Below are 112,700 nucleotides of genomic sequence, written 5' to 3'. Positions count from 1 at the left end.
CTCCTCGCCGAGCAGGGCGCGGGTGTGGGCGGCGAGGCGGCGGATCTCGGGGGGCAGCGGGAGGGCGTCGAGGACGGGGCGGGGGTGGCGGGTGGCCAGGACCTCCCAGAGCGGTCCGGCGTCGTGGTCGGCGGTGGTGGCGGGGGCGCCCGGGCCGCCCCCGGGGTCGAAGAGCCGGGCGGCGAGGGGCGCGGGCGCGCCGTACGCGACGAGGTGGCCGAGCGGGCCGGACAGCGGGTCGCCGAGGGCCCTGGCCAGCCGGAAGCGCTGGAGCAGCTCCTCCCACCGGCCCTGCTCGGCGAGCCGTCGCCCGGACGGGCCCCACCCGTAGCGCAGCGGCCGCGCGGGCCCCGGCCCGTTCTCCACGATCATCCGCTCAATGTACGACCGTACCGCCGCTCGTCCTGACACCCCGTCAGTGACGGAGTGTCACGAAGTGCCCGGCCCGGTCGGACGGCCGGGCCGGGGCCCCATCAACCCGTGCCGGTAGGCGGCGGCCACCGCCTGCGAGCGGTCGCGTGCGCCGAGCTTGCCGAGGATCCGCTTGACGTGCGTCTTCACGGTGGACTCGGCGAGGTGCAGCAGCGCGGCGATCTCCTCGTTGGGGTGGCCCTCGGCGGCCAGTCGCAGCACCTCGCGCTCGCGGACGGTGAGCGCCGCCAGCGGACCGGGGTCGACCGGGGCGGGCTCCGGGGCGGGGGCGGCCAGCAGGTGGCCGAGCAGGTCGCGGGTGACGGCCGGGTCGAGGACGGCCTCCCCGGCCGCGACGGCGTGCACGGCGTCGATCAGCCGCTCCGGCGAGGCCCGCTTGAGCAGGAACCCGGCCGCCCCGGCGCGCAGCGCGCCCCACACGTACGCGTCGTGGTGGAAGGTGGTCAGCACCAGCACCCGGCTGGGCGACCCGGCCAGTCGGCGGGTGGCCTCGACGCCGTCGCAGCCGGGCATCCGGACGTCCATCAGCACCACGTCGGGCCGCAGCGCCCGGGCCAGCTCGACGGCCCGCAGCCCGTCCTCGGCCTGGCCGACCACCTCGATCCGGTCCGCGGTCCCCAGCACCACGGCGAGCCCGGCGCGCAGCAGCGGGTCGTCGTCGGCGATCAGCACCCGGACGGGGGCGGGGCCGGGGCCGACGGCGGTGTCGGGGGCGCTCACCGGCCGTCCCCGGCGGGGAGCAGGACCCGGACCAGGAAGCCGCCGTTCGGCCCGGGCCCGTGCTGGGCGGTGCCGTTCAGGCGGGCGGCGCGTTCGGCGATGCCGGTCAGGCCGCGGCCGGGGCGGTGGCCGGGCGGCGGGCCGGAGCCGTCGTCGGTGACCTCGATCAGGGTGCCGTCGGCCCGCCCGACGATCCGGACGCCGGCCTGCGCGGCGCCGGAGTGCCGCAGCGCGTTGGTCAGCGCCTCCTGGACGACCCGGTACGCGCAGCGGTCCTGCTCCGGGGGCAGCGGCGGGGTGTCGCGGTGCAGTGCGACGGCCAGCCCGGCCTGCGCCATCCGCTCGGTCAGGCGCGGGAGTTCGGCGACACCGGGCTCGGAGTCCGGCGCGTCGGACGGAAGTTGGGACGCGGTGCCGCGCAACAGGCCGAGCACCCGGTCCAGTTCGCCGAGCGCGTCGGTGCCGGTGCGCTCGATCTCCACCAGCAGTTCGCGGCTGCGCTCCGGGGTGCGGTCGATCAACCGGCGGGCCGCACCGGCCTGCACCAGCATCAGGTTCAGCGAATGGCCGACCAGGTCGTGCACCTCGCGGGCGATCCGGTTGCGCTCCTCCGCGAGCAACTCCGCCCGGGCGCGCCGCCGTTCGGCGGCCTGCTCGGCCAGCCGGAACGCGCCCGCCCAGCCGAACGCCCACACCGCCAGCCACACCGCCAGCACGCCCGCCGGCATCACCGCCTCGACGTCCTGCCCGGCGAAGTAGCCCACCACCCCGACCACCACCAGCGGCGGCCCCCACCAGGCCCGCCCGCGCCCCCCGTACCGGCCCGCCGCGTACGCCCCCAGCAGGTTGGCGTACGGCGAGATCGGGCTCGGTGCGACGGCCTGCGCCTCGGCCGTCAGCGCCAGCGTCGCCAGCAGGTACGCCGCCAGCGGGGCCCGGCGGCGGGCTGCGACCGCGGCGGCGAGCAGCACCGTCAGGGCCAGTGCGAGCGGCATCCGGCCGCCGATCCGGGCCGCGGCCCCGAGGCGCTCGACCAGCATCGCGGCGCACAGCACCGCGGCGGGCGCGGCGTCCGCGAGCGGGGCCGGGACACGGCCCAACGCCCGGGTGAGGGCGGGGAGTCGGAGTCTGCTGACGACATCGGGCGGCATCGGGCGGTGTCCTCGGTGCTGGTGGGGGCGGGGCGGTCCGGCCCCGGCGTCCGGGGAGAACCTACCCGACCGCACCGTCCCCCCGCCCCGGCGGCCACGGACCTCCGGGGCCCGTCCGGGTCGTACCCCAGCTGGGGTACGGGCGATCACCCCGGCAGGGGGACGCCGCAGGTCAGCGCCGCTCCGTAGCGTCCGGGCCATGACACCGCACCGCCCTGCCGCGACCGAACTCCCCGCCGCCGCACCGACGTCCGGCGCCCTGCGACGGGCCGGACGGATCGCCGTCCCCGCCCTCGCGCTGCTCGTCGCCGCCTTCTCGGCCCGCTACTTCACCCTCGACCCCGACACCTTCCTCGCCGAACAGCGCACCGTCTACCTCGCCCACCTCGCCCCGCTGCTGCTGCACGTCGGCGGCGGCGTCCTCGCCCTCGCCCTCGGCCCGCTCCAGTTCCTGCCCGGCCTGCGCGCCCGCCGCCCCGCCCTGCACCGCTGGACCGGCCGCACCTACGCGCTGGCCACCGCCGCACTGGGCGTCGGCGGCCTGCTCATCGCCCCGCACGGGCTCCACCCGCCGTTCTCCCCGCTCGGCTTCGCCCTGCTCGACGTCCTCACCCTCACCACCACCGCCCTCGGCGTCCACCACGCCCGCCACGGCCGCGTCGCCGCCCACCGCAGGTGGATGCTCCGCTCCTACGCCCTGATCTTCACCGCCGTGACCTTCCGCCTCTGGCTCGTCCTCCTCTCCCCCACCGGCCTGCCCGCCTCCGTCGTCTACACCTCCGGCGCCTGGGCCTCCTGGATCGTCAACCTGGCCGTCGCGGAGAAGCTGCTGCGCAGCACCCCTGCCGCAGGCCCCGTCAGGGCAGCCTGAGCATCGCTCCGGCGACCTCCCCGGCCGCCGCCGCGGGCAGCGCCGTCGCCGCCTCCGGCAGGACGAGCAGCCGCGCCCCCGGGATCTCCCGGGCGAGCGCCTCGCCGTTGCCGAGGGGGAAGAACGGGTCGCGGGCGCCGTGCACGACCAGCGCGGGGACGCCGATCTCCGGCAGGCGCTCGCGCCAGCGGGGCGTGCAGTCGAGCCGAGAGAACACCAGGCCGATCTGGTTGGCCAGCTGGACCGCGGGCGCGGTGCCGGGCGTGCGGTCCCAGATCCGGGCGGCGGTGGCGCGGGCGGCGGCCGGGTCGTTGCCGAGGACCTCCGCCCCGGCGGCGGCGAACTCGGCGACCGCCGCGCGGTCGGACCAGTCCGGCATCGGACGCGCGAACAGCCGTCCCGTCGTCGGCCCGTCGTGCTCGGGCAGGTCCGCGTCGGCCGGGCCGGGGGCGACCGGACGGGTGCCGACCAGGGTGAGCGCCGAGAAGGCGCCCGGGTGGTCGAGCACCGCGACCTGCGCGACCATCCCGCCGACGCCGATCCCCGCGAGGTGCGCCGGGCCCCCGCCGAGCGCGTCGACGAGGGCCGCCGCGTCCGCGGCGAGGGTCCGCAGGGTGTACGCGGGCGCCTCCGGGTCGACCGTCTCCGACTCGCCGCTGTCGCGCAGGTCGTAGCGCACCACGCGACGGCCTCCCGCGGCGAGGCGCCCGCACAGCTCGTCGGGCCAGGAGAGCATCGTCGTCCCGCCCGCGAGCAGGAGCAGCGGGGCGCGGTCGTCGCCGAACGACTCGATGCCCAGGGTGGTTCCGTTGACGTTGATTCGTGCCATACCGGGTTGGACGACTCCCGCGGCCGGAACTCATCGGCGAGCGGGGAACAACCAGGGGCCCGAAGCAGCACGGACTCGCCGTTCCCCGAGCCCCTGACGGCGCTCTCTGACGGGGCCTCCCTACCGTCGGCGGAGGGCGAGGGCGGCGAGGGGCGGGGTGGCGGCGAGGAGGAGGCAGGCGGGGAGGGGGAGGTGGGTGAGGAGGGTGCCGGTGAGGGCGGTGGCGGTGGAACTGCCCGCGTTGAAGGAGGTGTTGACCCAGGCTCCGGCGCGGGTGCGTTCGGTGGGGGTGGCGAGTTCGTCGGTGAGGAGGTAGGCGGTGGTGAGGGTGGGGGCGACGGTGAGGCCGGTGAGGGCGGCGACGGCGGCCAGGGCCGGGAGGCTGGGGGCGAGGGCGGCGAGGGCGAGGGCGGCGGCGAGCGCGGCGGTCAGGACGGTGAGGCGGGTGGCGGCGGGGGCGCGCCAGTCGGTGGCGCCGAGGACGAGTCCGCCGGTCGCGCTGCCCGCGGCGAGGGCCGCCTCGACCCAGGCGACGTCCGCGGGCCGACCGTGCCGGGCGGCGAAGACGGCCGCGAGCAGGGAGAACGCGGCGAGCCCTGCGCCCGCGCCCGCGGCGGCGGAGAGGGGCTGGCGGGCCCGGTCGAGCAGGCGGCGGGTGCCGGAGCGGGGCGGCGGGGCGCTGCCGGTGGCGGTGGCGGGGACGGGGGTGGCGACGGCGGCCAGGGCGAGGGTGCCGGTGAGGGCGAGGGCCGCGCTGAGCAGGATGCCGAGGGCGGGGCGGGCCGTGCCGGCGAGCAGGCCGGCCAGCAGCGGGCCGGTGACGTAGAGGAGTTCCTCGGCGACGGTGTCCAGGCTGTAGGCCCGGCGGCGCAGTTCGGGGTCGGTGGCGAGGAGGCTCCACTGGGCCCGGGTGACCGGTCCGAGCGGCGGGGCGAGGACGCCCGCGGCGGTGGCGAGCAGCAGCAGCGGCCCGTACGGCGTGCCGGGGTGCCAGGTGGCGGCGGTCAGGGCGAGCAGGGCGGCCGCGTAGCCGACCGCCATGGGGGGCAGGGTCCGGCGCGGGCCGTACCGGTCGACCAGCCCGGCGCGGAACGGGAAGAGCAGGACGCTGACCGTGGAGAACGCGGCCGTCAGCCAGCCCGCCCGGGCGTACGAGCCGGTGGTGTCGGCGGCGGCGAGCAGCAGGGAGAGCGGGAGGGTGCCGTAGGAGAGGCGGCCGAGCAGGGCGGCGGGGATCAGCCGGGCGGCGCCGGGGGTGCGCAGCACGGCCAGGTAGGACGTGGACATGGCGAAAGGGGTTCCTCAACGGGACGGCGCACGCGGTGCGCCGGTGGACGGGGACGCCGGAGCGACCGCGGCGCCGGGTGCGGCGGGCGGTCGCGGTGCGGGGTCCTAGTCACGGGTGGGGAACACGTCCGCCATGGTAGGGGCTGTCGCGCGGGCCGGGCACCCGGATTTCCCCGCCGGAGCGGGAACTCCGGGGCGGCTGCGGACAGGAGGGGAGGTGGAACTCTCGATGCGGGCGCGGTTGCGCGCCGGGGACCAAGGGGCGTGCGGGGAGCTCTTCGACGAGCACGCCGACGCCGTGTACGGGTACGCGCTGCGGACGCTCGGCGACTGGGCGGCGGCCGAGGACGTCGTCTCGCTGACCTTCCTGGAGGCGTGGCGGCTGCGCGGCACGCTGCACGAGGAGGGCGGGTCGGTGCGGCCCTGGCTGTTCGGCATCGCCACCAACGTGCTGCGCAACACCGCCCGGGCGGGGCGTCGGCACCGGGCGGCGCTGGCCCGGCTGCCCGAGCGGGAGGCGGTGCCCGACTTCACCGAGGAACTGGTCACCCGGCTCGACGACGGCGCCCGGCTGGCCGCCGTCCGGCGGGCGCTGGGGCGGCTGCGGCGCGGCGAGCGGGAGGTGTTCCGGCTGTGCGTGTGGGTCGGGCTGGACTACGCCTCGGCGGCGGAGGCGCTGGGCGTGCCGGTCGGCACGGTGCGCTCCCGGCTCTCCCGGGCCCGGGGGCGGCTGCGGGCGCTCGCCGAGGAGGAACTGGCGGGGGGCCCGGAACCGGCGGGCGGCTCCGGACAGGTAGGGGAGGGCCGCGCCGTCGCGGCCCGGTCGCTGCAGGGGGACGTCCGATGAACGACAGGCCCGAGATGCTCGCCGCCGACCGCCACCGGTTGCTGAAGGAGCACCTGATGAACGAGATCGGCCGAGCCGAGCACGCCGAGCCCACCGGGCGCGCGGGGCGGGCCCCGCGGCGGAAGCTGGTGTGGCTGGTGGCGTCGCCGCTGGCGGTCACCGCGGTGGCCGCCACCGCGCTGCTGCTGCCCGGGCACCCCGGCGCGCAGCCCGCGCCCGCCGGTCCGGCCGGGGGCGGCAGCGCCTCGCCGTCCGCCGCCACCGCACCGCCCTCGCCGTCGGCGTCCGCCCCGGCCGTGCCCGGGCCGGAGCCGACCGATGCCGCCGGGCTGCTCGACCGGGCGGCCGCGGCCGTGGCCGCCCGGCCCGATCCGGGGGCGCGGGACGGGCAGTTCACCTACACCAGGGAGGTCCAGGACGGCGGCCAGTGGCCGCGGCACGAGCGGAGGATCTGGTGGTCCGTCGACGGGAGGGCCGAGGGCGGGGTGATCGATCCGCAGATGACCCGCCCCGGGCGGGACCCGAACGCGATCGAGTCGACCCCCGAGCGGCTGTTCGTGCAGGACGGCGTCCGCGTGGAGCCGGGCTTCCCGGAGCGGATCACCTACCGGTACCTCTCCTCGCTGCCCACCGACCCGGTCGCGCTGAAGCAGCTGCTGCTGACGGCCGACCGCTCCCGGCAGGTGTCCCCGCCCTCGGCGATGACGGAGACCCAGCGCAACCAGCTGGCCTTCGCGGACGTCCAGACGGTCTTCCAGAACGTCTCCGCTCCCCCGGCGGTGGCCGGGGCCCTGATGCGGGCGGCGGCGATGCTCCCGGGCACCTCGGTGGTGACCGACCAGGTGGACGCGGAGGGCCGCGGGGGCGTGGCCGTGGTCGGGACGAACGGCACCCAACGGGTGGCCCTGATCTTCGACGCGCGGACGGGCGCCTACCTGGGGGTGCGCGAGGTGCTGCTCGCGTACCTCCCGCCGGTGGGCCCGGACGGCACCCCGCCGGTGGGCGAGCCCACCGCGGCGCAGCTCGCGGCGGACCGGAACGCGGTCTACACCACGGCGGCGCTGGAGGAGCGCGTCGTCGACCGGGTCGGCCAGGAGCACTGACCGGCCGCCCCGCCCCGTCCCGGTGTCCGCGCGGCGACCGGGACGGGGAACCGCGGGCTCAGCTGCGGGCCTGGGCCAGCACCCGGGCCGCGTGCACCTTCCCGGCGTGCTCGACCAGGCTGATCAGGACGTCCTTGCCGGAGGCGCGTTCGCGGGCGTCGCAGAGCACCACGGGGGTCGCCCCGTCGAGGTCCAGCGCCTTGGACACGTCCGCCGGTCGGAAGGACCGGCTGCCCTCGAAGCGGTTGACGGCGACCACGAACGGGATGCCGCGGTGCTCGAAGAAGTCGACGGCGGGGAAGCAGTCGGTGAGGCGGCGGGTGTCGGCGAGGACGACGGCACCGAGGGCGCCCTGGGCGAGTTCGTCCCAGAGGAACCAGAAGCGGTCCTGGCCGGGGGTGCCGAACAGGTAGACGGACAGGCCCTCGCGGATGGTGATCCGGCCGAAGTCCATGGCGACGGTGGTGGTGGTCTTGCGCTCGACGCCGCCGAGGTCGTCGACGTGGGCCCCGGCGGCGGTCAGTTGCTCCTCGGTGCGCAGGGGTTTGATCTCGCTGACGGCCCCGACCAGGGTGGTCTTGCCGACTCCGAAGCCCCCGGCGACCAGGATCTTCAGGGCGAGGTCGGTGCTGTCAGAGGGCGCGAAGCCCATGGATGACCTCCTGGAGGATGTGTTCGTGCGGGAGGAGGGCGGGTGGGACGGGGCGGCTGACCCGGATGTGCTCGCCGTCGAGCAGGTCGCCGAGCAGGACCCGGACCACGCCGAGCGGCAGGTCGAGGTCGGCGGCGATCTCGGCGACGGACAGGGCGTTGCCCCGGCAGATCTCCAGGATGGCGATCTGCTCGGGGCCGACCGGCAGCACGGTCGGGTCGGGGACGTCGGTGACGACCAGCGCGATCAGGTCGAAGGGCTGGCCGGGGCGGGTGCGGCCCTTGGTGAGGGCGTAGGGGCGGACCATCGGCCCGGCGTCCTCGTCGTACCACTGGACGGGGCGGTCGGGCGGCGGCGGGTAGCCGAACGGGGTGCCGGGCAGGTACTCCCGGGGCGGGTAGGCCATCGGCGGACTCCCCTTCTTCTCCTGGGGTTTCGGGCTGGGCTAGTAGCCGCGCGGGGCGGCGTGCAGGTGTTCGCCGACCCGGCGGACCAGGCGGGCCATCTCGTAGGCGACCAGACCGAGGTCGGCGTCGGGTTCGGCGAAGACGGCCAGGCAGGAGCCCTGTCCGGCGGCCGCGACGAACAGGTACCCGCGCTCCAACTCGACCATGGTCTGCCGCACTTCGCCGCCGTCGAAGTGCCGCCCGGCGCCCTTGGCGAGGCTGTGGAAGCCGGAGGCGACGGCGGCCAGGTGCTCGGCGTCCTCGCGGCCGAGGCCGGTGGAGTTGCCCATCGGGAGACCGTCGGCGGAGAGCATGACGGTGAACCTGACCCGGGCGGTGCGGGTGACCAACTCGTCGAGGAGCCAGTTGAGTTCGCCGCTCTGGCGAGTGGTGCCGATCATCGGGCGCGGTCTCCTCTGTCGTGGGGGTGGTGGTCGGTGCGGTGCTCGTAGGGGTCGCCGCTGCCGCGGCCGCGCTGCCAGCCGCGCTGGAAGGCGGTCATCGCGGAGCGGGCCTGCTCGGGGTCGCGGTCGGCCGGACCGGCGGGGCGCCGGCCGGGGCGGGGCGGTTCGGGGGCCTCGCGCAGTTGCGGGGCGAGGCTGGCCTGCCGCACCCGGCGCGGGAGTTCGTCCTCCTGCTCGGCGGGCACGGCCAGCGAGGGCAGCGCCTGCACCGGCGGCGCGGGCGCCACCGGAGCCGCGGGGGCCGTCGGGGCGGCCGGGCGCGGGGCCGGGAACGGCCCGGCGGGAGCCGGGGCCTGCCCCGGGAAGGGCGTCGACGGCCGTGCCAACGGCGGGAGTTCCGGCACGGTGACCAACTCCCTTTCGTCCGGCCGGGGTTCGCTCTCGCGCTGGTCGAGCAGGTCGGTGGGCAGCAGCACGATCGCGGTGGTGCCGCCGTACGCGGAGGGTCGCAGGGCGACCTTGACGCCGTGGCGCTTGGCGAGGCGGCTGACCACGAACAGGCCGAGGCGGTCGCTGTCGAAGAGGTCGACCTGTTCGCTGGCGTCGATCCGCCGGTTGGCGTCGGCGAGCGCCTCGGGGCCCATGCCGAGGCCGCGGTCCTCGATCTCCAGGGCGTAGCCGTTGCCGACCTGCTCGCCGCGGATCTGGACCTTGGTGTGCGGGGGCGAGAACCCGGTGGCGTTCTCGACGAGTTCGGCGACCAGGTGGGTGAGGTCGGCGACGGCGGGGCCGGTGACGGCGGCGTACGGGAGGCGGTGGACGTCGACCCGGGCGTACTCCTCGACCTCGGCGACGGCGGCCCGGACCACGTCGGTGAGCGGGACGGGCTTGCGCCAGGCGCGGCCGGGGGCGGCACCGGAGAGGATGATCAGGCCCTCGGCGTGGCGGCGCATCCGGGTGGTGAGGTGGTCGAGCTTGAACAGGTCGTCGAGTTCGGCCGGGTCCTCGGTGCGGCGCTCCATCGCGTCCAGCAGGGTGAGTTGGCGGTGCACCAGGACCTGGCTGCGGCGGGCCAGGTTGACGAAGACGCCGGAGACCCCGGAGAGCACCTCGGCGCGTTCGACGGCGGCGGTGACGGCGGCCCGCTGGACGCTGTCCAGGGCGTGGTGGACCTGGCCGATCTCGTCGCCGCCGTGGTCCCGCGGGGGCACCTCGGCGTCCACGTCGACCTCCTCCCCGGCCCGCAACCTCCGCATGGTGGCCGGGAGTTTGCGCCCGGCGAGTTCGAGGGCGGAGTTGCGCAGGGCGTGCAGTTCGGCGACCAGGCCGCGGCCGATCTGGACCGAGATCAGCAGCGAGGCGAGGACGGCGACCAGGCCGAGCAGCACGGTGGCGCCGGAGGTGCTGAACAGGCCCAGCGCGTACGGGTCGGAGCGTTCCGCGGCGGCCGCGCCGGCCTGCCGTCCGACGTCGGCCAGGGCGTGCGCGACGGCGTCGGTGACGGCGGCCCAGCGGGTGTCGGGGACGCTCTGCAGGGCGTCGGACGGGTTCGAGGCGTTGAGCAACTGCTCCTCGTAGCGCCGCAGTTCCTGGTACTGGGGGCCACCGGTGAAGGCGGCCAGCGCGGCCCGGTCGGCGGGGCGCAGGTCGGGGACGGCGGTCTGCTCGAACTGGGCGCGGGCGTACCCGGCCTGGACGATCTGCCGGTACTGCGCCTCGGTGAGCTGCCTGCTGCGCTGGGCGGCGCGCACCAGGGCGTCCTCGCGGGCGAGTTGCTCGCGGGAGCGGGCGAACTCCAGCAGCACGCGGGCGTCCGCGGCCACCCGGTGGTCCTGCAGGGCGCTCAGCGAGCCGGTGGTGGCGAGGGCGTCGTCGACGGCGGCGGTGTAGACGAGGTAGGCGTCGTTCCAGGGGATGCTGCGGTCGAGGAGTCGGCCGCGCAGGACGGGGAGGGCGGCGACCGCGCGGGCGAGGGCGTCCAGGCGGTCGGCCGCCTCGGGGCCGAGCCCTTCGGCGTCGGCCCGGTTGTAGCCGGGGGCGAGGGTGAGCGGGGCGGCGGCCCGGTCGGTCTCCTGGGCGGCGGCGCGCAGGGCGGCCTCCTGGTCGGCACCGGGAGCGGCCAGCAGCTGCCCGGCCGCGGCGCGTTCGGCCTGCAGGGCGGTGACGGTGCGGTCGAGCGGGGTGCGCAGGGTGGCGTCGACCTGCTTGACCTGCAGCAGCTCCCAGACGTCCCCGGCGGCGGTGACGGTGGCGAACGCCCACAGCGCCATCACCGACACCACCGGCACCATCAGCACGGCCACGATCCGGGCCCGGACGGTCCGGGGCCGCAGGCCGACCCGGACGGGCGCGGGCAGCGCGATCGGCGTCTCGTCGGCGGGCGGCCCGGCGTGGGCCCCTCGCCGGGGCGCACCGGGCCGGCTGCGGGCCGGTCCGCGCGGGGTGCTGGGGGCGGGCGGTCCGCTGCGGGAGGTGCCTCGGCTTGCGCGCATGGGTGTGGCGGCCTTTCGGGCTACGGGGTCGTCGGGGCGGCGGCGGGTGTGCGGGAGGGCCCGGACGGGGACGGCTGGCGTGCGGGGGGCGACCGGCGTACGGGGGGTGGGCGGCGTACGGCGTCGGGCTCAGGCGGCGCGGCCGAGGTCCTCGACGGTGAGCTCGCCCGCCTCGCGGTAGGCGGCGCGTTCCTGCGCGGTCGGGGAGAGCGCGACGAACGCGGAGGTGAGGAAGAGGAAGGAGCCGAGCCCGACGGCGAGCGGGAAGACGAACTGCATGGGGGTGGCGCCGCCGAGGCCGGTGCGGGCGGGTTCCATGTGGACATGCACGGCGGCCATGCCGGTGTAGTGCATGCAGCTGACGGCGATGCCCATGACCAGCGAGGCCGCGGCGGCCGCGTACACGTTGCGGATGGTGACGGCGGCCCAGAGCGCGGCGGTGGCGGCGCCGACCGCGATCAGCACGGACAGCGCCACGGTGCCGACCTGGTAGCGCAGTTCGCCGTGGATGCGGACGGCGGACATCCCGAGGTAGTGCATCGCGGCGACGCCGACGCCGGTGGTCAGCCCGCCCAGCAGCAGGCTGCGGCCGCGGTGCCGCCCGTAGCCGACCACGAACACGCCGAGGCCGACGACGGCGATCGCGACCAGCAGGCTGAGGACGGTCAGCGCCACGTCGTAGCGCAGGTCGGTGCCGTCGACGGTGAAGCCGAACATGGCGACGAAGTGCATCGTCCAGATCCCGGAGCCGATCGCGGCGGCCGCGGTGAGCAGCCAGTTCCGCCGGGAGGCGCCGGTGGCGGACAGCGCACGCAGCGTGCAGCGCAGGCCGAGGGCCGCGCCGACGCAGGCCATCGCGTAGGAGAGCGTCGGCGTGAGCCAGCCGAAGCTGAAGTGGTCCATCGATCCCATCGGGTGCCTCCTGCGAGGGGCGTCCGCCGCTCGCCCAAGCTCTTGTGTTCCAGGGACCGTGGACGCTACCCAGAGTTGATGAATGGTCACCGGAAGATGTGAAAAGCACCCCGCGCCGTGGGGGTTCTGTGCTCGAATGGACCGACGGGGTGTGCCCCGCCCGGTACTTCCGCGCGGGCCGCCGCGGAAAACCGCTGCGCGCTGTCGGTCGGACTCGATAACCTCCGCCTGCTTCCCGGTCGAACCGGTCGAACCACTTCCCTGAGGAACAGCGTGTCCATACCCGTCCCGCCCCAGCAGACCGAGTCCCCCTACGCTGCGGGCGAGTCCCCGTACGGTGCGGGCGCCCCGTACCAGCCGGACCCGACCCAGCCGCACTGCCGCTTCTGCGGCTCGGTGCCCGCGGCGGACGTCACGGTCCGCGGCCACCAGGGCTTCCTGGTGATGATGAAGTTCCTGCGCCTGCCCGGCCCGTTCTGCCGGGACTGCGGGACGGCGACCGTCCGGCGGATGACCGCCAACAGCCTGTGGCAGGGCTGGTGGGGCCTGGCCTCCGCGCTGATCAACCCGTTCACCATGCTGATGAACCTGGTGACCTGGCTCAAGCTGCGCAAGCTCGCGCCGCCCGCCCCGGGCGCCCCCGGCACGCCGCTGCCCGTGGGCCGCCCGCTGTACCTGCGCCCGCAGATCCTCGGCCTGCTGATCCCGGTGGTGGCGGTCGGCGCGATCGTCTACAGCGCCAAGCAGGACCCGGACTTCGCGACGGCCGGCGACTGCGTCCACAACAGCGGGACGGCCTTCTCGCCGGACGTCTCGGTCGTCGACTGCGGCGGCCCCGACGCCCAGTACAAGGTGCTGGGCCGGGTGGAGTCCTCCTCCGACACCGCCTGCGCGGCGTTCCCCGACCGCGTCGCCTCGTACGTGGTGACGCGGGGCAGCAGCTCGTACAGCCTCTGCCTGGCCCGGCTCGGCGGCAACTGAGCCCGGACGGACCGGACCGCGCGGTGCCCCGTCCGCACCGTGCCGTCGTGCGCGTGTGTATCGTTCACGCGCACGACACGGTTCGCACCGTGACTTCCACGGGCGAGACGCCCGTTCCGCTACGTTCCTGGGGGGAATGTTCCCATGCGCTCCATTCGTCTGGTGGCCGCGTCGGCGGCTTTCGCCACGGCCGCGGTCGGCCTCGGCGCCGCCACCGCGTCGGCGACCGAGACCCTGAAGGCGCCGTGTTTCGGCGGCGTCCAGAACCACCCCGAACTCGCCACCACCTGGCCGGGATTCCCCGCCGAGCTGGTCAAGGGCGGCCCGGCCGTGGAGTCGACCGTCACCTTCCGGAACTCGGTGGCCCACGACGTCAAGGACTTCCGGACCTCGCTCTACGTCGCCTACCTGGACAACCCGTTGCCGGCCGGCTCCTTCGCCGTCGAGATCAAGGCTCCCGGCGGCGCGTGGAAGAAGGTCGACTTCGGCACCGGTGACCTGTCCTCCATCATCGACTCCGGCATGTACCAGATCCCGGACGGCGCCTCGCTGACGCTCTCGCTCCGCATCGCGGCCACCGCCGAGGCGCCCGTCGGGAACTACCAGGCCACGGAGAGCGGCGGGTCGGCGCTCCTGGAGGACGACAGCGACACGTTCATCCCGTGGGACGCGGCCGATCAGAAGCCCGCGTCCAACCAGAACGGCACCGGGGTCTGCACGCAGTTCACCGGGTACGCGTTCCACGACTTCACCGTGGTGGACAGCGCCACGACGGCCGCGCCGTCGACCCAGCCCTCGCCCTCGGCGACGGCCAGCGCGTCAGCCACGGCGACCGCCACCGCCACCGCGGGCGCGTCGAGCACTGCGCCGACCGCTTCTCCGACGGCTGCGCGGACGACCGCGCAGGCCGCCCCCCTGAACGCCGAGCTCGCCGAGACCGGCGCGGGCGACACGGAGCGGATCGCCGTCGGCGGTGCCGCGGCCCTGGCGCTCGGCGCCGGGATCCTGGTGGCCCTGCGCCGCCGCCGGGGCACCCACAGCTGACCCGCGCGAACCCGACCGACGCCCGCCCGGCAGCGCTGCCGGGCGGGCGTCCGGCGTTCCCGGAGGGCCTGGGCCGGGCAGGGCCCAACCGCGCGGGGTGAGCCGGACCCGGGCAGGGCCTAACCGCGCGGGGTGAGCCGGACCCGGACCGGGCCGCCGAGTTCCAGGGTGATGCCCTGGCCCAGCGGGACGTCGGTGTCGACCGCGGTGACCTCGAACGCGCGGAGCAGCGCGGCCAGCGCGAGCACCGACTCCAGCATCGAGAAGTGCTGGCCTATGCAGGCGCGCGGGCCGCCGCCGAACGGGAACCAGGCGTAGCGGTGCCGGGCGGCCTCGCGCTCGGGGGTGAAGCGGTCGGGGTCGAAGCGCTCCGGGTCCTCCCAGTGGTCGGGGTGGCGGTGGGTGACGTAGGGGGCGACCAGCACGTCCGCCCCGGCCGGGACGGGGACGCCGCCGATCACGGTGTCCGCGACGGCGCGCCGGCCGATTGCGGGCGCGGCCGGGTAGAGCCGCATGGCCTCCTTCAGCACCCGTGTCAGGTACGGGAGTTCGGCGTAGTCGGCGGCGGTGGGGCGGCGGCCGTCGGCGAGCAGGTCGGCGACCTCGCGGTGGGCGAGGGCCTGCTGCTCGGGGTGCTTGCCGAGCAGGTGGAGGGCGAAGGTCAGCGAGGTGGCGGTGGTCTCGTGCCCGGCCAGCAGGAAGATCAGCACCTGTTCGCGCAGCTCGGTGGCGTCCAGCTGCTCGCCGTCCTCGCCGCGGGCGTCGGCGAGCAGGCCGAGCAGGTCGTCGGAGCCGCTCTCCCCCTGGGCGGCGCGGCGGGCGATGATGCCGTCGCACACCTCGTACAGGGTGCGTTCGGCGGCGAGGGCCTTGCGGTGGCCGGGCAGCGGCCACTGGCGGGGCAGTCGCAGCGGGGAGAGGGCGCGGTCGCGGACGAAGCCGTTGAGGACCGGGAAGGCGTGGTGGACGGTCTCGACGGCCTCCTCGACGTCCTGGCCGAACAGGATCCGGGAGACGGTGCGCAGCGCGAAGCGGTTCATCTCCCCGGCGAGGTCGACGGTGGCGCCGGGGGCGTCGGCCCAGCGGGCGACCAGGGCCTCGCTCTCGGCGCCGATCGCGTCGGCGTACCGGTCGACCCGCTTGCGGGTGAACAGCGGCTGGACGAGGCGGCGCTGGCGCAGGTAGTCGGCGTCCTGGGAGGTGAGCAGGCCGTTGCCGAAGCTCTCCCGGATCTCGCCGTAGAAGACGTTGTCCTTGCGGAAGTTGGCGGCGTCGGTGGCGAGCACCTGCTGGACGGCCTCGGGCGAGAAGACCATCCAGATCTCGGCGCGCAGGCCGGGCGGGCCGGCCTGGATGCGGACCACGTCGCCGTGGTCGCGGTGGGCGGCCAGGTAGGTGGCGAGCGGGTCGCGCTTGAGGTCGAGCAGCGAGCCGATCAGCGGCAGACCGGGCGGGCCGGGCACGCGGGTGGCGGTCAAGGGGTCCCCTCCGTCGGTGGGCGAACCCCCGCTCGCGGGAGGTTCGCTGAAACCGCGTCAGTATCTCCCCGGGGGGCGGCGGGGCGCGAGGGCGCCCCCGGTCCGGGCGGGGCGGGCTTGAGGCATTGCACATGCAACCCTTAAGTTCGTCTTAAGGTCGCTTGTGCGATGAGACAGCAGTCTTGAGCCCCGCAGCTGCGGCACTATGATCACCTGATCGCACCCTCACCTCCTCGCCCGCCACGCCCACACGACCAGGGGAAACCATCCATGCGCAGCGTCAGACGCCTCCTCGCCGCCTCCGCCGTCCTCGCCCTCGCGGCCGGCCTGACCGCCTGCACCAGCTCCGGCGGCGGCTCCGCCTCGGTCAACCCGGCCCCGGCCCGCCCCGAGGTCAAGGGCACCGTGACGGTGTTCGCGGCGGCCTCGCTGAAGGAGTCCTTCACCGAGCTGGGCAAGCGCTTCGAGGCCGCCTACCCGGGCACCACGGTGACCTTCAACTTCGGCGGCTCCTCCGCGCTCGCCCAGAGCATCGTCTCCGGCGCCCCGGCCGACGTGTTCGCCGCGGCCAGCCCGGCCACCATGAAGACCGTCACCGACGCCAAGCTGGCCGGCGGCGACCCGACGGTGTTCGTCCGCAACACCCTGGAGATCGCCGTCGCCAAGGGCAACCCGAAGCACATCGGCGGTCTGAAGGACCTCACCGGCGTCAAGACCGCGCTGTGCGCCAAGGAGGTGCCGTGCGGCGCCGCCGCCGTCACCGCGCTCAAGGCCGCGGGCGTGGAGCTCACCCCCGTCACCTACGAGCAGGACGTCAAGGGCGCCCTGACCAAGGTCGAGCTGGGCGAGGTCGACGCGTCGCTGGTGTACCAGACCGACGTGAAGGCCGACTCCGGCAAGATCGAGGGCGTGAACTTCCCCGAGGCCGCGCAGGCCGTCAACGACTACCAGGTCGTGTCGCTGGGCAAGGCGTCCAACGCCAACGGCGCGGCCGCGTTCCTCGGCTACCTCGGCTCCGCGGACGCCCGCCGGGTGTTCACCGACGCCGGCTTCCAGGCGCCGTGACGGGCCCGGACGCCCCCCGCACCACCACCGCACCACACCCCCGGGGCCGGCGGCGGCCCCGGGGGGCCGGGCGGGTCCCGGCCGCGCTGCTGCTGCCCGCGCTGCTCGGCCTGGCCTTCCTGGTGCTGCCGCTGCTGGGGCTGCTGGTCCGCGCCCCGTGGCGCTCGCTGCCCGCCCTGCTGACCGGCCCCGAGGTGTGGCAGGCGCTCAAGCTCTCGCTGCTCTCCGCGACCCTGGCCACCGGCGTCTCGCTGCTGCTGGGCGTCCCGCTGGCCTGGCTGCTGGCCCGCACCGAGTTCCCCGGACGGCGCCTGGTGCGCGCCCTGGTCACCCTGCCGCTGGTGCTGCCCCCGGTGGTCGGCGGCGTGGCGCTGCTGCTGGTGCTCGGCCGCAACGGCGTCCTGGGCCGCTGGCTGGACGCCTGGACCGGCGTCACCCTCCCCTTCACCACCACCGGCGTGGTGGTCGCCGAGGCGTTCGTCGCGATGCCGTTCCTGGTGATCAGCGTGGAGGGCGCGCTGCGCGCCGCCGACCCGCGCTACGAGGAGGCCGCCGCCACCCTGGGCGCCTCCCGGCTGACCGCGTTCCGCCGGGTCACCCTGCCGCTGGTCGCCCCGGGCATCGGGGCGGGCGCGGTGCTGGCCTGGGCGCGGGCGCTGGGCGAGTTCGGGGCGACCATCACCTTCGCCGGGAACTTCCCCGGCCGCACCCAGACCATGCCGCTGGCCGTCTACCTCGCCATGGAGTCCGACCCCGAGGCGGCGATCGCGCTCAGCCTGGTCCTGCTCACCGTCTCCGTCGCCGTCCTCGCCGGACTGCGCGACCGTTGGATGTCGACCCCGTGAAGCCTTCCGAAGCCGCCCCCGACGCCCGTCCCGCCCTGGACGCCCGGCTGACCGTCTCCCGCGGCGCGTTCACCCTGGACGTCCCGCTGAGCGCCGAGCCCGGCGAGGTGCTCGCCCTGCTCGGCCCGAACGGCGCGGGCAAGTCCACCGCACTGCGCGCCCTGGCCGGGCTGCTGCCGCTGAGCGACGGGCACCTGCGGCTGGACGGCGCACCGCTGGACTCCCCCGCGGACGGCCTGTTCCGGCCCGCCGAGCAGCGGCCGATCGGGGTGGTCTTCCAGGACTACCTGCTCTTCCCGCACCTGTCCGCCCTCGACAACGTCGCCTTCGGCCTGCGCACCCGCGGCCTGCGCCGGGCCGCCGCCCGGGCCGAGGCGCTGCCCTGGCTGGAGCGGATGGGCCTGGCCGAACACGCCGGGCGCCGCCCCGCGAAGCTCTCCGGCGGCCAGGCCCAGCGCGTCGCCCTGGCCCGCGCCCTGGCCGTCCGCCCCCGCCTGCTGCTGCTGGACGAGCCGCTGGCCGCCCTGGACGCCCGCACCCGGCTCGACGTCCGGGCCGAACTGCGGCACCGCCTCGCCGAGTTCGAGGCCGTCGCGGTGCTGGTCACGCACGACCCGCTGGACGCCATGGTGCTCGCCGACCGCCTCGTCGTCATCGAGGGCGGCCGGGTCGTCCAGAGCGGCCGCCCAGCCGAGGTCGCCCGGCACCCGCGCACCGACTACATCGCCCGGCTGGTCGGCCTCAACCTCTACCAGGGCACCGCCGACGGCCGCCGCGTCACCCTCCCCGAGGGACAGGTGCTCGCCACCGACGAGGACCTCACCGGCCCGGCCTTCGTCGCCTTCCCGCCCGACGCGGTCACCCTGCACCGCCACCGCCCCGAGACCAGCGCCCGCAACCTCTTCCCCTGCACCGTCGCCGGACTCGACCTGCACGGCGACCGCTTCCGGGTCGACCTCACCGGCCCGCTCCCGCTCGCCGCCGACCTCACGCCCACCGCCGCCGCCGACCTCGACCTCACCCCCGGCACCCGCGTCTGGGCCGCCGTCAAGGCCACCCAGACCCACGCGTACCCGGCCTGAGCCCCGCCCCGCCCGACACCCGACGCCCCGACGTCCGACGCCCGGCTGCCCGGCCGCCCGGACCCCCTCCGCCGCGAACGTCGCAGGCAGGGCCTAGCCTCTCCCCCATGGACCACCCCCGCCCGTCCCGGGACGCGGACCACCCGTTCTGGGACGCGGACCGCCCCGCCCCGCCGCCGCTCACCGAGTCCGACCGCCTGGCCGCCGAGGAGCTGCTCGGCGTCGCCCTGCCCGCCGCGCTGCTCGACCTGCTGCGCGAGCAGGACGGCGGCCCGGTCGCGGACGGGTGCGGCGCCTTCCCCACCGACCGGCCGACCTCCTGGGCGCCCGACCACGTCCCGTTCGACCTGCTGCACGGCGCGGGCCGCCACCCGCAGGTGCCGTTCTCGCTGCTCGACGGCCCCTACCTGGCCGCCGAGTGGGGCCTGCCGCCCGGCCTGGTGCCGATCAGCGGCGACGGCCACCACTGGATCGCGCTCGACTACCGCCGCTGCGGCCCGACCGGCGAGCCCGCCGTCACCTGGTACGACGCCGAGTCCGCCACCGAACTGCCGCTGGCCCCCGGTTTCGCCGCCTTCCGCCGCGGCCTCACCTCCCCCGACGCCTTCGACGACTTCGACGACTTGGAGGCCTTGGAGGCCTTGGACGCCTCGGACGCCGCCGAGCCCGCGGCGGACCGTCCCCCCGGTCCCGCCGCCGGATAATTCGGTGGTGCACGTCGCGAGTTGGGCTAGGGTGGCGGGTGCGGGCGGCTCCGCGGCGTGCTTCCTTCTCCTTCTCTGCAAAAGAACCAGCGCGCCCTCTCTCCGCCCGCATCTTCGTCTTCCGTCACCCGTGGGGGTCCGCTCCGCATGCCCCGAGCCGTTCCGGTGAAGTTCGACGTGCGCGTCGACCTCGACCTGGGCTCCTTCCTGCTCCGCCGCCGCACCGCCGTCGCGGTGGACCCGGCGGAGCTGCTGCCCGCCGCCGACCCGTGGAGCCTGCGCGGCCTGACCGCGCTGGACGCCGACCTGGCCGCCCGCGGCTACCTGCCGACCGTCGAACTGCGCTCCGCGCTGGCCCGGTTGGCGCCGCTGCGGCTGGCCGAGCTGGGCGGTGCGCTGCTCGGGCGACTGGACCACCTGCTGGGCACCGACCGCGAGCACGCCCCGCTGTTCCGCCGTTTCCCGGACGCGGTGCCGGAGTTCGCGCAGCTCCACCACAGCCGCCGGATGCGGGCGTTCCTGCGCAGCCAGCCGCACCAGCCGTGCGCCCGCTGCGGCCGCCGGGGCGCGGAGGTCGGCGTCGGGCTGCTCGCCCCGTGCGCGCACCTGCTGTGCCCGGACTGCCTGGAGGCGCAGGACGGCCCGCCGCACTGCCCGTCCTGCGGAACGGCGCTGGCCGTGCACCCGTTCCTGTACGGCGGCAAGCGCAAGGCGGTGCGCGAGCAGGCCCCGCCGCGCAAGGGGCAGCCGGACCGGGCGGAGCGGCCGCAGGGGGCGGCGCTGCGTCCGCTGCGGCTGCTGGAGCAGGACGAACTCTCGGCCGCGCTGGCCGAGTTGACCGGCCTGCTGACCCGCCGGACGGCGCTGAACCCGCAGGACCGCGACGACCTGGCCACCCTGCTGGCGCACGCCCCGGCCGACCTGGCGGCGCGGCTGCCCGCGGAGATCCCGGTCCGCGAGACCAAGGCGGTGGCGCTGGCCGAACTGCTGCGCCGCGAGGGCGAGTCGGCACTGCCGGTGCTGGCCGAGCGGCTCACCACCGCCACCGACGTGCTGCGCCTGCTGTGGGCGTACGCGGGTGCGCAGCCGGACCTGCTGCCGGACACCGCCCGGCGGCTGCGGCTGCGCAGGCTGTCGCGGCCGCTGCGCCGCGGGCTGCTGGGCGTGCTGGAGGCGCTGCCCACCGCCGCGGTGGCCGAGGACCTCCGGCGGCACCGCGAACCCTGGCTGCGCGTCGGCGAGTTGCTGCACCCGTTCGAGTACCGGCGGCAGTTCCCCTCCACCGCGGCCGCGTTCGCGCTGCTGCGCGGCACCGACCTGGACGACTTCGCCCCCGGGTTCGCCGAACCGCCCGCGCCGCTGCGGGTGGCGCAGGTCGACGGTCGCCGCCGCTTGGCGCACACCGGTTTCGCCTCCCGGGTGGAGACCCTGCTCGCGGTCGGCGACACCTCCGGCGCACTGGCCGAACTCGCCCACCGACCCGGCGAGTTGGTGCGCCGCCTGCACCACCTGCTGCGGGTGCACGAGATCATGGAGCCCGGCACGCCGCCGCCCGCCGAGCTGTCGGCGGTGCTGGCCCGGGCGCTGCCCGCGGTCGGCCCGGGCCCGCTGCTCGGCGCGTACGGCCGCCTGCGCGGGCCGCGCAGCCGGGGCGAGCGTCGGCTCTACTTCCCGCGCGGGCTGGTCTCGTTGGCGTACGGCCGGGAGGACCACGGCACCGTCGTCCCGGCCCGGTCGAGCGCCCCGGTGGTCGCCGCGATCGAGGCGGAGCTGCTCCGGCGGTCCGCCGCGACGCTCCCGGTGCGGCCCGAACTCGCGCTGCTGGACGAGGCGTTGACGGGCATGTCGGTGCCGTTCGCGGAGCGTTCGGCGGCCCGCGCGCTGGTGTCGGTGCCGCGCGGCAGCAGCCTGCCGCTGCCGCCGGGCGAGCGGCTGCGGCTGTTCCTGCACTGGATGCAGCCGCACCACCAGCGCGTCGACCTCGACCTGTCGGTGGCCCTGTACGACGACGACTGGCGCCACCGCGGGACGTGCGACTACACGCAGTTGGTCTTCGGGCGGCGCGCGGCCGTGCACTCGGGCGACTACACGTCGGCGCCGCCGCCGAAGGGCGCCAGCGAGTTCGTCGACCTGGACCTCGCCGCGCTGCGGTCCGCCGGGGCCCGCTACGCGGTGATGATCGTGTTCAGCTACAACGACGTCCCCTTCGACCGGCTGCCGGAGGCGTTCACCGGCTTCGCGGGGGTCGACGAGGACGAGGGCGGCGTGCGCCGCGGCCCGCTGTCGGCCCGGGCGGTGCGCCAGCGGATGGACCTGACCGGGGACGCCAAGGTGTCCGTCCCGCTGATCGTCGACCTGGCGGAGCGCCGCTTCACCTGGACCGACCTCAACACCACGGCCACCAGCGGCTTCCACAGCGTCGCCCGGCACCGCGACACGATCGCCGCGCTGTGCAGCGACGTGCTCGACCACTTCGCCCCGGACCGGCGCGCCACCCTGTGGGACGTGGCCTGCGCCCGGGCCGCGCACGCCACCGGCGAGGTGCTGGTCCGCGGCCTGGACGGCACCGTCCTGCGGTGGCGGCGCCAACCGGCCGAGCCGGTCGGCGAGTTCGCCGAACGGCTGCGCCTGCGGCACGCCCCGGACGGGCCGCCGGCCACCGAGCCGCTGCCCGAACTCCTCTCCGGGCGCCGGGCGTTCCTCGCCCTGCTGGACGCCGACCTGCCGGTGCCCCCGGGCGTCCACGGCGAGCTGTACCGCCTGCACCCGGGCCCGCTGGACGCCGCACCGGACGCCCTGCGCCGCCTCACCGCCGCCGACCTGGTCGCCACCCTCGCCCCGATGCCGTGACCGCCGCGACCGCCGTGAGCACCGTGAGCACCGTACGCACCTCCCGCTCCCGTACAGTGGCGGGCGTGCATCACGGCGTCCTGCCGCCTCCCGCTCGCTGAGCGGGAGGCCGGCCACCTCCTGAGCCCGCCCGGGCCGTCCGTCACCGGACGCCGCCCCGGGCCGGTCGGCGCTGCCCGCTTCCGCGGCCCACCGACCGTCACAGCTCTCCGGGAGTCCACCCGTGTTCTCGTTGCATTCCTCCACCCTGCCCGCACGACGGGGCCTGTGGTACGTCGCCCTGGCCGCCACCGCCTGGGGCACCGCCGGGGCGGCGGCCGCGCTGCTGTTCCAGCGCAGCGGCCTGGGCCCGCTCGCGCTGACCTTCTGGCGTTCGGTCGGCGGCGCGGCGGTGCTGCTGGCGCTGCGCCCGTTCACCGGCCGGGCGGCGCGCCCCGCGCGCCCGTCCGTGCCGCGGATCCTGCTCAACGGCCTGGGACTGACGCTGTTCCAGGCCGCGTACTTCCTGGCGGTCCGGCACACCGGGCTGGCCGTCGCCACCGTGGTGACGCTGGGGTCGGCGCCGGTGCTGGTGGCGCTCGGCGGGCGGCTGCTGATGGGTGAGCGGCTGGGCCGGGCCGGGCTGGCCGCGGTGGCCGGGGCGGTGCTCGGCCTGGGCGTGCTGGTGCTCGGCGGCACTCCCGCGGGCTCCGGCGCTCCCGCGGGCTCCGGCGGCGGGGTCGAACCGGCGGGCCTGGCCTGGGCGCTGGCCTCGGCGGCGGGCTACGCGGCGATCACCGTGGCCACCCGCCACCGGGCCTCGCGCACCGGCACCGCCGACGACCCGGCGACCACCACCCTGTGGTCGTTCGGGGTCTGCGCGGTCTGCCTGTTCCCGTTCGCCCTGGCCGAGGGCCCGCTGCCGTCCACCGGTTCGCTGCCCGCGACGCTGCTGCTGCTCGGTTACCTGGCGACCGTCCCGACCGCGCTCGCCTACGCGCTGTACTTCGCGGGCGCGGCCGTGGTCCGGGCGGCGACGGCCTCCGTGGTGGCACTGATCGAGCCGCTCGCCGCCACCGCGTTCGCGGCCGCGGTGCTGGACGAACCGCTGACCCCGGCGGCCCTGCTGGGCACCGCGGTCCTGCTGCTCTCGGTGACGGCCCTGGCCCGCGCCGAACTGCGGGCGACCTGACCGCGGACCGGTTCCCGACGGTCCGCCGTCGGTGCGCGCAACGAGAACAAAGTTTCATGTCCAGTTCAAAACAGTCCGGGCCCGAAACACTTCGGGAAATGCCGCAATGACCGAAACTCCCCAACACACACACGTCCTTCGCAACTCAGTGCTAATCTCCAGCTGATTTTGATCCCCGCGTGGGCGTTCCGGGCCCCGGTACTGCGCGCTGCCCGCACGCAGTCGACCACGTCCTCGCGGCCGGAAGGGGTGGGACAGGGCATGGAACAGGAAACCCGAGCGCGGGGACTGGCACGCCGCACGCTCGTCAAGGGGGCGGCGCTCGGTGTCGCGGCGGTCGGCTTCAGTGCGACCGCCGGGACGTGGGTGGCCGACGCCGCGACCGCGACCCCGTTCGACCGGGTTCCGCACCTGGACGGCGAACTCCTCCTGGACGCCGCCAGCAGGGCCGCCGACGCCGTCGACCAGGGCCGCATCGTGGCCCGCACGCCGGGTGCGGTCCTGCGGCCCGGCTCCGTCGACGACATCGCCAGGATGGTCAGGTTCTGCGCGGCCCGCGGCATCCGGGTGTCGGCGCGCGGCGAGGGCCACACCACCTATGGGCAGTCGCTCAACGAGAACGGCCTGGTCGTCGAGATGCGGTCGCTCAAGCGGATCCACCGGATCGACCCGCGGGGGGCCGACATCGACGGCGGCGTGCTGTGGACGGAGTTGATGACGGCCGCGTTCGCCCACGGCCTCACGCCGCCGCTGTTCACCGGCTACACCGACCTCACCGTCGCCGGGACGCTCTCGGTCGGCGGCGCGTCCCCCGGCGCCGGGTCCACCCGCGGCCTGCAGATCGACCACGTCCGGGAGTTGGAGGTCGTCACCGGGCGGGGCGAGGTCCTGGTCTGCTCCGCCGACCGGCACCCCGACCTCTTCAGGGCCGCGCTCGGCGGCCTCGGGCAGTGCGGCATCATCGTGCGCGCCAGGCTCGACCTGGTACCGGCCCAACCCCTGGTGCGGAACTACCAGTTCACCTACCCGGGCGGCCTCGCGCCCATCGGCGACCTACGGACCCTCACCGAACGCGGCGAGGTGCTCGGCGCCTACGTCACCTGGGCCTCGACCGGGACGTCCTTCGTGGGACAGCTCCTGGTCAGCGTGCCCTTCGTGCCCGGCTCCCCGCCCGACGACGGGCACCTGCTGCGCGGCCTCAGCCAGCCCCCGTCCGCCGCCGCCGTCACCGACCTGAGCCACCCGGACTGGGTCACCCAGGTCAACCGGCAGGTCGACCAGATGGAGGCCGTGCTGGACTACGGACACCTGGTCAAGCCCTGGTTCGACGTCTGGCTCAACGACTCGGAGGTCGACCGGTTCCTGGAGGACGTCCTCCCCGGGCTCGACCCGCGCGACTTCGCACCCGGCTCCCTGCTCCTGCTCATCCCCGCGAAGCGGTCCGGCGTCGACCACCCCGCCTTCGTCGAGCCCCGGGCGGACTCCGCCCCGTGGATGTACCTGTTCGACATCCTCGACAACTCCGCCGCCCCCGGCCCCGATCCGGCGTTCGCCGCCGAGCGGCTGCTGCGGAACGCGGAGCTCTACCGCAAGGCCAGGGCCGCCGGGGGTTCGCGCTACCCCATCGGGGCGTTGGAGTTCACCAAGGCCGACTGGATCGCCCACTACGGCGACGCGTGGCCGGCGTTCCGGCGGGCGAAGGCCCGGTTCGACCCCCGCGGCATCCTCAACCCCGGCCCCGGGATCTTCTGAGGCCGCGCCGCCTCCCCGGTCGCGGCCGGAGCGGCTCGGTCGGAACGGTTCGGTCGGAGCGGCTCGGTCGGAGCGGCTCAACCGGAGTGGCTCAGTCGGCGGCGGTGAGGAACGCGTCGCCGAACAGCCGGTTGTCGAGCGCCCCGGCGTCGTCGCTGGTCCAGAACTCCCAGAGCGCGGTGGCGAGTTCGTCGACCGAGAGGGTGCCGTCGCCGTCCAGGTCGAGCCGTTCGAAGGCCGGCGCCGCGGTGCCCGGAGGGGTAGGCCGAGGGCCCGGTGGAAGCGACCGAACTCCTCGGCGGTGACCCGCCCGTCGTCGTCGGCGAGCACCCGCGGCAGCAGGTCCAGCAGCACCCGCACGCCCCGCGGGTAGGCGTGCACGACGTGCCGGGCGAGCGAGCGGGCCGGGTCAACGGGGAGCCGGCCGGTGCCGAGGACCGGGCCGGCGTCCACGCCCCGGTCGATCCGGTGCACGGTGCACGGTGCAGCCGATCGACTCCCGTCCCTCCGGCATCGTCCAGAACGGCGAGAACAGGCTCGCGCAGCGCGGCAGTTCACCGGGGTGCACGTTGCGGACGCCCAGCCGGGGCACGGCCAGCGCCTCCCCGTGGAAGATCAGGCTGAACCGGACCGAGACCACCAGGTCCGGGGCGAAGGCCGACAGCGCCCCTCCCCCACCGGGGGAACCCGGACCCGCCGGGGTCCCCCGGTCCTGCGTCAGGAGGCGGTGCCGGTGACCGTGTTGCCGGACTTGGTGAGGTGGTAGGTGACGGTGGCGCCGGTCCAGAAGCGGAAGGTGAGCGTCACCGGGGCGTCGTCCTTGAGCGACTTGAGGAAGTCGGCCTTGACGGTGGTGGTGTCGGCGGCGTAGTCGGCGCGGTAGTTGTCGAAGGACTGGTAGATGGTCCAGGAGGCCGGACCGGCGGCGGTGCCGTCGGCGTAGGTGGACTCGACGTTGGCCATCAGGGAACCGTTGAACCGGGTCGGGACGGTGAGCCCGTCGGTGGTGCCGGTGGCGTCGGACAGCACCGGCTGCTCGTAGGAGCGCACGAAGAGCTTCCACGGGACGCCGTCGGAGTAGCGGACCTCCAGGGTGGCGTGGACGCCGGTGGCGCGGTCGCCGGCCAGTCGGGTGAGGGCCTCGGCGGTCAGGGTGAGCCGGTTGCCGCTGAGGGTGTAGTCGCGGGAGGGGACCAGCTGGGTGTCGCCCTGCCACAGCCCCGTGAACGAGAGCCCGTTGGGGTTCAGGGTGAGGGTCTGCGCCGGGACGGCGCCGGAGGCGGGCACGAAGACGTTGTCGCTGGAGGCGGTGCCGGAGCGGGTCCGCCAGGACGCCTGGATCAGGGCCTTCATCTCGGGGACCATCCACTGCATGGTGGAGCGGTTCAGGAAGTCGTTGTAGGCGTCCCAGAGGGCGGTGGTGAAGCCGTTGGCCCGCGCCTCGTAGCTGACGTGCTCGAAGTACTTCAGCATCTCGCCGCGCTCGACCACGCCGGAGTAGGGCGAGGTGAGCAGGCCGACCTCGCCGACGTAGACCGGAATGCCCTTGGCGACGAAGGTGTCGTGCACCCGGGCGAAGCCGTCGTGCAGGTCGGCCTGGGCCGTGGCGTCGTAGGTCGGGCCGTTGGCGATGTTCACGCTGAACGGGTACCAGCTGTAGTAGTGCACGGTGGCGACCAGGTTGCGGTCGTGCAGCGAGCTCATCGTGGTCGACAGGTCGTCGAGCCAGTGCTGCGCGTTGTTGGTCTCCTCGGAGGGCAGCACGAGCAGGCGGTCCTTGTTGCGCCCGCCGCTGTCCCGGACGATGCGGTGGAAGGAGGTGTTCAACTCCCGCAGGTACTGGGTCTTCTGGGCGTCGGTCGCGTTGGAGAACTGCGGCTCGTTGATGCTCTCCATGAGCAGCGTGCGCGGCTCGTCCCTGAAGGCGGTGGCGATCTGCTGCCAGGTGGCGTTGAACCGCGCCAGGACGTTGTCGTGGTCGGCGGACATGTTCGCGATCCACTGCCACGAGTCGTGGTGGACGTTGATCTCGACGTAGAGGCCGTCCTCCAGGGCCCAGTCGACGACCTGCTTGACCCGTGCCATCCACGCCGCGTCGATGGTGTAGGGGGCGGTGGCGGACTGGTGCGGGTACCAGGAGACGGGGATGCGGACGCTGCGGAAGCCCTGCGCCTTGAGGCCGTCGAAGGTCGCCTTGGTGGTGAGCGGGTTGCCCCAGGAGGTCTCGTCGGGGAGGGCGTCGAAGGTGTTGCCGAGGTTCCAGCTGGGCTGCATCGCGGCGACCGCGGCGATCGGGTCCTTGGGCACGTGCACCGGCCGGTGCGCGTCCCCGGCCGCGGCGCCGGGTGCGGCCGGGGCGGCGACGGCGGTGCCGCCGACGAGGCTGCCCGCGGTGACCAGGGCCGCCACGAGGCCGGTCGTCCACCGGGGCCGGCGGTTGCGCGGGGGTGCGGTCTGCTGTGCGTCGTTCACGGGTCGTCCCTTTCGTGCGGAGTTGACGGTTGCCCCTGACGGGTGGTCAGGGAAGCGGGGTGGCTTCGTAGTCGAAGCGGTCGAAGTGGACCGTCCCGGCCGCGGCGTACATGCCGATGACCCGGCCGGTGAAGCCGCCGGCGACCTCGGTGGACAGGTAGCGGCCGCCGAGCGCGGCGAGCACGGTGAAGGTGCCGTCCGGCTCCTCGATGCCGAAGGAGAGGACGTCCGGTCCGGTCCGCGAGCCGCGCGGGGGCTCCGGGGCGGTCTCCACGCCGAGCACCACCGGTCCGGCGGGCACCGGCCGGGAGGCGACCTCGCTGCGCAGCGGGCCGACCCGGGCGAGGACCCTCACCTCGCCGCCGCCCGCCTCGATCTCGTAGTGGTGCTCCTCGTCCAGCCGGACGGCCAGGCCGCCGCGGCCGTCGGCGGGGTCGACCAGGGTGCGGACCCGGCAGGCGTGGTGCTGCTGGCGGCGGCCGACGAAGACCGCGTCGGGCGCGTCGAGGGAGGCGCCGGCGGCGCGCAGGGTCAGCCAGCCGGGACGTTCCTTCGTGGTGCAGAGCTCCTCCGGGCGGCGGCGCACCGAGATCCACTGCGGGTCCAGCTCGGCCCGGTCGAAGTCGTCCCGGGTCGGCACCTCCGGCACGGGGTGCAACGGCCAGGAGGGGACGGGCAGTTCGAGGGTGACCTCGCCGACCACCGGCCAGCCGTCCACCCACTCGACCGGGGCGAGGAAGGTCTCCCGGCCGAGCACGTGCCAGCCGGGGGTGCCGCCGCGCGGCCGCACGGCGAGCAGCACCATCCACCAGGAGCCGTCGGGCGCCTGGACGAGGTCGGCGTGGCCGGTGTTCTGGACGGGGCGGGCGGTGCTGCGGTGGGTCAGGACCGGGTTGTGCGGGCAGGGTTCGAACGGCCCGGAGGGGGTGCGGCCGCGGGCGATCGAGACGCCGTGGCCGCGTTCGGTGCCGCCCTCGGCGATCATCAGGTACCACCACTCGCCGATCCGGTACAGGTGCGGGGCCTCGGGGGCGAGGGCGCCCGGGGTGCCGGACCAGAGCCGGTGCGGCTCGCCGAGGGTCTCGCCGGTCGTCGGGTCGATCCGGACCTGCGCGATCCCGTTCACGGTGACCCAGCAGGTGCCGTCCTCGTCCCAGGCGAGGTCGGGGTCGATGCCGGGGACGCCGGGCAGGTGGACCGGGTCGGACCACGGGCCGGCCGGGTCGGTGGTGGTCAGGAGCATGGTGCCGCGGTCGCTGACGTTGGTGACGACCAGGTGGAACCGGCCGTCGTGGTGGCGCAGCGTGGGCGCGAAGACGCCGCCGGAGGAGGGCTTGTCGAGCGGGAGCCGCAGCTGCTCCGGGCGGTCCAGGGCGTTGCCGATCTGCCGCCAGTGGACCAGGTCGCGGCTGTGGAAGACCGGGATGCCGGGGAAGTACTCGAAGCTGGAGCAGACGAGGTAGTAGTCCTCGCCCACCCGGCAGACGCTGGGGTCGGGGTGGAAGCCGGGGATCACCGGGTTGGGGACGGTGCCGGTCGGCCGGGGCTGGGCTGACACGCGGTCGGTTCCTTTCGGGGGTCCGGCGCGGGAGGGGGCGGTGCCCCGCGGGCGCCGGAGCACTGTGATATGTACATGACAGAGGAGGGGTCGACCCGCCCCGCCGCGGGGAGGGGGCGCGGCGCCCGTCCGCGCGGGGGCGTGCGCCCCGGCGGCGGCCGGTCAACTCCGGGCGGACGGTGCCCCGGTGAGGCGCAGCAGCACGGCGGCCGGGGCCGTCGGCAGGGTCAGGTCGAGGTCGCCGCTCCCGGGGCGCCAGGCGGTGACGGCCTTGCCGCCCGCCGGGTAGAGCACCTCGACCCGGGCGTCGGCACCGGCCAGGTGCGGTAGCGGCAGGACGGCGTCCGCCTCCCCGCCGGGGCGGCGCCAGACGGTGAGGTAGGTGGCGGTCGGGGTGCGCAGCGCCAGGGCGGTCCACGCGTCCTCCCACCCCGGGAGGCCGAGCGGCCAGGCCGGTACGGCGTGCGGGAGTTCGGCGCGGAGCGACTTGTGGACCGCGACCGCCTCGTGGACCAACTCCCTTGCCTGCGGCGAGAGTTCGGTGAGGCGACCGGAGAGGTGGATGCGGCCCAGCAGCGCGCTGGCCATGGTGAACGCCACCTCGTCGAGCGAGTCCCCGGGCTGCGGGTACGCCCAGACGGCGCCCTGCTCGGGGGTGACCGCGGTGGGGGCGGCGGCCGCGATGGGGGCGTAGCGCAGCAGGTCCTGCTGGTCGCTGGTGGACTGCAGCTGCATCCGGGACAGCAGCGCGTGGTCCATCCGCATCCCGCCGGAGGCGCAGTTCTCCAGCACCAGCTCCGGGTACCGGTCCAGCAGCCCGTCCAGCCAGTCGAGTTGGGCCCGGTTGTGGCCGAGCAGACCGGCCGCCGGGGCCTCGCCGGGGTGGGCGCTGGTGCCCGGGCCGGGGTCGGTGTTGTGGTCGAGCTTGAGGTAGCCGACGCCCCACTCGCCGACCAGGCGGTCCACCACCGCGTCCAGGTGCGCCCGGGCGGCGGGGTGGCGCAGGTCCAGGTGGTGGCGGCCGCCGCCCTCCTCGACCCGCTCCCCGTCGCGCCGGAAGAACGCCTCCGCGGGCAGCGACTGCGCCAGCGGGCTGGACGCGCCGACCGCCTCCGGCTCCAGCCACAGGCCGGGCACCATGCCGCGCTCGCGGATCCGGTCCAGCACCTCGTGGATGCCGCGCGGCCCGGGGAAGCGGGAGGCCGAGGGCTCCCACGCGCCGACGCCCGCCCACCAGTTCTCGCCCTGGTCGGCGTACCAGCCGGCGTCGATGACGAAGTACTCCGCCCCGGCCTCGGCGGCGGCGTCCACCAGCGGCAGCAGCTTGTCCGTGGTGGGGTCGCCCATCAGGCAGTTCATGTAGTCGTTGAAGACCACCGGCAGCCGGCGGTGGTCCGGGTGCGGTCGGCGGGTGGCGCGGCGGTGGCGGGTCAGGGCGGCGAACGCCCCGTCCGGGCCCCCGTCCGGGGAGAGCGCGAGGGCCACCGGGACGGTGCGGAACTCCGCGCCGGGCTCCAGCGGGTGGCGCCAGCCGTGGTCGGCGGCGTTCGGACCGTGCAGGGCGGCGTACGCGGTGTCGTCGCGCACCCCGCACTCCCAGCGCCAGCCGCCGCCGTTGTGCTCGATCTGCCACAGCCAGGTCCGTCCGGTCCGGCGGTCGGTCAGCCCGCCCATCGGCAGCCGGCCGCAGCTCGACCACACGCCCTGGCCGGCCACGACGCGGGTGCTGCGGCCGGAGGTGGTGCGGTAGCGGCCGCTGCGCTCCGGCGAGGAGGCCCGTAACGGCTGGCGCTGCCAGCGGCACTCGGCGAACCACTCGTTCTCCGCCCACAGCAGCTCGGCGTCGTCCAGGGCCGCCGGGCCGCCCCGGGTCAGGCAGCCCGTCACGAGCGAGCCGACCGATTCCAGGTGCAGCGTCCGCGGCCCCTCGTTGCGCAGCAGGACCTCGCTGCGCAGCACCGGGAGGCCGTCGGACGAGTGGTAGCGCACCTCGGCGGTCAGGCCGGTCCCCGGCTCGTGGAGTTCGACGGTGAGCAGGTGCTGGTCGCCGTCCCGGGCGGCGCGGTGCGCACGGTGGCGCAGGCGCTCGCCCAGGACGGTGTCGACGAGGTGTCGGCCCGACCAGTGGCGGCCGAGGCCGGCGGTCGTCACCTCCACCAGGGGCAGCGGTGCGGCGGGGCGCGGGGCGGTGCCCTCCTCTCCCGGGGCGCCGAGGCGGACCAGGCGGGCGGTGCCCCGGTCGTCCGGGGCGATCTCCAGTTCCAGGGCGTCGTGGCCCCAGCGGATCGTCTCGTGCGGGTCGGTCATGGTGCCCTCCATGGGGGGAGAGGGACGCGGCGGGGGGCGGTCGGCGGGTCAGCTGCGGCGCGGGGCCGGGGCGGTGCTCTCGCGGACCACCAGTTCCGGGGCCATCAGCAGCAGTTCGTCCTTCGGTTCGCGGCCCGCGGCGAGGGCGTCGATCCGGGCCATCACCTGGTCGACGGCGAGCTGGCCGAGCTCCTTCTTCGGGCTGGAGACGGAGGTGAGCCGGGGGGAGTGCTGCTCGGCCAGCACGTCGGGGCAGATCGCGATCACCGAGGCGTCCTCGGGGACGGTCCGCCCGCTGGCCCGCAGCAGGGAGAGCAGCGGCCCGATCGCGCCCTCGTTCTGCACCACGAAGGCGGTGGTGTCGGGCCGGTCGGCGAGGATCCGGGCCAGGGTGCCGGCCGTGGATTCGTAGGTGCCCTCGCAGGAGCGGTGCAGGAACCGCAGGCCGCGGGCCTCGGCGCGTTCCCGGAAGCCGGTCAGGGTGCGCTCGGCGTAACCGGCGTGCCGCTGGTAGACGGCGTTGCCGTAGCCGATGAAGGCGACGTCCCGGTGGCCGAGTCCGGCGAGGTGGTCGGCGCACAGGGCGCCCGCGGTGGTGAAGTCGTGGTCCACGCAGGAGAGTCCGGTCGGATCGACGGGCAGGCCGATCAGGGCGGCGGGCACGCCCCGTGCGTGCAGCACGGGGACGCGCTCGTCGTCCAGGCGGACGTCCATCAGGATGACGCCGTCGGCCAGGCCGCTGGCGGCGACCCGCTGGACGCCGTCCGGGCCCTCGTCGTTGGTGAGCAGCAGGACGTCGTAGCCGTGCTCGCGCGCCGCCACGGTGACCGCGATCGCGATCTCCATCATGGTCGGCACGTGGACCTCGGTGTGCAGCGGCACCATCAGGGCGATGATGTGCGACCGCTTCCCGGCCAGCGCCCGGGCACCCGCGTTCGGGTGGTAGTCGAGCGCGGCGATGGCCTGCTCGATCCGGTCGCGGGTCTTCTGCGAGATCGATCGCTTGCCGCTCAACGCGTAGCTCACGGTACTGGCGGACACACCCGCGTACCTGGCCACATCGACGAGGGTCACCATCGCGTGCACTTCCTTCGGTGTGTTTCGGCTCAGCCCTTGATCGCGCCGGTGAGCACACCGGCACGGAAGTGCTTCTGCATGAACGGGTAGACCAGCAGCAGCGGCACCAGGGTGAGGACCACGACGGCCATCTGCAGGGACAGCGGCGCGGTCTGCGCGTGCGTGCTGCCGAAGCCGGAGTTCACGGACCCGGGCAGGCCGTTGCCGCGGTTGACGTACGTGAGCAGAACATACTGCAGCGGCCACTTCTGGGCGTCGGTGGGCAGGTAGAGCATCACGTTGAAGAACGAGTTCCAGTAGCCGACGGCGTAGAAGAGGGCGATCACCGCGGTGACGGCCCGTGAGGTGGGCAGCACGACGGACCACAGGATCCGCCAGTCGCCCGCGCCGTCGATCCGGGCGGCGTCGATCAGGTCGCTGGAGGTGGTGGAGTAGAACGAGCGCAGCACCAGGATGTTGAACACCGACACCGCGCTGGGCAGGATCAGCGACCACCACTGGCCGTAGCCGCCGAGGCCGGTGACCACCAGGAAGCTGGGGATCAGGCCGCCGCTGACGAACATCGTGACGATCAGCAGGCTGAGGATCGTGCGGTGCCCGAGCGAGCGCGAGCGGGAGAGACCGTACGCGCAGAGCACCGAGACCACCATCGACACCAGCGTGCCGACGAGCGTGATGCCCAGGCTGACCATCAGCGCGGTGCGCACCGTGCCGTCGCCGAGCATCTGCCGGTACGCCTCGGTGCTGAGGCCGTCGGGCCAGATCACCAGTCCGCCGGCCCGGTTGACGGCGCCGGGGGTGGAGAAGCTGGTCAGCGTGATGATCCAGAGCGGGACGATGACCACCGCGAGGACGCCGGTCAGGGTGATGCCCTTGGCGGCCTGGCCGACGACCGTGGGCGGTTCCTCCCAGGGGGCCCGTCCGGCCCGGGCCCGGGAGCGGCGGCCGGTGCGGACCGACCGGGCGGGGACGGCGCCGGTGCGGAGCGTGGGGTGAGCGTTCGTCATTTCCGGTACAACCCGTCCTCGCCGAAGACGTGCGCCAGTTTGTTGGCGCCCCAGATCAGCAGCAGCGAGATGACGCTCTTGAAGAGGCCGGCCGCCGCGCCGAAGCTGTAGTTGCCGTTGGCGATGCCGTAGTAGAAGGAGAAGGTGTCCAGCACGTCGGCGGTCTCGTGGCCGACCGCCTCGCGTTGGATCAGGAACTGCTCGAAGCCGACCGACAGCGCGTTGCCGAGGCGCAGCACCAGCATCAGCACGATCACGCCGCGCAGGCCGGGCAGGGTGATGTGCCACATCCGGCGCCAGCGTCCGGCGCCGTCGGCCGCGGCGGCCTCGTACAGGTCGGTGTTGATCGCGGCGAGGGCGGCGAGGAAGACGATGATCCCCCAGCCGGCCTCCTTCCACACCGCCTGGGAGGTGATCAGCAGCGCGAAGGTGTGCGGGTTGGTCGTGATGTCCCAGGGCTGCATGTCGTGCTGGCGCAGGAAGTGGTTGAGGACCCCGGCGCCGCCGAGCATCTGCTGGAAGATGGTGATCGCCAGCACCCAGGAGAAGAAGTGCGGCAGGTAGACCACGGACTGGATGAAGTTCCGCAGCCGCTCGCTGAGCACCGTGTTGAGCAGCAGGGCCAGCGCGATCGGAACGGGGAAGAACAGCACCAGCTGGACGAGGCTGAGCCACAGGGTGTTCTTCAGCGCCCCCCAGAACAGCGGGTCGTTGAACAGCTGCTGGAACTGCGCCAGACCGGCCCATTCGCTGTTGCGCACGCCGTCCAGCGGATCGTAGTACTGGAACGCGGTGACCAGGCCGAACAGCGGCGCGTAGTTGAAGACCAGCAGGAGGACCACCGCGGGCACGGTCATCAGCAGCAGCGACTTGTCGCGCCGCAGCCTCGTCCGCCAGGTCAGCGACTTGCCGGTTCCGCCCCGCTCCGACCGCGCGGCGCTCACTGCCCGGTTCCGTACTTGCTCAGGACGTTGTCGGTCATCCACTGCTTGAGTCGGTCACCGCCGTTGGACTTCCAGGTGGAGATGGCGGCCTGGACGTCGGAGACCTTCTTCTTGCCGTGGTAGCAGTCCTTGATGGTGTCCTCGACGGCCTGTCCGCTGTCGGCGCTGGCGATCTGCTGCGGCATGCTGAGGTTCATGTTCCAGAACAGCGGCTTGTAGAGGGTCTTGACGTTGGCGGCCTGCCAGGCGGTGTAGTCCTTGGTGACCTGGTCGCCGCCGGGGTTGGAGATCACCGAGGGCGGGGCGGCGAGGAACGGGAAGGTGGTGGCCTGGACGTCCTTCTTGCCCTCGTCGGTCGCGGTGGGCACGCCGTTCACCCGGTTGTAGTGGACCCCCTCGACGCCGAAGTTGATCAGCGTGTACTCGGCCGAACCGTACGGCGCGGCCAGGTAGTTGGCGACGGCGAGCAGTTCCTCGATCTGCTCCGGCTTCAGCTTCGCGTTGAGGTAGCTCAGCATGCTGGACGAGGAGCCCATGAAGATCTGCGGGTTGCCGGTGCCGGAGGCGGTCATGATGTTGAACGCGCCGCGCCGGTAGTTCGGGTCGGCGGCGATGCCGGACTGGTGGTCGGCGAGGTTCCAGGCGCCGAGGCCGCCGCCGCCGATCAGGGTCTTGCCGGCGTAGAAGCGGGTTCCGGCGTCGGAGTTGTTGCCGGCGATCGCGTCGGGGTGCAGGTAGCCGGCGCTGGCCAGCTTGTAGTGCCAGTCCAGCGCCTCCAGGAACTCCGGCAGCTCGTACTTGTGGACCAGCTTGCCGTCCTTGAGGGTCCACTTGGCGGGGATGCCCCAGGCGATCGACAGGTAGGTCCAGACGTCGTCGAAGGCCCACACGCCGCCCTTGGCGTCGGTGAGCTCCTTGCCGAGGTTCATCATGTCGTCCGCGGACTTGACCTGGTCGGCGGTGATGCCCTTGGCCTCCAGCAGGTCGCGGCGGTAGAAGACCGCGCCCGGGAGCGGCATGGCGGTGGAGAAGCACGGGATGCCGTAGAGCTTGTCGCCCCACACGCCCGTCTGCCAGGCGCCGGTGGGGATGGCGGCCAGGTTCGGGTACTGCTTGATCTTGTCGCCGGCCAGGTACGGGGTGAGGTCGGCGAGCTGGGAGTCGGCCAGGCCGCCGGTGTTGAAGTTGGAGTTCCACCAGGCCGGCAGGTTGATCCAGTCGGGCAGCTTCTTGGCGGCCGTCATGGTCGGGATGATGGTGTTGTAGTTGTTGCCGTCGGCGGGCTTCATCTCGAAGGAGACGCCGAGCGCCTTGTTCATGGCCTGGTAGAAGGAGTTGCCGGCCGGCGGGACGGTGCCCCACAGCGGGGTGACGGCCGTGTAGCTGCCGCCCTTGCCGGGGACGCCCTGGACGGTGGCGACCGGGTTCGCCGGGTAGCTGAGGAACCCGGGGTCGGTCACCGCGCCGTTGCTGCCCCCCGACACGCCGGGGATGTCCGCGGGGACCGCGGTGTTCGGCACGTACGCGGGCAGGGCGGCCTTCATGCCCTGCTCGGTGTTGGCGCCGGACTTGTGCTTGCCACCGCCGCCCCCGCAGGCGGACAGCAGGGGCGCCACGGCGGCGGCACCTGCGACGGTGGCGGCGGAGCTGAGGAAGCTTCTGCGGTTCAACCCTTGTCTCATGGGGCGGCCCTTCTCCAGCAAATGTCGAATCGCTTGAATGTTTCGGCGACACTAACGACGGGTTGCCAGTTCGGCAAGAGCCTGGACAAATATAAATTCCAGGCGCACCAAGGCTGTTGACACGTCGAAGCGCGCCGTGTCAGCGTCGATGGGCTTCGACGAACGCACCCGCTCCGATCTGCCCGAGGGGTCCACCCACGTGAGTTCCACCGCCATGCCCACCACCGGCCCGTTCCCGTTCCGCGATCCTGCGCTACCGCTGGACAAGCGCGTCGACGACCTGCTGGAACGGCTCTCCCCCGACGAGCGCCTCGCGATGCTCCACCAGTACGCACCGGCCGTCCCCCGCCTGGGAGTCGCGGCGTTCCGTACCGGCAGCGAGGCCCTGCACGGCGTGTCCTGGCTGGGCGAGGCCACCTCCTTCCCGCAGGCCGTCGGCCTCGGCGCGAGCTGGGACGAGTCGCTGGTCCGCCGGGTCGCCGAAGCCGTCTCCACCGAGCTGCGGGCCTTCCACCACCACCGCTCCGCCCCCGTCGCCCCCGAGCGCGGCCCCATCTCCCTGCAGGCGTGGGCCCCGGTGCTGAACCTGCTGCGCGACCCGCGCTGGGGCCGCAACGAGGAGGGCTACTCCGAGGACCCGGTGCACACCGCCCGGATCGGCGAGGCCTTCTGCCGCGGCCTGGCCGGCGACCACCCCACCTACCTGCGGGCCGCCCCGGTGCTCAAGCACTTCCTCGCCTACAACAACGAGGACGACCGCTGCACCACCTCCTCCGGCGTGCGCCCCCGCGTCCTGCACGAGTACGACCTCGCCGCCTTCCGGCCCGTCGTCGCCTCCGGCGCCGCCACCGGCGTGATGGCCGCCTACAACCTGGTCAACGGCCGCCCCTGCCACGTCTCCCCGCTGCTGCGGACCGAGCTGCGCCGCTGGGCCGAGCCGACCGGCCACGAGCTGTTCGTGGTCTCCGACGCCGAGGCCCCGTCCAACCTGGTCGACCCCGAGCACTACTTCGACGACCACGCCGAGTCGCACGCCGCCGCCCTCAGGGCCGGCATCGACTCCTTCACCGACCACGACGCGGACAGCGAGACCGTCATCGGCCGCCTGCGCACCGCCCTGGAGCGCGGCCTGATCGACCAGGCCGACGTCGACCTCGCCGTCCGCCGCCAGCTCGAACTGCGCTTCCGCCTCGGCGAGTTCGACCCCGAGCTGGACCCGTACGCGCAGATCGGCGCCGAGGTGGTCGACAGCCCCGAGCACCGCGCCCTGGCCCGCGAGGCCGCCACCGCCTGCGTCGTCCTGCTCAAGAACGACGGGATGCTGCCGCTGGCCGGTGCGCCCCGGGTCGCGGTGATCGGCCCGCTCGCCGACAGCCTCTACGAGGACTGGTACTCCGGCACCATGCCCTACCGGGTCACCGCCGCCGACGGCCTGCGCGAGCGGCTGGCCCCGCTCGGCGGCGGGGTGACCGTCGCCGAGGGCCTGGACCGGATCCGCCTGAACTCCGCCACCACCGGCGAGGCGCTGGCCGGCACCGCCTTCGACCTCGCCGACTGGGGCGAGGGCGTGCTCACCCTGCGCGCCGCCGACAGCCGCCTCTTCCTGTCGCTGAAGAGCGACGACACCCTGGCCGCCGACGCCGCGGTGATCAAGAGCTGGTTCGTCAACGAGACCTTCCGGCTGGAGGAGGCCGCCGACGGCACCGTGCTGCTGCGCGCCGTCCACACCGGCCGGTACGCCGCCCTCGACGCCGACGGCCGGGTGCGGATGACCGCCGAGCGCCCCGAGGACGCCGAGCACTGGCACCGCGAACTGCTGCGCGACGGCCGGGCCGAGGCGCTCGCCGCGGCCGCCGACGCCGACCTGGCCGTCGTCGTCCTCGGCAGCCACCCCCTCATCCACGCCCGCGAGACCCAGGACCGCAGGCACACCGCGCTGCCGCCCGCCCAGGAGGAGCTGCTCCGGGCGGTCGCCGCCGTCCGCCCGGACACCGCGCTCGTCCTGATGAGCAGCTACCCCTACGCCGTCGACTGGGCCCAGCAGCACCTGCCCGCCGTCGTGTGGACCTCGCACGCCGGCCAGGAGACCGGCCACGCCCTCGCCGCCGTCCTGTGCGGCGACAGCGACCCGGCCGGACGCCTCCCGCAGACCTGGTACCGCGGCGACGACGAGCTGCCGCACCCGCTGGACTACGACGTCATCCAGGCCGGCTGGACGTACCAGTACCACCGCAGCCCCGCGCTCTACCCCTTCGGCCACGGCCTGTCCTACACCGCCTTCGCCCACGGCGAGCTGGAGCTGGACACCGACACCGTCGGCCAGGACGGCACCCTCCGCGCGGCCCTGACCGTCACCAACACCGGCCCCCGTCCCGGCACCGAGGTCGTGCAGCTGTACGTCCGCGCCCTGGACGCCCGCTACCAGGCGCCGCGGCTGCGGCTCGCCGACTTCCGCAAGCTCCACCTGGCGCCCGGCGAGAGCCGGGAGGTCGTCTTCGAGCTGCCCGCCGCCGCGCTCGCCCACTGGGACGTGGCCACCGGCGCGTTCACCGTCGACCCCGGCGACTACCAGGTGATCGCGGCCCGCTCCGCCGAGCACCTCCTGCACACCGCCCGGCTGACCGTGACCGGCCCCGCCCCCGCGCCCCGCACCGCCGTCGAACGGCCGCTCGCCGCGGTCGACTTCGACGAGCACACCGGCATCACCCTGGTCGACGCGAGCCGGGCCGACGGCGACGCGGTCACCCCCGCCGACCCGGCGGCCGGCGCCACCCTGCGCTACCGCGCCCTCGACCTCACCGGCGCCGCCCGGATCGAGGCCGACCTGGCCCGCCGGGACGCCGACGGCACCGCCCGCCTGGTCGTCGAGGCCGACGGCCGGGTGCTCGCCGAGATCGAGGTCCCGGCCACCGGCGACCACTACGCCTGGACCACCGTCACCGTCCCGCTCACCGGCACCCCGGACGGCGTCCACGACCTGGTGCTGCACCTGCACGGCGCGTTCCGCCTCGGCGACCTGCGCTTCGGCCGGGCCGACTGAGGCCACCCGGCCCGCCCGCGCGGAGCACCCGCCCCGCGCGGGCGCCCGGCCCGCGCGGGACGCCCGCTCCGTGCGGGGCGCGACCCTCCGCCCGCATCCGCTCCTACCCCGTCACCCGCCGCCCGGAGGCGGCCCGCATGTCGCTGCTCACGCCCCACCACCTCACCCCGTCCTCGCAGCACCCGGAGGAAGCCCCCGTGCCACCCGCCGATTTCGGGCTCGACGAACTCGCCGCCTACCGGCCCGAGTCGCCCGCGCCGCAGGACTTCGACGCGTTCTGGCAGCGCACCCTCGACGCCGCCCGCGCCCACGGCGGCGAGGTCCGGGCCGAGCGCGTCACCCCGCAGCACGGGCTGCGCACCGTCGAGGTCGAGGACGTGCGCTTCCCCGGCTGGAACGGCGAGCCGGTGGCCGCCTGGCTGCTGCGCCCGCGCGGCGCGCGGGGCCCGCTGCCCGTGGTGGTCGGCTACCAGGGCTACAGCGGCGGCCGCGGGCTGCCCACCGAGCACCTGTTCTGGTCGGCCGCGGGCTACGCCCAGCTGGTCGTCGACAGCCGCGGCCAGGGCCACGACACCCCGGACCGCGGCGAGGGCGACGGCACCCAGTGGGCCGAGGGTTTCATGACCCGCGGCATCGACTCCCCGGAGAACCACTACTACCGGCGGCTGATGACCGACTGCGTGCGCGCCGTGGACGCCGTCGCCCACCTGCCCGGCCTCGACCCCGAGCGGGTCGTGGTGAGCGGCGCCAGCCAGGGCGGCGGGCTGGCCCTCGCGGCGGCCGGGCTGCTCGGCGACCGGGTCGCGGCGGTCCTGTCCGACGTGCCGTTCCTGTGCCACTACCAGCAGGGCGCGCAGCTGTCGCTGGACGGGCCGTACCAGGAGCTGGTCAAGTACCTGCGCTGGCACAGCCGCCACCGCGTGCAGCCGACCTTCGCCACCCTCGCGTACTTCGACGGCGTCCACTTCGCCCGACGGGCCACCGCCCCGGCGCTGTTCAGCGTCGGACTGATGGACCCGGTCTGCCCGCCGCGCACCGTCTACGCCGCCTTCAACGCGTACGCCGGGCAGGACCGCACCATGACGGTGTGGCCGTTCGCCGACCACGCCGGCGGCTGCGGCTCCAACCCGCCGGTCCAGCTGGCGTGGCTGCAGGCGCGCGGGCTGGCGCCGGAGCTGTGAGCACCGTGCCCGGCCACCGGACGAGCGGTGGCACCGGCGCGCCGGACCTCCCGGACCTGCCCCCCGGCTTCCGGTTCGGCGCCGCCACCGCCGCGTACCAGATCGAGGGCGCCCACGACCGGGACGGCCGCGGCCCCTCCATCTGGGACACCTTCAGCCACACGCCCGGACGCACCCTCGGCGGCGCCACCGGCGACACCGCCTGCGACCACTACCACCGCCACCGCGAGGACGTCGCGCTGCTGCGGGGCCTCGGCGTCGACACCTACCGGCTGTCGCTCTCCTGGCCCCGCCTGCTGCCCCGGGGCACCGGCCCGGCCAACCCCGCGGGCCTGGACTTCTACGACCGCCTGCTCGACGACCTGCTCGCCGCCGGGATCGACCCCGCCGTCACCCTCTACCACTGGGACCTGCCGCAGGCCCTGGAGGACCGGGGCGGCTGGCGGGTCCGGGAGACCGCCGAGGCGTTCGCGTCGTACGCGGCCCTCGCCGCCGGGCGCTACGGCGACCGGGTGGAGCGCTGGATCACCCTGAACGAGCCGTACTGCTCCGCGTTCGTCGGCTACGCCGAGGGCCGGCACGCGCCGGGCGCCCGCGAGGGGCGCGGCGCGCTGGCCGCCGCGCACCACCTGCTGGTGGGCCACGGCCTGGCCGTCCGGGAGCTGCGCGCCGCCGGTGCCCGGGAGGTCGGCATCGCGCTGAACCTCGACCGCATCCACGCCGCCTCCGGGAGCCCCGAGGACGAGGCGGCCCGGCGCCGGGCCGAGGTCCTGCACAACGAGGTCTGGACCGAGCCGCTGCTCGCCGGGCGCTACCCGGCGCAGGAGGCCGAGACCTGGGGCGGCCTGGCCGACGGCCCCTGGCGGCGGCCCGGCGACCTGGCGGTGATCGGCGCGCCGCTGGACTTCCTCGGCGTCAACTTCTACCGCCCGGTCACCGTCGCCGCCGCCCCGCACCGCGCCGCGGACCCCGCGGACCGCACCGCCGTGGACGTCGGCGTCGCCGAACTCGACCCGTACGGCACCCCGCACACCACCATGGGCTGGCCGGTCGTCCCCGGCGCGCTCACCGAGCTGCTGGTCGACCTGCACGCCCGCCACCCGCAGCTGCCGCCGGTGTGGATCACCGAGAACGGCGCCGCCTTCGCGGACGAGGTGGCCCCCGACGGGAGCGTCCACGACCCCGCGCGCATCGCCTACCTGCGCGACCACCTCGCCGCCGTCGCCGACGCGGTCGCCCTCGGCGTGGACGTCCGCGGTGCCTACGTCTGGTCGCTGCTGGACAACTTCGAGTGGGCCCGCGGCTACGACCAACGCTTCGGCCTGGTCCGCGTCGACTACGACACCCTGAACCGAACGCCCAAGGACAGCTACCACTGGTACCGGGGCCTGATCACCGCGCACCGTGCGCGGACGGAGGAAGCCGCCCGATGAAGTTCACCGACGGCTACTGGCTGATGCGCCCCGGCGTGACCGCCCGCTACGCCACCGAGATCGCCGACGTCCGGGCCGAGGAGCACCGGCTCACCCTGTACGCGCCGGTCAAGCACGTGCAGGGCCGCGGCGACACGCTCAACAGCCCGCTGCTCACCGTGGAGTGCTGGTCCCCGGCCGAGGGCGTGATCGGGGTGCGCGCCACCCACCACGCCGGATCGGTGCGCCGCGGACCGGAGTTCGCCCTGCCCGGCGCCGCTCCCGGCAGCGGGAAGGTCCACCGCGACGGGGACGTGCTGGAACTGAGCTCCGGCGAGCTCACGCTGCGCGTCGACACCTCCCGGCCGTGGCAGCTGGAGTTCACCGCGGGCGGCCGGGTGCTGACCAGCGTCGGTGAGCGCGGCACCGGCTTCGTCACCGACGCCGCCGGCCGGCACTTCATGCTCGGCCAACTCGCGCTCGGCGTCGGCGAGTCGGTGTACGGCCTGGGCGAGCGCTTCACCCCGTTCGTCAAGAACGGCCAGGTGGTGGACATCTGGCAGGCCGACGGCGGCACCACCAGCGAACAGGCGTACAAGAACGTCCCGTTCCACCTGACCAACCGCGGCTACGGCGTCTTCGTCAACCACCCCGGCAAGGTGTCCTACGAGGTCGGCTCCGAGTCGGTCGGGCAGGTGCAGTTCAGCGTCGAGGACCAGACGCTGGAGTACTTCGTCGTCCACGGACCCACCCCCAAGCAGGTCCTGGAGCGCTACACCGGCCTGCTCGGCCGCCCCGCGCTGCCGCCCGCCTGGGCGCTGGGCCTGTGGCTGTCGACCTCCTTCACCACCGACTACGACGAGGCCACCGTCAACCGCTTCGTCGGCGGCATGGCCGAGCGCGGCATCCCGCTGAGCGTCTTCCACTTCGACTGCTTCTGGATGCGCGGCTACCACTGGAGCGACTTCGTCTGGGACCCGGACACCTTCCCCGACCCGGAGGGCATGCTGGCCCGGCTCAAGGCGCAGGGCCTGCGGATCTCGCTGTGGATCAACCCGTACGTCGCGCAGCGCTCCGAGCTGTTCGAGGAGGGCGTGCGCAACGGCTACCTGGTGCGCCGCGCCGACGGCACCGTCTGGCAGTGGGACCTGTGGCAGCCCGGCATGGCGCTGGTGGACTTCACCAACCCGGCGGCCGTCGCCTGGTTCACCGAGCGGCTGCGCCGCCTGCTCGGCCAGGGCGTGGACTGCTTCAAGACCGACTTCGGCGAGCGCATCCCCACCGACGTGGTGTGGCACGACGGCGGCGACCCGGAGAAGATGCACAACCAGTACACCCAGCTCTACAACCGGGCCGTGTTCGAGCTGCTGCGCGAGGAGCGCGGCGAGGGCGAGGCGCTGCTGTTCGCCCGGTCGGCGACGGCGGGCGGGCAGCAGTTCCCGGTGCACTGGGGCGGCGACTGCGAGTCGACCTTCAACGCGATGGCCGAGTCGCTGCGCGGCGGCCTGTCGCTGGGCCTGTCCGGCTTCGGGTTCTGGAGCCACGACATCGGCGGCTTCGAGGGCACCCCGACCCCCACCGTGTTCAAGCGCTGGGTGCAGTTCGGCCTGCTCTCCTCGCACAGCCGCCTGCACGGCTCCAAGTCGTACCGGGTGCCGTGGGACTACGGCGAGGAGGCGGTGGAGGTCACCCGGGCCTTCACCCGGCTCAAGCACCGCCTCGCCCCCTACCTGCAGCGCGCCGCCCAGCAGGCCCACCTGCACGGCACGCCGGTGATGCGCGCCATGGTCCTGGAGTTCCCCGACGACCCGGCGGCCGCGCTGCTGGACCGCCAGTACCTGCTCGGCGACGACCTGCTGGTGGCGCCGGTGTTCACCGACTCCGGCGAGGTCGACTACTACGTCCCCGAGGGCACCTGGACCAACCTGCTGACGGGGCACCGGGTCACCGGCCCGCGCTGGGTCCGCGAGCAGCACGGCTTCCGCACCCTGCCGCTGCTGGCCCGTCCGGACTCGGTGATCCCGCTGGCCGCCGACGACACCCGGCCGGTCTCCGACTGGGCCGACGGCGTCACCCTGCTGGTGCACGCCTTCGCCGACGGCGCCGAGCGCACCGTCGTCGTCCCGCGCAGCGACGGCCCCGGCGAGAGCGCCCGCTTCCACCTGCGCCGCACCGGCGACCGCCTCACCGTCACCACCGACTCCACCGCCCCCTGGTCGGTGCGCCTGGGCGGACCGGACGGGCCGCTGCACACCCACCCGGCGGGCACCGCCGCAGCCGAACTGCCCTGCCCCGCCTGACCGTCCACCCGAACCCGGAGAAACAGGGAACACCTTGTCCTACAGCATCCGCGCGGGCGGACTGGAGCGTCACAGCGCCCAGGAGGTCCTGCGCATCGAGCCCTGGGGCCCGGACGCGGTCCGGGTCCGGGCCTCGGCCGGGACGATCGACCCGGCCGCCCCCGGCGCGCTGGGGAGCCCGGCGCCCGCCCCCCGCGCCGACCTGTCGGTGACGGAGGACGGCCGGGCCCGCCTGGTCAACGGCCGGATCGAGGTCGAGGCCGCGGCGGACGGCCGGCTGCGGTTCCGCCACGCCGCCTCCGGCCGCGAACTGCTCGCCGAGCGGAGCCCGGAGGCGCACCACCACGCCGCCGCACGCCTGCACGCGGCGGGCGGCCGGACCGAGCAGCACTTCGCGGCGTACGACGGCGAGCGGCTGCACGGGCTCGGCCAGCACCTGCACGGCCGGCTGGACCAGAAGGGCTGCGTGGTCGACCTCGTCCAGGCCAACACCGCCGCGGCCGTCCCGTTCCTGCACTCCTCGCGCGGCTACGGGCTGCTGTGGAACAACCCCGCCACCGGGCGGGTCGAGCTGGGCGCCGACCAGACCCGGTGGACCGCCGACGCGGGCGGGCGGATCGACTACTGGATCACCGCGGGCGACACCCCGGCGCAGGTCCTGGACGCCTACACCCTGGCCACCGGGCGGCCGCCGCTGCTGCCCGAGTGGGCGTCGGGCTTCTGGCAGTCGAAGCTGCGCTACCGCACCCGGGACGAACTCCTGGCGGTGGCGCGGGAGTACCGGGAGCGGGGGCTGCCGCTGTCCGTCGTCGTCTGCGACTTCTTCCACTGGCCGCGGATGGGCGACTGGCGCTTCGAGGAGCACGAGTGGCCCGAACCGGCTTCCATGGTCGCGGAGTTGGCGGAACTCGGGGTGAAGCTCGCGGTCTCGGTGTGGCCGACCGTCGAGCCCGGCAGCGACAGCTACGACGAGTTGCGCTCGTCCGGGCAGCTCGTCCGGGACGCGGCCGGCGGGCTGCTGACCTTCCCCTGGCCGACCCGGGACGCCGAGGACTCGCTGCTCGCCCCGATGGCGTACTACGACGCCACCCACCCCGCGGCACGCGCCGCGCTGTGGCAGCGGCTGGACGGCAACTACCGGGCGCACGGCGTGGCCTGCTTCTGGCTGGACGCCTGCGAGCCCGACCTGCCGCCGGACCTCGCCGCCCGCGCCGTGTACGCGGCCGGACCGGCCGCCGAGGTCGCGAACCTGTACCCGGTGCTGCACGCCCGCGCGGTCGCCGACGGCCTGCGCGCGGCGGGCGAGGACCGCCCGCTGTCGCTGGTCCGCTCCGCCTGGGCGGGCAGCCAGGCCCACGGCGCCCTGCTGTGGTCCGGCGACATCCCGACCACCTTCGACTCCCTCGGGCGGCAGATCCGGGCCGGCCTGAACGTCGCGATGAGCGGCATCCCCTGGTGGAACACCGACATCGGCGGCTTCTCCGGCGGCGACCCCGACGACCCCGCCTACCGCGAGCTGCTGGTCCGCTGGTTCCAGTACGGCACCTTCTGCCCGGTCATGCGGCTGCACGGCGACCGGCAGCCCCACCACCCGGCCTTCTCCGCGGACATGACCGGCGGACCGAACGAGGTCTGGTCGTACGGGGAGGAGGCGTACGGCATCCTCCGCGACCACCTGCTGCTGCGCGAGCGCCTGCGCCCCTACCTGCACGCGCTGTCCGAGGAGGCCCACCGCACCGGCGCCCCGCCGATGCGCCCGCTGTTCTTCGACTTCCCCGCGGACGAACGCGCCTGGGCGGTGGACGACCAGTTCCTGCTCGGCCCGGACGTGCTGGTCGCTCCGGTGTACCGGGCGGGCGTCCGGACCCGCCGGGTGTACCTGCCGTCCGGCGCCCGCTGGCTCGACCCGGCCACCGGGCGGGTGTTGGAGGGCGGGACGACGCACGACCTCGACGCCCCGCTGGAGCGCATCCCGGTCCTCCTGCGGGAGGGCGCCGCCGTGGCGGCCCTGCTGACACCGGACCCGACCACCCCCGGAACGAGGACGAAGTGACCGAGACCGAGCTCGTCGTGCTGTCGGCCGGTGACGCGGCCCTGGTGCTCGACACCGCCGGCCCCGGGGTGCCCCGGGTGCTGCACTGGGGCGCCGACCCCGGCCTGGGCCCCGAGGACGCCGCGCAGGCGCTCGACGCCACCGGCCGCGCCCCGGACCACCAGGCCGGGAGTCTGCTGCCCTCCCAGGGCCGGGGCGGGGGCTGGTTCGGGCGACCGGTCCTGGCCGGGCACCGCGACGGCCGGGTCCGCCCGCTGCGCCTGGAACTCGCCGAGCCGGTCGCCGTGGACGCCCCGGACGGCCGCGGCGGCACCGTCCGGGTCCGGGCCCGGGACACCGGCGCGGGGCTCGCGCTGGACACCGAGCTGGAGATGACGGAGCAGGGCGTGGTGCGGCTGCGCCACACCCTGACCAACACGGCCGCGGACCCGTACACCCTGGAGGTGCTGGCGTGCGTGCTGCCCCTCCCGGCGCACGCCGCGGAGCTGCTGGACTTCGCCGGCCGGTGGGCCCGGGAGCGCTCCCCGCAGCGCTCCCCGCTGCGGCACGGCGTCCGGTCGCGGGAGAGCCGCCGCGGCCGCACCGGCTTCGACGCCGGGCTGCTGCTGGCCGGCACCGAGGGCTTCGGCTTCCGGCACGGCGAGGTCTGGGGCGTGCACCCCGCCTGGAGCGGCAACCACGTCCAGTACGCGGAGCGGCTGCCCGACGGGACGACGGTGCTCGGCGGCGGCGAGCTGCTGGACCCGGGCGAGGTCCGGCTGGCGCGGGGCGAGTCCTACCGGACCCCGTGGGTCTGCTTCGCGAGCTCCGGCACGGGCCTGGACGGGATCAGCCGGGCCTTCCACGGCATGCTCCGGGCCCGGCCGCAGCACCCGGCCACCGCCCGGCCCGTCACCCTGAACATCTGGGAGGCGGTCTACTTCGACCACGACCCCGAGCGGTTGCGCGCCGCGGCGCGCACCGCGGCCGAGGTCGGCGTGGAGCGGTTCGTCGTGGACGACGGCTGGTTCCGGCACCGCCGCCACGACCGGGCGGGCCTCGGCGACTGGTACGTCGACGAGAAGGTCTGGCCGGACGGGCTGCGTCCGTTCGCCGACCACGTCCACGCGCTCGGCATGCAGTTCGGCCTGTGGTTCGAGCCCGAGATGGTCAACCCCGACTCCGACCTGGCCCGCGCCCACCCCGACTGGCTCCTCGCCGACCCCGACCGCCTCCCCTACGAGCAGCGCCACCAGCACGTCCTGGACGTCGCGCACCCCGACGCCCACGCCTACCTGCTGGAGCGGATCAGCACCCTGGTCGGGGAGGTGGGCGTCGACTACGTCAAGTGGGACCACAACCGCGACCTCGCCGACGCCGTCCACGACGGCCGGCCCGGCGTGCACGCGCAGACCACGGCGGTCTACCGGCTGCTGGACGAACTGCGCCGCCGCCACCCCGGGCTGGAGATCGAGTCCTGCTCCTCCGGCGGCGCCCGCGCCGACCTCGGCATCCTCGAACGCACCGACCGGATCTGGGGGTCGGACAACATCGACCCCGTCGAGCGCCAGTCCGTCCAGCGCTGGACCGGCCTGCTCCTGCCCCACGAGCTGATCGGCTCCCACGTCGGCTCCTCCCCCGCCCACATCAGCCACCGCCGCACCGAACTCGCCTTCCGCTGCGCCACCGCCCTGTTCGGGCACGCCGGCATCGAAGCGGACCTGTCGACCTGGTCGCCGGACGAGCTGGGCGCGCTCACCGCGTGGGTCGACGCCTACAAGCAGCTGCGGCCGCTGCTGCACGGCGGCGACGTCGTCCGCGCCGACCACCCCGACCCGGCGGCCTGGGTCCACGGCGTCGTCTCCCGGGACCGCTCCCACGCCGTCTTCGCCCACGTCCAGCTGGACACCTCCGTCACCGAGAACGGCGCCCCCGTACGCCTCCCGGGCCTGGAGCCCGGAACCCGCTACAGCCTGCACGTGCGCCCCGAGCTCTCCGCCCCCGAACACACCTGGCCCGCCTGGGCGAAGCGGGCCGCCCCCCTCACCGTGACCGGCCGCTACCTGGCCCGGGTCGGCCTGGCCGCCCCGCACACGGCCAACCGCCCCGGCCACGCCCTGGTCCTCGAGGCCCGGGCCCTTCCCCCGGCCGCCCGGACGCCGTGACCCCCGCCGCGGTCCTGGTCGACGGACCCGCGGTCGCCGCCCCTTCCCACCCGGAGGTCCTCCCGCTGCCGGGACGCGTCACGGACGCCGCGGGCGCACCTCGGGGTGGTCGGCGGCGACGGTGGCGCTGCCGGGGGCGATCTCGGTGAAGCCGGCGTCGCGGACGACCGGGAGACGGCCGTCGGTGAGGGCGGGCCAGTCGGTGGCGGGGGCGGTGCGGACGGCCAGCGGGAAGCCGTCGGCGGCCCACTTCTCGCGTCGGGGCCCGTCCAGTTCCCACCAGGCGAGTTGGGCGGCGTGACCGGTCTGGGCCATGGTCTTGCCCGCGCTCATCTCCAGGGCCGGGTTGAGCCAGAGCACCGGGACGCCCTCGGGGGCGGGGCCGGGCGGCTCGGGGTCGTCGAGGTCGGTGCCGGAGACCTGGAGCCTGGCGAGTTCCTTGGGCCAGCCGTCCAGCGGGACGGGCGGGAAGACCCGCACCTCGGCGCCGCCCCCGCCGGTGACGGTGATGCCGGGCAGTTCGGCGGCCCTGCGCCACTCGGCGCCGCGGGCGCGCCGGACGACCTTGCGGATCCGGGCGTCCTCCCAGGCGGCGACCCGCTCGGCCCACTCGCCGTCCGGCTCGGTGACCCGGGGGTCGGCGAGCAGGGTGAGGACGGCGCGGGCCGAGGTCTCCAGGGCGTCGGTGCGGGCGGGCGGATCGGCCCGCTCCAGCCGGACGACCAGGGGCAGCACGTACTGCGGGCGGGTGTCGCGGTCCTCGGCGTGCCCGCCCACGGCGGGGGCGGGCGCGTCGGCGGCGGTCGGCGGGGCGGGCGGGTCGAAGGGTGAGCTCACCCTCCCAGCATGCCAGTTCAGCGGCGGTAGCCCCGGCCGGGGTCGCGTTCCTCGGCGTCCTCGTAGCCGAGGAACCAGCCCTCGGGGTGGGCGGCGGCGAGGAGTTGGTCGATCCGCTGGCCGGCGTCGAGGTCGCCGTCCTCCTCGTCGGGGCCGTAGACGCCGAACAGTTCGTCGGCGCAGCCGTCCCAGTCGTAGTCGTACAGGTCGGCGGGGAGGTCGCCCATCATGTCGGCGACGGATTCGGGCTGGGCGCCGAGCAGGGCGCGGGCGTCGGCCAGGGCCAGCCGCAGGGCGACGTCCTCGGCGGGGCAGCGGGGCAGCGGCCACTCGCCGGTGGCGAGGTCGTCGGCGAGGTCGTCGAAGGCCCGGGCGAAGGCGCGGCGCCAGCCGCGGTGGAGGTTCCAGGTGCGCTGCGGGAGGCGGCCGAAGACCGTCCAGTCGCTCTCGTCGGCGACGGTGACGGGGTCGTCGCCGTGGTCGTCGAGGTCCTCGTAGGCGGCGTCGGAGAGGCCGATCAGCTGGGTGTGGAGCAGGCAGGCGGTGCGGGGGGTGAGCGTCCAGTCGCCGGTGTCGCCGTCGTCGTCGAGCGGGAAGAGCTCGGCGAAGTCGGGGGCGAAGTCGTCGGTGACGCTGATCTCCAGGGTGCCGCCGAGCGCTTCGATGCCGGGCAGCGAGGCGACCAGCCGGTCGGGGTGGAGGAGCGCGCCGAGGGCCGCGTTGGGGTCCTCGGCGACTTCGCGCAGCAGTTGGGCGCGCTGGCCCTCGGGGTCGATGCCGTCGAAGTCCAGGTCCTCGACGGCGGCCCGTGCGGCGGCCCGCAAGGCCGGCCAGTCGGTGATCCGCAGGCCCAGTACCACCGTGGCCTCGATCTCCTGCGCGCCGGATTCCTCCGCCGCGTGCGGCCCGTGTGGATGATCGTTTCGCTCGCCCATGCGACAAGGTTGACAAACCCGGTGCCCGGTGTCCATCAGCTCTTCCGATCCGGTGCCCGGGGCCGGTGGCACGCGGGCGCGGAACGGCTTCCCCCGGCGCGCCGGGGTGGCCGACGGGCGGGCCGGGGCGGGAGGCTGGGGGCATGAGTGAACTGAACGATTTCGGTGGCGGGCAGGACCCGTCCGGCGGTGTGCTGGTGGTGACCACCAACGACGTCCCGGGGCACCGGGTGGTCAAGGTGATCGGCGAGGTGTTCGGGCTGACGGTGCGGTCGCGGCACATCGGTTCGCAGATCGGCGCGGGCCTGAAGTCCCTGATGGGCGGCGAGCTCAAGGGACTGACGAAGACGCTCGTCGAGACCCGGAACCAGGCCATGGAGCGCCTGGTCGAGCAGACGAGGGCCCGGGGCGGCAACGCGGTGCTGATGATGCGCTTCGACGTCACGGAGGCCGCGGACGTCGGCACCGAGGTCTGCGCGTACGGCACGGCCGCCGTGATCGAGCCGATCGGCTGACACCCGCGGCGGGGCGGCCCCGGAGCGCACCGCTCCGGGGCCGCCCGTCCTCGGGGCCTACAGCATGACGAGCAGCCGGGTGCCGGGCACCAGCTTCCGGTTGACCGAGGTCGACTGGACGAACACGGTGTACGCCGGGTTGTCGCCGGGCTTGACGCTGGTCTCCGCGGCGGGCAGGCCCAGCAGCTCGCGGGCCGCGGGGCCGGAGAACACCCGGCCGGTGAGCTGCCCGGTGACCGGGTCCTTCTCGGCGACGGCGAGCTGCTTGGCGGCCTGGATCTTCTCCCGCTTGGACAGCTCGTAGAAGGAGCAGCCCGTCCGGTACGCGTGCCCGGCGCCGGTGACGAACTCGCGCAGGGCCGCCTGCCGGTCGACCGGGACGAGGGCGTAGGTGTCCGCCGCCAGCGCGTCGAGGCCGGCGCTGACCTGGTCGGCGCTGAGGCCCTGCCCCACGGTGAACAGCTGCCTGGTGCCGCGCACGCCCTTCTCGCGGCCGCGCAGGAAGGTGGTGGCGGCGGTCTTGACGGTGTCGATGGCCTCCTCGACGCCGCCGGTGGAGTCGGCGTCCCAGATCGCGATGTTGCCGGCGGGGAAGCCGTACTCCTGGGCGGTGCGCTTGGCCAGCGAGTTGGGGACCAGGATCGCCGACGTCCAGTGCTCGGGGAGCTCGGCCATGGCGCCGCGGATGCGGTCCATCCAGCCGCGCAGGACGGCCTTGCCCTCGGCCGGCTTCATCCGGGCGTGCATCCGGCCGTGCTCGGAGCAGCCGGAGGCGTTCTCCTCGCCGTCGGTGACGACGACCTGGAGGAAGGAGTGCTCGCCGTACCCCTCCCAGATGTGCTTCAGGTCGTCGACGGACTTCACCGCCGCCTCGATCAGCGCGGTCGCGCCGTTGTCGACCGCGTAGAGGCCCTTCAGGGACGGCAGGTGCTTGACGTCCATGTCCCACACCAGGTTGTGCACCTCGTGGTCGAAGGCGTAGAGGCTGATCCTGGTCTCGTGGCCGAGGCGGTCGGACTCCTCCTGGAGGCCCTTGACGAATTCGTCCACCACCCGGATCAGCTGGGCCTCGTGGCGCTGCATCGAGCCGGATTTGTCGACCACCAGCGAGACGTGGTTGACCTTGTGCGCGATGCGGTTCGCGGAAGCGTTCGCGGACATTCTCGACCCCTTTTCCCACGCCTTTCCCGACGCCTTTTCCGGCGCCCCCTCCAGCGTTGTTCCCACCCTACGGCGGGCCACTGACAATTCCGCCGGGGCCGACGGCGCGTCAATTCCCTGGAGCGTCCGAGAATTCGGGTGCGGTGAGGTCGATCGTCAGCGCGCCGCCCCGGTCGTTGACGAAGACCGCCCGGGGCCCTTCGACGGTGACCCCGACGAGTTCGGTGCACGGCAGGTGCACCAGCCACACCAGGCGGCCCGCGGCGTCGGTCCGGGCGAAGAACCCGTCCGATGCGTCCGTGTCCCCGCCGGCGACCAGGCGCCCGGTGCCGTCCGGCAAGGCCGCTTCGGCGAGGATCTCGGCGGACCTGGTCCAGGCGGGGTCCGCCGCCGCTGCCAGGGTGATCGGGCCGAGCGGCTCCCCCAGCCTGAACCGGGTGAGCTGCGGGCCGTCGCAGTCGGCTCTCCGTGCGGTGCCGTCCGCGCGGAACAGTCCGTAGTGGACCGGCGTCCGGCCGTCCCGCCACAGTTCGGCGATCCACGTCCCGTCCGTCGTCGCCCCTTGCCGGCGGCCGGCGCCGCCGCGCGACCGGCCGCGCGCCCGGTGGGCGGGGTCCGGGTCACCGGTCGTCGGCGGGGCCGGCCGGTCGGAGGAGTGGTCGGGCGAGGTCAGGTCGAGGGTGATCGACCGGTCCAGGTTGTTGGTGCAGGTCGCCGTCGGCCAGTCGACGGTGATCCGAACGAACTCGTTGGACTCGCCGAGGTGCAGCAGCCAGACCATCGCGCCCTCGGTGTCGAAGCAGGCCACGAAGCCCTCGGACCCGTGCGAACCGCCGCCGCCGACCAGCCGGCCCCGGCCGTCCGGGAGCCCCGCCTCCGCGTGGACGACGGCCCCGCTCAGCCCGTTCGGGTCCTCGTCCAGCATGCTCTCCAGGTCGATCGGCTCGCCGAGCCGGAGGACCTCCAGGCCGGGCCCCTCGACGTCGGCGTCGCGGGCGCGCCCGTCCGCGTGGAACAGTCCCTCCCAGTACGGCATCCAACCCTCGGCCCACAGCTCGTCCAGCAGGCTCATCGGCGTCCCTCTCCTCCCCTCGTCCACGGCCCGTTCCCGGCCTCCGGGAGCGGCGCGGCCGGCCTGACCGCGCCCCCGGGCAGGACCGGCGGTCGGTCCACCGGGCGTTGGTGACCCTACCGAGCGGCGCGGGAGCGCGGCACCGGGCGTCGGGGCCGCGGCCGCAGCCGCAGCCGCAGCCGCCGGACCGACCGGTACGAAATACCGATTGACACTGGTCAGGGGTGCGGTGGAGGCTCGCTGCGCCCCACTTCGCCCGACCCCAGGAGCCCTCCCGTGAGCACCGCCCTGCGCCCGCCCGTCCACCGACCCGCGCGGGTCGCGTACGCCACCTGCCGCGGAGTGGAGGACGTGGAGGCGATGCCGGTGCTGGCGGCGTTCGCGCAGCTCGGGGTGGAGGCGGAGGCGGTGTACTGGAACGACCCGGCGGTGGACTGGGCCGGGTACGACCTGGTGCTGGTGCGCAGCGTCTGGGACTACATCCTGTACCGCGAGGAGTTCCTGGCCTGGACGCGCCGGGTCTCCGCGCTGACCCGGCTGGCCAACCCGGCCCGGGTGCTGGAGCACAACACCGACAAGACGTACCTGCGCGGCCTGGCGGAGGCCGGGCTGCCGGTCGTGCCGACGCTGTGGGTCGCCCCTGGCGGTCCGACGGAGGCGGCGGACGCGGTCGGGGCCGTCGACTGGCCGGAGCTGGTGGTGAAGCCGACCGTCTCCTCCGGCGCGCGGGACACCGTCCGCACCGCCGACCGGGCCGTGGCGCTGGCGCAGGTCGCCGCGCTGACCGGGGCCGGGCGGACGGCGATGGTGCAGCCGTACCTGGCGATGGTGGAGGACGAGGGCGAGACCTCGCTGCTGTACCTGGGCGGGGAGTTCAGCCACGCGGTGCGCCGCGGGCCGATGCTGGGCGGCGGTTTCGCGGACGTCGCCCGCGAGCCGGAGGCCGACCAACTGGCGCTCGCCGAACGGGTGCTGGCGGTGTCGGCCGAGCCGGGCGAGCTGCTGTACGCCCGGGTCGACCTGGTCCGGCTGCCGGACGGGTCGCCCGCGTTGATCGAGTTGGAGCTGACCGAGCCGCGGCTGTTCCTGGACCTGTGCCCGGGCGGCCCGGAGCGGCTGGCCGCCGCCACCCTCGCCCTGCTGCCGGGGAACACCCGGCCGCGCCCCAGTGTTTCACCGGTGTGACTGTTGAGCGTGCAAGTACCGGGCCCGACGCCGTCCGCGAGGTGGACGCGCTGGTGATCGGCGCGGGCCAGGCCGGCCTGTCCGCCGCCTACCACCTGCGCCGCCGCGGCTTCGCCCCGCACACCGGCTTCGTGGTGCTGGACGCGGACGACGCCCCGGGCGGCGCCTGGGCGCACCGCTCCCCCTCGCTCACCATGGCGACCGTGCACGGCTTCCACGACCTGCCGGACTTCGAGCTCCCCGCCACCGACCCGGCCACCGAGGCCCGCGTCGCCGTCCCCGGCTACTTCGCCGCGTACGAGGCGAGGCACGCGCTGCCGGTGCTGCGCCCGGTGCGGGTGACCGCGGTGCGCGAGCGCCCGGACGGGCGGGCCGACGGCGGGCCGGACGGGCGGCTGCTGGTGGAGACCGACGCAGGGCGCTGGGCCACCCGCGCCCTGCTGAACGCCACCGGCACCTGGACGCGGCCCTTCCTCCCCCGCTACCCGGGCCGCTTCGCCGGACGGCAGCTGCACTACGCCGACTACCGCGGCCCCGCGGAGTTCGCCGGGCAGCGCGTCGTCGTGGTCGGCGGCGGCGCCTCGGCCGTCCAGGTGCTCTCCGAGCTCGGCGCGGTCGCCGAGACGGTGTGGGTGACCCGCACCCCGCCGGTGTTCCACGAGGGGCCGTTCACCGAGGAGTTCGGCCGCGAGGTGGTCGCCAAGGTGGACGAGCGGGTCCGGGCCGGGCTGCCGGTGCGCAGCGTGGTCTCGGTGACGGGCCTGGGTCCGAGCGTGGCCTACCGCCGCGCCGAGGAGCTGGGCGTGCTGCACCGCCGCCCGATGTTCGACCGGCTCACCGAGCACGGAGTCGCCTGGGGCGACCAGGAGTTGGCCGTGGACGCGATCGTCTGGGCGACCGGCTTCCGCGCCGAGCTCACCCACCTCGCCCCGCTCGGCCTGCGCACCGCGGGCGGCGGCATCCGGATGGACGGCACCCGGGTCTCCGACGACCCGCGCGTCCACCTGCTCGGCTACGGCCCGTCCGCCTCCACCGTCGGCGCCAACCGCGCGGGCCGCGCGGCCGTCAACGAGGTGGTCCGCCTGCTCGGCACCCCGGCACCGGCCCAGCCCGCCGCGGTCTGACCGGGCCCGGGGCCCCGGGCGGCTGCCGGTGCCGACGTCCGCGGCCACGGTGGCGTCGAAGCGCACTCCCGGAGCCGCGCCCCCTCTTGTCCCCCGAGCCGCTCCGACGCCGCCCGGCCGCCGTGCCCGGCTCCCCGCCCGCCGCCGGCCCGGCGCGGCGCCACCGGGAACCGGCACTGCCCGCGACGACGACCCGGCCGCGCCGCACCGCCGAGCCCCGTTCCCGGCCCCGCTGCCCCTCGCCCCGCCTCAGCCCAGCCGTTCCAGCGCCGTCCGGGCCGCCGCGCACAGTTCCTCGTCCAGGGCGATGGTCGCGCCGTGGCGCCGTTCGGCAGCGAGCAGGGCGCGCAACGGTGGCGCGGCCACCCCGGCGGGGGCGCCGATCTCGCCCAGCAGCCGGACCGCCCGCAGGGTCGGCTCGCCCGCCGTGCCGTCGGCCGGTCCGGCGAGTTGGCGCAGCAGGACGGGGAGGGCGGGGGCCGGGTCGCCGGTGATGCGCCACCAGGCTACGGCCGCGCCGACCCGGCTGAACTCGCCCGGTGCGTCCAGGAGTTCCCGGACCGGTTCGGCGAAGTCGAGGGCCAGCGGCCCGAGTGCGGCGAGGTAGCGGTACACCGGGTGGCCGAGCCCGGCCCGGGCAGCCGCGCCGACGGTGCGCAGCGCCAAGCCCGGATCACCGGTGATCCGCCAGTGCGCCCAGGCGGCGGTCTGGGCCCCGTGCCAGGGGCGGCCGGTCGCGAGCCGGGCCAACTCCCCGGCGGCCGGGGCGGCTTGCGAGCCGATCTCACCCAGGGCCTCGGCGGCTGCCCGGGCGGTGATCGAGGGGGCGTCCAGCAGCGCGGTCAGTTTCTGGGCCAGGGGTGCGGCGGCCGGGCCCCAGCTCCGGGCCACCCTCAGTGCCTCGTCCAGACCGCGGACCTCCCACCGGCGCAACCGCTTCGCCCTGCCGAGGACGCGGCGCACGGTAGGCAGCAGGTCCGCCGCCCAGTCCGGGGGCGGCGCGCCGACGGGCAGCAGCTGCCCTCCGAACTCGTCCCGGTAGTACGGCAGTACGCGCCGGTCGCCCAGCGCGACCAGCGCGACCAGGGCGCCCTCCCGGAGCCACGTGTCGCCCGGCTCCGCCTCGACCAGGGCCAGCAGCTCGTCGGCGTACGGGGCGAGCGCCCGGCCGCTGCGGGCCAGCAGGAGCCGGGCCTCGTGGGAGCCCTCCCCCTTGCCGGTGCCGAGCACGGTGCGCCAGTGCGCCTCGGCGGGGCGGCGTCGGCGCCGCAGCTGTTCGATGGCCACCCCGACCGCGACCCGCTGTTCCGTCCCCCCGGGCCGACCGGCCAGCGCGGTGACGAACCGAGCCGCCTCCCGGGGGCGGTCGCGCAGCGCGCGGCCGAACGGCCCGGCGAGCGGGTACGGCCGCGCCTGCCACGCCCCGGGCTCGCCCAGCAGCCGCGCCGCCCGTTCGCCGAGGCCGTCGACTCCCGCCCCGTCCCCGTCCGGCAGTTCGAGCAGGGCCAGCGCGGCGGAGAGCCGCACCGGGGGTGCGGGGTGGTCGAGCCAGCATCGCAGCCAGGCGGCGGCCCCGTCTCCCGGGCCCTGCGCGCCGACGGCGGTGAGGAGTCGGGCCAGGGTCTCCGGCGACGACTCGACCCCCGCCCGGTCCTTCAGCGCGGCGGTCGCCTCCGGGCGTCCGGGCCGCACCGCCGCCAGCAGCCGGGCGGCCAGGCGCCTCGTCTCGGCCCGTTCGTCGTCGAGCAGTCCGACGATCCGTTCCCACTCGGCGGCGTACAGCTGCAGTGCCCGCTCCCGGTGCGCCGAGCGGGTGCGCCGGAGGTCGTCCGCCCGGTCCGCCAGGACCTCCAGCAGACTGGTCCGGCCCGGCTGGGAGGCCTCCTCCAGCAGGCGGAACAGCTGCGGCAGCAGCCGGTGCATCTCGATCCCCCGGTCCCACCCCGGGAGGTGTCGCCAGTGCTCCGCGGCCGAGCCCCGGCCCGCGGCCAGTTCCCGGGCCCAGTCGGCCGGCCCGTCCTGCGACTGCTCCTGCGTCATGATCGGCAGCGTAGCCCGGCGGCCCGGCTCAGCCCTGGGCGCCCGGCTCTCCGGCCGCTGCCGCCGCCTCGGTGAACCTGGCCGCCAGCGCGGCGACCGCCGCCCGCAGTTCGGGCCCCTCCAGGACCTGGAACGGGAACGGGACGGCCGCCAGCCACTCCCCCGCGTACATCGCCGGGTTGCGGGTGCTGCCCTCCAGCACGCAGCCCGCCCCGTCCGGCCGCAGCCGCCCCATCGCCGGGCCGGTCCACGGGGCGACCTGCTCGAACGGGGCGTCGAAGCGCACCAGGGTGCGGAACGCCCAGCCGGTGCCCAGGTGCTCCTCCAGCACGGCGACCGGGTCGAGGCCCTCCGGCATGGTGAACGGCGTGCCGCACTGCTCGGCGGTCCGGACCCGGTCGATCCGGTAGGTGCGGACGGCGTCGGCCCGGTGCGAGTGGCACAGCAGGTACCAGCGGGCCCGGCGCACCACCACCGCCCACGGGTCCACCTCCGCCCGCCACTCCTCGCCGCCGCCACCGCTGCGGTAGCCGATCAGCACCCGCCGCCGCGCCGCGATCGCCTCCACCAGCGTGCTGGCCACCGCCGGGTCCGGGTGCGCCGGGTACGGGTCGGGCGCGGCCGCGGCGTGCGCCCGCAGCGCGGCGGCCTGCCGTCCGATCGCCTCCGGCAGCGCCCGCACCACCTTGCCGAGCGCCGCCCCCACCAGGTCGTCCGGGTCGGTGGCGGCCGGACGGCCGTCCAGCACCGCCATCACCAGCCCGAGCGCCTCCTCCTGCGTGAACGAGACGGGTGCCAGCCGCGCCCCCCGCCCCAGCCGGTAGCCCCCGTACGGCCCCCGCTCCGACTCCACCGGCACCCCGGCCTCCCGCAGGATCGCCACGTACCGCCGGGCGGCCCGGTCCGTCACCCCCAGCCGCTCCGCCAACTGCTCCGAGGTCGTCCCCGGCCGCTCCCGCAGGATCTCCAGCGCCCGCAACGCCCGGGCGGTGGGGCTGCTCCCAGTGCTCGACACACCGACAGCGTACGGACCGCCTCCGAACTCCGCTGCACATTCCGGAAGCCGATCGTCCTGAACCCTTCCTAGCATGGACGGTGACCTGCTCGAACGGGCCGCTCGCGGCCCCGTTGAACGGAGGGGACTCCCATGGACGTCCTGTTGATCGGCGGCCTCTGGCTGAACGGCTCCACCGCCTGGGACGCGGTGGTGCCCGCCCTGGCCGAACGCGGCCACCGCCCGGTGCCGCTGACCCTGCCCGGCCAGGGGGACGGGCGGACGGACGCAACGCTGGCGGAGCAACTCGCGACGGTGCTCGCCGCGGTGGACGCGGCGGCGGGGAAGCCGCTGCTGGTGGCGCACTCGGCGGGCTGCTCGCTGGGGTGGATGGCGGTGGACGCCCGGCCGGGCGAGGTCGCCGGGCTGGTGCTGGTGGACGGCTTCCCGCACCAGGACGGGCACCCGTACGCGGACCTGTTCCCGGTGGTCGACGGCGTGGTGCCGTTCCCCGGGTGGGAGCCCTTCGCGGGGCCCACCAGCGCGGACCTGGACGGGGAGGCGCGGGCCCGGTTCGAGGCGGACGCCGTCCCCGTCCCGGCGGGGGTCGCGCAGGCGCCGGTCCGGCTGTCGGACGAGCGGCGGTACGGCGTGCCGGTGACGATGCTGTGCGCCGAGGCCCCGCCGGAGCAGGTGCGGGAGTGGGTCGCGCAGGGCGCGGCGCCGGAGGTGTCCCGGATGGAGCGGATCGAGTACGTCGACCTGGACTCCGGCCACTGGCCGATGTTCACCCGCCCCGCCGAACTGGCCGCCCTGATCGACGCGGTGGCCGAACGGGCCTGAGGGTCACGCGTCGTAGTCGACGGTGACCTTGTCGGAGACCGGCCGGGCCTGGCAGGTGAGGACGTACCCGGCCGCCAACTCGGCCTCCTCCAGGGCGAAGTTGCGCCGCATCTCGACCTCGCCGTCGCGGACCAGGGCGCGGCAGGTGCCGCAGACGCCGCCCTTGCAGGCGAACGGCAGGTCGGGGCGGGCGCGTTGGGCGCCGTCCAGGACGGAGCGGTCGCGCGGCAGGGCCAGGGTGCTGGAGCGGCCGTCGAGGACGAGGGTGACCTCGCTGGCGGCGGCGTCCGGGGCGGGTTCGGCGTGCCGCTCCTCGGGGCGCTCGTCGTCGGCGTGGAACAGCTCCTGGTGCACCCGCCCGGCGGGGACGCCGAGTTCGGCCAGCAGTTGCTTCGTCCCGAGCACCATCCCGTACGGCCCGCACAGCCACCAGTGGTCGACGGCGGGGGCGTCGACCAGGGCGGTCAGCAGGGCGGTGACCCGGTCGGGGTCGAGGCGTCCGCTGAGGAGTTCGGCGTCGCGGCTCTCCCGGGAGAGCACGTGGACGAGTTGGAAGCGGTCCAGGTAGCGGTCCTTGAGGTCGGCGAGCTCGTCGGCGAACATCACGGTGTCGCTGCGCCGGTTGCCGTACAGCAGGGTGACCCTGGACGCGGGGTGCCCGGCCAGGACGGAGGCGGCGATGGAGAGCACGGGGGTGATGCCGGAGCCCGCCGCGATCAGCACGTGCTCGCCGGGTTCGGCCGGGTCGGCGGCGAACGCCCCGGCGGGGGGCAGGACGTCGACGACCTCGCCGGGCTCGGCCTCGCTCACCAGCCAGTGCGAGAACAGTCCGCCGGGGACCTCCCGGACGGCGATCCGCAGCGGGCCGCCGACCGGGGAGCAGAGCGAGTAGGAGCGGCGCTCGTCGGCGCCGTCGACCGTCCGGCGCAGGGTGAGGCTCTGGCCGGGGCGGAAGGCGAACTCGGCGGCGAGGTCGGCGGGGACGTCGAAGGTGACCGCGACGGCGTCCTCGCAGAGCCGTTCCAGGGTGCCGATCGGCAGCGGGTGGAACCGCGGGCGGCGGACGGCCATCAGATCTCCTTGATCCGGTCGAAGGGTTCGCGGCAACTGCGGCACCGCCACAGCGACTTGCAGGCGGTGGAGCCGAACCGGGAGAGCTCCTCGGTGTCCGCGGACCCGCACTGCGGGCAGGCCACCGCCCGCCTGGTGGGGGCGAGTTGCAGCAGTCCGCCGGGGTGCGGGGGCGCGATGCCGGCCTCGGCGAGCTTGCGGCGGCCCTCGGCGCTGATCCGGTCGCTGGACCAGGGCGGGTCGATCCGCAGCCGCACCTGCACCTCGGCGAACCCGGCGGCCCGCAGCCTGCGGGCCACGTCGGCGGCCATCTCGGCGACGGCCGGGCAGCCGGAGTAGGTGGGGGTCAGCCAGGCGGTGACCGTCCCGTCCGCCTCCTCGACGTCGGCCAGCACGCCGAGGTCCGCCAGGGTGAGCATGGGCAGTTCGGGGTCGGGCACGGCGGCGGCGACCTCCCGGGCGCGCTCCAGCAGGGTGCTCACCACGTCGCCCCCGGGTGCGCCCGGGCCACCACCTGCAGTTCGGCCAGCAGCGGCCCCATCGCCTCGGTGTGCACCCCGTGCCGCCCGGCCCGCCCGTTGACGTACGCCCGGCCGGGGAGGTCGGGGACGGGCAGCGTGGCCTCGGCCAGCACCCCCGCCAGCGCGGCGAGTACGGGTTCGCGCAGCGACGAGGGGTCGACGCCGAGCCGCAGTTCGACCTCGTGCGGGGTGAACAGCTCCTCCAGCCAGGGCCAGAGGGCGTCCAGGGCGGCCCGCATCCGCCGGTGCGACTCCTCGGTGCCGTCGCCGAGCCGCACCGTCCAGGCGGCCGCGTACTCCCGGTGGTACGCCAACTCCTTGACGCCGAGCGCCGCGACGGCCGACAGCACCGGGTCGGCGTGGTCGGCCAGGCGCCGGTACAGCTCCTCGCGGGCGGTGGCGAACAGCAGCAGCCGCACCACGCACTGCGCGAAGTCGCCGTTCTCCAGCTCCACCAGTCGCACGTTGCGGTACTCGGACTCCGGGCGCCAGTAGGCGAGTTCGTCCTCGCCGCGGCCGCTGCCGTCCAGCTGGCCGGCCCGGGTGAGCAGGCGGCGGGCCTGGCCGAGCAGGTCGAGGCCGAGGTTGGCGAGCGCCACCTCCTCCTCCAGCTCCGGTGCCCGGGTGATCCACTGGATCAGCCGCTGCGAGAGCACCAGCGCGTCGTCGCCCAGCATCAGGCAGTACGCGGCGAGGTCGGCCGGGTCGATCCCCTCCGGCGCCGCCGCGTCCACCCCCAGCAGCGGGTCGGCGAACCCCGTGCCGTACGCCCAGCGGGCCTCGCCCTCCGGCCCCGGGCCCGCCTCGGCCAGCGAGAGGTACACGTGGTCGTCGCTCATGTCGCCTTCCCTGCCAGGTTGTTGACGGTACGTCAGATGTGTGGGACGTCCTCGGGGATCGGGTAGAACGTCGGGTGCCGGTACACCTTGTCCCCGCTCGGCGCGAAGAACGGGTCCTGCTCGTCCGGGCTGGACGCGGTGATCGCGTCCGAGCGGACCACCCACAGGCTCACCCCCTCGTTGCGCCGGGTGTACAGGTCGCGCGCCGCGAGCAGCGCCATCGTGTCGTCGGACGCGTGCAGCGACCCGACGTGCACGTGGTTCAGCCCGCGCCGGGGCCGCACGAACACCTCGTACAGCGGCCAGGAGGACCGTTCCCCGCTCATCCCGAACTCCCTTCTCGCGCAGCCTGCTTGGCCGCGTACGCCGAGGCCGCCTCGCGCACCCAGGCACCGTCCTCGTGGGCCGCCCGGCGCCGCTCGATCCGCTGCGCGTTGCACGGGCCGTGGCCCTTGATCACCTGCTGCAGCTCGGACCAGTCCGGTTCGCCGAAGTCCCAGCTGCCGCGCTCCGCGTTCCAGGCCAGCTCCGGGTCGGGCAGCACCACGCCCAGGTGCTCGGCCTGCGGGACGGTCATGTCGACGAAGCGCTGGCGCAGTTCGTCGTTGCTGTGCCGCTTGATCCGCCAGGCCATCGAGCGCTCGCTGTTGGGCGAGGCGCCGTCCGGCGGGCCGAACATCATCAGCGAGGGCCACCACCAGCGGTCCACCGCGTCCTGCACCATGGCGCGCTGGGCGTCCGTCCCGGCCATCAGCGTCATCAGCAGTTCGTAGCCCTGCCGCTGGTGGAAGGACTCCTCCTTGCAGATCCGCACCATCGCCCGGGCGTACGGCCCGTAGCTGCACCGGCACAGCGGGACCTGGTTGCAGATCGCCGCACCGTCCACCAGCCAGCCGATCACGCCGACGTCGGCGAAGGTCAGCGTCGGGTAGTTGAAGATCGAGGAGTACTTCTGCCGGCCGTCGATCAGCTTCTCGGTCAGCTCGGCGCGGTCCACCCCGAGGGTCTCCGCCGCCGCGTACAGGTACAGCCCGTGCCCGGCCTCGTCCTGGGCCTTGGCCAGCAGGATCGCCTTGCGGCGCAGCGAGGGCGCCCGGGTCAGCCAGTTGCCCTCGGGCTGCATGCCGATGATCTCCGAGTGGGCGTGCTGCGCGATCTGCCGCACCAGCGTCGCCCGGTACGCGTCCGGCATCCAGTCCCGCGGCTCCACCCGCTGCTCGGCGGCCACCACCGCGTCGAACTGCGCCTGCGCCTGAGCCTGCGTCTCCACGACCCACCTCCCGACTGACCGTTCGGTCGGTTCCATTCTGTACACAGCGCCCAGGCGCTGGCAAGGAGGTCACGGAGAGCGGTGATCAGGGGCCCGGGGAACGGCGGGTCCGTACTGCTGGCGGCCGGAGCCCGTCGGGGGTCCGTGCTGCTTCGGGCCGCCCGAACGGAACCCGAAGCCACCGCACGCACCGGCAGTGAACCCGCAGCAGCCCCGGCCCCGCCGTTCCCCGGGCCCCTGGATACACGCGCCCCCTACCGCTCGCGCAGCCTGGGCAGCGGCACCGCCAGCAGCGCGGCCAGCAGGGCGATGCGGGGGCCCAGTTGGTCGACCCGCAGGTGTTCGGTGCGGGCGTGCGGGCCGCCGCCGACCGCGCCGAGGCCGTCCAGGGTCGGCAGCCCCCTCGCCCCGGCCAGGTTGGTGTCCCCCGCGCCGCCCGCGGGGGCGCCGTCGAGGTGCTGGCCGAGGGCGGCGGCCAGCGAGCGGACGTGGCGCAGCAGCGGGTTGCCGGTGCGTTCGGGCCAGGCCGGGCGGCTGGAGAGGACCTCGGTGCGGACGTCGGCGCCGGGCCGGTGGGGGGTGAGGTGGGCGAGGGTGTCGAGGGTGCGGCGCTGGGCCTCGGTGGTGGCGAAGCGCAGTCCGAGTTCGGCTTCGGCCCGTCCGGCGATGACGTTGGCGCGGGTGCCGCCGTCGATCCGTCCGGTGTTGAGTTCGGTGCCGGGTTGGCGGGCGAGGCCGCGGACGTCGATCAACTGGTCGACGAGCTCGTCGATCGCGGAGACGCCGTCGGCGGCGTCGTTGCCCGCGTGGGCCTCGCGCCCGGTCACGGTGAGCCGGACCCGGGTGGAGCCGCGGCGGGCGGTCTTGAGACGGCCGTCGGGGTGTCCGGGTTCGAGTCCGAGGACGGCGGCGGCGCCGCGCAGGTGGCGTTCGACCAGGCGGCGGCCGTCGGGGCTGCCGACCTCCTCGTCGGAGACGATCACCATCCGGACGGGCCGGTGCGGCCGCTGCCCGAGGTCGGCGAGGAGCGCGAACGCGCCTTCCAGCAGGGCGAGTCCGCCCTTCATGTCGAGGACGCCGGGGCCGGTGAGCCGCCCGTCGCGCTCCTCGACCGGCCAGTCGGTGAGGGTGCCGACCGGCCAGACGGTGTCGTGGTGGCCGACCACCAGCAGGTGCGGGAGGTCCTCCTGCTGTCCGGGCCAGTCCAGGACGAGGTGGTCGCCGTGGTCGCAGCGCTGCCGGACGGTGGTGGCGCCGGTGGCGGCGTAGCCCGCGGCGAGTTCCTCGGCGAGCGAGTCGAGCCGGGCCGCGTCGCCGGAGGGGGATTCGATCCGGGCGAGGTCGGCGCAGCGCTTGCGGACGGCCGCGGCGAGGGTTCGGGCCCGCGTGGTGAGGGTGCGCGGGAGGCCGGGCAGGGCGGCGGTGGGGGTCACCGCCGTTGCGGCGGCGGGCGGTTCGGCGGGGTCCGCGGCGGTGGCGGCCGCGGGTGCGGGTGCGGTGGGCGCTCCGGCGGGTGTTCCGCCCGGTGCTTCCCGTACTTCCCGTGCTTCCCGCGTTCCCGGTGCTTCCAGTGCTTCGGCGGGGTGCGGCTCGGGGGCCACGGTATGGGGACTCACCGTTCACCCCCGGCGGGTCGCGGGGAACTCGGCGGTATCGGTGGGGCGAGCGGCCGGGGGGTCCTGCGCGGCGTCGGGCTCGGTCGCGGCGTACGGTGCGACCTGGGGCTGGGCAACACTGCGTCCTCCTCGCTCGGTCCGCGGCTCCGGCTCGGCCCGGGGCCCGGGGACGTCGGTCTCCGTTCCTCGGTGCGGACGGGCACCGCGGCAGGGGACCGATGAGCGAGCCTAGAAGATCGGTTCGCCTCCCTGCGAGGTGGCCTGCCGCTCAGCGCGTCGCAGCGGGACCGGGGGCGCACGCCCGGCGGACGGCGTCCGTCGGGGCGCGTGCACGGGCCCGGGCCTGGAGCGGCGAGCGGGACGCGATCTTCCGAGTGCGTCCTGCTCCCACCTTGGACCCACGGGGGCGGTTCGGCAGCACGAACCGCCCACGATCGAGCGAACCCCGTCCGATGGGTGACCGCGAATCAGCCTTTGGTACCAGTCGGGTGGCGTCCGGGGCGTCGACCGGGCGACACCCGGCGTTCGGCCGCCGGGGGAAATCCGTTGGCGAACCTCCCGTTCCGCTCGGGAGAATCGGCCCCCACCGACCCCTTCCCCCCGGAGCTTCCCGTGTCCGCCCTCCGCCCCGTCCCCCGTCCCGCCCTGGACAGCCTGCAGGGGCTGGCGCTGGGCGACGCGTTCGGCGACCGCTGGTTCCACCCGCCGGTGGAGCAGGCTTCGGCGGAGCTCGCGGCCCGGACCGTCCGCCCCGCGCCCTGGCACTGGACGGACGACACCGCGATGGCGCTCGTCCTGACCCGGCACCTGCAGAGCCACGGCAAGGTCGAACCGGCCGCGCTGGCCCGGGAGTTCGCGGCCGAGTACACGGCCGTCCCGCACCGCAAGTACGGGCCCTCGATGCACCAGGTGCTGCGGGCGGTGCAGGACGGGGCCGACCACCTCGCGGTCACCTCCGCCCTGTTCGGCGGCCAGGGCTCGCACGGCAACGGCGCCGCGATGCGGGTCGCCCCGCTCGGCGCCTGGTTCGCGGACGACCTGGGCGTCGTCGCCGAGCAGGCCGCGCGCTCCGCCCGCGCGACGCACGCGCACCCGGAGGCGGTGGCGGGCGCGCAGGCGGTGGCACTGGCCGCGGCGCTGGCGGTGCGCTCGCGCGGGGCGGCGGCGCCGGGGCGGGCCGAGTTCCTGGCCGAGGTCGCGGGTCTGCTCCCGGAGGGCGAGGTCCGCTCCGGGCTGCGGATCGCGGCCCGCTTCCCGGCCGGGACGAGCGTGCGGCACGCCGCGACGGTGCTCGGCTCCGGCTTCGCGGTCTCCGCGCAGGACACCGTCCCGTTCGCGCTCTGGTCCGCGGCCGGGCAACTGGACGACCTCACCGAGGCGCTGTGGCAGACCCTGGCGGGCTGGGGCGACATGGACACCACCTGCGCCGTCGCGGGCGGCGTGGTCGCGGCCCGCACCGGTCCCGCCGGCGTCCCGGCGCGCTGGCTGGACGCGCAGGAGCCGCTGCCCGCGCTCTGACCGGGTGACCGTCCCGGGGCTACTCGCGGCCCCGGGGCGGGGGGACGGGCTGCGGGCGGTAGCGGGCGGTGGTCGCGCTCCAGTGCAGCAGCGCGTGCGCGAAACGGACCAGCGCCCGGACGTAGCAGCGCACCTGGGGCGGCCAGTGGGAGCCGCGGGCGATGCCCTCGGCGAGGAACTCGAGGGTGGTGAGCTCGGCTTCGCAGAGGGCGGCGACCCGGGCCGCGGCGGCGTCCCGGGGCAGGCGCTCGTGCACCTCGAGGGAGCTGAGCAGGTTGTTGCCGTGCCCGGCGGCGGTCTCGACCCGGTGGGAGCAGAGGTCGTTGGCCCAGCCGATCAGGTGGTCGAACCGGGTGCGCAGGTCGACGAGTTGGGGGTGGCGGTGGAACTGCTCGGCCAGGTCGAGGCGGTGCGCGAGTTCGACCGCCCCGGCGGCGCAGCGGGTGGCGCCGTCCTGGTCGCGGTGGGAGAGGTACTGCGGCACGGTCGGGGTGGCGCCGCGCAGGCGCAGGAAGTCGAGCGAACTCTCCAGGTAGCTGCGGAAGTCGGCGGTCTGGCGGGCGCGCCAGGACGGTCCGGCGAGGGCGATGCTGTCCTGCCACAGGGTGCGGAAGGCCCGGGCCAGCGGGGTGGCGGGGGCGGGCGGGGTGGCGCCGGGGTCGAGCTCCGGGCCGAGCAGGGCGGCGAGTTCGCGGACGGTGCGGTCGGGTTCGTCGGACGGGTCGCCGAGCCAGTGCCGGTCGAACCGGTCGTCGAGGATCCAGCCGAGCAGCAGCCACTGGGTGGCGGCCCGCAGCGCGGGGCCGGGCGGGAGGTCGCCCCAGCAGCGCGAGGCCAGCTCCAAGTGGCCCTGCTCCAGCAGCCGTTCGACGCCCTCCCGGTCGAGCAGGCCGGTGCCGGACAGCCAGTGCACGGCCTCCTCGCGGAGCGCGTCGGCGTGCGGGTGGGGGGCGGGGGCGGGGATCCGTTCGAGCAGCCCGGCGAGCGGTCCGGCCGGGAGGCGGTGCGCGGTGGCGGGGCTCATGGCGGGGTCCTCCTCGGGGTGCGCGTCCGGCGCACGCGTCGGACGGGTGCCGCGGGCCGGTGCCGCGGGCGGTGCGCGGGTCGGACGGGTGGGTCGGACGGGTCGGTGCGTCGGACGTCCGGGCGGGCCGGGCGACTTCGGGACGGACGGCTTCGGGACGGACGGCTTCGGGACGGCCCCGCCGGGGCGGGTCCGGGACGGGTCCGCCGCCCGACTGGGACGAGTCTGCTGGACCGTCCGGGCCGGGCGGCGCAGAACCGTCGACCGTTCCCCCACCCGGCGGATCCGCCAGCTCATCCGATGATCCGCCCGCTACCGCCCGGCGTCCTCGGGCCGGGCCGCGATGCTGCACCGGCCGTCCGCGCAGGAACGTTGCCACCGCCCCCGGGAGAGCGTCTGCACCAACCCGATCGTCCAGCACATCGGGCAGCCCCGCAGCGCGAACAACCCGACCGGGACCAGCAACAGCGCGGGCAGCCCCAGCACCGGCAGCAGACCCAGCCCCGCCCCGACCGCACCGAACCCGACCGCCCCGCGCAGCAGGTGACGCGGCAGGGTGGCGCTCGCGTAGTCGGCCCCGCCCCCGGGGGACCACCACCCCCCGCCCTTCGACGCTCCCCCGCCCGCCGAACCGCCCCCGCTCACCGCACACCGCCCGGGACGCCGCCGAGTTCGGCCCGGACGGCTGCCCGGGCCCGGTGCAGCCGGGACTTCATCGCGGCCGTGCTCAGCCCGAGCGCGTCGGCGACGGCCCGCCCGCCGAGTCCCTGCAGGTCGCGCATGATCAGCACCCGGCGCTGGTCGGCGGGGAGCGCGGCGATCGCGGTGGCGACCCGCTCGGTGTCGAGCCGCCGCAGCGCCTCCTGCTCCGCCGAGTCCGCCACCGCCGCCGTCCCACCGGGGGGTTCGGCGACCGGCTGCCGTGCCGTCCGGATCCGGCGCAGGCACTCGTTGCGGACGATCCGGAACAGCCAGGACGCGAGCGCGCCGCTGGCCCGCAGCATGCCGATCCGTCGGTACAGGACGATCAGCGCCTCCTGCGCGGCGTCCTCCGCGTCCTCCGGGCTGGCGCACAGCGAGTGCGCGAACCGGCGGACGTTCGGGTGCGCCCCGGCGACCAGTGCGGCCAGCGAGTCCCGGTCGCCGCCGCGTGCCGCGCGGATCACCTCCTCGCCGGGCCAGGCGGTCTCAACCACGGCTCCCCCGCTTCCGCTTGAGCACCAGCACGCAGGTGCAGAGCAGCACCGCGCCCGCACCGACCGCGACGACGACCATCATGTCCTTCTCCTCCGGGCTGTTCCGTGCCGCCCGGTGCCCTGGTGCACCGTCCGGCGTGGTGCCCGTAAGAGGCGCGGGCCGCCGAAAAGGATTCACCCTTCTTTCCGGCGGCCCGACGGACGGCCGACCCGACGAACGACCGGACGGCCGGCCGGCCTCAGGCCGCGCGCTCGGCCGCGCTCCGCTCCACGCAGAACTCGTTGCCCTCGATGTCCGCCAGCACCACCCAGCCCGTGCCGTCCGGGCGCCGCTGGTCGTCCACCAGCACCGCGCCCAGGCCGACCAGCCGCTCGACCTCCTCGTCCCGGGTGCGCTCCTGCGGCTGCAGGTCGAAGTGGATCCGGTTCTTGCCCGCCTTCTCCTCCGGCACCGTCACGAACAGCAGCCCCGCGGCCTCGATCAACGCCTGCGGGTCCCCGGGGAAGTCCTCCTCGTGCAGCGGCTGGCCGAGCACCTCGGACCAGAACGAGGCGAGGCGGTAGGGGTCGAGGCTGTCGATGGTCACGTGGCGGATCACAGAAGTCATGCCCCGGATTCTCGGCCCTCCCGGTAAGGACCGGCAACCGGGTTCCCTCCTGTCGCCGACCCCTCCCGCACGGCGGGGCGCGGTGCTACGGTGCGGATCATGCCTGCGAGCACCCCCACCGACAAGGCCGAACTCGACCGGCTGACCGCCGAGTTCTTCGGCGCGTTCGACAACCGGCACGGCGGCCCGGCCGACGTCGGGCGGCTCCGGCGGCTGATGCTGCCCGGCGGCGTGATCGTGGTGACCTCGCCCCGCTACGCCGCGTACGGCGTCGAGGAGTTCATCGCCCCGCGCGAACTCCTGCTCTCCGACGGCCGGTTGACCGACTTCCACGAGTGGGAGGTCGACGAGCGCACCGAGATCGCCGACGGCGTGGCCTGCCGGATCGGCACCTACCGCAAGTCCGGCCTGCTGAACGGCGAACCGTACGAGGGCACCGGCACCAAGACCTTCCAGTTCGCCCGCACCCCGGACGGCTGGCGGATCACCGCCTTCTCCTGGCACGACGAACCGTAGTCGCCGCCCGGGCCCGCGCCGCCCCTGCGGTCCCGGCCCGGCTGCCCGGGGCCGCACCGCCGCTCAGGACCGCACCGTCCCCCCGGTCTCCGCCGGGCAGGCCGCCTCCACCGGGTTCGGCCGGGCGGCGGGGCGGGGGCGGACGAAGGTCGTGGCGAGGGTGACCAGGGCGAGCAGGGCCACGGCGGCGCCGTAGCCGGTCGCGGTGGCCAGCAGGCCGAAGTGCGGGGCGGCGAACCCGGCGGCCACCGCGGGGGCGCTGAAGGCCAGGTAGCTCAGGACGTACACGGCCGCGAACAGTTCGGCGCGCTCCGCGGGGGCGGCCAGCGGGGCGATGCCGGAGAGCACGCCGAGGAAGGTCGCGCCGAAGCCGAGCCCGGCCAGCGCGGTCATCGCGAAGAACAGCGGCGTACTGCCGCGGTCGAGGGCCAGCAGGGTGCCGAGCACGCCGACGGTCAGCGCGGTCGCGCCGAACCGGAGCGTGGTCCGGGCGGGGCGGCCGCGCAGCAGGAGCGAACCGAGCGTCCCGGCCGCGGTCATGGTGCTGACCACCAGGCCGCCGACCAGGTGGTTGTGCAGGTGCAGGACCCCGGCGGCGAGCGAGGGGCCGAGCGAGAGGTAGAGGCCGCCGAGCGACCAGACCGCGACCAGGGCCGGCGCGCCGACCGCGAAGGCGCGGCGGGCCTGTCGCGGGACGCGGGCCCGCGGCACCAGGGAGGCCAGGGCGCCGGGGCGGCGTCCGGCGGTCTCGGGGATCAGCGCCAGGGCGGCGACGGCGAGCAGGAACCCGGCGGCGAGCAGCGCGAAGACCAGGACCCGCGGGGCCGGGCCGTACTGCACCAGCAGGCCCGAGCCGAAGGCGCCGAGGGCCAGGCCGAGGGTGGAGGCCGCGCCGTTGACGAGGGCGCCGAGGCCCGGGGAGCGCTGCGGCTGCAGGTCGACCAGGGTCGCCGAGAGGGCGCCGGTCGCGGCGCCGGTGGCGAAGCCCTGCACGGCCCGGGCCAGCAGCAGCGGGCCGACCCCGTCCGCGCCGGTGAACAGCAGCATCGCCGCCGCCTCCAGCAGCAGCGAACCGTAGAGCAGCGGCTTGCGGCCCAGGAAGTCGGACAGGCTGCCGACGGTGGTCAGGGCGAGCAGCAGGAACAGCGCGTAGACGGCGAAGACCACCGTGAGGGTTCCGGAGGAGAAGCCCCAGGCGGCCTGGTAGACGACGTACAGCGGGGAGGGGGCAGCGGCGGCGAAGGTCAGCAGCAGCAGGGCCGCTGCGACCAGCCAGAAGGCCGGGGTGCGGGACAGCCCGCGGGAGTTCGGCATGGACACCTCGGTGGCAGGCCGGTCGGGGACCGGAAGCGTGACCCCTTAAGTCGAAAGGGTTGGCTTTAAGGGATACTAGGCGATCGTTCGGGGTTAAAGCGAATCACTTTGCCTTAACATGGAAGAGTGAACAGCCAGTCCCCGGAACCGCCCCCGGCCGAGCCGGTCCGCCGCACCGGCGGTCGCAGCGCGCGGGTGTGCGCCGCCGTGCACCGGGCGGTCACCGAACTGATCGCCGAGGGCGGGGCCGAACAGCTCTCGATCCCGGTCGTCGCCGCGCGGGCGGGCGTCAACCCCACCTCCGTCTACCGGCGCTGGGGCGACCTCAACGGCCTGCTGGCCGACGTCACCGCCACCCGGCTGGCCCCGGAGGACGCCCCGCCGGACACCGGCGGCCTCCGCACCGACCTGCTCCAGTGGGCCGAGCGCAGCCGGGCCTCCGTCACCGCCCCGGAGAACCTGGCCCTGGTGCGCCACGCCGTCGGCCAGCTCGCCACCTGCCCCGGCCCCGGGTCGACCCCGCGGATGGCCGCGCGCGAACAGCAACTGGCCACGATCCTGGCCCGGGCCGCGGAGCGCGGCGAACCGACCCCCACCCTTCGCCAGGGCGTCGACCACCTGCTGGCCCCGCTCTACTTCCGGATCATCCTCAACCTCGGCCCGGTCGAGCCCGCCGACGTCCGCCGCCTCGTCGACGACCTCCTGCGCCACCACACCGACACCTGCACCACCGCCTGAACCCCACCGCCGGAACCTTCCCGCCCGCCGCCGGAACCCTCCCCCACCGACACGCATCTCCCTCTGCGACGGTACGGTCTGGGCGGAGGTGCGGCAGGTGAGCGGGACGGCCGGGCGGGTGCTGGTGGTGGACGACGACGCGGCGATCCGGCGGAGCCTGGAGCGCGGGCTGCGGCTGAGCGGCTTCCGGGTCGCGGTCGCGGCGGACGGGGCGCAGGCGCTGGCGGCCCTCGCCGCGGAGCCGCCGGACGTGCTGGTGCTGGACGTCGGGATGCCGGGCCTCTCCGGGACGGAGGTCTGCCGGACGCTGCGGGCCCGGGCGGACGACACCCCGGTGCTGATGCTCTCCGCGCTGGACGAGCTCGCCGACCGGGTCGCCGGGTTGCAGGCGGGTGCGGACGACTACCTGGTGAAGCCGTTCGCCCTGGAGGAGCTGGTGCTGCGCCTGCACGCGCTGCTGCGCCGCCGCCCGCCGCAGCCCTCGGACCTGCTCCGGGTCGGCCCGCTGCGGATCCACCCGGAGACCCGCCAGGCGTTCTGGGAGGACACCGAACTGCGGCTGACCAGGCGTGAGTTCGAGCTGCTGGCCCAACTCGCCCGGAACGCCGGCATCGTGCTCTCCCGGGAGGTGCTGCTGGACCGGGTGTGGGGCTACGACTTCGAGGTGCGCAGCGACGCCGTGGACACCTTCGTCTCGTACCTGCGGCGGAAGTTGGAGGCGGACGGCCGTCCCCGGACGGTGCACACGGTGCGCGGGGTGGGGTTCGTGCTGCGGGCGCCGGGCGAGGGCGGGGCGGGCCGGTGAAGCTGTCGACCAGGATCGCGATCGGGGCGGCGGTGCTGGTGCCGCTGCTGGTGGCGGCGGCCGGGGTGCTGCTGCTGCCGCTGGTGAGCACGGACCTGCACCGCCGCCAGGACGCGCAGCTGGGCGCCCGGGCGGCCGCCGTCCTGCCGAACGCCAGGGGGCTGCTCGCGGCGGACAGCCGGGGCCGCCCGAAGGTGGAGCAGAACCAGCAGCGCAAGCTGATGGACGCGGCGGTGGACGCGGGCGTCCGGATGACCGCCGCCGACGGCACGGTGCTGCTCTCGGCGGGTTCCCAGCCGGACGATCCGCTGCTGCTCCCGCAGGAACCGGGCGGGAAGGCCGTGACGGTCCGTCAGAACTGCTCCGCCTGGCGGGTGTTGACGGTGAAGGTGGACAGCGGGAGCGCGAGCGGGACGCTGTGGGTGCTGGCCCCGGCCGAGGAGCCCGCGGACGAACTGCGGGCGGTGCGGCGGCGGGTGCTGCTGGTGGCGCTGGTCGCGGCGCCGCTCTCGGGGCTGGTCGCCTTCGCGCTCGCCGAGCGGGCCACCCTGCCGCTGCGCCGCCTGGGCCGCCGGGCCGCCGCCCTGGACCCGCGGACCGGCCACGCGGCGTTCGCCCACGCCCGGACGGGCACCGCCGAGGTGGACGAACTCTCCGGTGCGATCGCCCTGCTGCTGTCCCGGTACGACGAGCAGGCGGCCCGGACCGCGCAGGCCCTGGACACCGCCCGGTCGTTCTCCTCGGCGGCCTCGCACGAGCTGCGCACCCCGCTGATGAGCCTGCGCACCAACCTGGACGTGCTGGCCGCGCACCCGGACCTGCCGGAGGACGAACGCGCCGAGGTGCTGGGCGAGTTGCAGCAGGACCACGCCCGGATGCTGGACCTGTTGAGTGCCCTGTCCGCACTGGCCCGGGGCGACCTGGTGGAAGCCTCCGCGTTCGGCCCGGTCGACCTCGCCGAACTGGTGGACACCGCCGTCGCCGAGGCCGCCCGCCGCCACCCGGACACCGTCTACCGCACCGAACTACCGTCGGAGGCAAGGGTGTTCGGCTGGGACGCGGGCCTGCGCATCCTGCTCGCCAACCTGCTGACCAACGCCGCCGTCCACGGCCGCCCCACCACCCGCCCGGCCGACCGGCCCGCCGAGGTGGAGGTCCGCCTCCGCGTCGAGGACGGCACCGTCCGCCTGACCGTCGACGACTCCGGCCCCGGCGTCCCGCCCGCCGACCGCGCCGCCGTCTTCCACCGCTTCCACCGCCGCCCCGACAGCCCGGGCTCCGGCCTCGGCCTGACCCTGGTCGCCCAACAGGCCGCCCTGCACCGCGGATCGGCCCTGGTCACCGACCGCCCCGACGCCCCGGGCTGCCGCCTGGAGGTCCGCCTCCCCCTGCTCCTCCCCGACGCCCCGACCGCCCAACTTCCCTCCCCCCGCGACTGGCTGAGCAACCGCACGCCCGGCTGACGAGCCACCCCGATCCGGGCCGAACTCAGGCGGGCGCCTCACCCAGGGCCTTTCGGAGCAGGGCGTGCAACGCCTCCCCCTCCCCGGCCGCTGCGGTCCGTGCCACCCCTGGGGCCGCGCTTCCGCCCTCGGCCTGACTCGGTCGGCGCCTGGACACCGGCCACCTGTGGACGTGCCCCCCGACCGGGTCCGTCGCCTCCACCGCGCCGTGCACCGCCGCGCCGGACCCGACCACCCCGGTCGTGGCCCGCACCGTGCAGGCCGTCACCGGCGGCCTCCGCACCGTCCGGACACTCACCGCACTCGCCGTCGGGTACGTCCCGGCGAGCCGACGGCGCGCCGACCCGGTCCTGAGCCTGCGCCTGTCCGAGCACCGGGTGCACGCGGCCGCCAGTACGGCGGTGTTCTTCACCGGGGCCGCCCTGCTCGGCGGTGTCGCCACCGGCCTGATACTGCCCTTCGGCGAGGAGCTCACCGCTGTCCGGGTCGTAGAGCTCGACGGTGCAGCAGTGGCCGCTCCGGCCGAAGGTCTCGATCAGCTCGGTGATCCCGGTGACCGCGATCTCTCCCGTGAAGACCACCGGGTCCAGCGGGAGCACCGACAGCCGGGCGTAGCCGTGCTCGGCCTCGAACTCCGTCCAGGACTGCTTGCGCACCCGCCAGCCCTGCCCGAGGAGGACCTCCGCCACCTGCCGGGCGTCGGCCGCCGTCGGCACCGACCCGGCGATCTCGACGGTGACGGCCCGGTCGTCGAACGCGGGACCGGCGCTCCAGCCGGACGAGAAGGTCACGGCCGCAGCGTAGGGCCCGCCCCGCGGACGGCGCACCGGGGTGTCCCCGGGTCGCGGTTCCACAGGGTTTCCACAAGAAGGCTCCCTACTGTCGGAGCGGGCCGGGGGAACCGGCCGGGATTCGGAGTGGACGGAAGGGGATACCCATGCGCATCAACCGGGCGGCGGCCGCGGTCGGGGTGCTCGCGTTGGCGGGCGCGTTCCTGGCTGCGGGGCCCGCACAGGCGGCGGGCGGGACGGCGCCGAAGGGGGACGGGGCGAAGGCGGTCTGCAAGCGGCTGCCGAAGACCCAGGAGCGGATCGACAAGGCGCTGGAGCGGCTGAACGGCGACGCGACCGTCAACGGTTCGGTGGCGCGGCTGCAGCAGCGGGTGGACGACGCCCACAAGGCGGGGCACGCCGAGATCGAGAAGTACCTGAACGACCGGCTGACCTTCCGCCGCAGCCTGCTGCCGACGCTGCAGACCCGCAAGGCGGACCTGGCGGCGGTGGCCGACTGGTGCGCCAAGAACGCCCCGGCGGCCGGGAAGTGACCCGTCGGCCCGCCGCACGCGCGGCCCTGGCGGCCCTGGCGCTGGCCTGCGCCGCCCTGCTGACGGCCTGCGGCCCGACCTCCGGCAAGGCCGACTCCGGCGGCGGGGCGGACGACGCGCAGGTCCAGCAGATGCAGCAGAAGGTGGACGCCGCGGACAGCGCCGCCGCCCAGGCCGACACCAACGCCGGCCAGGACAACTGACCGGTCGGTCCGAGCAGCACCGGACCCCGACGGCCCGCGCCCTCCCCGGAGCGCGGGCCGTCGGCATGTCCGCATGCCGGTACGCCGGAGTCCACGATGCGACCCTCGGCGTGGCGGAACTTGACGGGCCGCCGCCGGGTCGTGAACCATCGGCGACATGAACTCCGGCACCTTCCTGGTCTGCCGCCTGCACGTCGACCTGCGACGCCAGGCGAGCGACATGTGTGCCTGCTGTTGACGCCCTCCGCGTGAAATCCCGCGTGCGCCCTGTGAGTTGACCAGGACGACCGCGGCCCGTCCGCCCCGTCGCACCCCCTTTTCACTCCGCCGTCCGCGCGCCGCCCGCCCGGTCCGTGCCCTTCCGGGCACGCGTCCCCGGCGACGGCCGCCGTCCCGGCGCACCCCGGAGGACCCCATGAGCATCGACCTCGCCGCCACCCCCGCCACCGAAGACCCCGCCCCGCCCCGGCGCCAGCCGCTGTCCCCGAACGCGCTGCGCCGGATCGTCCGCGACCTGGCCGAGCGGCCCGAGCGCTGGCTGCACCGGGTGCGGCTGTCCGCGGAGGACCGCTGGTACGAGCGCCTGGAGCTGGCCGAGGACTACGAGGTGTGGCTGATCAGCTGGCTGCCGGGGCAGTCCACCGGCTTCCACGACCACGGCGGCTCGCGCGGCGCGTTCACGGTGGCGCTGGGCGAGCTGGAGGAGCTGGCGCTGGCCGGTCCGGAGCACGGGCTGACGGTGCGCCGCCTGTCGGCGGGCAGCGAGCGGGCGTTCGGCCCGCAGTACCTGCACGACGTCCGCAACACGGCGCCGGGCCCGGCGGTGACGCTGCACGCGTACTCGCCGCCGCTGAGCGAGATGTCGCACTACGAACTGCGGGCCGGCGGCCTGGTGCAGACCTCGACGGAAGGACCGGAGCAGTGGTGACCACGGTGGACCAGTTGGTGGCGCGGGCCCGGGCGGGCCTGGACCGGCCGGACCCGGCCCGGGCCTGGGCCGAACTCGCGGACGGGGCACGCCTGGTGGACATCCGCCCGGCGGCGCAGCGGGCCCGCGAGGGGGAGATCCCGGACGCGCTGGTGATCGAGCGCAACGTGCTGGAGTGGCGCCTGGACCCGACCGGCAGCCACCGCATCCCGGAGGCGGTGGACCACGACGTGCGCTGGATCGTGGTCTGCTCGGAGGGGTACGCGTCCTCGCTGGCGGCGGCCTCGCTGCAGGAGTTGGGGCTGCACCGGGCCACGGACCTGGACGGCGGTTTCGTCGCCTGGGCGGCGGCCGGACTGCCGACCCGTCAGGTTGATCAAGGTTTGCGGTGAGGGCGGCACGGGAAGCCGGACAAGCGACGCCCCACGACCACCCGCACCTCCCCGACCACCCGCACCACCCGCACCACTGACCCGACGACCACCCGACGACCACCCGACGGCCGACCCTCCGAGGACCCTTCCGTGATCAGATTCGAGGGCGCCGCCAAGCGCCACCCCGACGGCACGGTCGCCGTCCGCGGCCTGGACCTGGAGGTCCCGGCGGGCCGGACCACCGTGCTGGTGGGGCCGTCGGGCTGCGGCAAGACCACCATCCTGCGGATGGTCAACCGGATGGTGGAGCCGACCGCCGGGCGGGTGCTGCTGGACGGGACGGACGTGGCCGCGCTGCCCGCGGCCGGGTTGCGGCGCGGCATCGGGTACGTGATCCAGCAGGCGGGACTGTTCCCGCACCGCCGGGTGATCGACAACGTGGCGACCGTGCCCCGGCTGCTCGGCTGGGACCGCAGGCGGGCCCGGGCCCGGGCCGCCGAACTGCTGGAGCTGGTCGGCCTGCCGCCGGAGACCGCCCGCCGCTACCCGGCCCAGCTCTCCGGCGGCCAGCAGCAACGGGTGGGCGTGGCACGGGCGTTGGCGGCCGACCCGCCGGTGCTGCTGATGGACGAGCCGTTCAGCGCGGTCGACCCGCTGGTGCGCGCCGGACTGCAGGAGGAACTGCTGCGACTGCAGGGCGAGTTGGGCAAGACGGTGCTGTTCGTGACGCACGACATCGAGGAGGCGGTCCGGCTCGGCGACCGGGTGGTGGTGCTCCGCGAGCACGGCGAGATCGCCCAACTCGCGGACCCGCACACCCTGTTGACCGCTCCGGCGGACGCGGGCGTGGCCGCCTTCCTGGGTCGCGACCGCGGCCTGCGCGGCCTGGGCCTGCGCCCGGCCGACTCCGTCCCGCTCACCGGTCTCGACCCGGCCCCGACCCCGGACCTGGACCTCGGTCGGCGAATACCGTACGGGGGCTGGGAGTTGGCGCTCGACCCGAGCGGTCGCCCGGAGCACTGGACACGCGGCGCCGAGCGCCATCCGGTCCCGGTGTTCGTCCCCTCCCGTGACTCGCTGCGCGCCGCGCTGGACGCCGCGCTGCTGGCCCCGTCCGGCCACGCCGTCGCGGTGGACGCCGAGGGCCGGGCGGTCGGCACCGCGAGCCGCGCCGCCGTGGTCGAGGCCCTGGCCGCCGCGAACGGCACCGGCACCGGCGCCCCGACGCCCGAGCAGGTGCCGCATGCTGGACGGTGAGCCGCTGGTCCGCTGGCACTGGCTGGGCGACCACCTCGGCTACCTGGCCGACCTGACGGCCGACCACGCGGTGATCGCGCTCGTCCCGGTGCTGCTGGCGCTGCTGCTCGCGGTGCCGCTGGGCCTGGCCTGCGCACGCTTCCCCCGCCTCTACCAGCCGCTCGCGGCGGTGTTCAACGTGGTCTACGCACTGCCCTCGCTGGCGGTGTTCGTGGTGCTGATCCCGTACACGGGGCTGGCCACCCGCCAGACGGTGATGGTGCCGCTGACCTGCTACGCGCTGGCGGTGCTGCTGCCGACCGCGGTGGACGGGCTGCGGGCGGTGCCGGAGCCGGTGCGGCAGGCGGCCACCGCGATGGGCTACGGGCCGTGGCGGCGGCTGGCGGCGGTCGAACTCCCGGCGTCCGTGCCGTACTTGATCGGGGGACTGCGGGTGGCCGCGGTGTCCTCGATCTCGCTGGCGGCGGTGGGGGCGCTGGTCGGCAGGGGGGGTCTGGGCTACCTGTTCGTGGACGGCTTCCAGCGGACGTTCCCGACCCCGATCCTGGCCGGGATCGCGCTGGTGGCGCTGCTGGCGCTGGCCACCGACCTGCTGCTGGTGGCGGCCCGCCGGGTGCTGGCGCCGTGGGAGCGGGGGGTGGCGCGGTGAACTGGCTGGGCTGGCTGCACGACTTCCTCGCCGATCCGGCGCACCGCTCCGGCCCGGACTCGATCGTCCACCGGCTGCTGGAGCACCTGGCGTTCTCCGCCGAGGCGCTGGGCCTGTCCGCGCTGGTGGCGCTGCCGCTGGGGCTGCTGATCGGCTACTCGGGGCGCGGGCTGTTCCTGGTGACGGCGGTGGCGGGCGTCGCCCGCGCCCTGCCGACGCTGGGCCTGGTGACGCTGGCGGTGCTGCTGGCGGGCGTCGGCGACACGGCGGTGCTGCTGCCGCTGACGGCGCTGGCCGCGCCGCCGATGCTGGTGGCGGCGGCCGAGGGGGTGCGCGGCACCGATCCGGACGTCCGGGACGCGGCCCGCGGCATCGGCCTGACGCACCCGCAGACGCTGCTGCGGGTGTGCGTCCCGGCGGCCGCGCCGACCCTGCTGGCGGGGGTCCGGACGGCGTCGGTGCAGGTGATCGCGACCGCGACGGTGGCCGCGTACGTCGGCCTCGGCGGCCTGGGCCGGTACGTGATCGACGGGCTGGCCACCCGCAACTACCCGACCACGGTCGGCGGCGCCCTGCTGGTGGTGCTGCTGGCGGTGGGCGTCCAACTGCTGTTCGCCCTGCTCATCCGGCTCGCCGCGCCGCCCGGCGCCCGCTCCAGCCCCCGTACCCGGGCCCGCCGCACCGGCGGCCCCTCGGAAGACCCCGCGACCGTTCCCGCAAGCCCTCCCGCACTCGTGAAGGAAGTCCCATGACGCCCCGTCCGGTCCGTACCGCCCTCGCCGTCGCCCTGCTGGTGGCGGGTGCGGCGGCCTGCTCCTCCTCCGGCGGCGGCGACCCGCTGGCCGCGAAGTCACCCGCCCCGGCGCCGTCGGCGCCCGCCTCGGCGGGCGGTGCGTCCGGGAAGACCGTGGTGGTCGGTTCGGCGAACTTCCCGGAGAACGTGCTGCTGGCCTCGATCTACTCGCAGGCCCTGCAGGCCAAGGGCGTGAAGGTGGAGGAGAAGTTCAACATCGGCAGCCGCGAGGTGCTGTACGGGCAGTTGCAGTCGGGGGCGCTGACGGTGCTGCCGGAGTACAACGGCGCGCTGCTGGGCTACCTGGACGCGAAGTCCACGGCGACCGGCAAGGACGCGGTGAACACCGAGCTGAAGGCGAAGCTCCCGGCGGGGCTGGCGATCCTGGACTCGGCGGCCGCCGAGGACAAGGACTCGCTGACGGTCACCCAGGAGACCGCCGACAAGCTGGGCGTGAAGTCGATAGCCGACCTGGCGGGCAAGGCCCAGGACCTGGTGATCGGCGGCCCGCCGGAGTTCAAGACCCGGCGCGAACAGCAGTTCAAGGACGTCTACGGGCTGACCTTCAAGGAGTGGAAGCCGACCGGCGACACCACCGCCAACGCGCTGAAGGACGGCGGCATCCAGGTCGGCAACGTGTTCACCACCGACCCGAAGATCGTCCAGCTGAAGCTGGTGGCGCTGGACGACCCGAAGAACCTGTTCAGCTCGCAGAACGTCACCCCGCTGGTGAACACCGCCGGTCTGGACGCCACCGGGACGGCCGCGCTGAACGCGGTCTCGGCGAAGCTGGACACCGCCGGGCTGACCGCGCTGATGAAGCGGGTCGCGGTGGACAAGGAGGACCCGTCGGCGGTCGCCAAGAGCTGGCTGAAGAGCGCCGGCCTGAGCTGATCCGCACCCGTCGCGCGCCGTCCGTCGGCCCCGCCCCGAGCAGTCGGGGGCGGGGCCGACGGCACGTCAAGGGCCTTGTCACCAAGGGTTGGTAAAGCTCCCGGCGGGCCCCGCCGGGGAACTGGAAAGAGTCTTGACAGATGTAGTGGTCCAGACCAACCATGAGTCCGCTGTACTTCCCGACCGGAACGCATCGTGGGGGTGTGACCACCGGCCGGGGCGAGCCGTCCTGCCCCGCACCACCCCGGCACTCCCTGTACCAGGCCGACCTCCGCCCCGTGCCCGAGCACCGGCACGCGGGCCACCCTTCCATGCCTGATGGAGACTCGATGCGCCTTCACCGACCACTCCGAGCGCTGCTCGCCACGGGCGCCGTGGCGGCCGCCTCGCTGGGGCTGATCTCCGCCCCCGCGCAGGCCGCCACCCCGCTGCCGCAGCACGTCTTCGCCCCGTACTTCGAGGCCTGGACCGGCGAGAGCCCGGCCGCCCTGGCCGCCCAGTCCGGCGCCAAGCACCTCACCATGGCGTTCCTGCAGGCCGCCACCAAGGGCTCCTGCACCGCACTGTGGAACGGCGACACCTCGATGCCGGTGTCCAGCTCCGTCTTCGGCGCCGACATCACCACCATCCGTGCGAACGGCGGTGACGTGATCCCGTCCTTCGGCGGCTACACCGCGGACAACACGGGCACCGAGATCGCCGACTCCTGCACGGACGTCAACCAGATCGCCGCCCAGTTCGAGAACGTCATCACCACCTACGACGTCTCCCGGATCGACCTGGACATCGAGGACAACTCGCTGACCAACACGGCCGGCATCGACCGCCGCAACAAGGCGATCAAGATCGTCGAGGACTGGGCCGCCGCCAACGGCCGCAGCATCCAGTTCAGTTACACCCTGCCGACCACCACCAGCGGCCTGGCCTCCAGCGGCCTGGCGGTGCTGAAGAACGCGGTCACCAACAACGCGCGCATCGACGTCGTCAACATGATGACGTTCGACTACTACGACAACCAGTCGCACGACATGGCCGCGGACACCCAGACCTCCGCCCAGGGCCTGTACAACCAGCTGGCGAAGCTGTACCCGACGAAGACCTCCGCCCAGCTGTGGAACATGATCGGCATCACCGAGATGGTCGGCATCGACGACTTCGGCGCCGCCGAGACCTTCACCGTCGCCAACGCCACCACGGTCTACAACTGGGCCGTCTCCAAGGGCATCAACACGCTGTCCTTCTGGGCGCTGCAGCGTGACAACGGCGGCTGCGCGGGCACCGGCGGCCGGGACGACTGCTCGGGCATCGCCCAGGGCACCTGGGACTTCAGCCACATCTTCTCCCAGTTCACCAGCTCCTCCGTGCCCGCCAACGACTTCTCGGTGTCGCTGAGCCCGGCCTCCGGCTCGGTCGCGGCCGGCGCCGCCACCTCGGCGACGGTCAACACCGCGGTCACCTCCGGCTCGGCGCAGAGCGTCAACCTGTCGGTGACCGGCGCCCCGGCGGGCGTCACCGCCTCGCTGAGCGCCTCCACCGTCACCGCGGGCGGCTCGGCAACCCTGAACGTGTCCACCACCTCGGGCGTCGCCAACGGCAGCTACCCGCTGACCGTGACCGGCACCGGCGCGAGCGGCACCCACTCGGCGACGTACACCCTGACCGTCACCGGCGGCACCACCGCCTCCGACTTCTCCCTCTCGCTGTCGCCCGCGGCGGGCTCCGTCCAGGCCGGCTCCGCCACCTCCAGCACGGTGGGCACCGCGGTCACCTCCGGCACCGCCGCGACCGTCAACCTGACCGTCTCCGGCGCCCCGGCGGGCGTCACCGCCGCGCTGAGCGCCTCCAGCGTCACCGCGGGCGGCTCGGCCACCCTGAACGTGTCCACCACCGCCGCGGCGGCCCCGGGCACCTACACCCTGACCGTCACCGGCACCGGCGCGGGCAGGACCCACACCGCCACCTACGCGCTGACCGTCACCGGCACCACCCCGCCGACCGGCCTGGGCAACGGCGACCTGGAGAGCGGCAACCTCGCCCCGTGGACCTGCCAGAGCGGCGGCGCGGTCGTCACCTCCCCGGTGCACGGCGGCTCCAAGGCCCTGAAGGCCGTCCCGACCGCGAGCACCACCGGCCAGTGCGAGCAGACCGTCACCCTGGCCCCGAACCACGCGTACACCCTGACCGCCTGGGTCCAGGGCCCGTACTCGTACGTCGGCGTCAGCGGCGGCGCCACCGCCTCCTCCTGGGCGAACGGCTCCTCCTGGACGAAGCTGACCGTGCCGTTCACCACCGGCGCCAACGGCACCGTCACGGTGTACCTGCACGGCTGGTACGGGCAGGGCGCGGTCTACGGCGACGACTTCTCGATCGCCTGACCCCGGCTCGACCCGCAGGGCCCGCAGGGCGCCCGGACCGGGCCCGGACGGTGGCTCCCCGCCACCGTCCGGGCCCGTCCCGTTCGGGCCCGTCCCGTTCGGCTCCGCGGCCCCCCGGGCCCGTCCCGTTCGGGCCCGTCCCGTTCGGACCGGTGTTCTACCGGTGCTCTAGGATCAGCGACCATGACCAACGGGTGGGGAACGAACGGGGGCGGGCCGCTGCCGCCCCAACAGCCTTCTCCGGCGGGGCAGGTGCAGTTCGACGAACCGGACTGGGCCGCCCTCGCCGACCAGCACCAGCGGGAGCAGTCCCGGCGCAAGCGGATGAAGGCCGCGGGCGGCGTGCTGGCCGCCGTCGTCGCGGTCGGCGGGATCACCGCGGTCGCGGCCGCCACCTCCTCGTCCGGCGAGCCGAAGGCCGACCCGACGGTCGTGGTCGAGGCCACCTCCGCCGCCTCGCAGCAGCCCGACACCGGCGGCGACCCGTCCCCGAGCGCGCTGCCCTCGGACTCCCCCTCCGCCTCGGCCCCGGCCTCCGCCTCGGCGTCCGCCTCCGCCCCGGCCTCCCCCTCGCGCGGCGCGAGCAAGGGCCCGGGCAAGGCGCCCTCCTCCGCCCCCGCCGCCTCCCCGGCCGGGCCGCCCGACCCGCTGACGGTGATCTCCTCGGCGGCCACCGACACCGCCCCGCTCACCCCCGCCGGGGTGCTGCCCGCCGCGACGGTGCAGGTCAACGGCAAGACCTGGACCAGGCTGGCCGACGCCCAGACCGCCACCTGCTACCAGGCCACCACCGGCGGCCTCGGCAACGTGCTGGCCGCCCAGGGCTGCCGTTCGATGATCCGGGTGACGTACACCTCGGGCAACAGCGCCGTCACCGTCGGCATCGCGGTGCTGGACACCAAGGCCCAGGCGGACGCGGTGATCGCGGCCTTCACCGGCCAGGTGCAGGGCCTGGTGCCCAGCGGGCACACCGCGTACTGCACCAGCACCGGCTGCCAGGGCACCCACGCCTCGATCGGCCGGTACGTCTACCTGACCGTCTCCGGCACCGTGAACCCGGGCGGCACCGCCGCGGACGCCACCGCCACCGCGGCCGGCCCGTCCTTCGCGGCCACCGCCCGGGACCAGCTGCTGGCCCGCGGCAGGCGCTGAGCGCTCACCCCCTGCGGCACAGCGCCAGGAACGAGGCCAGCGCCAGCAGCGCGCAGCCCAGCACCACCGCGCCGAGCACCGTCGCGGACGGGTGCCCGCCCAGGCTGCTGAGCGGGGCGACCACCGCGCCGCACAGGAAGGTGCCGGTGCCCAGCAGCGCGGACGCGGAGCCCGCGGCGTGCGGGGCCATGGTCAGCGCCTGGCCGTTGGCGCTCGGCAGGATCACGCCCATCGAGGCCATCAGCAGCGTCAGCGCGGGCCACACCCCGGCCAGGCCGGTGTCCCAGACGGTGGTGCACAGCACCACCGAGGCACCGGCCAGCGCGGCGACGGCCAGGCCGGAGACCAGCAGCGTCCGTTCGGAGCAGCGCTGCACCAGGAACCGGCCGTTGAGCTGGGTGGCGGCCAGCAGCGCGACCGAGTTGACCGCGAAGACCAGGCTGTAGGTCTGCGAGCTGATCCGGTACACGTCCTGCAGCACCACCGAGGAGCCGCCGACGTACGCGAACAGCGCACCGAACGCGAAGGTGCTGGTCAGCAGGTAGCCGAGGAAGACCCGGTCGCGCAGCAGCCCGCCGATCGCCCGGACGGTGGTGCCCAGCCCGCCGCCGTGCCGCCGCTCGGGCGGCAGCGTCTCGCGGACGCCGAACGCGCAGGCGGCGGTCAGCGCGGCGCCGAGCACGACCAGCGCGACGAAGGTGCCGCGCCAGTCGGTGACGCGCAGCAGCTGGGCCCCGGCCAGCGGGGCGACGATCGGGGCGAGGCCGGAGATCAGGCCCATGGTGGCCATGAACCGGATCATCGCGGTGCCCTCCAGCCGGTCGCGGACCACCGCCCGGGCGATCACCAGCGCGGCGGAGCCCGCGACGCCCTGCAGCACCCGGCCCGCGACCAGCACCGGCATCGAGCCGGCGAACGCGCACAGCGCGCTGGCGACGGTGTAGGCGACGAGCCCGGCCAGCATCGGGCGGCGGCGGCCGAGCCGGTCGCTGAGCGGGCCGAACAGCAGCTGGCCGATCACCATGCCGATCAGCGAGCCGGTCAGGGTGAGCTGGGCGGCGGGTGCGGTGGAGTGCAGGTCCGCGGTCAGGTCGGGCAGGGCGGGCAGGTACAGGTCGGTGGTGAGCGGCCCGAGCGCGACCAGGCTGCCCAGGGTGATCACGGTGGCGGTGGCGAAGGGGGCGGCGGGCTGCGGGGTCTCCGCGGCCACCTCCTGCGGCCGTAGGGGCAGGGTCTGGTCGCCGTCGGATCCGACGGTCGGGCCTGGCAATGGGACTCCTCGGGGGATGGCGGGGTACGCGCACCGTCCTATCCCATCCGCCCGCCGCGGGGAAGCCGGGGTCCGGTCACCGGGACGGGGCGGTGCGGCCCGCCGCGACCACCGCGGCGTCCTGCCAGCCGTACAGCTGGTCGCCGACCAGGGCGACGTCGTACAGGCCGCAGTGCGCGGTGGCGCGCTGCGGGGCGTCGCTCGGGAACCAGGGCGCCCGCAGGTGGACGTCCCCGAGCGGTCGGCCCGCGGTGCAGCCCGCGGGCAGCGCCCGCTCCGGCAGGGTGGCCCGCAGCAGCCGGTCGCCCTGCCGGTCGGAGCCCAGCAGCGCCACCCCGGTCGCGGAGTCGGGCAGCCAGCCCGGCGCCTGGCCGTCCCGGTCGGCCTTGGCGGCGGCCCCGCTCGGGTAGCGGACGGTGTGGTCCATCCGGTCCTGCATCCGCTGGAGCGCCGCGGGTGCCACCATCACCACCAGCATCACGGCGGCCACTGCCCCCAGCACCACCGTCGCCGCCCGTCCGCCCTTCACGTTCCCTCACCCCTTCGCGCCGTTCCCGTCCCTTCCATGCTGCGTGCGCCCGCCCCCGCGATCCATGCGCACCAGGTACCGATCCGGGTCACCCTGAAGTCTGACCCCGCCCCCGGGACCCCCGACTTCCGACGGACCCCGCACTCCCACCCGGGCGGACTCAGCGGTACTCGCGCACCACCTGGATCTCCCCCACCAGGTGCCGGTTGAACTCGTCCAACTCCTCGGCCGGGACCCACAGTTCGAGGATGGTCTCGCCCCCGGCCCGGCGCACCGGGTAGCGCGCCAGGAACTCCGTCTCCACCTCGAACCTGGTGACGTACCCGACCCCGGAGGCGGGCACGTTCCAGTCCCGGGCGATCCGGATCGCGTAGTCCTCGTTCAGCACCGGGTAGAAGATCGGCTGCTCGGGCAGCCGGGGCGGCCAGGCCCGCCAGCCGGAGGCCGCGACCAGCGCCAGTTCCTCGGGCCCGGTGGGCCGCCAGAGGGTGGTGGTCTCGGTCTGTCGCGTCGTCATGCCGCCCATCCTGGCCGCCCGGCCACTCCCGTGACCAGCGGATTTCGGTCAGCGGTAGGCGGACTCGCCGGTGATGGCCTCGCCCAGGACCAGGGTGTGGATCTCGGCGGTGCCCTCGTAGGTGAGCACCGACTCCAGGTTGTTGGCGTGCCGCAGCACGGGGTAGGCGGTGGTGATGCCGTTGGCGCCGAGGATCGTGCGGGCGGTGCGGGCGATCTCCAGGGCGGTGCGGACGTTGTTGAGCTTGCCGAAGGAGACGTGGGCGGGCTGGGCACGGCCCTCGTCCTTGAGGCGGCCGATCCGCACGGCGACCAGGTAGGCCTTCTCCAACTCCAGGGCCATGTCGACGAGTTTGGCCTGGGTGAGCTGGAAGCCGCCGATCGGGCGGCCGAACTGGACGCGGTCGCGGGCGTACTCGACGGCGGCCCGGTAGCAGTCGCGGGCGGCGCCGACGGTGCCCCACAGGATGCCGTAGCGGGCCTCGCCGAGCGAGGACAGCGGGGCGCGCAGGCCGCGGGCCTGCGGCAGCACCGCGTCGGCGGGCAACCGGACGCCGTCGAAGGCGAGTTCGCTGGTGACGGAGGCGCGCAGGGAGAGCTTGCCGGGGATGTCACGGGCGGTGAACCCGGGGGCGCCCCGCGGGACGAGGAAGCCGCGCACGCCCTCCTCGGTGCCCGCCCAGACCACCGCGACGTCGGAGACCGAGCCATTGGTGATCCACATCTTGGCGCCGTCCAGCACCCAGTCGGAGCCGTCGCGCCGGGCCCGGGTCCGCATCGACGCCGGGTCGGAGCCCGCCTCCGGCTCGGTCAGGCCGAAGCAGCCAACGGCCCGTCCGGCGGCCAGCTCCGGCAGCCACTGCCGCTTCTGCTCCTCGGAGCCGAAGGCGTGGATCGAGCGCATCGCCAGCGAGCCCTGCACCGAGACGAAGCTGCGCAGCCCGGAGTCGGCGGCCTCCAGCTCCATGCAGGCGACCCCGTACTCGGTGGCGGTCGACCCGGTGCAGCCGTAGCCCTCCAGGTGCATCCCGAGGACGCCCAACTTGCCGAGTTCCGGGGCGAGTTCGCGCACCGGGAAGGTGCCCTCCCCGTACCACTCGGCGAGGTGCGGCCGGACGTGCCGGTCGGTGAAGGCGCGGACGCTGTCGCGGACCAGCCGCTCGTCCTCGGTGAGCAGGTCGTCGACGCCGAGCAGGTCGAGCGGGTCGGGGGCGGTGGCCATGGGTGGGCTCCTCGGAGGGTGCGAGCGGGTGTGCCACCGCCGTCCTTACCGGCCGGTAGACCGCGCGGTCAAGAGCGCCACGGCGGCCGGGTCCGCCGACACGCGGCCGCGGCGCACCGGGAATGCCCGGCGCCCGTGGAAGGCTGACCGGTCCAGGAGGTGTACCGACCATGGCGGACGGACAGCAGGAACACGGGCAGCAGGGCCACGGGCAGCAGGACCGGCAGTGGCGGACCGAGCACGACTCGATGGGCGAGGTGCGCGTCCCGGCCGCGGCCAAGTGGCGGGCGCAGACCCAGCGGGCGGTGGAGAACTTCCCGGTCTCGGGGCAGCGCCTGGAGCGCGCCCACATCGCGGCGCTGGCCCGGATCAAGGCCGCGGCGGCCACCGTCAACGCCGAACTGGGCGTGCTGGACGGGGAGACCGCGGCGGCGATCCGCTCCGCCGCGGAGGAGGTGGCCGAGGGCCGCTGGGACGACCAGTTCCCGGTGGACGTGTTCCAGACCGGCTCGGGGACGTCGTCCAACATGAACGCCAACGAGGTGATCGCCACCCTGGCCGCCGAACGGCTGGGCCGCCCGGTGCACCCCAACGACCAGGTCAACGCCTCGCAGTCCTCGAACGACGTCTTCCCGTCCTCGATCCACGTCGCCGCGACGGGCGCCGTCCTGCACGAGCTGGTCCCGGCCCTGGAGCACCTGGCGCAGTCCCTGGAGACCAAGGCCGCGGAGTTCGCGGAGGTCGTCAAGTCCGGCCGCACCCACCTGATGGACGCCACCCCCGTCACCCTCGGCCAGGAGTTCGGCGGCTACGCGGCCCAGGTCAGGTACGGCGTCGAGCGCCTGCGCGCGACGCTCCCCCGGGTCGCCGAACTCCCGCTCGGCGGAACGGCCGTGGGCACCGGCATCAACACCCCGCCCGGCTTCTCCGCCGCCGTCATCGCCGAGGTCGCCCGCACCACCGGCCTCCCCCTCACCGAGGCCCGCAACCACTTCGAGGCCCAGGGCGCCCGGGACGGCCTGGTCGAGCTCAGCGGCCAGCTCCGCACGATCGCCACCGGCTTCACCAAGATCGCCAACGACCTGCGCTGGATGGGCTCCGGCCCGCGCACCGGCCTCGCCGAGATCAACCTCCCCGACCTGCAGCCCGGCTCCTCGATCATGCCCGGCAAGGTCAACCCGGTGCTGCCCGAGGTGGTCCTGATGGTCGCCGCCCAGGTCATCGGCAACGACACCACCGTCACGGTGGCCGGCGCGAGCGGCAACTTCGAGCTCAACGTCATGCTCCCGGTCATCGCGCGCAACGTGCTGGAGTCCGTCCGCCTGCTCGCCAACTCGGCCCGCCTGCTCGCCGACCGCACCGTCACCGGCATCACCGCCAACGCGGACCGCACCCGCGAGTACGCCGAGTCCTCCCCCTCCGTCGTCACCCCCCTCAACCGCTACCTCGGCTACGAGGAGGCGGCGAAGGTCGCCAAGCAGTCCCTCGCCGAACGCCGGACCATCCGCCAGGTCGTCCTCGACCGCGGCTACGTCGACCGCGGCCTCCTCACCGAGGCCCAACTCGACGAGGCCCTCGACGTCCTGCGGATGACCCGTCCCGAGTAGGCCCCCACCGCCGGGCCCCGCGTGACGAGGCCCCCGCCACGCGGGGATCCTCGTCACGGGGCCCGTCCTCGGGCCTCTCAGCGGCCGTGCCGCGCCCTCGCGCCCGCGAACACCATGCCGACCGCGGCCAGGGCCAGGCAGGTCATGACGCCGCCCGTGATGGTGTTGGTCAGGATCGTGCGGCGGACGTGCGCCCCGCCGTTGACCGCCCAGGGGGCGATGACCGTCCAGGCGCCGATCGCCACGCACGCCCAGGCGCGGGCGTGGGTGCGGCCGAAGGCGGAGCCGTAGCCGGCCATCAGGACGGCGTAGGCGATGCCGAGCACCAGGTTGCTGATGGTCAGGCCGGTGAAGCCGGAGAAGCCGACCACCCAGGGGGAGATCGCCAGGAAGAGGCCGGCGCAGATGGCGAGGGCTTCCGTCCCCTGCCCGGCGGTGGTGGATGTGACGCGCTCCGCGTGTTCACGCAGGGCCAGGATGTCCGGATGGTGTTCCATACCCGACGACATGTGGGTCGACACCGGGACCGCCTCCTCGTAGTCAGGACGTGTGAGCCACTTGGTCGCTACCCACCCTGGGCGGTATGTAACGCTACCCACCGGTTTGTCCTTATTTTTTCCTTACCTGGGCGCGTACCGTGGAGGGTGGAGAGGTTCCGCCATGCACTTCACCGATCGCACGGACGCGGGCCGCCGCCTCGCCGAGGTCCTGCTCGCGCAGGCGCCGGAGCTGCGCGGCGCGGTCGTGGTCGCGCTGCCGCGCGGCGGCGCCCCCGTCGCCGCCGAGGTCGCGGCCGCGCTGGGCGCGGAGCTGGACGTGTGCGTGGTGCGGAAGGTGGGGGTGCCGGGGCAGTCGGAGGTCGCGATGGGCGCGGTCGGCGAGGACGGCGCCCGGGTGGTGAACCAGCAGGTGGTGGACGCGGCGAACGTCCCGCCGGACGCCTTCGCCGCGGTCGAGGCCCGGGAGCGCGCCGAGCTGGCCCGCCGCGCGGCGGCCTACCGCCGGGGGCGGCCGGCGGTGCCGCTGGCGGGGCGGACGGTGCTGGTGGTGGACGACGGGGTGGCGACCGGGGCGTCCGCGCTGGCGGCCTGCCGGATCGTCCGGGCGCGCGGCGCCGCCCGGGTGGTGCTGGCGGTGCCGGTGGCCCCGCACGACTGGGCGCAGCGCCTGGGCGGCGCGGCGGACGCGTACGTGGCCGCGCACGCCCCGGAGGGCTTCCGCGCGGTCGGCGAGTTCTACCGGGACTTCCGGCAGACCACGGACGCCGAAGTGCTCGCCGCGCTGGAGCGCCCCGGAGCGTCGGAGCCGTCCGAACCGTCGGCGGCCCGGAAGGCGGCCCGGGACGCAGCCCCGGAGACGGGCCCGGAGACGGGCCTGGAGACGGGCCCGGACGCGGCCCCGGGGACGGCCCCGGAGACGGCCCGCTACGAGGTGCCGCTGGCCGCCGGTCCGGCCGAGCTTGCGGTGCCGGCCGACCCGCTGGGGGTGGTGGTGTTCGCGCACGGCAGCGGTTCGGGCCGGGGCAGCCCGCGCAACCGGGCGGTCGCCGAGCGCCTGCACCGGGCGGGGCTGGCGACGGTGCTGTTCGACCTGCTGACGCCCGGGGAGGCCGCGGAGCCGTGGAAGGTGTTCGACCCGGGGCTGCTGGGCGGGCGGCTGACCGCCGCGACCTCGACGGTGCTGCGCCACCACGCACTGGCGGGCCTGCCGTACGGCTGGTTCGGGGCCAGCACCGGCGCGGCGGCGGCGCTGTGGGCGGCGGCCGAGCCGGACACCGCCCCGGCCGCGATCGTCTCGCGCGGGGGCCGTCCGGACCTGGCGGCGGCGCGGCTGCCGCTGGTGGCCGCCCCGACGCTGCTGGTGGTGGGCGGCGCGGACGAGGAGGTGGTGGAGTTGAACCGGCAGGCGGCGTCCGAGCTGCGCGGTCCGAGCGCGCTGCAGGTCGTCCCGGGCGCCGGGCACCTGTTCGCCGAGCCGGGGGCGCTGGAGGCGGTGGCCGAGCTGGCCGCGCACTGGTTCGTCCGCTGGCTCCCGCCCGGTGGAGGGGGCGAGCGCCCGGAGCACTGAGCAATCCGTACAGTCGAAGCCCCCCGACGCTGCTCATCTTGTACACATTGAGCAGCCGGATTCGGACCTGTTGCCCACCTCACCGAGCAGGAGCAAGCTCTGCGCAACCGACCTCGACGTGGAGGAATGCCCCATGACCGCCGACGCCGCTGTTGAACTGACCCCCGAGGAACTCCAGGCGGGCCTGACGGCCGAGCAGTTGCGCACCCTGGTGGGCCTGGTGGAGTACGACGCCTCGACCGACCCGTTCCCGGTCACCGCGCAGGACGCGGTCGTCTTCGTGGTGGGCAACGCGACCCAGACGGCGCAGTTCTACCAGGCCGTCTTCGGCATGGAGCTGGTCGCGTACTCGGGCCCGGAGACCGGCCGCCGCGACCGCAAGGCGTTCGTGCTGCGCTCGGGCTCCTGCCGCTTCGTGATCAAGGGCGGCGTGTCGCCGGACAGCCCGCTGCTGGACCACCACCGCCGCCACGGCGACGGCGTGGTCGACCTGGCGCTGGAGGTCCCGGACGTGGACCGGTGCATCGCGCACGCCCGTGCCCAGGGCGCCACCATCCTGGAGGAGCCGAACGACGTCTCGGACGAGCACGGCACGGTGCGCCGGGCCGCCATCGCCGCGTACGGCGAGACCCGGCACACCCTGGTCGACCGCTCCCGCTACACCGGCCCGTACCTGCCGGGCTACGTGGCCCGCGAGTCGACGGTGGTCCGTCCGGAGGGGGCGCCGAAGCGGCTGTTCCAGGCGCTGGACCACGCGGTGGGCAACGTGGAGCTCGGCAAGATGGACGAGTGGGTGTCGTTCTACAACCGGGTGATGGGCTTCGTGAACATGGCGGAGTTCGTCGGCGACGACATCGCCACCGACTACTCGGCGCTGATGTCGAAGGTGGTGGCGAGCGGCAACCACCGGGTGAAGTTCCCGCTGAACGAGCCGGCCGTGGCGAAGAAGAAGTCGCAGATCGACGAGTACCTGGAGTTCTACACCGGCCCGGGCTGCCAGCACATGGCGCTGGCCACCAACGACATCCTGACCACGGTGGACGTGCTGCGCTCGCGCGGCGTGGAGTTCCTGTCCACCCCGGACTCGTACTACGAGGACCCGGAGCTGCGCGAGCGGATCGGCAAGGTCCGCGTCCCGATCGAGGAGCTGCAGTCGCGCGGCATCCTGGTGGACCGCGACGAGGACGGCTACCTGCTGCAGATCTTCACCAAGCCGATCGGCGACCGGCCGACCGTCTTCTACGAGTTCATCGAGCGGCACGGTTCGCTGGGCTTCGGCAAGGGCAACTTCAAGGCCCTGTTCGAGGCGATCGAGCGCGAGCAGGACCGGCGCGGCAACCTCTGACGGAGCACCACGGGCGACAGGGAGAAGTAGGGCGATGGCGTACTACCGGCAGCTGGGCTCGGTGCCGCCCAAGCGGCACACCCAGCACCGCACCCCCGAGGGGGGCCTGTACTACGAGGAGTTGATGGGCGAGGAGGGCTTCTCCTCGGACTCCTCGCTGCTGTACCACCGGCACATCCCCTCGGCGGTGACGGCCGCCGCGATCTGGGAGCTGCCGAGCCAGGCGACCACCGCCAACCTCCCGCTGCTGCCCCGCCACCTGAAGCTGCACGAGCTGTTCCCGGGCGAGGAGTGGAAGTCGGCGGACGCGGTCACCGGCCGCCGGCTCGTCCTCGGCAACGCGGACGTGCGGATCTCCTACGTCGCGGCGGGCGCGCCCAGCGAGCTGTACCGCAACGGGCTGGGCGACGAGTGCGTGTACGTGGAGTCCGGGACGGCCGTGCTGGAGACGGTGTTCGGGACGCTGACCGTCGGGCAGGGCGACTACGTGCTGATCCCGCGGGCGACCACCCACCGCTGGGTGCCGACCGGGGAGGAGCCGCTGCGCGCGTACTGCATCGAGGCGAACAGCCACATCACCCCGGCCCGCCGCTACCTGTCGAAGTTCGGCCAGCTGCTGGAGCACGCGCCGTTCTGCGAGCGGGACCTGCGCGGACCGGAGGGGCCGCTGCTGGTCGAGGGCGGCGAGGTGGACGTGCTGGTCAAGCACCGCGGCCCGGGCGGCGTGGTCGGGACGCGCTACACGGTGCCGAACCACCCGTTCGACGTGGTGGGGTGGGACGGCTGCCTGTACCCGTACGCGTTCAACATCGCGGACTACGAGCCGATCACCGGGCGGGTGCACCAGCCGCCGCCGGCCCACCAGGTGTTCGAGGGCACCAACTTCGTGATCTGCAACTTCGTGCCGCGCAAGGTGGACTACCACCCGCTGTCGATCCCCGTGCCGTACTACCACGCGAACGTGGACAGCGACGAGGTGATGTTCTACTGCGGCGGCAACTACGAGGCCCGCAAGGGCTCCGGCATCGGACAGGGGTCGATCTCGCTGCACCCGGGCGGCCACACCCACGGCCCGCAGCCGGGCGCGTACGAGCGCTCGATCGGCGTGGAGTTCTTCGACGAGCTGGCGGTGATGGTGGACACCTTCCGCCCGCTGGAGCTCGGCGAGGCCGCCACCGCCAGCGAGGACCCGAACTACGCGTGGACCTGGGCGAGGCGATGAACGTACCCGAGCTGTACCGGGGGCTGTTCGACGACGCGGCGGTCTTCCCGCCCGGCGACCTGCCGCTGGCCGGGGCCGTCCCCGCGCACCGGGCGCACCGCGCCGCCTGGTACGCGGAGGCGGTCGGCCCGCTGCTGGTGCCGGTCGACGCGCTGGCCGAACTGCGTTCTCTGGAGCCGGAGTTCGCGGTCGGCCTGGTGGTCGGCCCGGGCCGGCTGGCCGAGGCGCTGGCGGCGGCCGAGGGCCTGCGGGTGACCACCGTCGAGTACGCGGCGGGCGGGGACGTGAAGGCGGCGGTGGCGGAGCTGGACGCGCTGCTGCCGGAGGGGGTCGGGGCGGCCGTCGAGCTGCCCCGCTCGGAGCGGCCGGAGGACGGCCTGGACGCCCTGGCCGGCACCCGTTACCGCGCCAAGTACCGCACCGGCGGCCTGGGTTACGCCGCCTTCCCGTCCGTCACCGAGCTGGCCGCCTTCCTGCTGGGCTGCGCCGAGCGCGCCCTGCCGTACAAATGCACGGCGGGGCTGCACAACGCGGTGCGGCACACCGACCTGGGCACCGGCTACGAGCACCACGGCTTCCTCAACCTGCTTCTGGCGGCCGGGAGTTCGGACCGTTCGCAGGCCGTCGAGCTGCTCGCCGAGCGGGACGGCGCCCGACTGGCCACCGCCGTCGAGTCCCTGACGGAGCATCAGTCCGCCGCGATCCGCTCCTCGTTCACCTCTTTCGGCACCTGTAGCATCGCCGAGCCGCTGGAAGACCTCGCCCGACTCGGCCTCCTGGAGACCCCTTGACCACCGCCACCTGGCTCGACCTGCCCGCCGACTCCCCGTTCGGCGTCCACAACCTCCCCTACGGCGTCTTCACCGCCGCCGACCGGCCCGGCCGGCGGCGGATCGGCGTCCGGATCGGCGAGCTGGTGCTGGACGCCGGGGCGGCCGCCCGGGCGGTCGGCGCGCCGTCCGCGCCGCTGGACGCGGAGAGCCTCAACCCGCTGATGGCGTCCGGCCGTTCGACCTGGCAGGAGGTGCGCGCGGCGCTCACGTCCTGGCTGACCGACCCGGCGCACCGGGCGGCCGTCGAGCCCTGCCTGCTGCCGCTGGCGGACGTCCGGCTGCACCTGCCGTTCGAGGTCGCCGACTACGTGGACTTCTACGCCTCCGAACACCACGCCACCAACCTGGGGCGGATCTTCCGGCCGGGTCAGGAGCCGCTCACCCCGAACTGGAAGCACCTGCCGATCGGCTACCACGGCCGCTCCGGCACCGTCGTGGTCTCCGGCACCCCGGTGGTGCGCCCGCACGGCCAGCGCAAGGCCCCCGTCGACGCGGCTCCGAGCTACGGCCCGTCCCGCCGCCTGGACATCGAGGCCGAGGTCGCCTTCGTGGTCGGTACGCCCAGCGCGATGGGCAGCCCGGTCGCGCTGGACGCCTTCGCGGACCACGTGTTCGGCGTCTGCCTGCTCAACGACTGGTCGGCGCGCGACATCCAGGCCTGGGAGTACGTGCCGCTCGGCCCGTTCCTCGGCAAGTCCTTCGCGACCTCGCTCTCCCCCTGGGTGGTGCCGCTGGACGCGCTGCAGCACGCCCGGGTCGCCCCGCCGGAGCGCACGGTGGAGCCGCTGCCGTACCTGGACGACCGGAAGTCCGAGCCCTGGGGCCTGGACCTGGCGCTGGAGGTCTCGCTGAACGGGCACCCCGTCTCCCGGCCGCCGTTCGCCACCATGTACTGGACCGCCGCCCAGCAGCTCGCCCACCTGACCGCGAACGGCGCCAGCCTGCGCACCGGCGACCTGTACGCCTCCGGCACCGTCTCCGGCCCCGAGCCGGACACCCGGGGCGCGCTGATCGAGCTCACCTGGAACGGCGAGCAGCCCCTCGAACTGCCCGACGGCACCACCCGCACCTTCCTGGAGGACGGCGACGAGGTGTCCATCACCGCGACCGCCCCCGGGCCGGGGGGCCTGCGGGTCGGGTTCGGCGAGGTCACCGGCACGGTCACCGGCTGACCCGCCGGGCGGACGCGCCCGCGACGGCTCCGAACCGTCAACGGCGCGTCCGCAGCACGCCGCCGAACGGGTGAGATTCCGGGGCCGCAAACCCCTCCGCCACTAGAAGTTGTCCCGACAGAAACCCAGCGACCTCCCCCCGAGCCGGGCCTCCCACGCCCGGCGCCGAAGGGGCGGGCCGCGACCGTTCCACGGACGACTCTCTTCCCCGGAGGACCCGATGATGAAGCTGCGCACCCTGGTCTGCGGAGCCGCGCTCGCCGCCGCCAACCTGCTGATGCCCGTCCCGCAGGCCCAGGCCGCCCCGCCGGCCCCGCACCCCGTGACGCTCTGCGGCTTCGCCCCGCGCCCGTCCGTCCCGGCCGCCCCCGTCCTGCTCGCCACGCCGCTGCGCCCCTGCTGACAGCGGCCTCCCGGCACCGACCCGGGCCTGCCGACCCGCCGGGCGGGCCCGGTACGGTGCATCGGAAGATCTTCGTACCGACCGACAGGCGGGAGTGACGACCATGGCGACCCCAGCGGCCCAGCCGGACGTGCTGATCGAGCGGACCGGCCCGCTCGGGCGGATCACCCTCAACCGGCCGCGCGCCCTCAACTCCCTCACCCGCGCCATGCTGGAGACCGTCCGCGCCGCCTTGGACGCCTGGGCCGCCGACGACGCCGTGACCGCCGTCCTGCTCACCGGCGCGGGCGAGCGCGGCCTGTGCGCGGGCGCCGACATCCGCGCCGTCCACGAAGACGCCAAGCTCGGCGGCGCGGGCACCCGGGCGTTCTTCCGCGTCGAGTACCCGCTCAACGAGCTGGTCTCCCGCTACCCCAAGCCGTACGTCGCCCTGATGGACGGCATCACCATGGGCGGCGGCGTCGGCCTCTCCGCGCACGCGAACACCCGGATCGTCACCGAGCGCTCCGCCGTCGCCATGCCGGAGACCCGGATCGGCCTCGTCCCCGACGTCGGCGGCAGCCGCCTGCTCGCCCTCGCCCCCGGCGAACTCGGCACCCACGTCGGCCTCACCGCCGCCACCATGACCGCCGGGGACGCCCTGCACTGCGGCTTCGCCGACCACTACCTGCCCTCCGCCGCGCTGGCCGGACTGACCGCCCGGCTCACCGCGGGCGAGGACCCCGCCGCCGCCGTCGCCGCGCTCGCCGCCCCCGCCCCGCCCTCCGAACTCGCCGCCCAGCGCGAGTGGATCGACCACTGCTACGCCGCCGACAGCGTCGAGGAGGTGCTGGAGCGGCTGCGCGCCACCGGCCTGCCCGCGGCCAAGGACGCCGCCGAACAGCTGCTCGGCAAGTCCCCCACCATGCTCAAGGTGACCCTCGCCGCGCTGCGCCGGGCCCGCGCCCTGCCCACCCTGGCCGCCACCCTCGACCAGGAGTACCGGATCTCCTGCGCCGCCCTGACCCACCCCGACCTGGTCGAGGGCATCCGCGCCCAGGTCGTCGACAAGGACCGCGACCCGCACTGGCGACCCGCCGCCCTGGAGCAGGTCACCGCCGCCGACGTCGCCCGCTTCTTCGAACCCCCCGCCGACGACGACCTGGGGCTGGCCTGATCCCCCGGGGTGAGGATCGTCTCGCCTGTCGAGACTGGCGGCCGGGGCGGCGTTCGGAGATCGTATCCAGCGGCAGAGGTTCCGCTCGGCGTGGAGAGGAAGAAGCGGCGATGACCGAGTACGAGACGATCCTGGTGGACCGCAAGGGCCGGGTCGGCATCATCACCCTCAACCGGCCCGAGGCGCTCAACGCGCTCAACACCCGGCTGATGAACGAAGTGGTCGCGGCCGCCAAGGAGTTCGACCGCGACCCGGAGATCGGCGCGCTGGTCGTCACCGGCTCCGCCAGGGCCTTCGCGGCCGGTGCCGACATCAAGGAGATGCAGGACAACCGCTTCCCCGCCGTCTACCTGGACGACTGGCTCGGCCCCTGGGACGAGCTGGGCCGCCTGCGCAAGCCGGTGGTCGCCGCCGTCGCGGGCTACGCGCTGGGCGGCGGCTGCGAGTTGGCGATGCTCTGCGACATCCTGATCGCCGCCGACACCGCGAAGTTCGGCCAGCCCGAGATCAAGCTCGGCGTCATCCCCGGCATCGGCGGCTCCCAGCGGCTGACCCGCGCCGTCGGCAAGGCCAAGGCCATGGACCTGTGCCTGACCGGCCGGATGATGGACGCCGAGGAGGCCGAACGGGCCGGCCTGGTCTCCCGCGTCGTCCCCGCCGAGCAGCTCCTGCCCGAGGCGCTGGCCGTCGCCGAGACGGTCGCCGCGATGTCGCTGCCCGCCGCGGTCATGATGAAGGAGTCCGTCAACCGCGCCTTCGAGACCACCCTCGCCGAGGGCGTCCGCTTCGAACGCCGGCTCTTCCACGCCGCCTTCGCCACCGCCGACCAGAAGGAGGGCATGGCCGCCTTCGCCGAGAAGCGCCCCGCCACCTTCACCCACGGCTGACCCCCGCCCGGTCCGGCCTCAGGCGCCCCAGCCGGTCAGGGCCGCCGCGACCGCCTTGGCCGTCGGCTTGTACGCCAGCGGCCCGGCGGCCACCACCGGGGCGAGCCGCTCCAGTTCGGCGCGGGCGTCAGGGCCGCCGAGGGCGGTGAGGGCGCGGACGGCGGCGGCAGCGGTCCGCGGGGAGCGCGGGCCGAAGCCGCGGATGCGGATCAGCGCGGCCTCCGCGAGGGCGCCGAGGGCCTCGGCGGCCTCGGGGTGCGGCGGGGTGAGCGTGAGCAGGGCCGCCAGCCCCTGCAGGGCGTGCCAGTTGTACGGGTCGGGGTCGTACAGGGCGGGGCCGGAGTGCTGGAAGGCCGCGAGCGCCTGTCGCCGCGGCTGCCCGACCAGGGCGAACCACTGCGCGACGGCCGCCCGCAGCCGGTGCGGCCCGACCGCGTCCACCAGCGGCCGCCCGGCCCGCAGCCACTTCGCGGTCGGCTTGGCGCCGGTGGCGGTCAGCGCGTGGCCGAGCAGGGCCCGCAGGTCGGTGTCGTCCGGGGTCCCGGCGAGGTCCGCGAGGGCCCGGTCGGCCCACGGTTCACCGGGGTTGAGCACGGGGCCGGTGAACCGGCCGACGACGGCCGCCAGTCCGCCCGGCACGGTGGCGATCAGGGCCGTGCGCCGGGCCGTTGCCAGCACGTCGGCGGGCAGTTCCCGCCCCGCGGCGAGGTCGGCCTCCAGCAGGGCGGTCAGCCGCCAGCCCTCCCAGACCACCAGCCTGCCCGCCGCCTCGGCCATCAGCGGCTCCCGCCAGGGCGCCAGCTGCTGCGCCGAGAGCCCTTGGGCCAGCAGCACGTTGAGCGTGGCCAGGCCGCGGCACTCCGGCGGCGCGTGCACGGCGGTCTCCGCCAGTCCCTCGCTCGTCCGGCGCAGCAGCGCGACCCGGCGCTCGACCGGCAGCTCCTGGAGCAGCCGGACGAGTGCGCCGCCGTCCAGCGTCCAGTCGCCGCGGTGGGCGGCGTTCTCCCGGTAGAGGTGGCGGCCGAGGGCCTGGAGGCTTCCGGTGGCGGCGAGTTGCCGGACGGCGGCCAGTCGGTCGGTGGGCTGCTGGGGTGGCACGGGCGCTCTCCACGGCATCGGCGGTGCGGTCGCTCGCACCCTAGCCGGGGGCACTGACGGCCCCGCCGGTCAGCTCTTCCCGAACCAGACGATCCGGCCGCCGTCGCCGATGTCCAGGACCACCTCGTCGGCCCCGGTGCCGTAGCTGAACCGGTGGCTCCCCTGCTGCCCGCCGCGCGGCGCGATCCGGGGTTCGGTGCCCGCCCCGCGCCCGACCAGCCACTGCCGGGCGAACCGGTCGGCCGCCGCCCGGGCGTCCTGCTCGCTGATCGTCACCGGGGGCCACCCGTCGGGGCCCGGCACGTCGGTGTGCCCGAAGACGTAACGGAGCCTGCCGGACGGCCACTCCAGGGTGAAGGAGCCGCTGGTCCTGGTCATCACCGCCAGCTGGTCCGGGTACCCGTCGCCCACCTCGCGCTGGACCTTGACCACCTCGACGCCCGGACCGAGCAGCAACTCGGCGTCGCGCCGAGCGAGTTCGCGCTGCTCGGCGGTCGCCTCGACGGTGCCGCCCGGGGCGGTCGGGGAGAACACGAGGGCTTGCAGCAGCAGCACCGGCACCGCGACGCCCGCCGCCAGCGCCCCGCTGAGCTGCCACTCCCGCAGGCCGGGCCGGATCCGGCGGCGCAGGGCCAGCCGCACCGCGCAGCCGAGCAGCACCCCGGCCAGGCCGCCCGCCGCGTTGGCGGCGAAGTCGCTGGAGTCGCAGGCCCGGCCGACCCCGGGGAGCAGGCCCTGCCCGGTCTCGGTGAGCGCGCTCAGCCCGACCGCGCCGACCGCGGCCGCGAGCGGCCGCCCGGAGGCGAGCACCGCGAACAGGCCGAGCGGGACGAACATCAGGACGTTCATCCGCCCCTGCTCGGTGCCGAACACGAACGCCAGGTCGGAGCTGACCGCGCAGACCGGGTGCGTGCTGCTCCCCCCGCCGGTCGGGTAGCAGGTGGCGGTGAGCTCGGCGGCCAGTGCGACGCCGAACAGCACGGTGAACAGCTGCGGCCGCCCGTACCGGCGGGCCTGCCACCGGGCGGCGAGGCCGAGCAGCAGGGCGAGGACGGCGAACGCCGGGACGAGGCCCGGGCTGCCGTGCAGGATGGCGCCGATCATCGTTGCTCCGTCGGTGGGTTCGCCGAAAACGGTCACACCGCTCGGCGAACCCCCGTCAGGGACAGCGCACTTGACGGGGAGTCAACGGATTCTCCGCCACCGAACGATCTGCTCCGCGGGATCCTGCCGTCATTGGATCACGCGCGCAAGTCCGGCCCGGGTGGCGGCGACCACGATCCGGTCGCCGGGGACGAGCCGCCGGGAGCGGTCGGCGAAGTTCCACAGGTGGTCCTGCGGGCGGCGGTTCAGCCGGACGGCGAGGACCCGGACGCCGCCGGGGCCCTCCAGGTCGCCGATGTTCCGGCCGTCCAGCCCGGCGCCCTCCTCGACGGTGAGCTCGGCGATCAGCAGCACGTGCCGGAACACCGAGAGGGTGCCGAGGACTTCGCGCCCCATCAGGGCGGCGGCGAAGGCGGGCGCGGCCAGGTAGGAGAGCGAGCGGGAGGCGACGTTGCCGAGGGTGGCGTACACGTGGTGGGCGAAGTCGTCGTCGAACAGCCGCACCACGATCCGGACTTCGGGCCGCACCGCCCGCGCCTCCAGGGCGGCCTCCAGGTTGGCGGCGTCGTCGGAGGTGACGGCGACCACGGCCCGGGCGTGCTTGACCCGGGCGTGCTTGAGCTGCGCCTCCAGCGGGCCCTCGCCGATCAGGACGGGGATGCCCAGGGTCCGGGCGGCGGCGATGCCGCGCGCCTGCGGGTCGCGTTCCAGGCAGACCACGGGCAGCCCGGTGGCGCGCACCAGGGCGGCGACCCGGGTGCCGACGTTGCCGAGCCCGACCACGATGACGTGGTCCCTGGTCCGGGCCCCGGGCGGGCGGGGGACGCCGCGGCGGCCGCTGGCCAGCGCCTCGACCACGATGGCGGTGGCGACCGGGACGAAGGTGATGCCGCAGAAGGTGATCAGCACCTGGGCGGCCCGGGCCCAGGAGTCGCCGAGCACCTGCTGCCCGGGCACGTCGGGCTGGACGGCGCCGGCCGCGTCGAGCAGCGTGAAGTACAGCGTCCAGCCGAAGCCGCCGGAGTGGGTGGTGTGCCGGGCCAGCACCAGGCCGCCGAGCACGATCGCCGCGAACGCGGTGATCAGGATCATCCGCAGCCGGGTGTTGGTGAAGTGCTTGAGCCCGTCGAGCAGCCACCACTTGAGCCGCTTGCGCAGCGGCTGGCGCAGCGGCGGTTCGGTGTCCAGGGTCTGCAGGGCGGCCAGGCCGCCGGGTTCCCGGCCGACCGCCGGGTCGGGTCGGCCGGCGCTGCCCAACTGCTCGCCGCCGCCCATGAGTTCGGCGATCCGGATGAAGTCGGCGGCCCGGCCGCCGGTCTCCGGCAGCAGCCGGAGCCGGCTGAGGTCCTGCCGGTCGATCCGGTCGGCGACCAGGCAGAGCTGGTCGGGCCGGATGTCGCCGTCGTGGGCGACGTACAGCTGCCGCCCGCCGACCTCGACGGTGTGCGGGCGGCCGAGCGCGCCGTTGGCGAAGGCGGGGGCGGCGGTGGCGGAGGCGGAGAGCGCCGCGCAGTTGGGCAGCAGCTTCTCCAGGTGCTCGCCGAGCCGCTGGTTGAAGATCCGCAGCACGATCCGGACGCCGGGGTTGCGGTTCTCGGCGGCGAGCGCGGCGTGGATGTTCTCCTGGTCGGTGCCGTCCATCAGCGCGATCCCGCGGGCGTGCTCGACGTCGGCCGCGGCGAGCGCCTCCCCGGTGACGGTGGAGTGCTCCAGCACGGCGCGGACGCCGGGGATCGCGGCGATCGCGGGCCCGTGCTCGCGGGAGCGGTCCGGCACCACGGCGACCACCGGGACCTCGTACTGCTCGGTGAGCTCCCGGATCAGCCGGTGCGCGAGCGAGTTGCCGCCGCACACGATGTAGTGCCCCCCGCCCCCGTCCTCACCCCCGTCCCCGCTCCCTTCCGCGTCCGGCGCCTCCGCCGCCCCGGCCTCGCGCGGCCCGGGAACGGCCACCGCCTCACCGACCGCCACCGCCCCGTCGACCGCTGCCGCCCCGTCGACCGCCCCGTCGGCCGCTGCCGCCCCGTCGACCGTCCCGTCGACCGCTCCCGCCCCGCCCGCCGGGCTCCCCCGCCCCTGGTCCGTCATAGCGTCCGATGGTAGACCGCCCGTCAGCGCCCACGGGTGAACGGACGGTAGCGGATCCGGGTGCGAACGGGGCGGCCCGGTTCGTCCGTCCGGCGGATCCCGCCGCGCCCCGGGGGTGGTGGGGCGCGGAGGCTGGGGGTGTGCCGTGTCCGTTCCGTCCCGTCCCCTCGGAGGAGCCATGAGTGCCCCGTACCGGATCGACTCCCGCGACGACCTGCCCGGGCCGTTCCAGCAGCTGGCCCGGCTGGCCTGGCAGGCGGTGCTGGCGGGCGGGCTGGTCTCGCTGGCGCTGGGGGTGATCGTGCTGGTGTGGCCGAAGCAGACGCTGTGGGTGGTCGGCGTGCTGTTCGGCCTGTACCTGCTGGTGATCGGCGTGGTGCAGCTGGTGGGGGCGTTCGGCACCCACGCGTCGACGGCGCTGCGGGTGCTGGCGTTCATCAGCGGGGCGATCTGCGTGCTGCTGGGGCTGCTGTGCTTCCGCTCGGCGGCGCAGTCGGTGCTGCTGCTGGCGCTGTGGATCGGCATCGGCTGGCTGTTCCGCGGCATCACGCACCTGGCGGCGGTGGCCTCGGACCCGATGATGCCGGCCCGCGGCTGGCAGGGTTTCGTCGGCGGCCTGAGCGTGCTGGCGGGCATCGTGCTGATGGTCTGGCCGGCCCACTCGATCACGGCGCTGGCGATCCTGGCGGCCTGCGGCCTGGTGGTGATCGGCGTCACCGAGATCGTCGCGGCGCTGCGCATCCGCAGCGGGGCCAAGCAGTACCCGCGCGACCTCTGAGCGCCCCTCTCCGCCCGGGTACCCACCTTTCGGTGGGTACCCGACTTGTTGGTCCGTACTGGTCAACTCCGCCGCTCCTGGCGAGGATCGAGGCACCGAAGGAACCCCTACGCCCCGGGAGGGCGCTGTCGTGCATGCGATCCACGAAACCGACGTGACCGTTCTCGGACTCGGCGCGATGGGCAGCGCCCTCGCCGGGGCCCTGGTGGAGGCCGGGTGGCGGACCACGGTCTGGAACCGGTCGGCGGGCCGGGCGGGGGCGCTCGTCGAACGGGGGGCGGTGGAGGCCGCCTCCGCCGCCGAGGCGGTCCGGGCGAGTCCGCTGGTGGTGGTCTGCCTCTTCGACCACGCGTCGGTGCACGAGGTGCTCGACCCGCTGGTCGACGACCTGGCGGGGCGGGCGCTGGTGAACCTGACCACGACCAAGCCCGAGCAGGCGAGGGAGTCGGCCGCGTGGGCGGCCCGGGCCCGGATCGCCTACCTGGACGGCGGGATCATGGCGGTGCCCGCCATGATCGGGCAGCCGGGCGCCTCGATCCTGTACAGCGGTTCGGAGCAGGTGTTCCGCACGCACGGGGCGCTGTTCGAGCAGTGGGCGGCCGGCACCTACTTCGGCGAGGACGCGGGGCTGGCGTCGCTGTACGACTTCGCGCTGCTGTCGGCGATGTACGTGATGTTCGCGGGGTTCGTGCAGGGCGCGGCGCTGCTGGCACCGGCGGGGGTGTCGGCGGGCAGCTTCGCGGCGATGGCCGCCCCGTGGCTGACCGCGATGACCGGCGAGCTCGCCGGCTACGCCGAGGTGATCGACGGCGGTGACTACACCGTCCCGGGCCAGCAGAGCCTGACGTTCTCCAACCTCGGCCTGTTCGTCGAGGCGATCACCGAGCAGGGGGTGAGCGCCGAGCCGGTGGCCATGGTCCAGCGCCTGGTCCAGCAGCAGGTGGACGCCGGGCACGGGACGGAGGGGTTCGCCCGCATCGTCGAGAGCCTGCGGCACCCGGCCCCGGGCGGGCGCCCCTCCGCGGTGTGACGCAGCTCTCCTGCCGCCGCGGCCCGGGGATGTCACATCCCGGGCCGCCCGTTCGCTCTCGGTTCCGGAAGTCGGCTCGTCGTTCCGGTTCTGGGGAGAGATCACTGGCATGGAGATCCTGCGGTACGTGTTCCTCGTGTTCCACCTGTTCGGGTTCGCCGCGATCCTGGGCGGGATCTTCTACCAACTGCGGGGGAAGGATCCGGTGGTGGGCTGGTACGTGGTGACCAGTGCGGTGGTGCAGCTGGTCACCGGCGCCGGGCTGGTCTGGGTCCGGCACTCGCTGGAGCTGCCGGTGTCGGGCCCGAAGACGGGCGTGAAGCTGGCCCTGGACGTGCTGATCGCAGCGGTGGCCCTGGCCGGCATCCGCAACCGGAGACCGTGGCCGTTCTTCGCGGTGGCCACGCTCACCGCGGCCGAGGTCGTGGTCGCCGTCGTCTGGAAGTGAGTCCGGGCCGCCCGCCCCGGCCCCTGCGCGGGGCGGGCGGCCCGGTGGTTCACTGCCCGGCGACGGCGGGCCGCTCGGGGGCGAGCGAGTTGCCCGCCGGGATGCGGCCGCAGTCGGACGGGGCGGCCTTCCCGGCGAAGCGGTCGTTCAGGTAGAGCACGGCGGTGGGCGCCCACGGGACGGCCGCACCGAGGTGGCTGAGCAGGTCGTACTGCTGGTACGTGATGCTGCCGTTGCCGGTGGCGCAGTACTGCCGGGCCAGCGCGCGGACGTCCCCGGCGACCATCACGCCGTCGCCGGTGCCGATGCCGGGGACGTTGCTGAAGGTGCCCTCCAGGACGCCGCCGTTGCCCTGGGCGATGTAGCCGGGGACGGTGGGGGTGGGCGCCGAGCCGAGGTTGACCTTGTTGACGGCGGCCAGGTACTCGGGGATCGAGTTCGGGTTCGCGTACGCGGGCTTGGCGAGCTTCTGCCAGGTCAGGCCGGGGTACTGGCCGAGCGCGTTGACGATCGAGGCGTTCTGCGTCCTCGCGAACACCTGCTTGCCGTAGTCGCTCAGGTAGGGCTGCAGGTCGAAGCCGTAGGCGCGGGCGACGCCGGTGATCGCCATCGGGATGACGCCGGGCCACACCACGCCCCCGGCCACGTAGGTGAGGTTGTGCGCGGGGTCGACCAGCAGGCCGCCCTCGGCGAAGCCGACCAGGCGGCGGTTGACGTCGGGGGCGTACGAGGGGGCGAGGGCGGCGGCCCAGTTGGTGGCGATCGCGCCGCCGGAGTAGCCGATCAGGCCGAACCGGGTGTCCGCGTTCAGACCGGTCGCGGCGGAGGCGGAGGCGGCCCGGATCGAGTCGAGCGTGGTGGTGCCGTACTCGGGCCCGGCGGCGAAGTCGGCGCTCTGCCCCTCGGTGTCGGGGATCACCACGTCGTAGCCCTGCAGCACGAACGGGACGACGAACAGCGACTCGGCGTTGGCGATCGCCCCGCCCAGGCTGACGTCGCCCGCGATCGCCCGCGAGGGGCCGTCGGCGGGGTTCAGCGAGTCGTAGAAGGACTGGTACGAGACGGCCCGGCTGCCGTCGCTGCCCAGCCCGCGCACCACGGTGGTGACGCCCGCGCTGGGACGCCCCTGCGCGTCGGTGGTGCGGAACAGCAGCTGGACGGCCCGCACCGGGGTGGGCAGGCCGAGCAGGTGGTACGAGAGGGTGCGGGTCCTGAGGACCGTGCCGGGCGCGATCGAGGACAGCGGGGCCGCGCCGTCGTACGCGTAGAACGGGTCGGTGGCGCTCGCGGCGGTGGCGGTGGCGGCGGTGACCACGGGGGCGGCGGTGGCGACCGCGGCGGCGGCGAGGGCGGCGGCGATCAGCCGGGCGGCTCGGTTCATGGCGGTTCCCGTCTCTGACTGGGGGGGTGGGGGCGCGCGACCTGAACAAGGTGGGGGATCGCGGGAGTTACCTACGGGTAGGTAACCTCCGGGGAACCATGATGAACGCGCCGACCGGCCCCGTCGCCGGGCCGCCGCCCAGAGATTCGCGAGGTGGATTGTGACCGCACCCAACGCCGGGCCCGCACCCGCCCCCGTCGAACTCCCCCGCGAACTCCCGCCCGAGGGGCCCAGGTTCGGCGGCCGCCCGGTCCACCGGCGACTGCTCGCCCTGGCCCCCGCCCTCGCCGCCGAGGTGATGGTCCGGCTGCTGGACCGGCTCCCCGACTACCACGCGCTGCCGCCCGAGCAGTTGCGCGGCGAGATCACCCGACAGGCCGAGCGCGGCATCCGGGCCTTCGTCGAGGTGATGCGCACCGGCGAACTGCCCGGCGAGCCCGAACTCGCCCGCATCCGCGAGTCCGCGGCCCGCCGCGCCGACGAGGGCGTCCCGCTGGAGTCGGTGGTCGGCGCCTACCACCTGGGCGCCCAGCTCTGCGCCGCCCGCCTGCTCGCCGAGGCCGCCCCCACCGACCTGCCCGACGTCGCCACCGCCCAGGACCGCCTGCTCGGCTACCTGCGCGTGGTCAGCTGCGCCGTCGCCGCCGGGTACGTGCAGGAGAGGCAGGCCGCGCTCGGCGACGAACAGGTCTCCCGGCAGGCCCTGCTCTCCCGCCTGCTGGAGGGCGGCGACCCGCGGGCCGCCGCCGACCGGGCGGGCATCCGGCTGCCCGCCCGCTACCTGGTGCTCTCGCTGGCGATCGGCCCGCACCCCGACGAGTCCCGCCCCGGCGTCAACCGCTCGGTCGCCGCCCGCCGCAAACTCCGGCGCCTGCGCGCCGAGTTGGAGCGCCGCACGGACGGCGTGCCGCTGGCCGCGCTGGCCGCCGACGGCGGCCCCGTCCTACTCCCCGCCGCCTCCCCCGACCCGGTCCCCGACCGCGCCGCCCTGGCCGACCTGCTCGACCGCCTCGCCCGCGCCTGCGGCGCCGAACTGACCGCCGCCGCCACCACCGCCACCCCCGAACAGGTTGCCGACGCCGCCCGCCTCGCCGCCGACGTCCGCCGGGTCGCCGAGGCCACCGGCCGCGGCCCCGGCCCGCACCTGCTCACCGACGTCCTGGTCGAGTACCAGCTCAGCCGGCCCGGCCCGGCCCGCGACGCCCTCGCCGCCCTGCTCACCCCCCTCGCGGGGCGCCCCGAACTCCTCGACACCCTACGGGCGTTCCTCACCTGCGGCCTCGACCGCCGCCGCACCGCGGCCGCCCTGCAGGTGCACCCCAACACCGTCGACTACCGCCTGCGCCGCGCCGCCGACCTCACCGGCCTCGACGCCGTCCGCGGCCCCGACCTCCTCACCCTGCGAGCGGCCCTGGCCGCCCACGACACGGCGCCCTGAACGCGGGCGCGCATTCAGAGGGCGCGCATTCAGGGGCCCGGGGAACGGCGAGTCGGTGCTGCTGGCGGCCGGAGCCCATCGAGGTGTCCGTGCTGCTTCGGGCCGTGGGAACAGAACCCGAAGCCGATGGCACGCACCGGCAGTGAACCCGCAGCAGCCCCGAGCCCGCCGTTCCCCGGGCCCCTGATTGCGCGCTACGCCGCCGCCGTCACCCCCGCGACCGCCAGCAGCAGGACCGCCGAGACCGCCGACAGGCGTCGCGCCGCGGCCGGGCTCGCCCCGAGCCGCCCGCCGAGGCGGGCCGCCCCCAGGGCGACGGCCGAGTAGACGGCGGCGCAGCACAGGACGTTGACCGCGCCGAGCGCCGCGACCTGCCCGCCGACGGGCAGGCTCCCGCCCGGGGTGACGAACTGCGGGACGAGCGACAGGTAGAGCAGCAGCCCCTTGGGGTTGAGCAGGGCGGTCAGCAGCGACTGCCGCAGCACCGTCAGCCCCGGCTGCGGGCCGCCCGCGGCGGTCGGCGCCGGGCCGCTCCCGCCGCGGCGGAGGGTGAGCAGGGTGCCGACGGCGAGCAGGGCGAGGTAGCCCGCGCCGACCAGCCGCAGCGCGGGCAGCAGGGCGGGGACGGCGCGCAGGGCGGCGGCGAGTCCGGCGGCGGAGAGCAGGGTGTGGACGGCGTACCCGGCGCAGACGCCGGCGACGGCGGTGAGCGCGGTGCGGCGCCCCTGGCCGAGGCCGCGGGCGACGATGTAGAGCCAGTCGGGGCCGGGCGTGCAGACCAGCAGCACGTCGACGCCGAGGAAGAGCAGCAGGGCGTGCGGGTCCATGGCACCTTCGGGTCCGGGAGGGCGGAAATCTCAGCACCTGGACGCTAGCGGTCCACGCTTGGCAGCCGATGTCCCGTTTTCGCTGGTCAAGACGGCCCTCTGGCAGAATGTTGCGCCATGGACCGCCTCGACCGCAGAATCCTCCACGAGCTCCAGCAGGACGGCCGGATCAGCAACGCCGAGTTGGCCGAGCGGGTGGGCCTGACCCCGTCCCCGTGCCTGCGCCGGGTGCGCCACCTGGAGGAGCGGGGCGTGGTCCGCGGCTACCGGGCGCTGCTCGATCCGGCGGCCGTCGGACGCGGCTTCCAGCCGTTCGTGACGGTGGTGATGCGGCACGAGGACCGGGCCACCGTCAGCGAGTTCGAGCGCCGGGTGGCGGAGCTGCCGGAGGTGGTGGAGGCGCACCGCCTGTTCGGCGACCCGGACTACCTGCTGCGGGTCGCGGTGGCCGACCTGGCCGCGTACGAGCGCTTCGTCACGGACGTGCTCTCCGGGCTGCCGGGCATCGCGCAGGTGCACTCGCACCTGACGATGAAGCAGGTGAAGGCCGACACCGGCATCCCGCTCGGCTGATCCTCCCGGTGCCGCTCAGGCCGCGGCGGAGGGCCGTTCGGGGGCGTGGTCGAGCCGGCTCAGCGAGTGGAAGTGGACGACCGTCGGCGGGTGCTCCAGTTCGTGCAGCTCGCCCTCGGACCAGACCGGCCGGATCCGCCACATCGGCCCGGCGTACGCCCGCAGGGCCTCCTCGTCGCGCCACCGGGTGATCATCTGCACCCGGTGGTCGCCGTCGGAGCAGGCCCGGAGCAGTTCGCCGCCGAGGAAGCCGTCCCACCGGCCGAGGCCGGGCAGCACGGTCGAGGCGAGCCTGGCGCAGAAGTCCTCGGCCCGGTGCGGGGCGACCTGCGCCTCCCAGATTCGGATGATCATCTCGGCCTCCTCGGCTGAACCCCGGACCCTGCTGACCATTATCGAACGGCGCACCGTTTTTTCATCCTCCTTCGTCCCGTTCTGTCCGCCGACCGTCCGCCGACCGCCCGCCTGCTGTCCGTTCGGACCGCCGCCGATTGCCGCCCGCCCGTCCCGCCCCGAGACTCGGCGGTGGACCCGTACGACGAGAGGAGCCCGACATGGCGGTCTGCGTGGTGTGCCAGAACGACTACTGGCTGTCCTTCGAGATCAAGACGATCACCGGCGACACCTACGTCTTCGACAGTTTCGAGTGCGCGATGGAGAAGCTCGCCCCGCGCTGCGAGCAGTGCTCCGTCCGCATCGTCGGCCACGGCGTCGAGGTCGCCGGGCGCTTCTTCTGCTGCGCCCACTGCGCCCGCGCCAACAGCGTGATGGGCGCGGACATCCACGACACGGTGGGCAGCCACCCGTCCTGAACCCGGCGCGCGTCCGCTCGCCGTCAGAACGTGAAGGGCAGCGAGCGGACGCGGTGGTCGAAGGAGGACGGGACGGTCTCGGGCGCGGCGGTGGAGCGGATCTCCGGGAGGCGGGTGAACAGTTCGCGCAGCAGCACCCGCATCTCCTGGCGGGCCAGGTGCGCGCCCAGGCAGAAGTGCGGCCCGCCGCCGCCGAAGCCGAGGTGGGGGTTGGGCGAGCGGGTGATGTCGAAGGCGTCGGGGTCGCGGAAGACCGCCTCGTCGCGGTTGGCGGAGCCGTAGAACAGCACCACCTTGTCGCCCGCGGCGAGCCGGATCCCGGACAGCCGGTGGTCGACGGCGACGGTGCGGCGGAACTGGACGATCGGCGTGGAGTACCGGACGATCTCCTCGACCGCGCCGCCCAGGTGGGCGTCGAGGTCGCCGAGCAGCAGGGCCCGCTGCTCGGGGTGGACGGTCAGCAGGTGCAGTCCGTGGGCGAGCGCGTTGCGGGTGGTCTCCACGCCCGCGACCAGCAGCAGCGAGAAGAACGCGCCGAGCTCGCGGGAGTTCAGGCGGCGGCCGTCCACGTCCGCGGTGACCAGGGCGGAGATCAGGTCGCCGGTCGGACGGCGACGGCGCTCGCGGCCCAGTGCGGCCACCGTCAGCTGCATCGCGGCCAGCGCCCGCAGGCTCCGCCCGGGCACCCGCAGCACGCCGCGGGCCACCCCGGACGGGGCGGCGGCGAGGTTTATCCGGGCCAGGATGCGCCGGCGCTGCTCGGGCGGGATGCCCATCATCGTGCAGATCACCCGGAACGGGAGTTCGGCCGCGACGGCGGGGACGAAGTCGGTGGGACGCTCCCGCTCCAGCCGGTCGACCAGTTCGACGGCGGTCTCCCGGACGTCCCGCTCGACCTCGGCGAGCAGCCGCGGCGTGAACGCCCGGCCGACCACCCGGCGCAGGTCGGCGTGCCGGGGGTCGTCCAGGTTGACCATCGAGTCGCCGAACACCGCCCGCACCCACCGGGCCGGCTCCGGCGTGGTCACCCCCGGCCCGGACAGGTACACCTCGGGCGCCCGGCTCGCCGCCGTCACGTCCGCGTGCCGGACCAGCGCCCAGCACCGCCGCCCCGTCGCCCGGTCGGTGAACCCCACCGGGCCGGACCGCTCGCGCAGCCGGGCGAACGCCACGACGCGCGCCTCCTCCGGCAGCCGCCAGAACGCGGGGTCGCCGAGATCGATGCCGCGCGGGGCGGCGTCCACGGGTACGGGTACGGCCATGGGGACGTTATCGCGCAGCCGGTGACGCTACGTCAAATCCCCGTGGCGTTCGGTAGTGGGTTCGATTATCCGGCCTGCGGGTCGACGGCGTACGGGTTCGGGCCGGGCGGCTTGCCGTACGGGCCCTGCTGGTACGGGTTCCCGCCCTGGCGGGGGTCCTGGTACGGGTGCGGATCCTGCTGGTCGCCCTCGCCCCCGTCGCCGTCCTCGCCGTCCTCGTCCTCCACCTCGTACGGGGAGACCTCCCGCGCCAGCAGCGTCGCACCGGCCACCGCGCCGGGCATCGCCAGCACCGTCACGCCCGGGACGAGGAACAGCAGCGTCAGGCCGGTCCCGAAGCCGAGCGTCATCGGCAGCCGGGAGCGCAGCAGCCGCAGCCGCTCCTTCTGCGACAGGCCGCGCTTCTGCAGCGGCGTGCCGGTCAGCTCGACGGTCAGGTAGAACCCGGACACGCACACCGCCAGCACCGGGACCACGGTCTGCCCCACCACCGGGACGAACCCGCACAGGAACAGCACGATCCCGAACGCCGCGGCCCGCAGCAGCACCGCGAGGCTGTCCCGCGCCGCCACCCACAGCTCCCGCCAGAGCGGCACGTCCGGCTCCGGCGGGCCGCCGCCCTCGGTGGCCTCGACCTTCGCCGACAGCGACTCGTAGAACGGCTCGCCGATCAGCAGCGTCACCATCGTGAACGTCAGCATCGCCAGCAGCCCGCCCGCGCCGACCGCCACCACCGCGACGACCGTCCGCACCGCGTCCCGCCACAGCTCGCTCCACCCGTCCGCGAACGGCGTGGCCCACTCGGCCAGGTCACCCGCGTACACGACCAGCACCACCAGCGCGGCCACGTACCCGACCAGGGCGATCAGCGCCGGGATCATCCCGAAGCCCCACCACCGCCCGTGCCGCGCCACCCACCGCTGCCCGTTGAACAGGAACCGCAGTCCCGCCCCGAAATCTCGCATCCCCGCACCTTAAAGGAAACGTCAAACCCACCGGGCACCGGCCCGCTCACCACCGGAGCACCGTCGGCGCGGCGGGGTGCGACGCGGCGGACGGGCGGGAAGAGTGAACGGCGAGGAGGTGGCCGATGGACGGTCAGGTGACGGTGGAGCGGGCCCGGGCGTGGCTGGACGTCGCGGTGGCGGAGGCCGAAGCCGGACTCGCCGAGGGCGGCATCCCGATCGGCGCGGCCCTGTTCCACCGGGACGGGCGCCTGCTCGGCCGCGGACACAACCGGCGGGTCCAGGACGGCGACCCGTCCGTGCACGCCGAGACCTCGGCCTTCCGCGCCGCCGGCCGCCTGCGCGGCTACCGCGACACGGTGATGGTCACCACCCTCTCGCCGTGCTGGTACTGCTCCGGCCTGGTCCGCCAGTTCGGCATCGGCCACGTCGTCATCGGCGAGTCCACCACCTTCACCGGCGGCCACGACTGGCTCGCCGCCCACGGCACCGGCATCACCCTGCTCGACGACCCGCGCTGCGTGCGCCTGATGACCGACTTCGTCACCGCCCACCCCGACCTCTGGCACGAGGACATCGGCAAATGACCCCGCCCGCCGCTGCGCACCGAGCACAACGACGGGCGGGAGGGCCCTGCTTGACGCGGCGTCAGGCGCGGACGGAAGCCACCGCAGCGCCCAGCGCCTCCTTGATCCGCGGCCCGAGCCGGGCGAACCCGAGCTCCTTCATCGCCGCCCGCAGCAACTCGTCGTCGCTGCGCTCCTCCCCGTCCGAGTCCAACCAGCCCACCAGCGCGACCAGTTCCTCCGCCGAGTACCCGGTGATCGGCTTCCCCGGCACCAGATCCGGCTTCACCCGCCCCGCCACCACCGCGACAGCAGCCGGCTCCTCGGCCACCGGGGCCTCAACCACAGCAACAACCTCGGCCTCAGCCACCACGGCCTCCGGCTCGGCAACCGCCTCCTCGACGACCGCCTCAACCTCCGACTCCGGCTCGGCAACCGGCGCCTCAACCGCAACGGCCTCCGGCTCGTCCGCCGACTCCGGCTCCTCGGCAGCCGGAGCCTCAACCGCAAGGGCCTCCGGCTCCGCCTCGACGACCGCCTCAACCTCCGGCGCCGACTCCTCGGCAGCGACCTCGGCAACCGGCGCCGCAACGGCCTCCGGCTCGTCCTCAACAGCCGGAGCCTCAGCCTCGACCTCGATGACTGCCTCAGC

At 75.0% G+C, this 112,700-nt stretch carries 104 protein-coding genes (2 of these 104 cut by a window edge); 53 read left to right on the top strand and 51 right to left on the bottom strand.

The window, feature by feature from the left end; all coding sequences use genetic code 11:
• The 3 genes in view from QSK52_RS01440 to QSK52_RS01430 are tightly spaced (at most 57 nt apart) and all read right to left on the bottom strand, a layout consistent with a single transcriptional unit that may run on beyond the window.
• Nucleotides 1-372: the 5' end (the start) of a hypothetical protein gene (locus tag QSK52_RS01440; protein WP_285732556.1), read on the bottom strand. Its footprint begins 609 nt before the window's first position; 372 of the gene's 981 nt are visible here — the first part of the coding sequence; its start codon is at nucleotides 370-372; the stop codon falls past the left edge of the window.
• Nucleotides 373-429: 57 nt separating this feature from the next.
• A complete protein-coding gene (locus QSK52_RS01435; RefSeq protein WP_285732553.1) occupies nucleotides 430-1,152 on the bottom strand; it encodes a response regulator in 723 nt (240 codons plus the stop codon).
• Nucleotides 1,149-2,303 (bottom strand): sensor histidine kinase, encoded by a 1,155-nt coding sequence (locus QSK52_RS01430; protein ID WP_285732551.1) that lies wholly within the window; start codon nucleotides 2,301-2,303, stop codon nucleotides 1,149-1,151. Before QSK52_RS01430 ends, QSK52_RS01435 begins: the two co-directional genes overlap by 4 nt.
• Nucleotides 2,304-2,502: 199 nt before the next feature.
• On the opposite strand from QSK52_RS01430, the gene QSK52_RS01425 reads away from it, so the two are divergent.
• Nucleotides 2,503-3,174, top strand: coding sequence for a DUF2306 domain-containing protein (locus QSK52_RS01425; RefSeq protein ID WP_285732548.1), 672 nt, complete (start codon nucleotides 2,503-2,505; stop codon nucleotides 3,172-3,174).
• On the opposite strand, the gene QSK52_RS01420 is transcribed toward QSK52_RS01425, so the two are convergent.
• On the bottom strand, nucleotides 3,161-4,003 hold the full coding sequence (locus QSK52_RS01420) for an alpha/beta fold hydrolase (RefSeq protein ID WP_285732546.1): 843 nt from the start codon (nucleotides 4,001-4,003) through the stop codon (nucleotides 3,161-3,163). The two genes, QSK52_RS01425 and QSK52_RS01420, sit on opposite strands and share 14 nt — an antisense overlap.
• A 120-nt stretch (nucleotides 4,004-4,123) precedes the next feature.
• Entirely contained in the window at nucleotides 4,124-5,290 is a 1,167-nt protein-coding gene (locus QSK52_RS01415) for an MFS transporter (RefSeq protein WP_285732545.1), read from the bottom strand.
• A gap of 217 nt (nucleotides 5,291-5,507) precedes the next feature.
• On the opposite strand from QSK52_RS01415, the gene QSK52_RS01410 reads away from it, so the two are divergent.
• Nucleotides 5,508-6,137 carry an RNA polymerase sigma factor gene (locus QSK52_RS01410; RefSeq protein WP_435053140.1) on the top strand — a complete coding sequence of 210 codons (630 nt, stop codon included), beginning with the start codon at nucleotides 5,508-5,510 and terminating at the stop codon, nucleotides 6,135-6,137.
• Entirely contained in the window at nucleotides 6,134-7,240 is a 1,107-nt protein-coding gene (locus QSK52_RS01405) for a CU044_5270 family protein (RefSeq protein ID WP_285732542.1), read from the top strand. The genes QSK52_RS01410 and QSK52_RS01405 overlap by 4 nt, the downstream gene beginning before the upstream one ends.
• Nucleotides 7,241-7,298: 58 nt before the next feature.
• Here QSK52_RS01405 and QSK52_RS01400 read toward each other — a convergent pair whose 3' ends face one another.
• The 5 genes from QSK52_RS01400 to QSK52_RS01380 all read right to left on the bottom strand — a co-directional run bounded on the left by QSK52_RS01400 (nucleotide 7,299) and on the right by QSK52_RS01380 (nucleotide 12,146).
• Nucleotides 7,299-7,892 carry a GTP-binding protein gene (locus QSK52_RS01400; protein ID WP_285732540.1) on the bottom strand — a complete coding sequence of 198 codons (594 nt, stop codon included), beginning with the start codon at nucleotides 7,890-7,892 and terminating at the stop codon, nucleotides 7,299-7,301.
• Nucleotides 7,873-8,298, bottom strand: a complete 426-nt coding sequence (locus QSK52_RS01395) for a DUF742 domain-containing protein (RefSeq protein WP_285732538.1) — start codon at nucleotides 8,296-8,298, stop codon at nucleotides 7,873-7,875. Before QSK52_RS01395 ends, QSK52_RS01400 begins: the two co-directional genes overlap by 20 nt.
• Before the next feature lie 39 nt (nucleotides 8,299-8,337).
• Nucleotides 8,338-8,739, bottom strand: a complete 402-nt coding sequence (locus QSK52_RS01390; RefSeq protein ID WP_033254616.1) for a roadblock/LC7 domain-containing protein — start codon at nucleotides 8,737-8,739, stop codon at nucleotides 8,338-8,340.
• Nucleotides 8,736-11,234 carry a nitrate- and nitrite sensing domain-containing protein gene (locus QSK52_RS01385; RefSeq protein ID WP_285732536.1) on the bottom strand — a complete coding sequence of 833 codons (2,499 nt, stop codon included), beginning with the start codon at nucleotides 11,232-11,234 and terminating at the stop codon, nucleotides 8,736-8,738. Before QSK52_RS01385 ends, QSK52_RS01390 begins: the two co-directional genes overlap by 4 nt.
• Before the next feature lie 129 nt (nucleotides 11,235-11,363).
• Nucleotides 11,364-12,146: an MHYT domain-containing protein gene (locus tag QSK52_RS01380; protein ID WP_285732532.1), complete on the bottom strand. Its 783-nt coding sequence runs from the start codon at nucleotides 12,144-12,146 to the stop codon at nucleotides 11,364-11,366.
• 273 nt (nucleotides 12,147-12,419) lie between these two features.
• Between QSK52_RS01380 and QSK52_RS01375 the strand changes: the two genes are divergently transcribed.
• Both QSK52_RS01375 and QSK52_RS01370 read left to right on the top strand, forming a co-directional pair.
• Nucleotides 12,420-13,127, top strand: coding sequence for an LppU/SCO3897 family protein (locus tag QSK52_RS01375; RefSeq protein WP_285732530.1), 708 nt, complete (start codon nucleotides 12,420-12,422; stop codon nucleotides 13,125-13,127).
• Between the two features lie 144 nt (nucleotides 13,128-13,271).
• Nucleotides 13,272-14,171, top strand: coding sequence for a hypothetical protein (locus QSK52_RS01370; RefSeq protein ID WP_285732528.1), 900 nt, complete (start codon nucleotides 13,272-13,274; stop codon nucleotides 14,169-14,171).
• A 119-nt stretch (nucleotides 14,172-14,290) separates the two neighbouring features.
• Here QSK52_RS01370 and QSK52_RS01365 read toward each other — a convergent pair whose 3' ends face one another.
• Nucleotides 14,291-15,649, bottom strand: a complete 1,359-nt coding sequence (locus tag QSK52_RS01365; protein ID WP_285732526.1) for a cytochrome P450 — start codon at nucleotides 15,647-15,649, stop codon at nucleotides 14,291-14,293.
• Between the two features lie 270 nt (nucleotides 15,650-15,919).
• Here QSK52_RS01365 and modA point away from each other — a divergent pair, with 270 nt between their 5' ends.
• The 7 genes from modA to QSK52_RS01330 all read left to right on the top strand — a co-directional run bounded on the left by modA (nucleotide 15,920) and on the right by QSK52_RS01330 (nucleotide 25,118).
• Complete coding sequence (modA, locus tag QSK52_RS01360) at nucleotides 15,920-16,714, top strand: molybdate ABC transporter substrate-binding protein (protein WP_285732524.1); 795 nt, start codon at nucleotides 15,920-15,922, stop codon at nucleotides 16,712-16,714.
• Entirely contained in the window at nucleotides 16,711-17,559 is an 849-nt protein-coding gene (locus QSK52_RS01355) for an ABC transporter permease (RefSeq protein WP_285732522.1), read from the top strand. Before modA ends, QSK52_RS01355 begins: the two co-directional genes overlap by 4 nt.
• Entirely contained in the window at nucleotides 17,556-18,641 is a 1,086-nt protein-coding gene (locus QSK52_RS01350) for an ABC transporter ATP-binding protein (RefSeq protein ID WP_285732521.1), read from the top strand. The genes QSK52_RS01355 and QSK52_RS01350 overlap by 4 nt, the downstream gene beginning before the upstream one ends.
• 107 nt (nucleotides 18,642-18,748) lie before the next feature.
• Nucleotides 18,749-19,345, top strand: coding sequence for an SMI1/KNR4 family protein (locus QSK52_RS01345; protein WP_285732518.1), 597 nt, complete (start codon nucleotides 18,749-18,751; stop codon nucleotides 19,343-19,345).
• A gap of 147 nt (nucleotides 19,346-19,492) precedes the next feature.
• On the top strand, nucleotides 19,493-22,195 hold the full coding sequence (locus QSK52_RS01340) for an MXAN_6230/SCO0854 family RING domain-containing protein (protein ID WP_285732516.1): 2,703 nt from the start codon (nucleotides 19,493-19,495) through the stop codon (nucleotides 22,193-22,195).
• 223 nt (nucleotides 22,196-22,418) lie between these two features.
• Nucleotides 22,419-23,366, top strand: a complete 948-nt coding sequence (locus QSK52_RS01335) for a DMT family transporter (protein ID WP_285732514.1) — start codon at nucleotides 22,419-22,421, stop codon at nucleotides 23,364-23,366.
• Between the two features lie 261 nt (nucleotides 23,367-23,627).
• Nucleotides 23,628-25,118, top strand: a complete 1,491-nt coding sequence (locus QSK52_RS01330) for an FAD-binding protein (RefSeq protein WP_285732512.1) — start codon at nucleotides 23,628-23,630, stop codon at nucleotides 25,116-25,118.
• A gap of 409 nt (nucleotides 25,119-25,527) precedes the next feature.
• Here QSK52_RS01330 and QSK52_RS39420 read toward each other — a convergent pair whose 3' ends face one another.
• The 8 genes from QSK52_RS39420 to QSK52_RS01295 form a co-directional block, all read right to left on the bottom strand.
• Nucleotides 25,528-25,782 carry a formyltransferase family protein gene (locus tag QSK52_RS39420; protein WP_352230263.1) on the bottom strand — a complete coding sequence of 85 codons (255 nt, stop codon included), beginning with the start codon at nucleotides 25,780-25,782 and terminating at the stop codon, nucleotides 25,528-25,530.
• 53 nt (nucleotides 25,783-25,835) lie between these two features.
• Nucleotides 25,836-27,590, bottom strand: coding sequence for a cellulase family glycosylhydrolase (locus QSK52_RS01325; protein ID WP_285732510.1), 1,755 nt, complete (start codon nucleotides 27,588-27,590; stop codon nucleotides 25,836-25,838).
• Nucleotides 27,591-27,636: 46 nt separating this feature from the next.
• Complete coding sequence (locus QSK52_RS01320) at nucleotides 27,637-29,148, bottom strand: glycoside hydrolase family 43 protein (RefSeq protein ID WP_285732508.1); 1,512 nt, start codon at nucleotides 29,146-29,148, stop codon at nucleotides 27,637-27,639.
• Between the two features lie 162 nt (nucleotides 29,149-29,310).
• On the bottom strand, nucleotides 29,311-31,455 hold the full coding sequence (locus tag QSK52_RS01315) for a glycoside hydrolase family 36 protein (protein WP_285732506.1): 2,145 nt from the start codon (nucleotides 31,453-31,455) through the stop codon (nucleotides 29,311-29,313).
• Nucleotides 31,456-31,503: 48 nt separating this feature from the next.
• Nucleotides 31,504-32,532, bottom strand: a complete 1,029-nt coding sequence (locus QSK52_RS01310) for a LacI family DNA-binding transcriptional regulator (protein WP_285732504.1) — start codon at nucleotides 32,530-32,532, stop codon at nucleotides 31,504-31,506.
• 29 nt (nucleotides 32,533-32,561) lie between these two features.
• Complete coding sequence (locus QSK52_RS01305) at nucleotides 32,562-33,539, bottom strand: carbohydrate ABC transporter permease (protein ID WP_285732503.1); 978 nt, start codon at nucleotides 33,537-33,539, stop codon at nucleotides 32,562-32,564.
• Nucleotides 33,536-34,483: an ABC transporter permease gene (locus QSK52_RS01300; RefSeq protein WP_285732501.1), complete on the bottom strand. Its 948-nt coding sequence runs from the start codon at nucleotides 34,481-34,483 to the stop codon at nucleotides 33,536-33,538. The genes QSK52_RS01305 and QSK52_RS01300 overlap by 4 nt, the downstream gene beginning before the upstream one ends.
• The gene (locus QSK52_RS01295; protein ID WP_285732498.1) at nucleotides 34,480-36,153 is read right to left on the bottom strand and encodes a Tat pathway signal sequence domain protein; all 1,674 of its coding nucleotides are present in this window, start codon (nucleotides 36,151-36,153) and stop codon (nucleotides 34,480-34,482) included. The genes QSK52_RS01300 and QSK52_RS01295 overlap by 4 nt, the downstream gene beginning before the upstream one ends.
• 226 nt (nucleotides 36,154-36,379) lie before the next feature.
• Here QSK52_RS01295 and QSK52_RS01290 point away from each other — a divergent pair, with 226 nt between their 5' ends.
• The 6 genes from QSK52_RS01290 (at nucleotide 36,380) to QSK52_RS01265 (ending at nucleotide 48,295) form a co-directional block, all read left to right on the top strand.
• Nucleotides 36,380-39,205: a glycoside hydrolase family 3 protein gene (locus QSK52_RS01290; RefSeq protein WP_285733398.1), complete on the top strand. Its 2,826-nt coding sequence runs from the start codon at nucleotides 36,380-36,382 to the stop codon at nucleotides 39,203-39,205.
• 137 nt (nucleotides 39,206-39,342) lie between these two features.
• Nucleotides 39,343-40,386, top strand: a complete 1,044-nt coding sequence (locus QSK52_RS01285) for an acetylxylan esterase (protein ID WP_285732496.1) — start codon at nucleotides 39,343-39,345, stop codon at nucleotides 40,384-40,386.
• A 5-nt stretch (nucleotides 40,387-40,391) separates the two neighbouring features.
• Nucleotides 40,392-41,819 carry a GH1 family beta-glucosidase gene (locus QSK52_RS01280; RefSeq protein WP_285733396.1) on the top strand — a complete coding sequence of 476 codons (1,428 nt, stop codon included), beginning with the start codon at nucleotides 40,392-40,394 and terminating at the stop codon, nucleotides 41,817-41,819.
• Nucleotides 41,816-44,098 (top strand): alpha-xylosidase, encoded by a 2,283-nt coding sequence (yicI, locus tag QSK52_RS01275; RefSeq protein ID WP_285732494.1) that lies wholly within the window; start codon nucleotides 41,816-41,818, stop codon nucleotides 44,096-44,098. The genes QSK52_RS01280 and yicI overlap by 4 nt, the downstream gene beginning before the upstream one ends.
• Before the next feature lie 34 nt (nucleotides 44,099-44,132).
• On the top strand, nucleotides 44,133-46,151 hold the full coding sequence (locus QSK52_RS01270; protein ID WP_285732492.1) for a glycoside hydrolase family 31 protein: 2,019 nt from the start codon (nucleotides 44,133-44,135) through the stop codon (nucleotides 46,149-46,151).
• A complete protein-coding gene (locus tag QSK52_RS01265) occupies nucleotides 46,148-48,295 on the top strand; it encodes an alpha-galactosidase (protein WP_285732490.1) in 2,148 nt (715 codons plus the stop codon). The genes QSK52_RS01270 and QSK52_RS01265 overlap by 4 nt, the downstream gene beginning before the upstream one ends.
• 78 nt (nucleotides 48,296-48,373) lie before the next feature.
• Here QSK52_RS01265 and QSK52_RS01260 read toward each other — a convergent pair whose 3' ends face one another.
• Together QSK52_RS01260 and QSK52_RS01255 are read right to left on the bottom strand one after the other, a co-directional pair.
• Entirely contained in the window at nucleotides 48,374-49,132 is a 759-nt protein-coding gene (locus tag QSK52_RS01260) for a peptidyl-tRNA hydrolase (protein WP_435053139.1), read from the bottom strand.
• A 17-nt stretch (nucleotides 49,133-49,149) separates the two neighbouring features.
• Nucleotides 49,150-50,067 (bottom strand): hypothetical protein, encoded by a 918-nt coding sequence (locus tag QSK52_RS01255; protein WP_285732488.1) that lies wholly within the window; start codon nucleotides 50,065-50,067, stop codon nucleotides 49,150-49,152.
• Nucleotides 50,068-50,210: 143 nt separating this feature from the next.
• Here QSK52_RS01255 and QSK52_RS01250 point away from each other — a divergent pair, with 143 nt between their 5' ends.
• Nucleotides 50,211-50,582 (top strand): YbjQ family protein, encoded by a 372-nt coding sequence (locus QSK52_RS01250; protein ID WP_285732487.1) that lies wholly within the window; start codon nucleotides 50,211-50,213, stop codon nucleotides 50,580-50,582.
• A 57-nt stretch (nucleotides 50,583-50,639) separates the two neighbouring features.
• On the opposite strand, the gene QSK52_RS01245 is transcribed toward QSK52_RS01250, so the two are convergent.
• Both QSK52_RS01245 and QSK52_RS01240 read right to left on the bottom strand, forming a co-directional pair.
• Nucleotides 50,640-51,743, bottom strand: a complete 1,104-nt coding sequence (locus QSK52_RS01245) for a vWA domain-containing protein (protein ID WP_285732485.1) — start codon at nucleotides 51,741-51,743, stop codon at nucleotides 50,640-50,642.
• A gap of 109 nt (nucleotides 51,744-51,852) precedes the next feature.
• Nucleotides 51,853-52,815 (bottom strand): hypothetical protein, encoded by a 963-nt coding sequence (locus QSK52_RS01240; protein WP_285732483.1) that lies wholly within the window; start codon nucleotides 52,813-52,815, stop codon nucleotides 51,853-51,855.
• A 276-nt stretch (nucleotides 52,816-53,091) separates the two neighbouring features.
• Between QSK52_RS01240 and QSK52_RS01235 the strand changes: the two genes are divergently transcribed.
• Entirely contained in the window at nucleotides 53,092-54,000 is a 909-nt protein-coding gene (locus QSK52_RS01235) for an ATP-grasp domain-containing protein (protein ID WP_285732481.1), read from the top strand.
• The gene (locus QSK52_RS01230; protein WP_285732479.1) at nucleotides 53,997-55,124 is read left to right on the top strand and encodes an NAD(P)-binding domain-containing protein; all 1,128 of its coding nucleotides are present in this window, start codon (nucleotides 53,997-53,999) and stop codon (nucleotides 55,122-55,124) included. Before QSK52_RS01235 ends, QSK52_RS01230 begins: the two co-directional genes overlap by 4 nt.
• Nucleotides 55,125-55,373: 249 nt before the next feature.
• Here the strand turns inward: QSK52_RS01230 and QSK52_RS01225 are convergent, their stop codons facing one another.
• A complete protein-coding gene (locus QSK52_RS01225) occupies nucleotides 55,374-57,164 on the bottom strand; it encodes a hypothetical protein (RefSeq protein WP_285732477.1) in 1,791 nt (596 codons plus the stop codon).
• Between the two features lie 28 nt (nucleotides 57,165-57,192).
• Nucleotides 57,193-58,179, bottom strand: a complete 987-nt coding sequence (locus tag QSK52_RS01220; RefSeq protein WP_285732475.1) for a helix-turn-helix transcriptional regulator — start codon at nucleotides 58,177-58,179, stop codon at nucleotides 57,193-57,195.
• 132 nt (nucleotides 58,180-58,311) lie between these two features.
• Here QSK52_RS01220 and QSK52_RS01215 point away from each other — a divergent pair, with 132 nt between their 5' ends.
• On the top strand, nucleotides 58,312-59,001 hold the full coding sequence (locus QSK52_RS01215) for an alpha/beta fold hydrolase (protein WP_285732473.1): 690 nt from the start codon (nucleotides 58,312-58,314) through the stop codon (nucleotides 58,999-59,001).
• A 3-nt stretch (nucleotides 59,002-59,004) separates the two neighbouring features.
• On the opposite strand, the gene paaE is transcribed toward QSK52_RS01215, so the two are convergent.
• The 6 genes from paaE to QSK52_RS01185 form a co-directional block, all read right to left on the bottom strand.
• Entirely contained in the window at nucleotides 59,005-60,072 is a 1,068-nt protein-coding gene (gene paaE / locus QSK52_RS01210) for a 1,2-phenylacetyl-CoA epoxidase subunit PaaE (RefSeq protein ID WP_285732471.1), read from the bottom strand.
• Entirely contained in the window at nucleotides 60,072-60,557 is a 486-nt protein-coding gene (gene paaD / locus QSK52_RS01205) for a 1,2-phenylacetyl-CoA epoxidase subunit PaaD (RefSeq protein WP_285732469.1), read from the bottom strand. The genes paaE and paaD overlap by 1 nt, the downstream gene beginning before the upstream one ends.
• A complete protein-coding gene (paaC, locus tag QSK52_RS01200) occupies nucleotides 60,551-61,432 on the bottom strand; it encodes a 1,2-phenylacetyl-CoA epoxidase subunit PaaC (RefSeq protein ID WP_285732466.1) in 882 nt (293 codons plus the stop codon). Before paaC ends, paaD begins: the two co-directional genes overlap by 7 nt.
• Nucleotides 61,433-61,464: 32 nt before the next feature.
• The gene (gene paaB / locus QSK52_RS01195) at nucleotides 61,465-61,758 is read right to left on the bottom strand and encodes a 1,2-phenylacetyl-CoA epoxidase subunit PaaB (protein ID WP_285732464.1); all 294 of its coding nucleotides are present in this window, start codon (nucleotides 61,756-61,758) and stop codon (nucleotides 61,465-61,467) included.
• Complete coding sequence (gene paaA, locus QSK52_RS01190; RefSeq protein ID WP_285732462.1) at nucleotides 61,755-62,738, bottom strand: 1,2-phenylacetyl-CoA epoxidase subunit PaaA; 984 nt, start codon at nucleotides 62,736-62,738, stop codon at nucleotides 61,755-61,757. The genes paaB and paaA overlap by 4 nt, the downstream gene beginning before the upstream one ends.
• Nucleotides 62,739-62,956: 218 nt before the next feature.
• Nucleotides 62,957-64,135, bottom strand: coding sequence for a M20 family metallopeptidase (locus tag QSK52_RS01185; RefSeq protein WP_285732460.1), 1,179 nt, complete (start codon nucleotides 64,133-64,135; stop codon nucleotides 62,957-62,959).
• Between the two features lie 795 nt (nucleotides 64,136-64,930).
• On the opposite strand from QSK52_RS01185, the gene QSK52_RS01180 reads away from it, so the two are divergent.
• Entirely contained in the window at nucleotides 64,931-65,836 is a 906-nt protein-coding gene (locus QSK52_RS01180) for an ADP-ribosylglycohydrolase family protein (protein WP_285732457.1), read from the top strand.
• A gap of 19 nt (nucleotides 65,837-65,855) precedes the next feature.
• Here the strand turns inward: QSK52_RS01180 and QSK52_RS01175 are convergent, their stop codons facing one another.
• From QSK52_RS01175 to QSK52_RS01160, 4 genes are all read right to left on the bottom strand, one after another.
• Nucleotides 65,856-66,860: a terpene synthase family protein gene (locus QSK52_RS01175; RefSeq protein ID WP_285732456.1), complete on the bottom strand. Its 1,005-nt coding sequence runs from the start codon at nucleotides 66,858-66,860 to the stop codon at nucleotides 65,856-65,858.
• Nucleotides 66,861-67,172: 312 nt separating this feature from the next.
• Nucleotides 67,173-67,505, bottom strand: coding sequence for a hypothetical protein (locus tag QSK52_RS01170; protein ID WP_285732454.1), 333 nt, complete (start codon nucleotides 67,503-67,505; stop codon nucleotides 67,173-67,175).
• The gene (locus QSK52_RS01165) at nucleotides 67,502-68,056 is read right to left on the bottom strand and encodes an RNA polymerase sigma factor (RefSeq protein WP_285732452.1); all 555 of its coding nucleotides are present in this window, start codon (nucleotides 68,054-68,056) and stop codon (nucleotides 67,502-67,504) included. The genes QSK52_RS01170 and QSK52_RS01165 overlap by 4 nt, the downstream gene beginning before the upstream one ends.
• A 239-nt stretch (nucleotides 68,057-68,295) precedes the next feature.
• The gene (locus QSK52_RS01160) at nucleotides 68,296-68,664 is read right to left on the bottom strand and encodes a VOC family protein (protein WP_285732449.1); all 369 of its coding nucleotides are present in this window, start codon (nucleotides 68,662-68,664) and stop codon (nucleotides 68,296-68,298) included.
• Nucleotides 68,665-68,763: 99 nt separating this feature from the next.
• Between QSK52_RS01160 and QSK52_RS01155 the strand changes: the two genes are divergently transcribed.
• On the top strand, nucleotides 68,764-69,180 hold the full coding sequence (locus QSK52_RS01155) for a DUF4440 domain-containing protein (RefSeq protein ID WP_285732448.1): 417 nt from the start codon (nucleotides 68,764-68,766) through the stop codon (nucleotides 69,178-69,180).
• A 63-nt stretch (nucleotides 69,181-69,243) separates the two neighbouring features.
• Here the strand turns inward: QSK52_RS01155 and QSK52_RS01150 are convergent, their stop codons facing one another.
• A complete protein-coding gene (locus QSK52_RS01150) occupies nucleotides 69,244-70,494 on the bottom strand; it encodes an MFS transporter (RefSeq protein ID WP_285732446.1) in 1,251 nt (416 codons plus the stop codon).
• A gap of 126 nt (nucleotides 70,495-70,620) precedes the next feature.
• Between QSK52_RS01150 and QSK52_RS01145 the strand changes: the two genes are divergently transcribed.
• From QSK52_RS01145 to QSK52_RS01135, 3 genes are all read left to right on the top strand, one after another.
• Nucleotides 70,621-71,232 (top strand): TetR/AcrR family transcriptional regulator, encoded by a 612-nt coding sequence (locus QSK52_RS01145; RefSeq protein WP_285732443.1) that lies wholly within the window; start codon nucleotides 70,621-70,623, stop codon nucleotides 71,230-71,232.
• Between the two features lie 88 nt (nucleotides 71,233-71,320).
• Nucleotides 71,321-72,037 (top strand): response regulator transcription factor, encoded by a 717-nt coding sequence (locus tag QSK52_RS01140; RefSeq protein ID WP_285732441.1) that lies wholly within the window; start codon nucleotides 71,321-71,323, stop codon nucleotides 72,035-72,037.
• The gene (locus QSK52_RS01135) at nucleotides 72,034-73,500 is read left to right on the top strand and encodes a sensor histidine kinase (protein ID WP_285732438.1); all 1,467 of its coding nucleotides are present in this window, start codon (nucleotides 72,034-72,036) and stop codon (nucleotides 73,498-73,500) included. Before QSK52_RS01140 ends, QSK52_RS01135 begins: the two co-directional genes overlap by 4 nt.
• A gap of 38 nt (nucleotides 73,501-73,538) precedes the next feature.
• Here QSK52_RS01135 and QSK52_RS01130 read toward each other — a convergent pair whose 3' ends face one another.
• Nucleotides 73,539-74,189: a hypothetical protein gene (locus tag QSK52_RS01130; protein ID WP_285732436.1), complete on the bottom strand. Its 651-nt coding sequence runs from the start codon at nucleotides 74,187-74,189 to the stop codon at nucleotides 73,539-73,541.
• 248 nt (nucleotides 74,190-74,437) lie between these two features.
• Between QSK52_RS01130 and QSK52_RS01125 the strand changes: the two genes are divergently transcribed.
• From QSK52_RS01125 to QSK52_RS01080, 10 genes are all read left to right on the top strand, one after another.
• Nucleotides 74,438-74,824 (top strand): hypothetical protein, encoded by a 387-nt coding sequence (locus QSK52_RS01125; RefSeq protein WP_285732434.1) that lies wholly within the window; start codon nucleotides 74,438-74,440, stop codon nucleotides 74,822-74,824.
• Nucleotides 74,821-75,027 carry a hypothetical protein gene (locus QSK52_RS01120; protein WP_285732432.1) on the top strand — a complete coding sequence of 69 codons (207 nt, stop codon included), beginning with the start codon at nucleotides 74,821-74,823 and terminating at the stop codon, nucleotides 75,025-75,027. The genes QSK52_RS01125 and QSK52_RS01120 overlap by 4 nt, the downstream gene beginning before the upstream one ends.
• A 415-nt stretch (nucleotides 75,028-75,442) precedes the next feature.
• Nucleotides 75,443-75,955, top strand: coding sequence for a cysteine dioxygenase (locus QSK52_RS01115; RefSeq protein ID WP_285732430.1), 513 nt, complete (start codon nucleotides 75,443-75,445; stop codon nucleotides 75,953-75,955).
• The gene (locus QSK52_RS01110) at nucleotides 75,949-76,347 is read left to right on the top strand and encodes a rhodanese-like domain-containing protein (RefSeq protein WP_285732428.1); all 399 of its coding nucleotides are present in this window, start codon (nucleotides 75,949-75,951) and stop codon (nucleotides 76,345-76,347) included. Before QSK52_RS01115 ends, QSK52_RS01110 begins: the two co-directional genes overlap by 7 nt.
• Nucleotides 76,348-76,479: 132 nt before the next feature.
• Nucleotides 76,480-77,586: an ABC transporter ATP-binding protein gene (locus tag QSK52_RS01105; RefSeq protein WP_285732426.1), complete on the top strand. Its 1,107-nt coding sequence runs from the start codon at nucleotides 76,480-76,482 to the stop codon at nucleotides 77,584-77,586.
• Entirely contained in the window at nucleotides 77,573-78,235 is a 663-nt protein-coding gene (locus QSK52_RS01100) for an ABC transporter permease (RefSeq protein WP_285732424.1), read from the top strand. The genes QSK52_RS01105 and QSK52_RS01100 overlap by 14 nt, the downstream gene beginning before the upstream one ends.
• On the top strand, nucleotides 78,232-78,987 hold the full coding sequence (locus tag QSK52_RS01095) for an ABC transporter permease (protein WP_285732422.1): 756 nt from the start codon (nucleotides 78,232-78,234) through the stop codon (nucleotides 78,985-78,987). The genes QSK52_RS01100 and QSK52_RS01095 overlap by 4 nt, the downstream gene beginning before the upstream one ends.
• A complete protein-coding gene (locus QSK52_RS01090; protein WP_285732420.1) occupies nucleotides 78,984-79,922 on the top strand; it encodes an ABC transporter substrate-binding protein in 939 nt (312 codons plus the stop codon). Before QSK52_RS01095 ends, QSK52_RS01090 begins: the two co-directional genes overlap by 4 nt.
• A gap of 329 nt (nucleotides 79,923-80,251) precedes the next feature.
• Nucleotides 80,252-82,297: a glycosyl hydrolase family 18 protein gene (locus QSK52_RS01085; RefSeq protein WP_285732418.1), complete on the top strand. Its 2,046-nt coding sequence runs from the start codon at nucleotides 80,252-80,254 to the stop codon at nucleotides 82,295-82,297.
• 183 nt (nucleotides 82,298-82,480) lie between these two features.
• Nucleotides 82,481-83,449: a hypothetical protein gene (locus QSK52_RS01080; protein ID WP_285732416.1), complete on the top strand. Its 969-nt coding sequence runs from the start codon at nucleotides 82,481-82,483 to the stop codon at nucleotides 83,447-83,449.
• A 4-nt stretch (nucleotides 83,450-83,453) separates the two neighbouring features.
• On the opposite strand, the gene QSK52_RS01075 is transcribed toward QSK52_RS01080, so the two are convergent.
• The 4 genes from QSK52_RS01075 to QSK52_RS01060 all read right to left on the bottom strand — a co-directional run bounded on the left by QSK52_RS01075 (nucleotide 83,454) and on the right by QSK52_RS01060 (nucleotide 86,986).
• Nucleotides 83,454-84,719: a multidrug effflux MFS transporter gene (locus QSK52_RS01075; RefSeq protein ID WP_285732415.1), complete on the bottom strand. Its 1,266-nt coding sequence runs from the start codon at nucleotides 84,717-84,719 to the stop codon at nucleotides 83,454-83,456.
• A 76-nt stretch (nucleotides 84,720-84,795) separates the two neighbouring features.
• Nucleotides 84,796-85,248: a hypothetical protein gene (locus QSK52_RS01070; protein ID WP_285732413.1), complete on the bottom strand. Its 453-nt coding sequence runs from the start codon at nucleotides 85,246-85,248 to the stop codon at nucleotides 84,796-84,798.
• Nucleotides 85,249-85,408: 160 nt separating this feature from the next.
• Entirely contained in the window at nucleotides 85,409-85,765 is a 357-nt protein-coding gene (locus QSK52_RS01065) for a hypothetical protein (RefSeq protein ID WP_285732411.1), read from the bottom strand.
• 48 nt (nucleotides 85,766-85,813) lie between these two features.
• Nucleotides 85,814-86,986 carry an acyl-CoA dehydrogenase family protein gene (locus tag QSK52_RS01060; RefSeq protein ID WP_285732409.1) on the bottom strand — a complete coding sequence of 391 codons (1,173 nt, stop codon included), beginning with the start codon at nucleotides 86,984-86,986 and terminating at the stop codon, nucleotides 85,814-85,816.
• A 170-nt stretch (nucleotides 86,987-87,156) separates the two neighbouring features.
• Here QSK52_RS01060 and QSK52_RS01055 point away from each other — a divergent pair, with 170 nt between their 5' ends.
• Nucleotides 87,157-88,593: a class II fumarate hydratase gene (locus QSK52_RS01055; RefSeq protein ID WP_285732407.1), complete on the top strand. Its 1,437-nt coding sequence runs from the start codon at nucleotides 87,157-87,159 to the stop codon at nucleotides 88,591-88,593.
• 77 nt (nucleotides 88,594-88,670) lie between these two features.
• Here the strand turns inward: QSK52_RS01055 and QSK52_RS01050 are convergent, their stop codons facing one another.
• On the bottom strand, nucleotides 88,671-89,090 hold the full coding sequence (locus tag QSK52_RS01050) for an SPW repeat protein (RefSeq protein WP_285732405.1): 420 nt from the start codon (nucleotides 89,088-89,090) through the stop codon (nucleotides 88,671-88,673).
• A 163-nt stretch (nucleotides 89,091-89,253) separates the two neighbouring features.
• On the opposite strand from QSK52_RS01050, the gene QSK52_RS01045 reads away from it, so the two are divergent.
• From QSK52_RS01045 to QSK52_RS01010, 8 genes are all read left to right on the top strand, one after another.
• Nucleotides 89,254-90,660, top strand: a complete 1,407-nt coding sequence (locus QSK52_RS01045; RefSeq protein ID WP_285732403.1) for a phosphoribosyltransferase family protein — start codon at nucleotides 89,254-89,256, stop codon at nucleotides 90,658-90,660.
• A gap of 133 nt (nucleotides 90,661-90,793) precedes the next feature.
• Nucleotides 90,794-92,005, top strand: a complete 1,212-nt coding sequence (gene hppD / locus QSK52_RS01040) for a 4-hydroxyphenylpyruvate dioxygenase (RefSeq protein ID WP_285732401.1) — start codon at nucleotides 90,794-90,796, stop codon at nucleotides 92,003-92,005.
• A 34-nt stretch (nucleotides 92,006-92,039) separates the two neighbouring features.
• Nucleotides 92,040-93,227, top strand: a complete 1,188-nt coding sequence (locus QSK52_RS01035; protein ID WP_285732398.1) for a homogentisate 1,2-dioxygenase — start codon at nucleotides 92,040-92,042, stop codon at nucleotides 93,225-93,227.
• Nucleotides 93,206-94,018, top strand: coding sequence for a hypothetical protein (locus QSK52_RS01030; RefSeq protein ID WP_285732396.1), 813 nt, complete (start codon nucleotides 93,206-93,208; stop codon nucleotides 94,016-94,018). The genes QSK52_RS01035 and QSK52_RS01030 overlap by 22 nt, the downstream gene beginning before the upstream one ends.
• Entirely contained in the window at nucleotides 94,015-95,232 is a 1,218-nt protein-coding gene (fahA, locus tag QSK52_RS01025; protein ID WP_285732394.1) for a fumarylacetoacetase, read from the top strand. Before QSK52_RS01030 ends, fahA begins: the two co-directional genes overlap by 4 nt.
• 223 nt (nucleotides 95,233-95,455) lie before the next feature.
• The gene (locus QSK52_RS01020; protein ID WP_285732392.1) at nucleotides 95,456-95,635 is read left to right on the top strand and encodes a hypothetical protein; all 180 of its coding nucleotides are present in this window, start codon (nucleotides 95,456-95,458) and stop codon (nucleotides 95,633-95,635) included.
• Between the two features lie 103 nt (nucleotides 95,636-95,738).
• Complete coding sequence (locus tag QSK52_RS01015) at nucleotides 95,739-96,791, top strand: enoyl-CoA hydratase/isomerase family protein (protein WP_285732389.1); 1,053 nt, start codon at nucleotides 95,739-95,741, stop codon at nucleotides 96,789-96,791.
• 110 nt (nucleotides 96,792-96,901) lie between these two features.
• On the top strand, nucleotides 96,902-97,678 hold the full coding sequence (locus QSK52_RS01010; protein ID WP_285732387.1) for an enoyl-CoA hydratase: 777 nt from the start codon (nucleotides 96,902-96,904) through the stop codon (nucleotides 97,676-97,678).
• 18 nt (nucleotides 97,679-97,696) lie between these two features.
• On the opposite strand, the gene QSK52_RS01005 is transcribed toward QSK52_RS01010, so the two are convergent.
• The 3 genes from QSK52_RS01005 to QSK52_RS00995 form a co-directional block, all read right to left on the bottom strand.
• A complete protein-coding gene (locus QSK52_RS01005) occupies nucleotides 97,697-98,776 on the bottom strand; it encodes a hypothetical protein (protein ID WP_285732385.1) in 1,080 nt (359 codons plus the stop codon).
• A 69-nt stretch (nucleotides 98,777-98,845) separates the two neighbouring features.
• Entirely contained in the window at nucleotides 98,846-99,880 is a 1,035-nt protein-coding gene (locus QSK52_RS01000) for a VanZ family protein (RefSeq protein WP_285732383.1), read from the bottom strand.
• Between the two features lie 129 nt (nucleotides 99,881-100,009).
• The gene (locus QSK52_RS00995) at nucleotides 100,010-101,968 is read right to left on the bottom strand and encodes an NAD-binding protein (RefSeq protein WP_285732381.1); all 1,959 of its coding nucleotides are present in this window, start codon (nucleotides 101,966-101,968) and stop codon (nucleotides 100,010-100,012) included.
• Between the two features lie 178 nt (nucleotides 101,969-102,146).
• Here QSK52_RS00995 and QSK52_RS00990 point away from each other — a divergent pair, with 178 nt between their 5' ends.
• The 3 genes from QSK52_RS00990 to QSK52_RS00980 all read left to right on the top strand — a co-directional run bounded on the left by QSK52_RS00990 (nucleotide 102,147) and on the right by QSK52_RS00980 (nucleotide 104,224).
• Nucleotides 102,147-102,746 carry an HdeD family acid-resistance protein gene (locus QSK52_RS00990; RefSeq protein WP_285732378.1) on the top strand — a complete coding sequence of 200 codons (600 nt, stop codon included), beginning with the start codon at nucleotides 102,147-102,149 and terminating at the stop codon, nucleotides 102,744-102,746.
• A 154-nt stretch (nucleotides 102,747-102,900) separates the two neighbouring features.
• Nucleotides 102,901-103,776, top strand: a complete 876-nt coding sequence (locus tag QSK52_RS00985) for an NAD(P)-dependent oxidoreductase (RefSeq protein ID WP_285732376.1) — start codon at nucleotides 102,901-102,903, stop codon at nucleotides 103,774-103,776.
• 109 nt (nucleotides 103,777-103,885) lie between these two features.
• Nucleotides 103,886-104,224, top strand: a complete 339-nt coding sequence (locus tag QSK52_RS00980) for a hypothetical protein (RefSeq protein WP_285732374.1) — start codon at nucleotides 103,886-103,888, stop codon at nucleotides 104,222-104,224.
• Nucleotides 104,225-104,273: 49 nt separating this feature from the next.
• Here QSK52_RS00980 and QSK52_RS00975 read toward each other — a convergent pair whose 3' ends face one another.
• Entirely contained in the window at nucleotides 104,274-105,605 is a 1,332-nt protein-coding gene (locus tag QSK52_RS00975; RefSeq protein ID WP_285732372.1) for a lipase family protein, read from the bottom strand.
• Between the two features lie 160 nt (nucleotides 105,606-105,765).
• Here QSK52_RS00975 and QSK52_RS00970 point away from each other — a divergent pair, with 160 nt between their 5' ends.
• Nucleotides 105,766-107,043 (top strand): PucR family transcriptional regulator, encoded by a 1,278-nt coding sequence (locus QSK52_RS00970; protein ID WP_285732370.1) that lies wholly within the window; start codon nucleotides 105,766-105,768, stop codon nucleotides 107,041-107,043.
• Between the two features lie 194 nt (nucleotides 107,044-107,237).
• Here QSK52_RS00970 and QSK52_RS00965 read toward each other — a convergent pair whose 3' ends face one another.
• Nucleotides 107,238-107,870: a LysE family translocator gene (locus QSK52_RS00965; protein WP_285732368.1), complete on the bottom strand. Its 633-nt coding sequence runs from the start codon at nucleotides 107,868-107,870 to the stop codon at nucleotides 107,238-107,240.
• A gap of 117 nt (nucleotides 107,871-107,987) precedes the next feature.
• Here QSK52_RS00965 and QSK52_RS00960 point away from each other — a divergent pair, with 117 nt between their 5' ends.
• Nucleotides 107,988-108,443 carry an Lrp/AsnC family transcriptional regulator gene (locus QSK52_RS00960; RefSeq protein WP_285732366.1) on the top strand — a complete coding sequence of 152 codons (456 nt, stop codon included), beginning with the start codon at nucleotides 107,988-107,990 and terminating at the stop codon, nucleotides 108,441-108,443.
• A gap of 15 nt (nucleotides 108,444-108,458) precedes the next feature.
• Here the strand turns inward: QSK52_RS00960 and QSK52_RS00955 are convergent, their stop codons facing one another.
• On the bottom strand, nucleotides 108,459-108,797 hold the full coding sequence (locus QSK52_RS00955; protein ID WP_285732363.1) for an antibiotic biosynthesis monooxygenase family protein: 339 nt from the start codon (nucleotides 108,795-108,797) through the stop codon (nucleotides 108,459-108,461).
• 200 nt (nucleotides 108,798-108,997) lie between these two features.
• Between QSK52_RS00955 and QSK52_RS00950 the strand changes: the two genes are divergently transcribed.
• A complete protein-coding gene (locus tag QSK52_RS00950; RefSeq protein WP_285732361.1) occupies nucleotides 108,998-109,255 on the top strand; it encodes a Prokaryotic metallothionein in 258 nt (85 codons plus the stop codon).
• Nucleotides 109,256-109,278: 23 nt separating this feature from the next.
• Here QSK52_RS00950 and QSK52_RS00945 read toward each other — a convergent pair whose 3' ends face one another.
• Nucleotides 109,279-110,517: a cytochrome P450 gene (locus QSK52_RS00945; protein WP_285732359.1), complete on the bottom strand. Its 1,239-nt coding sequence runs from the start codon at nucleotides 110,515-110,517 to the stop codon at nucleotides 109,279-109,281.
• A 65-nt stretch (nucleotides 110,518-110,582) separates the two neighbouring features.
• Nucleotides 110,583-111,482 carry an EI24 domain-containing protein gene (locus QSK52_RS00940; protein WP_285732357.1) on the bottom strand — a complete coding sequence of 300 codons (900 nt, stop codon included), beginning with the start codon at nucleotides 111,480-111,482 and terminating at the stop codon, nucleotides 110,583-110,585.
• A 125-nt stretch (nucleotides 111,483-111,607) separates the two neighbouring features.
• Between QSK52_RS00940 and QSK52_RS00935 the strand changes: the two genes are divergently transcribed.
• Nucleotides 111,608-112,069 (top strand): nucleoside deaminase, encoded by a 462-nt coding sequence (locus QSK52_RS00935; RefSeq protein ID WP_285732355.1) that lies wholly within the window; start codon nucleotides 111,608-111,610, stop codon nucleotides 112,067-112,069.
• Nucleotides 112,070-112,130: 61 nt separating this feature from the next.
• Here the strand turns inward: QSK52_RS00935 and QSK52_RS00930 are convergent, their stop codons facing one another.
• On the bottom strand, nucleotides 112,131-112,700 hold the 3' end of the coding sequence (locus tag QSK52_RS00930) for a hypothetical protein (RefSeq protein WP_285732353.1). Its footprint extends 1,314 nt past the window's final position; 570 of the gene's 1,884 nt are visible here — the last part of the coding sequence; its start codon lies off the right edge, out of view — the gene reads right to left on this strand; the stop codon is at nucleotides 112,131-112,133.

This window comes from Kitasatospora phosalacinea (genome assembly GCF_030268885.1).
In the GTDB taxonomy this organism is placed as follows: Bacteria; Actinomycetota; Actinomycetes; order Streptomycetales; family Streptomycetaceae; genus Kitasatospora; species Kitasatospora phosalacinea_C.
This window is presented reverse-complemented; position numbering and strand designations above follow the sequence as displayed.

Coding starts and splice junctions, on each gene's coding strand:
- QSK52_RS01430 (WP_285732551.1), bottom strand. CDS start 2,303: ATGCCGCCCGATGTCGTCAGCAGACTCCGACTCCCCGCCCTCACCCGG.
- QSK52_RS01425 (WP_285732548.1), top strand. CDS start 2,503: ATGACACCGCACCGCCCTGCCGCGACCGAACTCCCCGCCGCCGCACCG.
- QSK52_RS01420 (WP_285732546.1), bottom strand. CDS start 4,003: ATGGCACGAATCAACGTCAACGGAACCACCCTGGGCATCGAGTCGTTC.
- QSK52_RS01415 (WP_285732545.1), bottom strand. CDS start 5,290: ATGTCCACGTCCTACCTGGCCGTGCTGCGCACCCCCGGCGCCGCCCGG.
- QSK52_RS01405 (WP_285732542.1), top strand. CDS start 6,134: ATGAACGACAGGCCCGAGATGCTCGCCGCCGACCGCCACCGGTTGCTG.
- QSK52_RS01400 (WP_285732540.1), bottom strand. CDS start 7,892: ATGGGCTTCGCGCCCTCTGACAGCACCGACCTCGCCCTGAAGATCCTG.
- QSK52_RS01395 (WP_285732538.1), bottom strand. CDS start 8,298: ATGGCCTACCCGCCCCGGGAGTACCTGCCCGGCACCCCGTTCGGCTAC.
- QSK52_RS01390 (WP_033254616.1), bottom strand. CDS start 8,739: ATGATCGGCACCACTCGCCAGAGCGGCGAACTCAACTGGCTCCTCGAC.
- QSK52_RS01385 (WP_285732536.1), bottom strand. CDS start 11,234: ATGCGCGCAAGCCGAGGCACCTCCCGCAGCGGACCGCCCGCCCCCAGC.
- QSK52_RS01380 (WP_285732532.1), bottom strand. CDS start 12,146: ATGGGATCGATGGACCACTTCAGCTTCGGCTGGCTCACGCCGACGCTC.
- QSK52_RS01370 (WP_285732528.1), top strand. CDS start 13,272: ATGCGCTCCATTCGTCTGGTGGCCGCGTCGGCGGCTTTCGCCACGGCC.
- modA (WP_285732524.1), top strand. CDS start 15,920: ATGCGCAGCGTCAGACGCCTCCTCGCCGCCTCCGCCGTCCTCGCCCTC.
- QSK52_RS01345 (WP_285732518.1), top strand. CDS start 18,749: ATGGACCACCCCCGCCCGTCCCGGGACGCGGACCACCCGTTCTGGGAC.
- QSK52_RS01340 (WP_285732516.1), top strand. CDS start 19,493: ATGCCCCGAGCCGTTCCGGTGAAGTTCGACGTGCGCGTCGACCTCGAC.
- QSK52_RS01330 (WP_285732512.1), top strand. CDS start 23,628: ATGGAACAGGAAACCCGAGCGCGGGGACTGGCACGCCGCACGCTCGTC.
- QSK52_RS01315 (WP_285732506.1), bottom strand. CDS start 31,455: ATGACCGACCCGCACGAGACGATCCGCTGGGGCCACGACGCCCTGGAA.
- QSK52_RS01310 (WP_285732504.1), bottom strand. CDS start 32,532: ATGGTGACCCTCGTCGATGTGGCCAGGTACGCGGGTGTGTCCGCCAGT.
- QSK52_RS01305 (WP_285732503.1), bottom strand. CDS start 33,539: ATGACGAACGCTCACCCCACGCTCCGCACCGGCGCCGTCCCCGCCCGG.
- QSK52_RS01290 (WP_285733398.1), top strand. CDS start 36,380: ATGCCCACCACCGGCCCGTTCCCGTTCCGCGATCCTGCGCTACCGCTG.
- QSK52_RS01285 (WP_285732496.1), top strand. CDS start 39,343: ATGTCGCTGCTCACGCCCCACCACCTCACCCCGTCCTCGCAGCACCCG.
- yicI (WP_285732494.1), top strand. CDS start 41,816: ATGAAGTTCACCGACGGCTACTGGCTGATGCGCCCCGGCGTGACCGCC.
- QSK52_RS01255 (WP_285732488.1), bottom strand. CDS start 50,067: ATGGGCGAGCGAAACGATCATCCACACGGGCCGCACGCGGCGGAGGAA.
- QSK52_RS01250 (WP_285732487.1), top strand. CDS start 50,211: ATGAGTGAACTGAACGATTTCGGTGGCGGGCAGGACCCGTCCGGCGGT.
- QSK52_RS01245 (WP_285732485.1), bottom strand. CDS start 51,743: ATGTCCGCGAACGCTTCCGCGAACCGCATCGCGCACAAGGTCAACCAC.
- QSK52_RS01240 (WP_285732483.1), bottom strand. CDS start 52,815: ATGAGCCTGCTGGACGAGCTGTGGGCCGAGGGTTGGATGCCGTACTGG.
- QSK52_RS01225 (WP_285732477.1), bottom strand. CDS start 57,164: ATGACGCAGGAGCAGTCGCAGGACGGGCCGGCCGACTGGGCCCGGGAA.
- QSK52_RS01215 (WP_285732473.1), top strand. CDS start 58,312: ATGGACGTCCTGTTGATCGGCGGCCTCTGGCTGAACGGCTCCACCGCC.
- paaE (WP_285732471.1), bottom strand. CDS start 60,072: ATGGCCGTCCGCCGCCCGCGGTTCCACCCGCTGCCGATCGGCACCCTG.
- paaC (WP_285732466.1), bottom strand. CDS start 61,432: ATGAGCGACGACCACGTGTACCTCTCGCTGGCCGAGGCGGGCCCGGGG.
- paaB (WP_285732464.1), bottom strand. CDS start 61,758: ATGAGCGGGGAACGGTCCTCCTGGCCGCTGTACGAGGTGTTCGTGCGG.
- paaA (WP_285732462.1), bottom strand. CDS start 62,738: ATGGAACCGACCGAACGGTCAGTCGGGAGGTGGGTCGTGGAGACGCAG.
- QSK52_RS01175 (WP_285732456.1), bottom strand. CDS start 66,860: ATGAGCCCCGCCACCGCGCACCGCCTCCCGGCCGGACCGCTCGCCGGG.
- QSK52_RS01160 (WP_285732449.1), bottom strand. CDS start 68,664: ATGACTTCTGTGATCCGCCACGTGACCATCGACAGCCTCGACCCCTAC.
- QSK52_RS01155 (WP_285732448.1), top strand. CDS start 68,764: ATGCCTGCGAGCACCCCCACCGACAAGGCCGAACTCGACCGGCTGACC.
- QSK52_RS01150 (WP_285732446.1), bottom strand. CDS start 70,494: ATGCCGAACTCCCGCGGGCTGTCCCGCACCCCGGCCTTCTGGCTGGTC.
- QSK52_RS01125 (WP_285732434.1), top strand. CDS start 74,438: ATGCGCATCAACCGGGCGGCGGCCGCGGTCGGGGTGCTCGCGTTGGCG.
- QSK52_RS01115 (WP_285732430.1), top strand. CDS start 75,443: ATGAGCATCGACCTCGCCGCCACCCCCGCCACCGAAGACCCCGCCCCG.
- QSK52_RS01100 (WP_285732424.1), top strand. CDS start 77,573: ATGCTGGACGGTGAGCCGCTGGTCCGCTGGCACTGGCTGGGCGACCAC.
- QSK52_RS01090 (WP_285732420.1), top strand. CDS start 78,984: ATGACGCCCCGTCCGGTCCGTACCGCCCTCGCCGTCGCCCTGCTGGTG.
- QSK52_RS01085 (WP_285732418.1), top strand. CDS start 80,252: ATGCGCCTTCACCGACCACTCCGAGCGCTGCTCGCCACGGGCGCCGTG.
- QSK52_RS01080 (WP_285732416.1), top strand. CDS start 82,481: ATGACCAACGGGTGGGGAACGAACGGGGGCGGGCCGCTGCCGCCCCAA.
- QSK52_RS01065 (WP_285732411.1), bottom strand. CDS start 85,765: ATGACGACGCGACAGACCGAGACCACCACCCTCTGGCGGCCCACCGGG.
- QSK52_RS01060 (WP_285732409.1), bottom strand. CDS start 86,986: ATGGCCACCGCCCCCGACCCGCTCGACCTGCTCGGCGTCGACGACCTG.
- QSK52_RS01055 (WP_285732407.1), top strand. CDS start 87,157: ATGGCGGACGGACAGCAGGAACACGGGCAGCAGGGCCACGGGCAGCAG.
- QSK52_RS01050 (WP_285732405.1), bottom strand. CDS start 89,090: ATGGAACACCATCCGGACATCCTGGCCCTGCGTGAACACGCGGAGCGC.
- QSK52_RS01045 (WP_285732403.1), top strand. CDS start 89,254: ATGCACTTCACCGATCGCACGGACGCGGGCCGCCGCCTCGCCGAGGTC.
- hppD (WP_285732401.1), top strand. CDS start 90,794: ATGACCGCCGACGCCGCTGTTGAACTGACCCCCGAGGAACTCCAGGCG.
- QSK52_RS01035 (WP_285732398.1), top strand. CDS start 92,040: ATGGCGTACTACCGGCAGCTGGGCTCGGTGCCGCCCAAGCGGCACACC.
- QSK52_RS01020 (WP_285732392.1), top strand. CDS start 95,456: ATGAAGCTGCGCACCCTGGTCTGCGGAGCCGCGCTCGCCGCCGCCAAC.
- QSK52_RS01015 (WP_285732389.1), top strand. CDS start 95,739: ATGGCGACCCCAGCGGCCCAGCCGGACGTGCTGATCGAGCGGACCGGC.
- QSK52_RS01010 (WP_285732387.1), top strand. CDS start 96,902: ATGACCGAGTACGAGACGATCCTGGTGGACCGCAAGGGCCGGGTCGGC.
- QSK52_RS01000 (WP_285732383.1), bottom strand. CDS start 99,880: ATGATCGGCGCCATCCTGCACGGCAGCCCGGGCCTCGTCCCGGCGTTC.
- QSK52_RS00995 (WP_285732381.1), bottom strand. CDS start 101,968: ATGACGGACCAGGGGCGGGGGAGCCCGGCGGGCGGGGCGGGAGCGGTC.
- QSK52_RS00990 (WP_285732378.1), top strand. CDS start 102,147: ATGAGTGCCCCGTACCGGATCGACTCCCGCGACGACCTGCCCGGGCCG.
- QSK52_RS00980 (WP_285732374.1), top strand. CDS start 103,886: ATGGAGATCCTGCGGTACGTGTTCCTCGTGTTCCACCTGTTCGGGTTC.
- QSK52_RS00975 (WP_285732372.1), bottom strand. CDS start 105,605: ATGAACCGAGCCGCCCGGCTGATCGCCGCCGCCCTCGCCGCCGCCGCG.
- QSK52_RS00965 (WP_285732368.1), bottom strand. CDS start 107,870: ATGGACCCGCACGCCCTGCTGCTCTTCCTCGGCGTCGACGTGCTGCTG.
- QSK52_RS00960 (WP_285732366.1), top strand. CDS start 107,988: ATGGACCGCCTCGACCGCAGAATCCTCCACGAGCTCCAGCAGGACGGC.
- QSK52_RS00955 (WP_285732363.1), bottom strand. CDS start 108,797: ATGATCATCCGAATCTGGGAGGCGCAGGTCGCCCCGCACCGGGCCGAG.
- QSK52_RS00950 (WP_285732361.1), top strand. CDS start 108,998: ATGGCGGTCTGCGTGGTGTGCCAGAACGACTACTGGCTGTCCTTCGAG.
- QSK52_RS00945 (WP_285732359.1), bottom strand. CDS start 110,517: ATGGCCGTACCCGTACCCGTGGACGCCGCCCCGCGCGGCATCGATCTC.
- QSK52_RS00940 (WP_285732357.1), bottom strand. CDS start 111,482: ATGCGAGATTTCGGGGCGGGACTGCGGTTCCTGTTCAACGGGCAGCGG.
- QSK52_RS00935 (WP_285732355.1), top strand. CDS start 111,608: ATGGACGGTCAGGTGACGGTGGAGCGGGCCCGGGCGTGGCTGGACGTC.